The organism is Streptomyces polyasparticus, from assembly GCF_014493765.1.
Lineage (GTDB): Bacteria > Actinomycetota > Actinomycetes > Streptomycetales > Streptomycetaceae > Streptomyces > Streptomyces polyasparticus.
In genome coordinates this window covers 1-113,795 of the sequence record NZ_JACTVJ010000014.1, presented here as the reverse complement: position 1 = coordinate 113,795, position 113,795 = coordinate 1, and the positions used below count along the sequence as shown (strand labels likewise).

Sequence of the window (113,795 nt, the reverse complement as noted above, 5' to 3'; positions counted from 1 at the left end):
CGAGGCCTTCCGGGTCGAACTCCGGTCACCCGACGGCGAGTTGTTGACGTACGGTCCCGAGGATGCGGCCCAGCGCGTCACCGGCGACGCGTACGCCTTCTGCCTCCTGGTGACCCAGCGCGCGCACCGCTCCGACCTCGACGTGCGCGCCGAAGGACCGGACGCCGACCGCTGGCTGGACATCGCACAGGCCTTCGCGGGGCCGCCGGGGAAGGGGCGGGCGCCCGGTGGGGCGGCGGCTTCCGAGGAAGGCGTGCCGTCCGGTGAAGGGCAGCCCTCCAGTGAAGGGCAGCCCTCCGGTGAGGCGGCGGCCCCGGAGGGAGGCGGCGCGGCGTGACGCGTGCTCCGTTCCGGATAGCCAATGCCTCCGGCTTCTACGGCGACCGCCACGACGCCCTGCGCGAGATGCTCACCGGCGGCCCGGTCGACGTCGTCACCGGCGACTATCTCGCCGAGCTCACCATGCTGATCCTCGGCCGCGACCTGATGAAGGACCCGCGCACGGGGTATGCCAAGACCTTTCTGCGGCAGCTCGAAGAGTGCCTCGGGACCGCCCGGGACCAGGGCACCAAGCTCGTGGTCAACGCCGGCGGCCTCAATCCGGCCGGACTGGCGGACAAGGTGCGGGAGTTGGCGGACCGGCTCGGCGTCCCCACCCGTGTCGCCCACGTCGAGGGCGACGATCTGCGCGCGCGGCCCGGCTGGGGCGAGGGGGTGCTCACCGCCAACGCGTACCTCGGCGGGCAGGGCATCACCGCCTGCCTGCGGGCCGGCGCCGACGTGGTCGTCACCGGCCGCGTGACGGACGCGGCCCTGGTCACCGGGCCCGCGACATGGTGGTTCGACTGGGACGCCGAGGGCCCCGAGCGCCCGGGGTACCTCGACCCGCTCGCCGGTGCCGTTGTCGCCGGGCACGTCCTTGAGTGCGGGGCGCAGGCGACCGGCGGCAACTACGCCTTCTTCGCCGAACACGACCCGCGCACGATGCTCCGCCCCGGCTTCCCGCTCGCCGAACTGCACGCGGACGGCAGCAGCGTCATCACCAAGCACCCCGGCACGGGCGGCGTCGTCGACCTCGGCACCGTCACCGCCCAACTCCTCTACGAGACCGGCTCGGTGCGCTACCCCGGCCCGGACGTCACCGCCCGCCTGGACTCCGTACGCCTCGCGCAGGACGGACCCGACCGCGTGCGGATCGAAGGAGTGCGCGGGGAGGCGCCGCCGCCCGCGCTCAAGGTGGGGCTGTGCCGGATCGGCGGGCACCGCAACCAGGTCGAGTTCGTGCTGACCGGCCTCGACATCGAGGCCAAGGCCGCTCACGTACAGGCGCAGATGGACGAGGCGCTGGGCAAGCACCGTCCGCAGGAGGTCCGCTGGGAGCTGGTGCGCACCGACCGGCCCGACGCCGCGACCGAGGAGACGGCGAGCGCGCTGCTGCGCCTGGTCGTACGGGACGCCGACCCGGAGCTCGTGGGGCGGCGGCTCAGCGGTGCGGCGGTGGAACTGGGGCTGTCCGGCTACCCCGGCTTCACGCTCACCGCGCCGCCCGGGAAGGGCGCGCCGTACGGGGTGTTCGAGGCCGCGTACGTACCGCAGGGCGAGGTCGCGCACGTGGCCGTACTACCGGACGGGACGCGGCAGGCGGTCGCGGCGCCGGCGGTCGCGCGGGAGCTCGAGCCCGTACAACCGCCTTCCCCGCCGCCGCCGTTGCCTCGCGGATCGGTCCGCCGCGCACCGCTCGGCCTGGTCGCCGGGGCGCGGAGCGGTGACAAGGGCGGGGACGCGAACGTCGGCGTGTGGGTGCGGTCGGACACCGCGTGGCGCTGGCTGGCGCACGAGCTCACGGTCGAGCGCCTCACCCAACTTCTTCCCGAGGCCGCGGGGTTGACGGTCACCCGACACCTGCTGCCCGAACTGCGCGCCCTGAACTTCGTCATCGAGGGCCTGCTCGGCGAGGGCGTCGCGTCCCAGCACCGCTTCGACCCACAGGCCAAAGGCCTGGGGGAGTGGCTGAGGTCGCGGCGCGTGGAGATCCCGGAGGTGCTGCTGTGAGGTCGCGGCGTGTCTGTGGGCAGTCACTTCCCGCCCGGGGGCAGTTCTTGCGCACCGGCGGACAGTCCCCGCCCTCCCGGGGGCCGAAGCCCTTCTCAGGATATCGGCCCGCCCTCACCCCCGCCCCGCCCTGTGGAGAACCCCGATGACCCTCTTGTCCACAGCCCTTGACACCGCCGCCCCCGAGTACCGAGCGCACCGCGCCACCATGCTCACCAAGCTCGACGAGCTGGCCGCCGAGCATGCCAAAGCGCTGGCCGGCGGGGGTGAGAAGTACGTCGAACGGCACCGTAAGCGGGGCAAGTTGCTCGCCCGTGAGCGGATCGAGCTCCTGATCGACCCCGACACCGCGTTCCTCGAACTCTCCCCGCTCGCCGCCTGGGGCAGCGACTACCCCGTCGGTGCCTCGATGGTCACCGGGATCGGCGTCGTCGAGGGTGTCGAGTGTCTGATCACGGCCAACGACCCGACCGTACGTGGCGGCGCGTCCAACCCCTGGACGCTGAAGAAGGCCTTCCGCGCCCACGAGATCGGCCACGCCAACCGCCTCCCCTCGATCCACCTCGTGGAGTCGGGCGGCGCGGATCTCCCCTCCCAGAAGGAGATCTTCATCCCGGGCGGCGCCCTCTTCAAACACCTCACCCAGTCCTCCGCCGCCGGCATCCCCACCGTCGCCGTGGTCTTCGGCAACTCCACCGCCGGCGGCGCGTACGTCCCCGGCATGTGCGACCACGTGATCATGGTCAAGGAGCGCGCCAAGGTCTTCCTCGGCGGCCCGCCCCTGGTCAAGATGGCCACCGGGGAGGAATCGGGCGACGAGGAGCTCGGCGGCGCGGAGATGCACGCGCGTACGTCCGGGCTCGCCGACTACCTCGCGGCCGACGAACACGACGCCCTGCACCAGGCGCGGCGCGTCGTTGCCCGGCTCAACTGGCGCAAGGCGTACGCCGATCCGGGCCCCGCCGAGCCGCCCAAGTACGACGAGGACGAGCTCCTCGGCATCGTCCCCGGCGACCTGAAGATCCCCTTCGACCCGCGCGAGGTCATCGCCCGGATCGTCGACGCCTCGGACTTCGACGAGTTCAAGCCGCTGTACGGGACGTCGCTGGTCACCGGCTGGGCGAGCCTGCACGGCTATCCGGTCGGGATCCTCGCCAACGCGCAGGGGGTTCTCTTCTCCGCCGAGTCCCAGAAGGCGGCCCAGTTCATCCAGCTCGCCAACCAGCGCGACATCCCTCTCCTCTTCCTCCACAACACCACCGGCTACATGGTCGGCAAGGAGTACGAGCAGGGCGGGATCATCAAGCACGGCGCGATGATGATCAACGCGGTGTCCAACTCGAAGGTCCCGCACCTGTCCGTCCTCATGGGTGCGAGCTACGGCGCCGGCCACTACGGCATGTGCGGCCGCGCCTACGACCCCCGCTTCCTCTTCGCCTGGCCCGGCGCCAAGTCCGCCGTCATGGGCCCGCAGCAGCTCGCGGGCGTCCTGTCGATCGTGGCCCGCCAGTCCGCACTGGCCAAGGGGCAGCCGTACGACGAAGAGGCCGACGCCGCGCTGCGGGCGATGGTGGAGCAGCAGATCGAGTCGGAGTCGCTGCCGGTGTTCCTGTCCGGGCGGCTCTACGACGACGGGATCATCGACCCCCGCGCTACGCGGACGGTCCTCGGCCTGTGCCTGTCGGTGATCCACAACGCGCCGTACGAGGGTGCGCGCGGCGGTTTCGGCGTCTTCCGGATGTGAGGAAAGGCTTTCCGTGATCAGTTCTGTGTTGGTGGCCAACCGGGGGGAGATCGCCTGCCGGATCTTCCGCACCTGCCGCGAGCTCGGCATCGCGACGGTCGCGGTGTACTCCGACCCGGACGCCTCCGCTCTGCACGTACGCGAGGCCGACGCGGCCGTACGGTTGCCGGGTGCGACGCCCGAAGAGACGTGCGGCGCGAAGCGCCTCGATGAGGGGTGGTGGTCGGGCGACGGGCGGGCGTATCTGCGCGGTGAGTCGATCGTCAAGGCGGCGCTCGCTGCCGGGGCGGACGCGGTGCATCCCGGGTACGGATTCCTGTCCGAGAACGCCGAGTTCGCGCGGGCCGTCACCGCGGCCGGCCTGGTGTGGATCGGGCCGCCGCCCGAGGCCATCGAGGCGATGGCCTCGAAGACGCGGGCCAAGGCGCTGATGGGCATCTCACCGCTGGCGGAGGTCACGGCCGCGGATCTGCCGGTGCTGGTGAAGGCCGCGGCGGGCGGAGGCGGCCGTGGAATGCGGGTGGTCCGCGAACTCTCCGTACTGGACGAGGAGTTGGCTGCCGCGCGGGCCGAGGCGCTGGGCGCCTTCGGTGACGGAGAGGTGTTCGTCGAGCCGTATGTCGAAGGCGGGCGGCATGTCGAAGTGCAGATCCTCGCGGATGCGCACGGCACGGTGTGGGCGCTCGGGACGCGGGACTGCTCGCTGCAGCGGCGCCATCAGAAGGTGATCGAGGAGGCGCCGGCGCCTGGGCTGTCCGAGGAGCTCGACGCTGAGGTGCGTGAGCTGGCGGTGCGGGCGGCGCGGGCCGTGTCGTACGTCGGGGCCGGGACCGTGGAGTTCCTGGTCGCCGGCGGGCGGGCGCACTTCCTGGAGATGAATACGCGGCTGCAGGTCGAACACCCCGTGACCGAGGCGGTGTTCGGGGTGGATCTGGTGGAGCTGCAGGTCCGGGTGGCGGAGGGTGAGGCGCTGCCCTTGGAACCGCCGGCCGCTCGCGGCCACGCGGTGGAGGCCCGTCTGTACGCGGAGGACCCCTCGTCCTCCTGGGCTCCGCAGGCCGGGCGCCTGCATCTGCTCGCCTTCCCCACGGGGGTACGGGTGGACACGGGCTTTGCGTCGGGGGACGTGGTCGGGGTGCATTACGACCCCATGCTGGCGAAGGTGGTCGCGTGGGCGCCGACGCGGGCGGGGGCGGTGCGGCGGCTGGCCGGGGCGCTGGCCCGGACCCGGGTGCACGGGGTCGTGACGAACCGTTCGCTCCTCGTCCGTTCGCTGCTCCATCCGGAGTTCGCCTCCGGCGCCATGGATACGGGCTTCTTCGACCGTCACCTGTCGTCGCTGGTCGCGAGCGACGGGGTGGTCGCGGAGGTCTACGCGGCTGCGGCTGCTGCGGTGGCGGCTTCTTTTCCCCACCCGGGCATCCGAGGTCCGCTCGGATCTGCTCAAGCGCCGCAGGGGCTGAGCCTTTGGAGCCGCACCGGAGCGTGGCGGAATCTGGCCTCGCAGCCCCAGGCGAAGGCCTACGTGGGCCGCGACCGGCACGAGATCCGCTACCACCGCACCCGCACCGGATTCGACCTCGTCGACCTCCCCGACGTCCACGTCCTCAAGGCCGACGCCCACCACGTCACCCTCGAAATCCAAGGCATCCGCAGGGAGTTCACGATCTCCTCGTACGGGGAGGACGGCGAGGTCCACGTCGAGACCGGCACCGACACCTGGACCCTCACCCCCCAGCCCCGCTTCCCCGAGCCCGAGAGCACCGTCGCCCCCGGCAGCCTCCTCGCCCCCATGCCGGGCACGGTCGTCCGCATCGCGGAGGGGCTCACCGAGGGAGCGGAGGTCGAGGCCGGGCAGCCGCTCCTGTGGCTGGAGGCCATGAAGATGGAGCACCGGATCACGGCCCCCGCCACCGGCACCCTCACCGCTCTGCACGTCACGCCCGGCCGCCAGGTCGAACCGGGCACCTTGCTCGCCGTCGTACAGCCAGTGCAGCCAGTACCGCCAGTACAGCCCGCACAGTCCCCCGTGCAGCCCGCACAGCCCGCCGTACAGCCCGTACCGAACGAGGAGGCACCCACGTCATGACCGCCGTCATAGAGACCGAAGAGCACAAGGCCCTGCGCGCCGCAGTCGCCGCACTCGGCACGCGTTACGGACGCGAGTACCTCGCCAAGGTCGTCCGCGGCGGCGGTCACCCCGATGAGCTGTGGGCCGAGGCCGCCAAGCTCGGCTATCTCGGGGTCAATCTGCCCGAGGAGTACGGCGGTGGCGGCGGCGGGATCGCCGAACTGTCCATAGTTCTTGAGGAGTTGGGAGCCGCGGGCAGTCCCCTGCTCATGATGGTCGTGAGCCCCGCCATCTGCGGCACCGTCATCGCCCGCTTCGGCACCGAGGAGCAGAAGCGCACCTGGCTGCCGGGGCTCGCGGACGGCACGAAGACCATGGCGTTCGGGATCACCGAGCCCGACGCGGGCTCCAACTCCCACCGGATCACGACGACCGCCCGCCGCGACAGCGACAGTGAGGGCGGCGGCTGGATCCTCACCGGGCGCAAGGTGTTCATCTCGGGTGTGGACATCGCCGACGCCACCCTCATCGTCGGCCGGACCGAGGATGCGCGGACCGGGAAGCTCAAGCCCTGCCTGTTCATCGTTCCGCGGGACGCCGAGGGCTTCCGGCGCAGCGTCATCGACATGGAAGTGCAGGCCGCCGAGAAGCAGTTCGAGCTCGTGCTCGACGACGTCCGGCTGCCGGCCGACGCGCTCGTCGGCGACGAGGACGCCGGGCTGCTCCAGCTCTTCGCCGGGCTCAACCCCGAGCGGATCATGACGGCCGCCTTCGCGATCGGCATGGGCCGCTACGCGCTCGCCCGCGCCGTCGACTACGCCAAGGCCCGTAGCGTGTGGAAGGCACCCATCGGCGCGCACCAGGCCATCGCGCACCCCCTCGCGCAGGCGCACATCGAATTGGAACTCGCCCGCCTGATGATGCAGAAGGCCGCCCATCTCTACGACCAAGGCGACGACTTCGGAGCAGGGGAAGCGGCCAACATCGCGAAGTACGCGGCGGCGGAGGCCTGTGTGAAGGCCGTGGACCAAGCCGTGCACACACTCGGGGGCAATGGGCTGACACGCGAGTACGGTCTCGGTTCACTGGTCACCGCGGCCAGGGTCGCGCGTATCGCCCCGGTGAGCCGGGAAATGATCCTGAACTTCGTGTCCCACCAGACCCTCGGTCTGCCCAAGTCGTACTAGGCACCACTCCACTCCATCCCCTCGGAGGGCCCGTCATGGTGTTCCAGAGTGAGTACGCAGCAGTGCCGCCCGTAGAACTGCCCATCCACGAAGCCGTGTTGGGGCGGGCCGCCGAGTTCGGCGAGACACCCGCGCTGATCGACGGAGTCGAGGGCAGGTCGCTCTCGTACGCGCAGCTCGACGCGTTCCACCGCAAGGTGGCCGCCGGGCTCGCGGACGCCGGGGTGCGCAAGGGCGATGTCGTCGCCCTGCACAGCCCCAACACCATCCTGTGGCCGGTCGCCTTCTACGGGGCGACCAGAGCCGGCGCCACGGTCACCACCGTGCACCCGCTCTACACCCCCGAGGAGTTCGCCCAGCAGCTGCGCGACGCGGACGCGCGCTGGATCATCACGGTCTCGCTGCTGCTGCCGGTCGCGCAGGCGGCGGCCGAACTCGCGGGCGGGATACGGGAGATCATCGTGTGCGACGAGGCCGAGGGCCACCGCTCGCTCCTCGCGATGGTCGGCGCGGACCTCCCGCAGCCCTCCGTCGGCATCGACCCCGCCGAGGACCTGGCGGTCCTCCCGTACTCCTCCGGCACGACCGGCGTCCCCAAGGGCGTGATGCTCACGCACCGCTCGGTCGCCACCAACCTCGCACAGCTCGCCCCGACGATGCCGATGGGCCCCGGCGACCGCATCCTCGCGGTGCTGCCCTTCTTCCACGCGTACGGCCTCACGGCGTTGCTCAACGCACCCCTCAGCCATGGCGCGACCGTGGTCGTCCTGCCGAAGTTCGACCTCGAAGGCTTCCTGACGGCCGTCGAGAAACACCGCATCACGAGCCTGTACGTGGTGCCGCCGATCGCCCTTGCCCTCGCCAAGCATCCGGTGGTCGAACGCTTCGACCTCTCCTCGGTGCGCTACGTGCTCAGCGCGGCCGCACCTCTGGACGGCGAACTCGCCGCCGCCTGCTCGGCCCGGCTCGGCGGCGTGCCCGTCGGCCAGGGCTACGGCATGACGGAACTCTCGCCGGCCACGCATGTCACCCCGGTCGACCGCCCCATTCCGCACGGCAGCGTCGGCAAACTGCTCTCCGGCACCGAGATGCGGATCGTCTCGCTCGACGACCCCTCCGTCGATCTCGGCCCGGGCGAGGCGGGCGAAGTGGTCATCCGCGGCCCGCAGGTGATGAAGGGCTACCTCGGCCGTCCGGACGCGACCGCCGCGATGATCGACGAGGAGGGCTGGCTGCACACCGGTGACGTGGGGCGCGTGGACGAGGACGGCTGGCTCTACATCGTCGACCGCGTCAAGGAGCTCATCAAGTACAAGGGCTTCCAGGTCGCCCCCGCCGAACTGGAGGCCGTCCTCATCGCCGACCCCCGCATCGCGGACGCGGCGGTCATCGGCGTCTACGACGCGGACGGCAACGAATACCCGAAGGCCTACGTGGTCCCGGCCCAGGGATCCGCCCTCACGGCGGAGGACGTCAAGTCCTATGTGGCCGCCCGCGTGGCCCCGCACAAGAAGATCCGCGAGGTCGAGTTCATCGATACGGTCCCCCGAGCGGCGACGGGCAAGATCCTGCGGAGGGAGCTGCGCAAATAGCCTGCCTCCAGCCCCGGCGGCCAATCCAGCCCCTGCGGCGCTTGAGCAGATCTTTCAGCCCCTCCGGCGTTTGAGGAGATCCGAGCGAAGTTCGGATGCGGGGTCTGGGGCGAAGCCCCAGTTTCGGGAAGGGGCGGGTAGGGGGGAAAGGCCGGCCGCAGGCCCCCACCCGCCCCTCACCCACCCGTACGCGCCGACGAGACCGCACCACAGAAGGGCACCCATGCGACACCTCACCTCGACGAACGACCGCGGCATCACCACCCTCACCCTCAACAACCCGGAGAACCGCAACGCCCTCTCCGCCGACCTCGTCGCCGACCTCGCCGGCGCCCTCCGCCGAGCCTCCGTCGACCAGGACGTCAGGGCGATCGTCCTCACCCACGAGGGCCCCACCTTCAGCGCGGGCGCCGACCTCAAGTCGCCGGCCAACCCCTACGCCTTCGTCGACCTGCTGCGCGCCCTCGTCGAACTCCCCAAGCCCGTCCTCGCCCGCGTGGACGGCTCCACGCGGGCCGGCGGTCTCGGCCTGCTCGGCGCCTGCGACCTGGTGCTCGCCTCCACCGCCTCCACCTTCGCGTTCACGGAGGTCCGTATCGGAGTGGCGCCCGCGATCATCTCGCTGACCCTGCTGCCCCGTATGGACGCGAGGGCCGCATCCCGCTACTACCTCACCGGGGAGCGCTTCGATGCGGCGGAGGCCGCCCGTATCGGACTGATCACCGAGGCCACCGACGATCTGGAGGCAGCCGTCGCGGCCGCCTGCGAGGCCTTCCGCAAGGCGGCACCGCAGGGCCTGGCGGAGGCGAAACGCCTGGTCAACGCTAGAGTCCTGGAAGCCTTCGAGCGCGATGCGGAGGACCTGGTGCAGAAGTCGGCGTCCCTGTTCGCCTCGGCCCCCGCGCGCGAGGGCATGACCGCATTCTTCGAACGACGGGATGCCGCATGGGTGCTGTGACACCGACGACTCCGGCCGAGCGCACGGACCGCGCCCCGAAGCAGGACCGCAGCCGCGCGACACGGCAACGCCTCCTCGAAGCCGCCGTCGCCTGCCTCGCCGAGCTCGGCTGGGCGCGCTCCACGGTCTCCGTCGTCGCCGAGCGCGCCGGGGTCTCCCGGGGCGCCGCACAGCACCATTTCCCCACCCGCGAGGACCTGTTCACGGCCGCCGTCGAGTACGTGGCCGAGCAGCGCTCCCACGCCCTGCGCGAGCTGTCCGCCACCTCACGCGCCGAGGTGGTCGCGGCGCTCGTGGACCTCTACACCGGACCGCTGTTCCGCGCCGCGCTCCACCTGTGGGTGGCGGCCTCGCACGAGGAGGCGCTGCACGCCCGGGTCGCCGAACTCGAGGGCCGCGTCGGCCGCGAGACCCACCGCATCGCCGTACGTCTCCTCGACGCCGACGAGTCACGCCCCGGTGTCCGCGAAACCGTCCAGGGCCTGCTCGACATGGCCCGCGGCCTGGGCCTCGCCAACGTCCTCACCGACGACACGGGCCGCCGCGAACGCGTCGTACGGCAGTGGGGCCTGCTGCTCGACGAGGCCCTGAGCTAGCCGGCGCGCGTCAGGGGGAGAGCCGCTGCACCCCCCACACCCCGCCCTCGTCCACGTACCGCAGCCGGTCGTGAAGCCGGTTCTCGCGGCCCTGCCAGAACTCCACCGCCTCCGGTACGACGAGGAAGCCGCCCCAGTGCAGGGGCACCGGCACCTGCCCGCCCTCCGGATAGCGCGCCGCCAACTCCTCGTAAGCGCCCTCCAGTTCCTCCCGCGACCCGATCACCGAGGACTGCGCGCTCGCCCACGCCCCGAGCTGCGAGCCGTGCGGCCGCGAGCGGAAGTACGCGGCGGTCTCGTCGCGCCCGACGCGCTCGGCGCGGCCCGTGACGATCACCTGGCGGGCGATCGGGTGCCAGGGGAAGAGCAGCGAGACATACGGATTGGCGCCGATCTCCCGCCCTTTCCGCGACTCGTAGTTCGTGTAGAAGACGAACCCCCGCTCGTCGTACCCTTTGAGCAGGACGGTCCGCGAGCTCGGGCGGCCGTCCGCGTCGGCGGTCGAGACGACCATGGCGTTCGGCTCGTGCAGACCGGCCGCGGTGGCCGCCGCGAACCAGAGGTCGAACTGCGCCATGGGTCCGGGAGCGACCTCGTGTTCGTCGAGGCCGTCCGTGCGGTACTGCTTGCGCATCGCGGCGGGGTCCGGAGCATGGTCCTGTCGGTCGTTCACGCCGTCATCCTGACGTACCGGAGCGCCCCGCACGAGTGTGGTTCGCGGCACTCAGTGCCGTGAACTCTCCCCATCGGTGGCACCGAGGGATATCGTCCTGCCGCACGGGGCATCACCGGGATGGCCATGGGCGGACCGCGAGTCGCGAGTGACCGCGGAACCGGACTGTGGGCACCTGCTTCTGACGCCTGGTCATCACCGCCCCACCGTCACCAGCGGTAGCCCGTCACCTCGGGAGACCGTGCACCACGTCAACTCGTCTCGTCGTACACATCATGAGGAGCCGCCTGATGTCCGACTTCGTCCCTGGGCTCGAAGGGATCATCGCGTTCGAAACGGAGATCGCCGAACCGGACAAGGAAGGGGGCGCGCTCCGCTATCGCGGTGTCGATATCGAGGACCTGGTCGGCCATGTCTCCTTCGGCAACGTCTGGGGTCTCCTGGTCGACGGCGCGTTCAACCCGGGACTGCCGCCCGCCGAACCCTTCCCGATCCCCGTGCACTCCGGTGACGTCCGCGTGGACGTGCAGTCCGCGCTCGCGATGCTCGCACCCGTATGGGGCCTCAAACCCCTCCTCGACATCGATGCCGCCCAGGCCCGCGACGACCTCGCGCGCGCGGCCGTGATGGCGCTCTCGTACGTGGCGCAGTCGGCGCGCGGGCAGGGGCAGCCGATGGTGCCGCAGCGCGAGATCGACAAGGCCGCGTCGGTCGTCGAGCGCTTCATGATCCGCTGGCGCGGCGAGCCCGACCCGAAGCATGTCGCCGCCGTCGACGCGTACTGGACCTCGGCGGCCGAACACGGCATGAACGCCTCGACGTTCACGGCGCGTGTCATCGCCTCGACGGGCGCGGATGTGGCCGCGGCGCTCTCGGGAGCGGTCGGCGCGATGTCCGGTCCGCTGCACGGCGGTGCGCCCTCCCGCGTCCTCGGGATGATCGAGGAGATCGAGCGTACGGGGGACGCGGACGCGTACGTCCGCAATGCGCTCGACCGTGGTGAGCGGCTCATGGGCTTCGGGCACCGCGTGTACCGCGCGGAGGACCCGCGGGCGCGCGTCCTTCGCCGTACGGCCCGTGAGCTGGGGGCGCCGCGCTACGAGGTGGCGGAGGCGCTGGAGAAGGCGGCCCTCGCGGAGCTGCACGCCCGGCGGCCCGACCGGGTCCTGGCGACCAACGTGGAGTTCTGGGCCGCGATCGTGCTCGACTTCGCGGAGGTGCCCGCGAACATGTTCACGTCGATGTTCACGTGTGCCCGTACGGCCGGGTGGTCGGCCCACATCCTGGAGCAGAAGCGCACGGGCCGCTTGGTCCGCCCCTCGGCCCGCTACGTGGGGCCGCCGTCGCGGAGCCCGGAGTCTGTACGGGGGTTCACGCCGGCGTAGGGGTGGCCGCGCGGCTGCGGCTGCCGGGGCTGCCTCGTGCCCGTGGCCGGGGCTGCTCGGTGCCCGCGCTGTGGGGCTGCGGTTCGGTGCCCCGCGCGGCGGGGGTCCAGTTCGGTGTCCCGCGCTGCGGGGGTGTGGTTCGGTGCCCCGCGCGGCGGGGGTCCAGTTCGGTGTCCCGCGCTGCGGGGGTGCGGTTCGGTGCCCCGCGCTCCGGGGGTGCAGGGGGCGGAGCCCCCGCATGGCCCCGGGTGCGGGTACGCCGCCGGGTGCGGGTCGTTGCGCCTGCGGCGGGCCTCTTCCCCCACCCCGCCCCTTCCCGAAACCGAGGGCTCCGCCCCCGGACCCCCGCATCCGAGCTTCGCTCGGATCTGCTCAAGCGCCGCAGGGGCTGACGTCGGGGTCTGGGGCGGAGCCCCAGTTTCGGGAAGGGGCGGGTAGGGGAAAGTAGCCCGCCGCAGGCGCCACGCACCCGCACCCCCACCCCACCACGAAGCGACGAGAGGCCCCCGTGCCACCCACCCCAGCCGTACAAGTCACCCAACTGTGGAAGAGGTTCGGCGAACAAGTCGCCGTAGCCGGCATCGACCTCACCCTCCCCGCCGGAAAATTCATCGGCCTCGTAGGCCCCAACGGAGCGGGCAAGACCACCACCCTCTCCATGATCACGGGCCTGCTCCGCCCCGACATGGGCACCGTCCACATCACCGGCCACGACGTCTGGCAGGACCCCGCCGACGTCAAGGCGAGAATCGGCGTACTCCCGGAAGGGCTGAGGCTCTTCGAGCGCCTGAGCGGACGCGAACTCCTCACGTACACCGGACGCCTTCGCGGCCTCCCGTCGCAGGACGTAGAGAAGCGCACCAGCCAGCTCCTCGACGTCCTCGACCTCACCGGCGCCCAGCACAAACTCGTCGTCGACTACTCCACCGGCATGCGCAAGAAGATCGGCCTCGCCGCCGCTCTCCTGCACAACCCCGAAGTCCTCTTCCTCGACGAGCCGTTCGAGGGCGTCGACCCCGTCTCCGCGCAGACCATCCGCGGAGTCCTGGAGCGCTACACCGCCTCCGGCGCCACCGTCGTCTTCTCCAGCCACGTCATGGAACTCGTCGAGTCCCTCTGCGACTGGGTCGCCGTCATGGCCGCGGGCCGCATCCGCGCCCAGGGCACGCTCGCCGACGTACGGGGCGACGCCCCCAGCCTGCAGAGCGCCTTCCTCGAACTCGTCGGCGCGGGGGACCGTGCGAACGGCGACACCCTCGACTGGCTCGGGTCGACCGGCGGCACCCCGTCATGACCACCCCGCGCACCCCGCCCACGCCGGCCCCTGCCCGCACCCCGAGTCCCACCCGCACCCCGGGCCTCACCCGTACCTTCGTCAGCCTCAAGCTGGCCCTCCTGCGCAACGGCCTGCGCCAGTCCGCGGGGCGCCGCGCCGCCTACATCGCCTCCGTGGCCGTCACCCTGCTCTTCGCCGCCCTGCAGCTCATCGGCCTGATCGCGCTGCGCGGCAACGAACACGCCGCCACCCTCGTGGTGCTGCTCGTCGCGGTGCTCGCCCTCGGCTGGGCGTTCATGCCGCTCTTCTTCCCGAGTGGCGACGAAACCCTCGACGCCACCCGCCTGGTGATGCTCCCGCTGCGCCCGCGCCCGCTCGTGCGCGCGCTGCTCGCCTCCTCGCTCGTCGGCATCGGACCCCTCTTCACCCTCTGCCTCGCGGCCGGTTCGGTCGTCGCCGTCGCACAGACCACGGCCGCCGCGCTCACCGGCGTCCTCGCGATCGCGCTCACCCTGCTGCTCTGCGTCGCGCTCGCCCGCACCGTCGCCTCCGCCAACCTGCGGCTGCTCTCCAGCCGCAAGGGCCGCGACCTCGCCGTGCTCAGCGGCCTCGTGATCGCCGTCGGCATCCAGGTCGTCAACTTCGGCATCCAGAGCCTCGGCCGCTCCGGCGGCCTGTCCCGCCTCGACCCGGCCGCGGACATCGCCCGCTGGATCCCGCCCGCGTCAGCGCTCGGCGCCGTCGACTCCGTGGCGCAGGGATCGTACGGTACGGGCCTCGCCCAACTCGCGCTCTGTGTCGTCGTGTTGGCCGCACTCATCGCGTACTGGCAGCGCAGCCTCACCCGCCTCATGACCACCCCCGACGGCTCCACGCTGCAGGCGGCCGAACCCACCCGCACCCGTGCACGCGCCCACGGCCTGACCCGTCTCCTGCCCGGGGGCCGCACCGGCACCGTCATGGAACGCACCCTGCGCTACGTCTGGCGCGACCCCAAGACCAAAGCCGCCTGGGTGACTTCGCTCGCCATCGGACTGATCGTCCCGGTCTTCAACGCCCTGCAGGGCACCGGCTCGGTCTACTTCGCCTGCTTCGCCGCGGGGATGCTCGGCATCCTGATGTACAACCAGTTCGGCCAGGACAGTTCGGCCTTCTGGATGGTCGCCCAGACCATCTCCACGACCCGCGACGCCTACACCGAACTGCGCGCCCGCGCCCTGGCGCTGGCGCTGATCACCGTCCCGTACACCGTGCTCGTGACCTTGGTGACGACCGCGATCATCGGCGACTGGCGTCCCCTGCCGGAAGCACTCGGCATCTCCTTCGCGCTGCTCGGCGCGATGCTCGCCACGGGTGCGTGGTGCTCGGCCCGCTTCCCGTACTCGATTCCGCAGGAGGGCTACAAGAACGTGGCCCCGGGACAGGCCGGCCTCGCCTGGATCTCCATCTTCGGCGGCATGCTCGCCTCGGCCCTGCTCTGCGCCCCGCTCATCGCCCTGGCCATCTGGCTGCACGCCTCGGGCGCCGAGGACTCGACCTGGCTGCTGCTCCCGGCCGGCGCGCTCTACGGCTGGGCCGTCACCCGCCTCGGCCTGTGGTTCTCGGCCCCCCGCGCGGCCCAGCGCCTGCCGGAGATCCTCACGGCGGTCAGCAAGGGCTGAGGGGTGGGCGGTCCGCGCCAAGGACGCGTCCGGAAACGCAGACGACCCACGGGCCATGGTTCCCACCGTGAATACGGCGGGAAGCCGGCCGGACGTACCGGCGGCCCGTGGGTCGGGTGACTGCGTGAGATTGGCCAGCTGTGCGGATCGCTCCCGCACTGGTCCGGCACCGCACTGGATGCGACAACGGGCCGCTAGCCCGCAGCCACCTCTTCCGTCCGGTGTGAATTCATCTGCCGAACCACCTCCTCTCCGAATTGAGCCCCACCCTAGGAACCCGACGGCGAGCCTTCAACCCGTTTTCCGAGCTGTTTGCATCCCGGGCTCACACACGATGGCGTAGCTGTGACCATCCGCACGCTGAAGCAGCGACGGATGCTTGTACGAGATGTCGAAACGGCCTTGGGCCGTTGTGACCCGGTGCTGTCCGCGGGCACGTACCGCGACGACCCCCGTTCGGGTGCCCGCCCACTTGCCCTTCGGGACCTCGGCGCGCACCAGATCCCCGCTGATGAAGCCGTGCAGCCGCTTCCCGCGCGTGCGGTGCAGGCGCGGGAAGCCGAAGCGCTCCGGTGTGGTGCGTGCGTACGAGCCGCGGCCCATGGCCGTCACGAGCAGGATCTGGCCGGGAAGGTCCAGTGGGGGGTCTTGAGCTGTTGAGGATCTCGGCAAGCCGCTCTTGCGTACGGGCCAGGAAGACCTCGACCGGCAGGGACCCTTTGGCCTGATTGCAAGGGACGCAGGACAGCACAAGATTCGACGCGCGGTTCGTTCCGCCACGGCTACGGGGGCGGATATGTTCCACGTTCAGCGTTACGCCTGTGACGCCGCAATAGGCGCAGGCACCATGCCATTTCGCGAAGACCTGGGCCCGGCGAGGGACGACCGTGGTCTGTTCGGAACCTGCGTCAGGGCTCTCACTGCGGAATGCCACCCGCTCGACATGGATTTCCACCACAGGTGCATACCTGCACAAGCGCGCGCTGAAGTTCGCCGTTGAGTCGACGCGATGCTGCAGGGACGGAGGCAGCCACCCTCAGGGCGCGTACGGTTTCTCGACCGTGGCGCCCTGTAACGGCAGTTCGCCACCCGGCGCCGACGGCGGTACGCGGCACGCTGCACCAGGCCGGCATGGATGCGGGCGCCTCGATGATGCAACTCGACCGCGATCAGACCGCGGCGAACCACTCGGGCCGGCCCATCGTTCGCAGTCTCGCGCCTGTCCTGAGTGAGGGCGAACCCCGTCACCTTGGAACCTGGATCGATACGCAGTTGAAGGCCGTCGGCTTGGGAATCAGTCCGCTCGCGGTCCTTGAGCCGAATCGTGAAGGGTGCCCTGCCCAGCACGACTGCCCGCCCCCGCCGAAGCAGCTCGCGAGCCCTGGCAGGGTGACAAGGCATCAGTGGCTCCCCTCCCTTGGCCAGGACGAAAACCCTCGAAGCGCCCCTCGCCACTCCTGGAACAGTGAGGCCGTCACCGGCCTCTGTCTCTGCGGTCGTTGCCGCACGGAGCGCAACTTCCGCGTGCCGCCGACGGGGCTGGGTGCCTTCCCGCGCCGGTCTCCCCTCGCTCATGTTCCCTGCCGGCGCCCCGCGCAGTGACTGCGGGGTGGCCGTGGGCCGTTTCGGCCCTGCTCCTGGGGTGTCTGCTCACCTGCAGGGGACGTAGTCGTCAAGGGCACCTCTCCTAAGTGTGACGACTTGAGCTGATCACCCGGATCGGTTGGAAAACCGAGGAGCGAGTGAACTCCCTTTTCGTGAAATATGAGCTTAACTAGACTGATTCCAGGGATAGTTGTGTCCGCTGGGGAACACCCGTACAAGTGATGGGCTCCGATCTCCGGCAGCCGCATCACTGCAGGTCGAACACCGTCACCGCAGGTCGAGCCGCATCAGAATCCTCGGGTGGCCCGCGAGGACCGAGGTCGTGTCGGCTGCGTGCGTGAAGCCCGCGCGTTCGAAGTTCTTGCGCAGGCCCGCGTACGCCATGGTCAGGTCGACCCGTGCGTCGCCGTTGTCCAGTGGGTACGCCTCGATCGCCGGCGCACCGTTCGTACGGGCGAACTCGACCGCTCCCTCGATCAGGGCGTGCGAGATGCCCTGCTTGCGGTGGCCGGGGCGGACGCGGATGCACCACAGGGACCAGACCGGCAGCTCGTCCACGTGCGGGATCTTGCGGTTGCGGGCGAAGGTCGTGTCCGCGCGCGGGGCCACCGCCGCCCAGCCGACCGGCTCTTCGCCGTCGTAGGCGAGGACGCCAGGGGCCGGTTCCGCGCGGCACAGCTCGGCGACGAAGGCGGAGCGGTCGGGTTCGCGCAAGTTGTTGGCGATCTTCGAGGGGATCCGGTAGCTCAGGCAGAAACAGACGTTCGCGGTAGGGGACTTGGGCCCGATGACGGCTCGTACGTCTTCGAAGACCGAGGCTGGGCGGACAGTGATGGTCATGGCGCCAGACTCCCACGGCGGGTCCCGGAGAAGGAGCGGGACGTTTCCGGGGCGCAACGATTTCGGCGAACCCGGTGTGGGCTGCGTCACGTTCGAGTTCAATGATCCGTGTGCGGTGCAAGCCGAATGCGTGCAAGCCGAATGAGTGCAAGCCGACAGGTGGACTCGTCCTGCAGGGGGTGGCCAGGTGAGTGCTTCCCGGCGCAGTGGAACTGCGCAGCCCACGGACCCCGAGAACCCCGGCGAAGGCTCGGGCGGCGCCGACTCCGGTACTCCGGGCGGCGGTTCCGGGGCGTCGAGCGGCACCGGCGGGCCCGGCTCGGCCGAGCTGCTCGCCGCGCTTCTCGACGGGATGGACGCCGCGCTGTGCGCGTTCGACGCGGACGGTGTGGTCACGCACTGGAATCGCGAGGCGGCCAGGATCCTCGGCTGGAGCCCCGAAGAGGCCGTGGGGCGGCGGGGGTTCGCGGGCTGGGCGGTGCGCACGGCGGACGCGGACGAGATCGAGGGGCGGCTGCTCGCGGCGATGCACGCGCCGGGGCGGCAGGTCCATGAGTTCGCGCTGGTGACCAAGGACGGCGGGCGGGTGCTCGTACGGACGCAGTCGGCGGCCGTGCCGGGGCCCGACGGCAAACCGGCCGGTCTCTACTGCGCGTTCAGCGAGGTGCACGCCCAGATCGATCTGGAGCGTTCGATCGCGCTGAGCGAGGCGCTGTTCGACGACGCGTCGTGGGGTGTGGTCCTGGTCGACGCGGATCTGCGGCCCGCCGTGGTGAACGCGCATGCGGCGCGTGCGCTGGGCGTCGGGCGTACGGCGGTGCTCGGACGGCCGCTGGGGGAGCTGCTCACGCAGGGCGTCGAGGAGCTGGAGAGCGCGCTCACCCATGTACTGGCCGAGGGCGCGCCGCCCGCGCCGGCCGAGCTGTGGGTGTCCGTACGCGGTGACGCGCAGGGTGCGGGGGAGCGGCGCTGCTGGCGCAGCGGGTTCCTGCGCCTGGGCTCGCCGCTCGCGGAGGAGCCGGTGCCGTTGGGTGTGGGCTGGCTGTTCCAGGACGTGACGGAAGCGAAGGTGGTCGAGCAGGAGGCGGCCCAACTGCGCTTCCGCAGCAATCAGTTGCACCGTGCCGGGCGTGCGGCGGGGGAGTGCGAGGACCCCATGGAGGCGGCGACGGTCCATCTGGACTTCGCCCTCGCGGGCTTCGCCGACCATGCCCTGATCGACCTGGTCACCTCGCTCGAACCGCCGCGTCTTGTGCGCGCGGCCGCCAGTCCCGTCGGCTCCCCGGGCCCGGTCCTGCCGGTCCCGATGGCCGGGATCCCGGTCCGTTACCCGGAGGGCCATCCGGCGTTCCAGTGCGTCCAGCGCGCGGGCTCCGTCCGCGCCTCCGCGGGCGGGGCGGCCAAGGACGCGGCCCGCGGCTGGGCGAAGGCCCGCCAGTGGCCGGACTCGACGGTGCACGCCCTGTGTGCGGTCCTGCGCAGCCGCGGCCGCACGCTGGGCGTCATCACCTTCCTGCGCAGCGACAGCCGCCCCCCGTTCGAACGCTCCGACGCCACCTACGCGGAGAGTGTGGCCGCGCGGGTGGCGGGGGCGGTGGATCTGGCGGGGGTGGTGGGGGGTTCGTAAGGGCCCGGAGGGCAGGCGGCCGTCAGGCCCCCCGTGCCGGACCCTCGCCCGCGCCCGTACGGACGATCGTCTCCGCGATCTCGGACAGGTCGGCCTCCGTGAGCGTGAGCGATCCCGCGCCGAGCCAGCCGTCGACCTGCGCGGCCGAACGGGCGCCGACGATTGCCCCCGTGAGGCCCGGCCACGCGAGCGTCCAGGCGACGGCGACCTCGGCCACGCTCACCCCGTGGCGCCCGGCCACGGGGCGCAGTGCCTCGGCGAGCGCGAGGTTGGCGGCCAGGCGCGTGGTGAAGTCGGGGTGCGTGGAGCGCCAGTCGTCCGCGCCGAGCGAGGCCGCGCGCTCGGCGGTGAACGCACCCGTCAACAGCCCCGACTGCATGGGCGAGTAGACGATGACGCCCGTGTCGTGCGCCCGGGCCCACGCGATCGTGTCCGCCGCCGAACGGTTGACGGCCGAGAACGGCGGCTGGATCGCATCGACGTGCGCCACCGCCTCCGCCCGCTCCAGCTCGGCCACCGAGTGGTTGGAGAGCCCGATCGCCCGGACCTTGCCCTCCCGCTTCAGATCGGCCATCAGCTGCCAGTACTCCTCGAGGGGGGTCGCGTTCGGCGACACTGTTTCCCCGTCGGTCCCACCGGAGTACGCGAAGGACTCACCGGTGTCGGGCCAGTGCACCTGGTACAGATCGATCGCCTCGACGCCCAACCGGCGGAGGGAGCCTTCGAGTTCGCGCCGTACGCTCGCGGGCTTCATCGTGCGGATCGCCGGCGCCGTCGGGTTCGCCGGGTCGCCGACCAGGCCCGCCTTGGTGAAGACATACGGGCGGTCGCCGGCCGGCAGGGACGCGAGCGCCTTGGCGACCACTTCCTCGGAGTGGCCGAGCCCGTAGTAGGCGGCGGTGTCGATCCAGTTCACCCCGCTCTCCACGGCGTGCCGGATCGCCGCGAGCGAGTCCGCGTCGTCGGTGGCGCCCCAGCTGTACGGCCAGCCGGGGCCGGACACGGCCCAGGAGCCGAAGCCCGTACGGGTGATGTGCATGCCGGTGGTGCCGAGGGGGAGGGTGGGAAGCGTGCTCATGAGGGTGTCCACTCCTGCGAGTCGGGGTGCGTGCGCCGTGCTTCCCGGCGCCGATCCTCATGGATCGCGAGCCCGCGGGGGCTACCCAGCCCTCCCTTGAAGGTACTTCTGCCAGTACCACCCTCGTACGGAGTCCTCGCCCGACCCTTGCTGTAATGGCGCGGCACACCGCCGTGGCCGCCGTCGCGACGGACCCCGCCGCCCGCAGGTCCAGGAGGCCGTTCATGCCGCAGCAGTCCCACGCTCCCGGTGAGCCCGGCGCCGGCCTGGGCGCGTTCCTGCGTTCGCGCCGGGCCCGGATCCGTCCGCAGGACGTGGGGGTGCCCGACTACGGGCGGCGGCGCGTACCGGGGCTCCGGCGCGAGGAGCTGGCGCAGCTGGCCGGGGTCAGCGCGCCGTACTACATCCGCTTCGAGCAGGGGCGGGCCGAGAACGTCTCGGCCGAGATCGTCGACGCGATCGCGAAGGTGCTCCGCCTGGACACGGACGAACTGGCCCATCTGCGCGCCCTGGTGCGGGCCACGGCGCACCGCCCGGCGCGTACGGCGGCCGTGTCCGGACCGCAGCGGGTGCGGCCGGGGCTGCTCAGGCTGCTCGAGACGATGCGGGACACCCCGGCGTTCGTCGTCGGCCGCCGCACCGACATCCTGGCCTGGAACCCTCTCGCGGCCGCCCTGCTCACCGACTTCGGGCAGCTGCCCGCCGAGCGGCGCAACAAGGCCTGGCTGGTCTTCTGCCACGACGAGGTCCGCTCACGGTTCGTGAACTGGCCGGTGAAGGCCCGGGACATCGTCGCGTATCTGCGGATGGACCTCGGCCGTCACCCCGGCGATCCGTCCTTCGCGGCCCTGGTCGCCGAACTGACCGCCCGCAGCCCGGAGTTCGGGCCGCTCTGGGACGCGCAGGAGGTACGGGACAAGACCCACGGCGGCTACCACCTGCGCCATCCGTCGGCGGGCGAGTTCACCCTCTCCTACGAGTCCCTCAAGCTCCCCGACGACCCGGACCAGACCCTGATCACGTACACGGCCGAGGCGGACACTCCCTCCCAGGCGGCCCTGGGCATCCTGGCCGACCAGGTGCGCTCGGAGCCGGCGGCGGTGGTGCCGGCGGGCTGATCAGGCCTGTCCCGGTCCCTAGTGCCGGTAGAAGATCCGGTCCCGGTACTTGCCGAAGACGCGGCCGTTCCATTCGTGGCCGCCGTCCACGTTGCCCGAGCGGAGCAGCGGCGGCTCGATGCCGCGAGAGGCCAGCTCGCCCGCCGCCGTCGCGAGCGTGGCCTGGAGCAGGGCGCTGGTGACGACCGTGGACGCCGGGGCGAACGGCGCCTCGATCCCGTCGAGCGTCAGCTCCGCGTCGCCGATCGCGATCTTGCTGTCGAGTACGACATCGCAGTGGTCCTTGAGATACGTGCCGGAGACATGCCGCGAGCGGGTCTCGGTCGCGTACGCCACCGAGGTCACGCCGATCACCTTCAGGCCCAGGGCCTGCGCGTTCATCGCCATCTCGACCGGCAGGGCGTTGCGGCCCGACAGGGAGATGATCACGAGGACGTCCCCGGGCTGCGCGGGGGACGAGTCGAGGACCGCGCCCGCGAGCCCGTCGACCCGCTCCAGGGCGGAGCCGAGGGTCGCCGGCATGACGTCCACGCCGACCACGCCCGGGACGGCGAGCAGGTTCATCAGGGCGAGCCCGCCCGCGCGGTAGACGATGTCCTGCGCGGCCAGCGAGGAGTGGCCCGCGCCGAACGCGAAGAGCCGCCCGCCCGCCTCGACGGTGTCGGCGATCAGGCCGCCCGCCGCCGTGATGTTCCCGGCTTCCTCGTCGCGCACCCGCTCGAGCAGGCCGATGGCCGCGTCGAAGTACTGGCCTGCGAGCTTGTTCTCGCGGGAAGGGCTCATCGCCTGGGGCCCCTTTCCGGGGGTGGGTGCCAACGTGCCGCGGATCACGTTGCGGTCTGGACCAGGCCCGTGTCAATACGACCTGGCGCTGCGTGAGCGGGGCCGGGCAGGGCGTCGCTCAGGGCCGCGCCGTGCCGTGATCGGGGCGGCACGGAGCCGTGAGCGGGACCGCGCAGGGCCGTGATCGGGGCGGCGCAAAGCCCTGGCGGGGGCCTGTCGGACCCCGGGAATGCGCCTGCGGAGCGCCTCCGGGCCCCTCTTGCCGGGCCCGGATTCTCCCGCACGGCACGGTTGTCAGTGCGATGCGTCAGAATTGAGTCCAGGGCTAGGACCTGTCTTGGCACCCCCGCCCGTCCGGCGCCGGGCGGTGGCGGGGGTGCCAAGACAGGCCCTGACGCGACGAGACTGCATCGAGGGGCACGTATGTCCGGACTGATCGACACCACGGAGATGTATCTCCGCACCATCCTCGAGCTCGAGGAGGAAGGTGTGGTCCCCATGCGTGCCCGGATCGCCGAGCGGCTCGACCAGAGCGGCCCGACGGTCAGCCAGACGGTCGCGCGCATGGAGCGCGACGGCCTGGTCTCCGTGGCCGCGGACCGCCACCTGGAGCTGACCGACGAGGGCCGCAGGCTCGCCACGCGCGTGATGCGCAAGCACCGCCTCGCGGAGTGCCTGCTCGTCGACGTGATCGGCCTGGAGTGGGAGCAGGTGCACGCCGAGGCCTGCCGCTGGGAGCACGTCATGAGCGAGGCCGTGGAGCGCCGCGTGCTCGAGCTCCTGCGCCACCCCACCGAGTCGCCGTACGGCAATCCGATCCCCGGTCTCGAAGAGCTGGGCGAGAAGGCCGAGGCCGACCCGTTCCTCGACGAGGGCATGGTCAGCCTGGCCGACCTGGAGCCGGGCACCGAGGGCAAGACCGTGGTCGTCCGCCGGATCGGCGAGCCGATCCAGACCGACGCCCAGCTGATGTACACGCTGCGCCGCGCGGGTGTGCAGCCCGGCGCCGTGGTCAGCGTGACCCAGGCCGCCGGCGGCGTCCTGGTCGGCAGCAGCGGGGAGGCGGCGGAGCTGGACGCGGAGGTCGCCTCGCACGTGTTCGTGGCGAAGCGCTAGCCCGCGGAGCGAAGCGTCGGCACACCGTTCTCTCGGGCCTATGGAACCTCGGTGGCCTCAACTCCCTCTCGATGAACGGTAGTTGGGCGAGGCGATTCCAAGATTCACGGACGGAATCGCCCCGCCCGGGCGATTTAAGTGCGAGGCTGTCCGTGAGGCAGAGGCATATGACCTGAGGGCTCTTGACCGCGTGGGCACCGGCGAGGGAGGGGCGGGAGGATGTGCCGTACGACCCGCCGTAGCGAGACGGCGCACGCCTGCCCCGCGCAGGCCGTGCGCATCCGCCCGGGCGTCGCATCCGTCCGCCGGGGTGTCCGCCGAGGCAGCGCACCCATCCGCCGTAGTGCCGCGTCAACCCGCAGCCGTACAACAGAGGGCCCCGGCACCTCGCGGTGCCGGGGCCTGTCCTCCCCTGTGCTGACCTGGAGCCCCGAGCTCTCAAGGTCAATCCCGTCGGACCGTCTTCCCCGAGCAGTCCGCCTCCCGCTGAAGATCTCCCCTCGGCCGCGCCGGTCAATCCTTGAGCGCTGTCACTCGAATGAGGGGTGTTGCCCGGCGATCGGGCTTTTTCGAATGGAGGTTCGATAACGTGGCCGTACGTTAGCCGTACGGCAGGGTTCAGGGAGCACGACGGCAAGAGGCCCGAGCGAGGGGGGTGCCAGGACGTATGGTGCGGCGCATCGACGTGACCGGAGCAGGCGGAGTGCGCCTTGCGGCCTGGGAGTTCGCCGATCCCCCCAAGGACGACAAGCAGCGCGCGGAGCTCGGCAATGAGCCCGGGGTGCTGTTATTGCACGGCCTCATGGGCCGCGCTTCGCATTGGGCGGGCACCGCCCGCTGGCTCTCCGCGCGGCATCGCGCGGTCGCCCTCGACCAGCGCGGCCACGGCCAGAGCGAGAAGCCGGCCGGCGGCCCGTTCACCCGCGAGGCCTATGTCGACGACGCCGAGGCCGCCCTCGTCCAGCTCGACCTCGCGCCCGCCGTGCTCATCGGCCACTCCATGGGCGCCCTGACCGCCTGGCAGCTCGCCGCCCGCCGCCCCGATCTCGTCAGCGGGCTCGTCATCTGCGATATGCGCGCCTCGGCGCTCGGCGCCGCCTCGCAGCGCGAGTGGTCCGACTGGTTCCAGGCCTGGCCCGTCCCCTTCGCCACGCTCGGCGACGTCCGCAAGTGGTTCGGCGAGGACGACCCCTGGGTCGAGCGCCCCAACCCCGCGCGCGGCAACTTCTACGCCGAGGTCATGACCGAGTCCGAGGACGGCTGGCGCCCCGTCTTCGACCGCGACCAGATGCTCAACACCCGCGAGACCTGGGTCTATGAAGCCCACTGGGAGGAGCTGGCGCAGGTCCAGTGCCCCACCCTGGTGGTCCGCGGCCTCGACGGTGAGCTGGGCCGCGCCGAGGCCCAGGAGATGGTGCGGGTGCTGCCGCGCGGCGAGTACGCGGAGGTCCCGGACGCGGGCCATCTCGTCCACTACGACCAGCCCGAGGGCTGGCGCGCCGTGGTGGAGCCGTTCCTGGACGGGGTGTTGGCGGAGTGACCCTGGGCGCGACAAGCGGAGTGACCCCGCGCGCGGCATAGCGGCTGCCTGACCAGGACGGGCCGAGCGGCCGGGCGTGACGGGCGAGAGGGCTGCCCGACCAGGACGGGCTGAGCGCGGCCGGGCATGACAAAAAGACCGCCCGCGCCCCCAGGTGCCCGGCGTACCGGACTCCCGCGGCGCGAACGGTCCCTTTCCCCGCCTACCTGCGCGCCTCGCGGCCGCACGCGTAGGCCAGCGCGCTGATCAGTTCCTCGGCGTCCGGGAGCCAGCGGTTGGCCGGGGTGGGGCGGCGCGCCCACTGGACCGAACCCTGCGAGCCGAAGCGGGTCGGGGGCGCGGCCACCCAGTCGCCCTCGCCGAGCGTGCGCAGATCCAGGGCGGCCGGGCTCCAGCCGAGCTTCCGTACGAGATCGGGGATCTTGGCGCTCGCACCGGGCAGCACGAAGAACTGCATCCGGCGGTTCGGCGTCAGCGTCACCGGACCGAGCGTCAACTCCATGCGCTCCAGGCGGGCGAGCGCCAGGAAGCCCGCGGTCTCCGGCACGTCGAGCGCGTCGAAGGTGCGCCCGGTCGGCAGCAGGATCGAGGACTTGGGCTGTTTCGACCACAGCCGGCGCGCGACCGTGGCGCTGCCGGTGGCCTGCGTGGCCCAGTCGTCACGGGCCGGGTGTGCACCGGGCAGGGCGCAGCCGGGCGTCTCGCAGGAGCAGCGCTCGGAGCCCGAGGAGTCTTCGCGGATCTCGAGCCAGGTGCCCGGGAACACGTCCCAGTGCCGTTCCTCCGCATACCGCACGGCGGTGTCGAGCAGCGTCTCGCCGCGCTGCTGGGGGATCAGATCGGCCGTCGCGGGGGTGATGGTCTCTTCCACGAAGTGTTCAACTCCGGCTTTCACCCCGGGTTACGGGCAGTACGCGCGCCGCACAGGCGCATCGATCCTGCATACGGGGCGCATGGGTGCATGAGCGGGGGCGCGCATGGGGATCGGCAGCGGGGTGTGGGTAGCCAGCAGTGAGGGGTCGATCACGGCCTGTGCACTTGCCCGCATCTTCCCTTCCGTACCTGGGCATTGATCACCAAAGTGATCAACTCGGCGCACACAGGGGGTACGCCATGGCCGCAAGGCCTCTCGTAGCGCGGCAGCCGAACGAACGGCTGCAGGCGCTGATCCAGGAAGCCGGCTGTTCCAATGCCGGGCTCGCGCGCCGTGTGAACATGTGCGGTGCCGAGCACGGACTCGATCTGCGCTACGACAAGACCTCGGTGGCCCGCTGGCTGCGCGGGCAGCAGCCGCGCGGCAGGGCGCCCGCGATCATCGCCGAGGCGCTCGGGCGCAAACTCGGCCGCACGGTCACGATCGACGAGATCGGCATGGCCAACGGCAAGAACCTCGCCTCGGGCGTGGGCCTGCAGTTCTCGCCGACGGTGCTCGGCGCGATCGAGCAGGTCTGCGAGCTGTGGCGCAGCGACGTGGGTCGGCGCGACTTCCTGTCGGGTTCGTCGGTCGCCGCCTCCGCGCTCGTCGAGCCGAGTCGCGACTGGCTGATCACGGCGATGGACCAGCAGGTGGCGCGTTCGGCGGGCGCGCGGGTCGGTACGGCGGATGTCGAAGCGGTACGGGCGATGACGGAGGCGCTCACGCAGCTCGACCACCAATTCGGCAGCGGGCACGTACGTCCGGTCGTCGTGCACTACCTCAACTCCGTGGTCTCCGGGCTGCTCGCCGGCTCGTACCGGGAGGCCGTGGGGCGTGAACTCTTCGCCGCGGTGGCCCGGTTGACGGAGCTCGCGGGCTACATGGCCATCGACACCGGACAGCCAGGCCTCGCGCAGCGGTACTACATCCAGGCGCTGCGGCTCGCGCAGGCAGCCGGCGACCGCGGCTACGGCGGATACGTACTGGCCGCATCCATGAGCCACTTGGCGGCGCAGCTCGGTAATCCGCGCGAGATCGCCCAGCTGGCGCGGGCCGCGCAGGAAGGGGCGCGCGGGCGGGTCACGCCGCGCGCCGAGTCCATGTTCTACGCGGCGGAGGCGCGCGGGCACGCGCTGCTCGGGGACGCCAGGACGACCCAGCTGGTGGTTGCGCGGGCCGAAGCGGCGATGGAGCGGGCCGAGGCGGCCGGGCCGGGCTCCGGCGACGACCCCGTGTGGATCCGGCACTTCGACCGCGCGTATCTCGCCGATGAACTCGCCCACTGCTACCGCGACTTGGGCCAGGCGGAGGCCGCCGAGCGGGCGGCTCGCGACGCGCTCGACGGGCTGCCGGAGTCGCGGGTGCGCCGGCGGGCGATCGGTCTGGTGCTGCTCGCCTCGGCGCAGGTGCAGCGGCGTGAGGTCGAGCACGCCTGCCATACGGGGATGCGCGCCGTGGAGCTGCTCGGGACGCTGCGCTCGAACCGTGGTGCCGAGTATCTGGACGATCTGCAGCAGCGGCTCGAACCGTTCCGTGAGGAGGCGGTGGTCAGGGAGTTCGGGGCGCGGCTCGAGATCCAGGCCGCGTAACGGGCGCGGGCGGGCAGGAACAGCGCCGTAGCGGTCGCACGTGGTGCAGCCGGGACGGCAGGACGGAGCTGCGTACCGCCGTCCACTGGGGAGCCGGTAGCGTTAACCGACGATTCCAGAGTTCCCCCATTGGTAGGAGTCCCGGTGACGCAGAGCGGACAGGGCGAGGAGCCGCAGTCTCCCGCGGCGCGGCCCGCCCACGAAGGCGTCGTACTGCCCGCCGACGGCGGTGCGCCCATGACGCCCGGCATGTACGGGGAGCCCGCAGGTGGCGCAGTTCCCGCGGGCGGACAGCCGTGGGGCGGATCCTGGGGCCCGGGGTCGGCGCCCGCGCCGGGCTCGGAGACGGCGCCCGTGGCGGGGCAGACATGGGGGGCGCCCCAGGCGCCCCAGGCGCCCCAGGCGCCTCAGGCGTCTTCGGCTGAGGGGCAGGGGCTGCCGGCCGCGCCCGCTTCGGATGCCGATGCGACGCAGTACATACCGCCCGTACCGGGGCAGTCCATACCGCAGATGCCCCCGCAGGCGTCTCCTCAGGTGTCCCAGGGCTCGCCATCGCAGTTGCCCCCGCAGATGCCCGCTCCGGGTTCGCACGGCCAGTCCGGCGGCGATGAGGCGCTGACGCAGATAATTCCGCCCATTATGGGCAATTCGCACGAAATGGGCGCAGGGGGGCGGCACTTGCCCCCGCAGGCACCGCCCGGCGCCCTGCCTCCGGAGCAGCCCGCCGAGTCCACGTACCTCCTGGGCCGCCGGCAGGCGCCGCAGCAGCCGCCCGCGGGGCCGGACGCCCAGGCCACGCAGTACCTGCCGCCCGTACCGCCCGCGCAGAACGCGATGCCGCCCGCTCAGGGCGGCATGCACCAGGGCGGCATGCCTCAGGGCGCCGTGCCGCCCGCGCCCGCCGGAGCGCCGTACGGGATCAGGCCCGGGGCGCCGGGGGACCGGCAGCCGCCCGCCGAGTTCGACAGCCTCTTCCGCAGCGAGCCCGCCGAGGGTCCGGCCGACTCCACGCAGCAGATGCCCCGCTTCCAGGAGCCCGCGCCCGCCCCGCGTACGCAGCAGCGATACGACGGCGGGCAGGGATACGGCGGGCAGGGCCACGGCGGCGGACGGGCCGCGGCGCGCCACGACGACAGCGGGCCGACGCGGGGCCGGGTGCTCGCCGTGGTCGGCATCGGTATCGCCGCGGTCGGGATCGCCGCGGGCGCCCTGATGGGGCTGCTCGGGGGTGACGACGAGGGCGGCGAGGAGAACCCCGAGCCGGCCGCCGCGTCCGGGCCCGCGCAGAACGAGTCCTCGAAGCCCGCCGCCGACCCGGCCAAGGCGCAGGCCGTCGCCCTGGACAAGCTGCTCGCCGACTCCAACAACAGCCGGGACGCGGTGATCCGGTCCGTGGAGGCGATCAAGAGCTGCGAGAACCTGGGCAAGGCCGCGCAGGATCTGCGGGACGCGGCCGGGCAGCGGAACTCCCTGGTGACGCGGCTCGCCGAGCTGAAGACGGACAAGCTCCCGCAGCATCAGCAGCTGCGGGATTCGCTCAACACGGCCTGGAAGGCGTCCGCTTCGGCCGATACGCACTATGCGGCGTGGGCCGATCAGGTGGCCGGTAAGAAGGGGTGTCCCAAGGGCAAGGCCCGTGCGACGCCTCAGCTGCAGGCGGGCAACAAGGCCAGCGGCGAGGCGACCATCGCCAAGCGGGACGCTGCCCCGCTGTGGAACGCGATCGCCGAACAGTGGAGCCTGCCCACGCGGACGCCTCAGCAGCTCTGAGGGTTGTCCGCGCTCGGGTGCGGGTCCGGTGGGGGTGCGGGATGCGCCTGCGGCGGGCCTCTTCCCCCCACCCCGCCCCTTCCCGAAACCGGGGGCTTCGCCCCCGGACCCCCGCATCCGAACTCCGTTCGGATCTGCTCAAACGCCGCAGGGGCTGGGTGTCAGATCGTCTGCTCCAGCGTGTCCGTCATGTCCACCGGCTCGCGGCCCACTGCCGTGAGCTGGCCGGAGCGCACCTGCTGGAACCAGACGTGGGCGTTGACCATGCGGGGGTAGTCGCGGACCGCGATCGTGTCCTCGAAGCGCCAGCTCAGCGTCGGGGTCAGGCCGCCGGTCTTCACGCGGATCCCGTCGTTCAGGGCGCGCGTGACCGAGTCCGCGTTCACCGCGCCCTCGCCCAGGGACTCGACGACCTGCTTGAGGACCGTGTACGCGATCCACGTGTTCTGGACGCTCGCGTCCGCAGGGTCGATGCGGTTGTCGTTGAAGGCCTGTTCGGTGATCACCTTGCGCATGGGCGCCCAGCGCTGATCGCCCGCCGCCGGGTACCAGCCGGTGACGTACGCGCCTTCGTACACACCGGACTTGCCGCCGCCGCGGTTGATCGCGGTCTGGTCGAGCGAGCCGAGCACGGAGCCGATCCGTACGTCCTGGAAGTCCTCGCGCACGCGGCGCAGCGAGTCGAAGAACGTGGTCGTCTGGTCGCCGAGCGCCGCCGTCACACACCCCTTGCGGGCCTGCTCGCGCGCGCCCTCGACGCCCAGCGTGGTCGCCAGCGTCGCGGGTGCGCCCGCCTCGGCCAGGGCCCGTTCGGCCTGCTTCGTGAAGTCGTTGGCGTCCTCGCCCGCGCGGATGTCCGTGGCCTTGGGCCGCCCCGCCCGCTTCAGCGAGAAGTCGAGCAGCTCGGGCAGGTCGTCGCCGGCGATGGTGTCCGGGCGCACGAGGGAGACCTTGGCGCAGTGCTCGGCGAGCTGCTCCCCGTTGCCCGCCATCAGCGCCACCTGCCCGCCGTTGACGGGGTACGAGAGCGGGCTGGTGAACTCGTCCTCGGTGAGCCCGAAGCCCCCGATGAACGGGATGCCGTCCGCCTCCAGGGTGGACAGGAACGACTGCCCGTACTGGCTGTACGAGCCCACCACGGCCACCACCTCGGCATCGACCGCCTTGCGTGCGCAGTCGGCCGCGCCGCTCACGTCGTTCTGCTCGTTGCAGGTGATCACCTCGAGGTCGCGCCCGCCGAGCCCGCCGTTTTCGTTGACCCAGCGCGCGTACGCCTTGGCCATCGCCGGTACGCCGGGCGCGTTCGTGCCCTTGGTGTTCTCGGGCGCCCAGGTCATCACCGTGACCGGGCCCTGTGTCTCGGACGAGAGGCCGGGTAGCGCACCGCAGCCGGTGGCAAGGGTGGCGGTCACGGCCAGGGCCAGGCCGAGGGAGGTGCGGCGGCCCGGTGAGCGGAGGGCGCGGGACGGCAGGGGCGAGCGGCGGACGGTGGGCAGGGCACGCAGCCGATTGGTCATGGACACGCACTGTTACGTCACGTTCCGAATCTTTGAGTGAACTTGCCTCAACGGAAAGTGACTTCGAGGTGAACATGGGGGGCCAAAGGGATCACCGGAGCGAAGAACGTACGATCGGCAACCGTGCAAAGCTCGGAGAAGTCTTCCCGTCGCGGCCGCCGCTCCTCCACCATGGGCGGCATGCCTCTGAACGACATGCCATGGTGGCGCTGGCGCAGCAATGTGCGCTCGGCGCTGCACATGATCTCCGACCCCGTCTTCCAGCAGGAGTGCTGGCTGGCCGGACGCGAGGAGTACGGGGACGTCACCGACGCCGTGTACCGCCTGGTCGAGGACACCTGGCTCGACAACTGGTCCGCCGAGAAGTACGTGGGCACGATCTTCCGTGACCCGCAGGAGGCCGCCCTGGTCGACACCGCGGTGCTCCGGGTCCTGCGGATCATGCACCAGGTCGGCCCCGACGCGCCGGTGCAGACCTACCTCGAGCACCACGGCTGGCCCGAGGCCGTACGGGCGGCGCGCGACGCGCACGTCCGCATGGCCCAGAGCGACGGGGACGATCCGGACGCCGCGCCGCGCACCCTCGAGGTGCTGCGGATCATGACGCGCTCGGCCTGACGTGCGCGCTCCGGACGCGGCGAGCGCCCGGAGCCGAGGCGCGTCCGATCGGCGATACGCGGAACCGTCCAGCGGCCCGCGTATGGGATCCTGCGGGGATGACTGAGCAGCCCGCGTCCGTTTCCGACCAGTACGTCCTGACCCTGTCGTGTCCCGACAAGCAGGGCATCGTGCATGCCGTCTCGTCGTATCTCTTCATGACGGGCTGCAACATCGAGGACAGCCAGCAGTTCGGCGACCGTGACACCGGCCTGTTCTTCATGCGGGTGCACTTCTCGGCCGAGGCGCCCGTCACCCTGGAGAAGCTGCGCGCTTCGTTCGCGGCGGTCGGCGACTCCTTCCAGATGGACTGGCAGCTGCACCGGGCCGAGGACCGGATGCGGATCGTCCTGATGGTGTCGAAGTTCGGCCACTGCCTGAACGATCTGCTGTTCCGCGCCCGGACCGGCGCGCTCCCGGTGGAGATCGCCGCGGTGGTCTCCAACCACACCGACTTCGCGGAGCTGGTCGCCTCCTACGGCGTGCCCTTCCACCACATCCCGGTGACCAAGGACACGAAGGCCGAGGCCGAGGCGCGGCTGCTCGAGCTCGTGCGCGAGGAGAACGTCGAGCTCGTCGTCCTCGCCCGCTACATGCAGGTGCTCTCCGACGACCTGTGCAAGCAGCTCAGCGGCCGGATCATCAACATCCACCACTCCTTCCTGCCGAGCTTCAAGGGCGCGAAGCCGTACCACCAGGCGCACGCCCGCGGTGTGAAGCTGATCGGCGCCACGGCGCACTATGTGACCGCCGACCTCGACGAGGGCCCGATCATCGAGCAGGAGGTCGAGCGGGTCGGCCACGAGGTCACTCCCGAGCAGCTGGTCGCGATCGGCCGTGACGTGGAGTGCCAGGCGCTCGCGCGCGCGGTGAAGTGGCACGCGGAGCACCGGATCCTCCTGAACGGGCGGCGCACGGTCGTCTTCGGCTGACCGCTTTCGGCTCACGAGTTCTCGTACGGGTCCGGCGGAGGCTTGTCGCAGAGGTCGTCGAGGACGAACGCATCGTCGGCGCGCTGCAGCCGGGCCTCCCGTTCCAGGCCCTGGAGCAGCGCGTCGAGCGTGCGCTCGTCGGGCTTCGCCAGGAACTCGAGCGCGGCCCGCTGGAACGCGTCGCGCAGGGACGGCGGCATCGCGTCCGAGGCGTCGAAGCAGATCCTCTCGGCCTTGTAGAAGAGGTTCTCCACCTGGGCCGTCGCACCGCCCCTGCGCGGCGCGACGCCCACCGCCCCGGGGAACAGCGGACGCTCGCCCTCGCTCTCGGCCGATGCGGCCCAGGCCGTGCGGGCCTTCGGTCCGGTGAGCTCGCGGACCAGCTCCCAGGCCTCGTCGCCCGGCGCGAACACCGCGGCCATGTCCCCGGAGACCTCGTAGGTGTCCGTGTGCTTCTGGCCGACGGAGGACACGAACCGGGGTGTCGGGGCCGGCTGATACGTGTCGTCGTAGTGGCGCCGTATGAACGAGCCCTGGTGTTCGAGGCGGCAGCCCTCCTGGGAGTTGAGCAGTCCGGAGCCGGCTTCGAAGGAGCGGGTGAGCGCCGCCCGGCGCTGCTTCTCCCCCTTGGATCCCTTGGCGCCCCGGGGCAGCAGCTTCCCCCAGTCCTGCCAGGCCTGCCGCACCTCCTTGCCGGTCCACGGCACCGACGCGTCGCCGAGCGCCCACCGCTGGTAGACATCGGGGCCCTGGCGCCGTAGGAGCAGGTCCTCGATCCAGTCGGTGCCGGGCCAGCCCGAGGTCGCGCCGGAGCTCATGCCGAGACACCAGGGCGCCGGCTTCTCCGAGCGGTCGTCGGGCCGGTGCCACACGATCCCCTTGAGGTCGATGCGCACCGGCGCCCAGTACGCCCGCCGGGTCAGCTGCTCCTCGCCCTCGACCCGCACCGTGACATCGGGGGCCCAGGGCTTGATGGCCCGGTCGGCGATGTCGTCGGGCAGCGGGTGCGCGGAGCCGTTGCGGGCGTAGTCGGTCAGCTCGCCGAGGCTGTTGAGGATCGCGACGTCCGGGGGTGCGCCGGCCTGCAGCTGGGCCACGAGGGTGTCGCGCAGGGAACGGGTGCCGGAGTAGAAGTAGTGGACGCCCGTGCGCTTCTCGATCTCCTTCAGGGCCGCCACGAACGGCTTCTCCTCGCCGTCCGTCCAGGGCCCGAGAACGGTGACCGTAGGGTCCTCGGAGCCCGTGCAGGCACCCGCGGACAGCGTGGTCACGACGCAGAGCGCGGCGCCGGCCGCGGCCCGCAGCAGCCGCGCCGCCCGGCCGCCGGTCCTCCTGCGGCGTCCTTCGTGGTCGGCCCTCATGCGCCTGCCCGCCTCCCCGCCGACGGATATCCGAGTCCGTAGCTGTACAGCGCGAGCCCCGCGGACACCGCGCCCGCCGTGCCCACGCCCAGGGCGATCCGTGCCGTCTGCGCCCAGCCCACCGGGCCCGCCTCGTCGAGGGTGTCCGTGATCTCCCCGCCCCGGCCGGCCAGTTGCTCCGGTGCGCTGCCGGACAGGTCTTGTACCTGCGTCCGCACGTCCCGCTGCGCGGCGTGCTCCTCCAGGGCGCCCGCGGCGAGCAGCCCGTACACCGCGGCGGCGAGTCCGAGCAGCGCCCACAGCGGAGCGCTGATCAGCCGCAGCCGGAGGCGGCAGAACCGCAGGGTGCCCGCAAGGACGACGGCGAGCAGCGCGGCGGCCGGCAGCGTCAGGAGCGCGAGCAGCAGCGGGGTGAGGGCGGCCGGCTGGTCGCGGGTCTCCTGCCGCAGCTCCGCTTCGAGTGCGGCGATCCGGCCGAGCAGCGCGATGGGTTCGCCGTGCTGGGCCGTGAGCGGTGTGCACTGCAGCGTCTTCTCGGCCCTGTCGCACAGGATGTCGGCCCCGTAGTTGACGCCCGCCTTGCGCATCCCGGGGTTCTCGCGGTTCTGGTCGGCCATCGAGATCGCCTTGCTGTAGGACCGTACGAGGCCCTGGACGATGCCGAGTTGCTGGGTCTGCCGTGCGTCGAGCGCTCCGGACCGGCCCGCCCCGTCCAGGGCCCGTCCGGCCCGGCTCAGGAGCGTCTCGTAGAGCTCCCCGATCGCCACCTGGCCCGGCTGCTCGGACACGGTCTCCCGGTCGAAGGGTCCGAAGCGGCGGACCGCCTCGTCCTGCGCCTTGTGCAACTGCACCCGCGCCTCGGCGAGACCGGTCAGCGCGGGCGTGAGCCGGTTGCGCACCTGGTCGGTGCGGCCGTGCACATCGAAGTACGCGCCCGCCGTGAGCGCGAACAGCAGGAGCGCGAGGGCCGGCACCAGGACCCTGCGTTCGCGCAGGAACTCCGGTGTGCGCCGCGGCCGTTGCGTACGGTACGGCTCACCGCAGGCCCACTTCCACAGCGCGGGCACCGACCGCCGCGGATCGAGCCACGTCGCCCGTACGCGCAGCCGGCGGCCGACCGCGCCGAGGCGGCGGGGCCTCATCCGTCCGCCTCCCGCCCGCCGGACAGCCACCGGGGCAGCCGGGGTCCCGCTCCTTCGGCCCGGTGCCGCACGCGGGTCGGCCGTACCCGGTGCGCGTTGTCGAGGAGCGCCTCGATCAGCGCGTCGTCCGCGGCGCGCCCCGTGCGCGGTACCTGCCGGGCCAGACGCCGGTAGCTGTCGGAAAGCCGCAGCAGGAGCTGCTCCTGCGTGCGCGGCACCCGCAGCGCCGCCGGCAGATCCCGGTCGAGGTCGACCGGGAGCCGCCCCGCGAGCTCCGACCAGGGGTCGGTGCCCGTGCGCCGTGCCGTGTCGACCACGAGCACGAGCAGCTCGAGCAGATCCGTACGGAGCCGCTCCTCGGCCGCCGTGTCGGTGAGCCCTTCGTACTCGACGAGCCGGCGCAGCGCCGAGAACGCCAGTGTGAACTCCCCGAGCGTGGGCGCCGGTTGCCGGTCGTGCAGGCCCGCGTGGATCCGTACGAGCGCGGTGCGCGCGGCCGTGCGGTGGCGCGAGTCGGGCGGCACGCCTTCGAGCGCGACGACCGCCTCGCGCGGCAGCCGGTCGGCCAGATGCATCCGGGCCAGGCCGAACGCGGCGCTGCCCTGCGCGTGGTTGCGGCACCACACCGAGCGGTAGAACTCCTTGGCCTGTCCGGCCTGTCCGAGGTGTTCGTGGCAGTAGCCGAGGGCCAGCTTCGGCGCGTACTCGCCGGGGATGTCCTCGTACACCTGGGTGAACAGCGGGCGGGCCCGTTCCACGCGCTGGTGCGCGAGGTGCAGGAGGCCCTCGTGCCAGGGGATGCGCCAGTCGTGCGCGGCGCGCGGCGCGCCGATCAGACGGCCGGCCTCGCGCAACGCCTCCTGGGCCGCCTCGAGTTGGTGGACGAGCTCGTCGAGCGGGCTGCGGGGCCGCTCGCGGGGGTCCTCGCTCTCATGCGGCAGGGCGAGGGTGTTGCGGGCGGCGCGGGCCTGGTGGATGTGCAGCCGGCAGTGCAGGAGCAGCAGTTCGGGGGTGGGATCCCAGCGGGCGATCCGGCCGAGCAGACCCTTCGGGTCGTTGTACGCGATGCGCTGCAGCCGCTTCCAGTTGGGGTCGTTGCGGTCGGGGTGCGGCGGCGGCAGGTCCGCGGCGGCGTCCGCGGGGGCGGGCGGGGGCTGCGGGCCGAGGAGGCGTTTGTGCGAGCCGCCGTCGGCCCACTGCTCCAGGGGCGGTGCGGAGCCGAGGCCGCCGTCCAGAGTGTCGGCCACCGGACCGAAGTGCAGGGAGGGTGCGAAGGTCTCCTCGTTGAGGCGCAAGGAGCGCAACTCCCGTAATACCGCGTGGAGTTGTCCGGCCATCTCTTCGGCGGAAGCGAAGCGTTCCGCCGGGTCGCGGCGCATGGCGCGCGCGATCGTGAGTCGCAGCGAACGCGCGCCGAGGCCCTGCACCGCCGGTGCGGCCTCCAGGAGGTTGCGCAGGACGTCCCCGAGGCAGTACAGATCGCCGGGCGGACCCATCCGGCCCTCGCCGCGTGCCTCCGGCGGGTTGACCGTGCAGGGCCCGGCCTCGCCGAAGTCGCGTACCGCCGCGACGTCGATGAGTTTGATGGTGTCGCCGCAGTGCAGCACGTTGTTGAGCGACAGATCGCCGTAGACGAGCTCCTTCACGGTGTGCAGGTACTGCAGCGCGTCCAGGATCCGCACCCCGTACACGGCGATGAACTCGAAGACCCGCTCGTCGTGGAACGGCGGCTCGCGGCGCAGCATCCGCTGCCGGATGTTCTCCAGGGCGAGCCCGTCGGCGAACTCCATGACGAGCAGCGGCCCCCCGCCGTCCTTGTCCAGGATCGCGTTGTGCACCTTCACGATGAACGGGTGGTTGAGGTCGACCAGACGTACGCGCTCGGCGGCGGCCTGTTCGGCGGCGTAGTCGTCCCGCGGGTTGTGCCGCTTGAGCGCGACGAGGCGGTTGAGCAGCGCGCGGTCGTGCGCGAGATACACCTGCCCGTAGCTGCCGCTCGCGAGCCTGCCCACCACGTGGTACTGCTCCTCCGGCTCCACGAACCGCGGTTCGCGGCCCGGGGGTTCGGAGCGCGGCCGCGGTGTGCTGCGCGGCGCCGGGCCGGTCAGCCGCGGCCCGCGCACCTGCACCCGCGGCAGCTCCTCCAGACCCTCGCCCGGCGGCTCGATGCTGATCTCCAGAGGGGCCGCGAGCCGGGCCTCGCGGGCGCGGAGCGCCAACAGCCGGTTCTCCACGTCGAGTTCGAGCAAATAGAGGTCGTACACCGCCCGCAGCGGATCGCTCAGCGCCGCACGCCGGTGCCGGTCCAGGCGCCCGAGGAGTTCTTCCGCGTCGTCCGGGCGGGTCTCGTGGGTGCGCTCGGAGACCCGCTGCCGCACCCGGCGCAGCTCGTGCAGGCGCTGCTCGATCCGCTCGCCGACGGCGGCCGGCCACTCGCGGCCGAGCATTTGCTCGTACAGCAGACGCAGCAGCGGAGCCCGTGGATCGCGGAACGCGAGCAGCAGCCGTGCCTGCCGACGGGCCCGTACGGCGAGCAGCAGCGCGAGCACGTCCTCGGGGGCGGAGGAGCAGTCGTCGGGGAAGAGGAAGGCGGCGGTCATGCCGGGGCAGTCGGCGGCGATACGGGAGAGCAGGCGCTCGTCGTGAACGCGCTCGTCAGGGGAGGCGGGCCCGGTGTCGATCCCGGCTCGTTCGGCGAACCGGTGGATCAGGTGGGAGACGGTACGGGTGGTCGCATCGACCGCGAAGTCGATCGCGCCGGTCAGCGGGCCCTCGCCCGCCGTCTCCTCGGGCGGCCGGGACTGCTGCTCCCGGTCGGCCGCGAGGAGCGTCCCGCGCAGCGTGTCCAGATCGCCGGTCCTGCCCTCCCGTACGAACACCACCTCGACCGGCAGCGCGTCCATCTCGCCGTCCAGCCAGCGCACGAGCCGGCGGCGCAGGCCCGGGTCGGGCTGCTCGCCCGCCGAGGCCCGGACGGGCCGGGCGATGTCGCCCGCGACGGCACGGACGCCCGTGACCGTGATCCCCAGCTCCTCGAGCCCCAGCTCGCGCTGGACGGTCTCCGTCGGGATCAGCGAGGCGTGGTCGAGCCGGTCGGCCGGGTGCGCGGTGCCGCGCCGCCCGAGCCGGCGCGTGAGCAGCCCGATCACCCGCCCTGAGCGGGCGTGCACGACGCCCGCGCCGCTGTAGCCCTCCCGGATGGACACGTCGGCGGTGTCGAGCGCGACCCAGCCGGACGCGGGCCGGTGCGCGTCCGCCGGTTTGCCCGCGCCCGCCAGGCTCTCCGGATCGCCGAGGCCGAGCAGTACTGTCTCGGTGAGCTCGCCGCCGAGCAGGTCGCAGGGGTACCCGGTGACCTGGACGGGTGCGCCGCGGGCCGGGATCTGCCGGTGCAGCCGGGCGGGCCGCACCCCGGCCGCGGGCTCCTCCTCCAGTTCGAGCAGGACGAGGTCCCCGCCGCGCCCGGGGCGCGGCGGGATCAGCCGGCCGTCGACGACGCGTGCGCGGACGGGCTCGGCGGGGTCCGGCCCGGGTGCGCCGGGGAAGTCGGCGTACAGGTCCTCGTACGGCCGCACGGCAGGCGAACCGTCCGGCAGGACGACCTGCGCGCAGCTCACCACGTATCGCGGGTGCACCAGCACACCGGCGCCCAGCGGCTCGGTCCGCTCCGCGGCCCGGAACAGCCGGACGCGCCAACTCTCCTGCCCTGGCGTGGAGTTGAGGCTGCGCCGGGATGTCCCCATGGGGCTCAGGATATCGGCGGGCGGAGGCCCAGGTCATGGTCACGTAGGGTGCGGTCATGGGGAAAGGCAACTCCGGTGCGACGCACACGGAATCGGTGACGCTCCTGGCCGCGCGCCTGCGGGCGGCGGGCTGTGTGTTCGCGGAGGAGGAGGCCGAGCTGCTGCTCGAGGCGGCCTCCGCGCCCGGCGCCGTACTGGAGGACATGGTGGTGCGCCGCGTTACGGGCGAACCCCTTGAACAGGTCGTCGGCTGGGCGGAGTTCGGGGGCCTGCGCATCCTCCTCGACCCGGGCGTCTTCGTCCCGCGCCGCCGTACGGAGTTCCTGGTCTCGGTGGCGGCGGGGCTGCCGCTCGCGGCAAGCTCCTCGAACCCCGCGCCCCCGGTGGTCGTGGACCTCTGCTGCGGCTCGGGCGCGGTCGGTGCGGCCCTCGCGGCCGCCCTGCCCTCCTGCGATCTGCACGCGGCCGACATCGACCCGGCGGCGGTGGCCTGCGCCCGGCGCAATCTGCCGTCCGCACGTGTGCACGAGGGCGACCTGTTCTCGGCCCTCCCCGCTGACCTGCGCGGACGCGTGGCGATCCTGGCCGCGAACGTCCCGTACGTGCGCACCGCGGACATCCCGTTCCTGCCGTCCGAGGCCCGCGACCACGAGCCCCTGACGGCCCTCGACGGCGGCGACGACGGCCTCGCGGTGGCCCGCCGCGTGGCCGCGGACGCGACCCGGTGGCTGGCCCCGGGCGGCCACGTCCTGATCGAGGCCACGGAAGCCCAGGTCCCACTCGCCGTGCAGGCGTTCATGGGCGCGGGCCTGTCCGCGCGGGTGGTCGAGGACGAGGAGTGGGACGCGCGCGTGGTGGTGGGCACGGCTGAGCCCGCCCTGGTTCCGTAGAGCCGGGCCTTTCCGGTCCTCACGTCCCCAGAAATCTCGGCCCTCACACCCCAGAATTCTCGGCCCTCACACCCCAAAAGATGCCATCACCGGCAATTGCGGCAAAAGTGTGAATACGGGTTTTCCGTGCCGGGAAGGTCGCCATGTCTCAGGTCACCGACGGAGCGGGTACGCAGTCGTCCGCGGCCGTGAAGCTGTCGCTGTTCACCCTGACCACGATGGTGATCGGCTCCATGGTCGGCGCCGGGGTGTTCTCGCTGCCGCGGCGCTTCGCCGAGCAGACCGGCGTGGCGGGCGCGCTGATCGCCTGGGCCATCGCGGGCACCGGCATGCTGATGCTCGCCTACGTCTTCCAGTCCCTGGCCGTGCGCCGCCCCGACCTGGACGCGGGCGTCTACGCCTACGCGAAGGCCGGATTCGGCGAGTACCTCGGGTTCTTCTCCGCGTTCGGCTACTGGGCCAGCGCCTGCGTCGGCAACGTGACGTACTGGGTGCTGATCATGTCCACGGTGGGCGCGATCTGGCCCGCCCTGGGCGACGGCGACACCGCACTGGCCATCGTGCTCTCCTCGGCCGGCCTGTGGGCGTTCTACTTCATGATCCGGCGGGGCGTGAAGGAAGCCGCGGCGATCAACAAGATCGTGACCGTGGCGAAGATCGTGCCCATCCTGGTCTTCGTCGTCCTGGCGCTGTTCTACTTCGACCCCCAGGTGTTCGCGGACAACTGGGGCGGCGCCGACTACGCCGGCTCCCTGTTCAGCCAGGTCCGCGGCACCATGCTGGCCACCGTCTTCGTATTCCTCGGCGTGGAGGGCGCGAGCGTCTACTCGCGGCACGCCAAGAAGCGCTCGGACGTGGGCCGCGCGACCATCCTCGGCTTCCTCAGCGTCTTCGCCGTCTTCGCGTCCGTCGTGGTCGTCTCGTACGGGATCATGCCGATGGAGCAGATCGCCGAGCTGCGCCAGCCGTCCATGGCGGGAGCGCTGGAGGCGGCGGTCGGCACCTGGGGCAAGGTGTTCATCAGCGTCGGCCTGATCGTCTCCGTGCTCGGCGCCTACCTGGCCTGGACGCTGATGTCGGCCGAGGTCCTGTACGTGGCCGCCAAGGACGAGGACATGCCCCGCTTCCTGGGGCGCGCCAACCACGCCGACGTGCCCGTGCCCGCGCTGATCATGACCACGGCGCTCTCGCAGATCGTCCTGGTCGTCACCGCGTTCTCGGACGACGCGTTCAACTTCGCGCTCGACCTCACCAGCGCCCTGTCGCTCATCCCGTATCTCCTTGCCGCCGCGTTCGCGGTGAAGATCGGCACGCGCACCGACCCCCTCACGGCCGGCGGCGGCAGGACCTCGCACCGCGAACTCACCATGGCGAGCATCGCGTTGCTGTACACGGCGTTCATGCTCTATGCGGCCGGACTGCGGTTCCTGCTGATGTCCTTCATCCTCTACGCACCGGCCACGATCCTCTTCGTGATGGCCCGCCGCGAGCAGGGCCGACGCCTCTTCTCGCCCCGTGAACTCGTCATCCTCGCCGTCTCCGTCATCGGCGCGGTCATCGGCGTCATCGCGCTGGCCGCGGGCTGGATCAGCCTCTGACGTCCGCCTCTTGTTCCCGTACCGCCCCTGTCCCAGAGAGGTCACCATGACCGGTCCGAGCACTCCGTCCCAGGCCTACGGCGTCCACTCCGAGGTGGGGCGTCTGCACAAGGTCCTCGTCTGCGCCCCGGGGCTCGCGCACCGCAGGCTGACCCCGACCAACTCCGACGACCTGCTCTTCGACGACGTGATGTGGGTGGAGAACGCCCAGCGCGACCACGCCGACTTCGTCAACAAGCTGCGCCGGCGCGGCGTGGAGGTCGTCGAACTGCACGAACTGCTCGCGCAGACCATGGCACTCCCCGAGGCGAGGTCCTGGCTGCTCGACCGGAAGATCGTGCCCAACCAGGTCGGCGTCGGCCTCATCGACGACACCCGTGCCTTCCTGGAGACCCTGGAACCGCGGCAGCTCGCCGAGTACCTGATCGGCGGCCTCGCCACCACCGACCTGCCGGACGAGTACCGCTCCGGGTACGTATCCCTCGCGCGCGAATCGACCGGCGTACGCGAGTACTTGATGCCTCCGCTGCCCAACACCCTCTACACCCGAGACACCACCTGCTGGCTGTACGGCGGCCTCACCCTCAATCCGCTGTACTGGCCCGCGCGCCATGACGAGACCCTCCTGATGAAGGCGGTCTACCGGTTCCACCCGGACTTCGTGGGCTCACGCGTGTGGTGGGGCGATCCCGAAGCCGACTGGGGGCAGGCCACGTTCGAGGGCCGTCACCCAGGTGGCCAAGGCCCTGTTCGAGCAAGAGGCCGCCGAGCACGTCATCGTCGCCGGCATGCCCAAGCTCCGGGCCGCGATGCACCTCGACACCGTGTTCACCTTCGCCGACCGGGACATCGTCACGCTCTACCCGAAGATCATGGACTCGGTGCACACCTTCTCGCTGCGGCCGAGCGACAAGGCGCCGGGCCTCGACATCACCGACGAGGGCACCACCCCCTTCGTCGACGTGGTCGCCAAAGGCCTGGGGCTGCCGGGACTCCAGGTCATCGAGACGGGCGGCGACGTCTACGCCTCCGAGCGCCAGCAGTGGGACAGCGGCAACAACGCGGTCGCCCTCGAACCGGGCGTCGTCTTCACCTACGACCGCAACACCCAGACCAACACCCTGCTGCGCAAGGCCGGGGTCGAGGTCATCACCATCGTCGGCGCGGAACTGGGCCGGGGCCGCGGCGGCGGCCACTGCATGACCTGCCCGATCATCCGCGAACCCGTCGCCTTCTGAAGGCAGCCCCCATGGACCCCTTCCACAGCAGCGAGGCGACGGCCAAGCTGCGCCAGCCGCGCCCGTATCCGGCCGTGTCCCTGCTCATGCCGACCCACCGCCGAGCGCCCGACAACGCCCAGGACCCCGTACGGCTGCGCAATCTCCTGGCCCGGGCCCGCGACCTGCTCCACGCCGACCCGGCCGTGACCCGCGAACGGCGCGCGGACGTCCTGGACCAGCTGGAACAGGCCGTACGGGAAGTCGATCCCGGCCGCGCCCGGGAGGGCCTCGTGATCTACGCGGCGCCCGGCGAGCACCATGCCTGGTCCGTGGCCCGTGCGGTGCCGGAGCGCGTGGTGCTCTCCGACACCTTCCTCACCCGCAACCTCGTCGCGGCCCGGGCGGCCGCGCGTCCCTTCTGGGTCCTTGCCGTGGCGGCGGACCGGGTCTCGCTGTGGGACGGCGAGGGCGAGCAGGTCACGGAGCACACCGGGGACGGTTTTCCGCTGGCGCGGAGCCTGGAGGACCCCGACGCGGAGCGCAAGGAACGCATCGGCGATCTGCCGAGCACCTTCCGCGACGAGGCGGCCCGCCGGTTCCTGCGGCAGGCGCACGAGGCGGCGCGCGTGGTGCTCGCCTGGTCCCCCCGCCCGCTGTACGTGGCCGGCGGGGCCGCGGCCCTCTCCGTACTGGAGGAGCTCGGCCCGCCGGGCAAGGACACGACGGCCGTACGGCAGGAGGGCCTGGCGGCGGGGCCGGCGCCCCGGGTGTGGCGGGCGGTGGAGCCGCTGCGGGCCGAGCGGGCGGCGGCGGACCGGGCGGCGGCCGTCGCGGAACTCGACGCGGCCCGCGGCCGGCGGGAGTTCGCGGGCGGCCTCGACGAGGTCGCGCATGCCGTGTGGGACGGCCGGATCCGGCTCCTCGTGGTGGAGGAACACTTCCGTGCCGTCGTACGCGACTACCTCGACCATCTGGAACCGGCCGAGCCCACCGACCTCGACGCGCGCGAGGACCTCGTGGACGAGCTCGTCGAGCAGACCCTGGAGACCGGGGCGGAAGTGCGCTTCGTCCCCGACGGCACCCTGTCGGACACGAGCCGCATCGCCTGCGTCCTGCGCTACTGAGGAGCGTCACATGGCCCGCAATCGCTGTCTGATCCCGAGCTCGCCGCCGGAGGTCTGGGACCTGCTGTCCAGCGGCCGGCGGTACGGGGAGTGGGTCACCGGGACCCAGGAGGTCCTGGCCGCCGACCCGCACTGGCCGGACGTCGGTGCCCAGCTCACCGTCCGGGTGGGCATGGGTCCGGTGACCCTCGACGACACCTGCACGGTCCGCGTCTGCGAACCGCTGCGCCGCCTCGAACTCGAGGCGCAGGCCGGACAGTTCGGTTCGGCCCGTATCGCCATGAAGCTGATCCCGTGGGGCGGGAACACGCTCTTCATCCTCGACTGGCACCCCATCCGGGGCCCCGGCAGCCGGATGCACGGCATGCCCGTCGACTACCTCGTCAGGGTCCGCAACGGCATGATGCTGACGAAGCTGGCCCGGATCGCCGAACGGGAGCACGCCGCAGGGTGATCCCCGCGATCCCCGACTGCTGCTCGCCTCCGCCGCGCCGTCGTCTCCATCACCCTCGCACCCCGCCGTCCTGACCGGGCCCGCGGTCCAACGGAGATCACTAGGCTGAACGCGTGTTCTCCTACGACGAGTTGACCTCACCGGAACGCGCACTGTGGGACGCGTTCCCCGAGGGTCGCCAGGTGGACCTGCGCACCGGGACGCCCGAGGACGACCGGGTCGCCGAAGGCGGGCGGTGGGGTCCCGGGCGGACGGTGCGCGCCGAGGTCGTCGCGGCGCTTCTGCTGGGCGCCCGTCCCGCGCAGCCGGGTGCGGTCGCCTGTCTGCGGCTCGCCGGGGCGCGGATCTCCGGGCGTCTCGCGCTGGCCGGCGCGCAGATCGAGCACCCGCTGTGGATCGAGGACTGCTGGTTCGAGGACTCGCTCGACCTCCTCGGGGCCTCGGCCCGGATGCTCGTCGTGACGGGCAGCCGGGTGCCCGGCATCGAGGCCGATTCGGTCCGCGTCGAGGGGAACTTCGATCTGCGGCGCACCGTGGTGGAGCCGCTGGCGTACTCCCCGTTCAACGAGGTGAGCACGGCACTGTCGCTCGCCGACGCCCGGGTGAGCGGCGCGCTGCTCCTCAACGGGGCGCAGATCATGGCCCCCGGCGGCACCGCAGTGTCGGCCGGCGGCCTGGCCATGGAAGGCGGCGTGTTCGGCCGGGACGGGTTCGTCACCCGCGGTGAAATACGGCTGCCCGGCGCGCAGTTGCCGGGCGGGCTGCTCCTCGAAGGCGCCCGGTTCCTGGAGCCGGGCCCGAGCGGAGCGGTCCTCACCCTGGACAACGCGGTGATCTCGACCTTCGACGTCTCCGACGGCTTCCTCGCCAAGGGGGCCATACGGCTGCGCGGCACCCGGGCCTCCGCACTCCGCGACAGCTTCGGCAGCTGGCCGGACGTGGTGGAACTGGACGGCTTCGTCTACGGGTCCGTCGAGATGAGCGGCGTGGCAGGCGCGCCGGATCCCCGCGACTCCGTGGTGCACCGGCTTGCGTGGACAGCCCGCAGCCCGGGCGCCCCTATGAGCAGTTGGCGAGCTGGTACCGGCAGGCGGGCCACGACGACGAGGCCCGCCGCGTCCTCCTCGTCAAACAGCGCCGGCGCCGCCGCACGCTGCCCTTGGCCGGCCGCGTCTGGGGGCACCTGCTCGACGTGACGGTCGGCTACGGCTACCGGCCCTGGCTGGCCGGGATCTGGCTCATCGCCCTGACCCTGCTGAGCACGCTGGCCTTCGGCACCGGATCGCCGCACCCGGTGAAACCGGGCGAAGGCAGCCCGTTCCAGCCCTTCGTCTACTCCCTCGACCTGTTGATCCCCATCGGCGGCCTGGGGCAGCGCGCCGCCTGGTGCTGGTCGGACGGCGGCCTGCAGGGGCTGGCGTACGTGCTGATCGCCTTCGGCTGGATCCTGACGACAGCCCTCATCGCCGGGGTCACCCGCACGCTGCAGAAGAACTGACGCGCTGCGGAACAGTCGTATGCATCGCAGGACAGCCGTACGCACCGCAGAACAGCCGTATGCGCGGCAGGAGACCTGACAGGCTGCGGAGGAACCGTACGGGCAGTTGAACAGCCGTACACAGAGCGCGAGTTCAGCCGCCCCGCGCCCTACATCCGGCTCAAGGACGCCGCCGCCGACAGCACGTCACGGATCGCCTCCCGGTCCCCGTCCTGCCCCGCCGCCGCCTCCTCCGGCAGGACATGGCCCGCCGCGAGCCGGCAGAACTCCACGCCGTCCAGGGCGACATGCGCCACCTCGTGCTCCGCGGAGCCCACCGCGCCGGGGGAGTCCAGGGCGATCAGCCACTCGCCGCCGCCCAGGCCCTCGACCTCCAGGCGCAGACTGCGGCCGGGCGAGCCGGCACGGACCAGACCCTTGGCGGGCGCGGCGAGGCCTTCGCGTCGGCGGTCGGCCAGGGCCGAGGGCAGCATTCTGGCCGCGAGGTCGATCATGCGGTTGAGATGGCGTGGCGCCGGCGGCTCGTACGGGTAGTCCACCGCGTCCGCGATGTCCCCGGCGTGCACCCAGCACTCGAAGGCTCTGTCGATCAGCGAGTCGCGCAGCGGCAGGCTGAACGTCCCGTACGGCACCGAGAGTTGGCCGGATCCACCGCCCGCGAACGACACCGTCCGCACCAGCGCGTGCGACTGCTCGCGCCACGGCATCCGCACCGTGCGCGTGGGCGGGAAGTGCGAGGCCTTCCAGTACGTCTCCGTACGCGCCCACGGCGTCGCCTCGTCGGGCGTCAGCTCGCCGAGCGGGTCCTCCAGACCGAGCGCGACCGCGACCAGACCGTCGACGGTCAGCAGATGCGCGATCACGCCGGCGACGGTCGTGCGCCGGTTCACGGGCCGGTCGCTGCCGCCGTCGTACCACTTCAGCCGTACGGGGGCATGCCACTCGCCGTCGCCGATGTCCTGGAGCAGCGCGTCGAGCCGCGCCGTCTCCGCGTCGTACGGGGCGGCCCAGTCCGGTACGGGAATCCGCGGCGGCCGCCGGTCGAGACAGCCCGCGAGCACGCGTGAGCGCAGGCCCGGATCGAGGTCGAGACTCTCCTCCGGCTGCAGCAGTCCCACCGCGTCCCGCAGCCGCAGCGCCTCGTCGGCGCAGGGGCCGCAGATGCCCAGGTGGAGTTCGACCGCGGCCGCTTCGTCGGGTGCGCAGGCCGCGAGCGCCCAGGCGCCGAGCAGCGACTTCAGTACGTCGTGGTCCAGGGCCGGAATCGGCGGCGCCTCGGGTTCGGGCAGCGGACGGCCGCTGTCCTCGAGCGACTCGCGCGGAGCCGGTATCCGCGCCGGGGCGCCCGGGAGTCCGTCGTCCTCCGGGCGGCCGTCGCCCGGACCGAACGGATCGGGATTCATGTCGCTCTCCCGTACCCGTGCCGCCAGGGACTGCTGCCGCCGTTGCGCTTCTGGTCGTTGGCCGACGACAGGAGCTGCAGGCCGAGCCGCAGCCTGCGCCGCGCCTCGTCCTCGGTGACGCCGAGGTCGGCCGCGGTCTGGCGGTAGTCGCGGCGCTGGAAGTACGCGAGCTCGAGCGCGGCCCGCAGCGGCGCCGGCATCGACGTGACGATGTAGTCGGCGCGCGCGGCCGCCGATGCCTCGCGCACCTTGCGTTCGAGTTCCTCGGCGCTGCCCTCGCCGCCTTCGGCGAGCGCGGCCGCGCCTTCCTTGCGCAGCCGCTGCACGGCCTGGCGGTGGGCGAGCGCGGCGATCCAGGAGCGCATCGAGCCCTGCTTGGGCTCGTACGACTCGGGGTTCTCCCAGACGTGGGCGAAGACCTCGCGGGTGACCCGGTCGGCGGCTTCCTCGTCGTCGAGCACGCGATGGGCGAGGCTGTGGACGAGCGAGGCGAAGCGGTCGTAGAGCTCGCCGAGCGCCGCGGCCTCCCCGCGCGCGAGCCGCTGTTGCATCCTGCGGTCCCAGCGGGGTGGTGCGTCCTTCGCCATCAGGCCCCCTCCGCCTTGCTTCCCTGAGCTTCGAATGTAGTCCGCGGCGCGGCCCGCGTACGCCCCTTTACGGCAATGTGCGCCCGCGGCCCGGCCCGGGATGGTAACGAATGCGTCACCTTCCTTTGCTCAGAGCAACTGAACGAACCCGATCGAAGTCGATCCAGATAGATCGAATCCGGCGATTTGTGATAGGCCTTTCCTGTGTTTCAGCAGGAAACTGCGGGGCAGCCGGAGGAGCAGGAAGCGAAGGATCTGCTTCCGGATCTTCGGGGCCCGCAGCTGTCCGAGGTTGTACGGGCCCGGGCCCCCGAGACGAGTCTGCGAGCGAGAGGCATGGCGTGGCGCTCAAAGTGACCGAGGCGGAACGGGGCGGCTGGGCCGTCATCCAGGTCAGCGGTGAGATGGACCTGGTGACCTCACCGACCCTGCGCCAGCGTGTCCACGACGCCGTCGCCGACGGCCGGCGCAATGTCGTGCTCGATCTGTCCGAGGTCCTCTTCTGCGACTCCTCCGGCGTAGGCGTCCTGATCGCGTCCCGCCGTCTCCTGCGCTCCTGCTCCGGCCGCCTTCGCCTGATCCTGCCGGCGCGCGGCGCGGAGGACGGCTCCCACGTCAACCGCGTCCTCGCGGCCCTCGGCGTACGCCGCCTCTTCGAGGTCTACCCCGACGCCGCCTCCGCCTCCGACGACTCGGCCCAGCCGCTGTCTGCGTGACGGCACCACGCCGTACGCCGCCTACACGTGCTCCTTCGCCAACGCGACGAACCCGTCGATGGCCTCCTCCGCCGCGCGGTACGCCGCGGTGTACTCCTCCCGGTCCGCCGCGCCGGGGATGCGGGCCACCTTGTCCAGCGCCGTCTGCGCGAACTGTGCAAGCTCCGGACGGTCGGTGACGAGCCGTACGCGGTACAGCGCCTCGTTCACCTGACCGCGCTGGTCGAAGGAACGGGCCTTCAGACCGGCCTTGGTCGCGTCGAACTCCCGCTGCTCATGGTCGAGAAGCCACCGGTCCATCTGCGCCCGCAGATAGTTGAACAGGGCCCCGGCGTACGCGCTGTACACCTGCAGCCTTTCCTGCCGCAGCCGCTCCGTCTGGGCGAACCGCTCCGTACGCGCCAGCGCGCGCTGCTGGAACAACTGACTGACGCCGACACCAAGGAGCGTGCCGACGACGGCTATGACACTCGCAACAGCTTCCACACGCACAGTCGATCATGCGCGCACAGCCTGCAGCGGGTTGTCGCAGATTCTCATCAGTCCTGATACGGAGGCGAACTTTTCCGGGCCAGTGGGCGAACGGCGACGTACGCTCCCTTACGACCTGGCGATTGCTCCCCAGGTCGTACGTCACAAGCAACCGCATCCCGACGAATTTCGAGTGAGGCAGCCGAGATGGAGAGCGCAGAGTACGAGCGCAGGATTGCCGCCCGCTTCGCCAGCTTCGACCAGGACGGCAACGGCTATATCGACCGCGAGGACTTCTCCTCCGCGGCCAAGGCCCTGCTCGCCGAGTTCGGTGTGACGGCGCGCTGCGACAAGGGGCAGGCGCTGTACATCGGTGCGGAGGCGTTCTGGCAGGGGATGGCCGGGATCGCGGATGTGGACGGGGATCAGCGGGTGACGCGCGAGGAGTTCGTCACCGGCGCCGTGAAGCGGCTGCGGGACAGCCCGCAGCGGTTCGCCGAGATCGCCCGGCCGTTCCTGCGGGCCGTGGTGGCGGTCGCCGACGGCGACGGGCAGGGCGTGACCGTGGCGGATGCGTCGCGGGTGCTGCGGGTGCTCGGTGTCGCACCGGATGTGGTCCCTGTGGCGGCGGCCGCGCTGGATCCGGCCGGGACGGGCCGGATCCCCTCGGAGGAGCAGCTTCTCGCGGCGTTCGCCTCGTACTTCACGACTCCGGCGCCGGACGCGTAGGTCTTTTGGGTGCGGATAGGCGGGGGTTCGGGGCTTCGCCCCTTGCCCCCGCATCCGAACTCCGTTCGGATCTCCTCAAACGCCGGAGGGGCTGAGAGATCTGCTCAAGCGCCGCAGGGGCTGGGTAGCGGCTAGTTGCCAAACCGCTCCCGCAGCTTGTACTTGAGGACCTTCCGCAAGGTCTCATTACGCGGCAGCGCGTCCACCACCTCCAGCTGCTCCGGCAGCTTGTGGACCGAGAGGCCCTCCGCACGCAGATAGTCCGTCAGCTCGGTGAGGGTCAGCCGCGGTGTTCCCGCGCGCTGTTCGATCACCGCGCAGACCCGTTCGCCGCGCACCTCGTCCGGCAGTCCGATCACCGCCGCGTCGCCCACTGAGGCGTGCTGGTGCAGCAGGTCCTCGATCTCCTTGGCCGAGATGTTCTCGCCCTTGCGGATGATCACGTCCTTGGCCCGGCCCGTCAGGACCAGGTGGCCCGACTCCGTGACGTGGCCCAGGTCGCCCGTGATCAAGTACCCGTCCGCGTCGAAGACTTCGGCCGTCTGGGCCGGGTCGAGATAGCCCTGGCACACCGCCTCGCCCTTCAGGCGCACCTCGCCGTCCACGCGCGCCGGCAGCTCCTTGCCCTCCGCGTCCGTGATGCGGATCGACATGGCGGCGGGCGGTTTGCCCTCCGTCGTGGCGAGGTTCTCGGCCGTGTCGTCGGGCGCGCCCATCGTGATCATGGGCACCTCCGTCATCCCGTATCCATGCGTGAGAGCGCAGTCCATCTCGCGTACGACGGCGTGGTAGACCTCCGGCGGCTTGGGCGCGCCGCCGCCCGCGAGCAGGCGGAGGGTGGGGATGAGCTTCTCGCCCGGGTTCTTGCGCTGTTCGGCGAGGAACATCGAGTAGAAGGCCGTGGAGCCGCCCGCCGTCGTCACACCGTGCCGCCGGTATCCGTCCAGCGCGCCCGGGAGCGCGAACTTCTCGAAGAGCACCGCCGGGAACCCGTACAGGAAGAGCATGACGAGGTAGTCCGGACCGCCGATGTGCGCGTACGGGAAGGCGATGGAGCCCACGTCGTCCGGCGACAGGTGGAGCGCGTGGGCCAGGCACGAGCCGCCGGCGATCAGTGAACGGTCCGTGTGCAGCACGCCCTTGGGGTCGGAGGTCGTGCCCGAGGTCCAGTAGATCCAGCGCACCGAGGTGCCCTCGGCGGGCGGCGGGGGCAGGATCCGCGGGTCGCCGTCGGGCAGCGTCTCGTACGCCTCGAAGATGCCGCGCGCGCCCAGGCGCCGCGCCATGTCTGTGTGGTCGAAGTCCCGCCACACACCGGGCGAGGCGAAGAACTCCGCCTTCGACTCCCGGAGCGCGAAGCCGACTTCCTTGTCGCGGTAGAAGGGGATGAGCGGGGTCTGTGTCGCGCCGATACGGGCGAGCGCGGCGGAGAGCAGGACGGTTTCGATACGGGTGGGCAGCTGCCAGGCGACCACGGTGCCGGGCCGTATCCCCATGCCCCACAGGCCGGCCGCGACCCGCTCGGCGCGGTCGCGCAGTTCGGCGAAGGTCAGGGTGCGGTCGTCGGCCGGGTCGGCCTCCGCCTGGATCAGGACGCGGCGGTTCGGCGTGCGGGCCGCGCGCCGGCAGATCAGCTCCCAGAACGTGGGCGCCGAGTCCAGTCCGGCCCCCTGTACGACCGCTCCCGGTGTGGATGGTGCGTCGCTCATGGCGGACCTCCGTAACCTCGCGACTCGCATTCCTGACGACCTGTCAGATTGCCGAGAGCGTATGTCTCCGCGCCTTGTCGGTCCAGAGGTGCGGGAGCTAGCCTCTATCTGACGATCCATCAGAAACAGTCGACGCCCGTTGCGCGTCGGGTGAGGGGACCCCCATGGAACTGCCTCGGATCATCAGCGTCGACGACCATGTGATCGAGCCCGCGCACCTCTTCGAGACCTGGCTGCCGAAGAAGTACCAGGACCGCGGGCCCAAGCCGCTCACCGCCGGAATCGGCGAACTCGCCTACGTCGCGGGCAAGTACCAGATCACGATGGACCCGGACGGGCCGCCCACGGACTGGTGGATCTACGAGGATCTGAAGTTCCCGTACAAGCGCAACATCGCCGCCGTCGGCTTCGACCGCGACGAGATGACCCTGGAGGGGATCACCAGGGCCGAGATGCGGCGCGGCTGCTGGGACCCCAAGGCGCGCCTCGCGGACATGGACATCAACCACGTCGAGGCCTCCCTGTGCTTCCCGACCTTCCCGCGCTTCTGCGGCCAGACCTTCGCGGAGGCCCACGACAAGGAGGTCGCGCTCGCCTGCGTGCGCGCGTACAACGACTGGATGGTGGAGGAGTGGTGCGGTGACTCGGGCGGCCGCCTGATCCCGCTCTGCATCATCCCGCTGTGGGACATCGACCTCGCGGTCGCCGAGATCCACCGGAACGCGGCGCGCGGTGTGAAGGCCGTGACGTTCTCCGAGATCCCCACCCACCTCGGTCTGCCGTCGATCCACTCCGGCTACTGGGACCCGTTCTTCGCGGCCTGCCAGGAGACCGGCACCGTCGTGAACATGCACATCGGCTCCAGCTCCCAGATGCCCGCAGCGTCCCCGGACGCCCCGCCCGCCGTCCAGGCGAGCCTGAGCTTCAACAACGCGATGGCCTCGATGATGGACTTCCTGTTCAGCGGGGTCCTGGTGAAGTTCCCGACGCTCAAACTCGCCTACAGCGAAGGCCAGATGGGCTGGATCCCCTACGCCCTGGAGCGCGCCGACGACGTGTGGGAGGAGCACCGCGCGTGGGGCGGGGTCAGGGACCTCATCCCCGAGCCGCCGTCCACGTACTACTACCGGCAGATCTTCTGCTGCTTCTTCCGCGACAAGCACGGCGTCGCCTCGCTCGACGTCGTCGGCCGTGACAACGCCACCTTCGAGACCGACTACCCGCACGTCGACTCGACCTTCCCCAACACCAAGGAAGTCGCCCTCGACCACGTCAAGGGCCTCGACGACGAGACCGTCTACAAGCTGATGCGCGGCAACGCGATCCGCATGCTCGACCTCGACTTCGACAAGGGGCTCACCTTCCCCTGGACAGTCAAGTAGCCCATGGATCTCACGTATACGGAGGAGGAAGAGGCCTTCCGGGCCAAGCTCAGGGAGTGGCTCGGGCAGGTCCTTCCCACGCTGCCGCCCAAGCCCGACCCGAACGACTGGCCCGGCCGGCGCACGTACGACATGGGCTGGCAGCGCCGGCTGTACGAGGCGGGGTACGCGGGACTGCACTGGCCCGTGGACGCCGGTGGGCAGGGCGCGACGCCGACGCAGCACCTGATCTTCCTGGAGGAGACGGAGCGGGCGGGCGCGCCCTATGTCGGCGCGAACTTCGTGGGCCTGCTGCACGCGGGGCCGACCATCGCGGCCGAGGGGACCGCACAGCAGAAGCAGCAGTGGCTGCCGCCGATCCTGCGCGGCGACGAGGTCTGGTGCCAGGGCTTCAGCGAGCCCGACGCCGGCTCGGACCTCGCCGCCCTGCGCACGAAGGCCGTGCGCGACGGCGACGAGTATGTGATCACCGGGTTCAAGATCTGGACCTCGCACGCCGAAGTCGCCGACTGGTGCGAGCTGTTGGTGCGCACCGAGCCGTCCGCGCCCAAGCACCGGGGCATCTCGTGGCTCGCGATGCCGATGGACGCGCCGGGCGTCACCATCCGGCCGCTCAGGACCCTCGCGGGCTCGACCGAGTTCGCCGAGATGTTCCTCGACGAGGTGCGCGTCCCGGTCGCCAACCGGGTCGGAGAGGAGAATGACGGCTGGCGCGTCACCATGGTCACGCTCTCCTTCGAGCGCGGCACCGCGTTCGTCGGCGAGGTCGTCGCCTGCCGCCGTACGCTCACCGCGCTCGCCGGCGAGGCCCGGAAGAACGGCCGCTGGGACGACCCGGCGCTGCGGCGCAAACTCGCCCTGCTCAGCGCCGAGTTCGCGGCGCTGTGGCGGCTCACGCAGTGGAACGTCAGCGAGTCCGAGGCCACCGGGGGAGTCCCCGGCATCGGCGGCTCGGTCTTCAAGCTGCGCTACTCGCACGCCCGCCAGGAGCTGTACGACACGGCCGCCGAGGTGCTCGGCGCGGGGGCGCTCGACCTGGACCACGAGTGGGTGCTCGACCGGCTCTCCTCCCTCTCGTACACGATCGCGGCCGGCACCTCGCAGATCCAGCAGAACATCATCGCCGAGCGCATCCTCGGCCTCCCGAAGGGCCGGTGAGCCGTGCACTTCCAACTGACCGACGATCAGCGGGCGTTGCAGCAGGGGATGCGCGAGCTGCTCGCGGGACGCTTCGACCGCGACGCGCTCCGGGCGGCGGTCGAGAGGCCGGGCACGCTCGACCGCGCGCTGTGGCGCGAGCTGGGCGAGGCCGGCTTCTTCGCGCTGCGGCTGCCCGAGGACGACGGCGGGGTCGGGCTCGGCGCCCCGGAGGCCGTGCTGCTCTTCGAGGAGGCGGGCCGCGCCCTGCTCCCCGGACCGCTGATCGCCACGCACCTCGCGGCGGGTGTGGTGAAGGGAGCCGCCGACGGCAGCGTGGTCGTCACGCAGGCCGACGGTCCCTTGATCGAGTGGTACGAGGCGGCGGACGCGGTGGCCGGAGAGGAGATCACCGATGGCGCGACCGTCCCCGTCCGCTCCGTCGACCCGCTGACACCCCTGCACCGGCTGCACGAACCGGCCGCCGCCGGCGACCCGCTCGTCGGCCTCTTCACCGCCGCCGAACAGCTCGGCAGCGCGGCCCGTACGACCGAGATGGCGGTCCAATACGCGGGCGAGCGCGAGCAGTTCGGCGCCGCGATCGGTTCCTTCCAGGCCGTCAAGCACCTGTGCGCCCAGATGCTGGCCCGTACCGAACTCGCCCGCGCCGCCGTCTACGCGGCGGCCGTCACCGGCGACCTCGCGGACATCGCGAGCGCCAAACTGCTCGCCGACGAGGCGGCGGTGCGCTGCGCCCGGGACTGTCTTCAGGTGCACGGAGGCATGGGCTTCACGTGGGAGGCCGATGTCCATCTGCATCTGAAGCGCGCCTGGGTGCGCAAGGAGCGGTGGGTGTCGCAGGGTGCGTTGACGGAACTTCTTGCGGAGCTTCTCGTCGAAGTGGGATGACGCCCCGCAGCTCTCCCCTGAACGACAGCGCTGAGTAACGGAACGGGACCACGAACGGGTTGAGTCGCGCAGCCGACTCGTCACGTCACGGAGTCGGGCCCCTGCTCCGGTACGCTCCGTGGGGTGCGAGTGGTCAAGCTCCCGAGCCGTACCGGAGTCGCCCCAGTGGTGGCCCCGGGGGCCGCGATGTGCACCGCTCGCAGCGTCGGGCGCCGTCTTGCGCCCGAGTGTTCGAGCCCCCGCAAAGCGCGTCGCACAGTATGCCGCACGCGTACTCCTTCGCGCTGGAATATGCCCGAAGCGCTTGTTGGGGTGACTGTACGTCAACCATGCTGTCCCGTACGGGGATCACGTTCCGTGACCCTGACGTGGCATGAGGCTGTACCCGAGCGGTCCCGCCGGATTCGGATGGTGTGAGCGGTGCAGGTGCTTCAAGTTCAGATGGAGGTCGGGGCCGACCCTGCCGAGGTGGGGCGCGCCCGGAGGTGGGCCAGGTCGCGGCTCGCCGTCTGCGGCATAGAGGCGGACGAGCCGGTCGCCGAGACCCTCGTGCTGCTCATCTCCGAACTGGTCACCAACGCCGTGGTGCACACGGGCTGTCCGGCCGTCCTGCGCATGCTGCTGCCCGACGTCCCCGCCCCCTCCGGGACGGTCCGCGTCGAAGTCGACGACTCCTCCTCACGCGCGCCTCAGCCACGGGACGCCGACGGGGACGACACCAACGGCCGGGGCCTAGCGCTCGTCGACGGGCTCGCCGACCGGTGGGGCTGGCAGGAGGAGTCCACCGGGGGCAAGCGGATCTGGTGCGAGGTGGACCGCGGATCCGTCAGCGCGTGCGCGTCCGAGGCGGTCGTGCCGTCGGGGGTTGTGGTGCACGCGGTCTGAGACAGGTCGTGGTGCACGCCTTTTGAATCAGATTCCTCGCATACGGGAGGAAGCCCGACAGTGGGTGTTGACGTGGCGTGTCCGTTTGATCACGCTTGTGGTGGGCGATTCGCCGCGAGGGGACGTCGAGGGTGTAGGTGACGGACTGAGCGGCCTCGGCGAGTGCGAGTCGTGCGTCCGGCGTCAGCCCTCAGGGCCAACAGGGCGGTTTCTGAACGCCGGAGGCGGCCGGTGGGGCGCCCCGTGAGCGGCGCGCCCCACCGGCCGGCGAGTTCAGCTTGATCTTGCGAGGAACCCCGGGGGTTCAGCCCCGGGAGAAATCGCATCCCGGGGGTGCGACGCGGACCGTCGCGGCTGCGGACGTGTCGGGCGCGGAGCGCCCGGAACGCTGGCACGGCGGAGCCGTGGCACATGAAAGCGGTTCGAATGCCCGGGCGAAGGCGTCACTTGATCGAGTGGAACTCCTGTGCGAGTGGATGGCTCGAATGACCGGCTGTTTACGGTGGGTGTCGTGAAGCTGGTCGTGCAGGTGCGCTTGATGCCGAACGCCGTACAGGCACCGGTACTTGAGCGCACCCTGCACACGGTCAACGCATGCGCGAACCAGGTCTCTGCCGGTTCGTACGCGTCGTACGGGCTCAAGGGCTCGGTGAAGGATCTTCGGTCGATGGCCTACAGCGAGCTGAAGGCTCGTGGGCTCGGCGCGCAGGCCACGCAACACGTCATCAAGCGTGTCGTGGACGCCTATACCACGCTGCGGGCGAACCTACGGGCCGGGAATCTCGGCCTCGAGACGTCGAAGCGGCGGCGTAAGGCAGAGTCCAAGCCCATCGCCTTCCGTCCGGATGCGGCGCACACGTTTGATGACCGGTGCTTGTCGTGGAACCACGACGCCCAGACTGTGAGCATCTGGACACTCGACGGCCGGATGAAGAACCTGCGGTTCGTTTGCTCGCCGGGCGCGCTCAAGCAACTTGCCGAATACCGCCGGGGGGAGAGCGATCTCATCCACCGTGACGGTATGTGGTTTCTGATCGCTACCCTCGACCTCCCCGAGCCCGAGGTGTACGAACCGAAGGGCTGGATCGGTGTGGACCGGGGCATCAACAACCTCGCCACCACCTCGGACGGCGACAACTACTCCGGGCGCCGCCTGGACCGCTACCGCCGTTGGCAGGCCCGCAAGAAGGCCGAACTCCAGGCCAAGAAGACCCGCTCGGCCAAACAACTCCTCAAGAAACGGGCACGCCGCGAATCCCGGCGCGCGGCCCACGTCAACCACGCGATCTCCAAGACTGTCGTTGCTGTCGCCCAACGCACCGAACGCGGCATCGCCCTGGAACAGCTCCAAGGCATCCGTGAGCGGGTCACGGTTCGACGCGACCAGCGAGCACGACAGTCCTCCTGTCCGTTCCACCAACTCGGCTCCTTCCTGGAGTACAAGGCACGCCGTGCCGGTGTGCCGTACCTGGAGGTGGACCCGGCCTACACCTCGCAACGCTGCCCGCGCTGCGGCCACACCGAGCGCGGCAACCGCCCGTCTCGGGACCACTTCTTCTGTCGTCGGTGCGGCCTCGCTGGGCCCGCCGACCACGTCGCCGGGGTCAACGTGCGCGAACGCGCGCGCTCGGCGTGGGTATTCGTAAACATGCCCCAACCCGACCCCGTATAGGGGTCAGGCGATGTGACCCGTAACCGCCCTGTCGTAGGGGGCAGTCGGGAGCATAAGCGAAGCCTCCACTAGGACTCAGCCGAAAAGCTCGGTCCCTTCAGGGGCCGAGTTGTTTACAGGACGGCCACCGGGGCCACCGGACATCCCGTGCCGCCGACGAAAGGTTCCGGCATCGCGGAGAGCAGGAACGCGTACCGCGATTCTTGTGCACAGGCTGTGGACAGTTCTTCGAGATTCCAGTTCTGGCCCTGCATCATGCCCATTTCGACCAGATGGAGCCCGTGCACGCCCAGCCACAGGTTCTCGATCTCGGGCGGGAAGATCTCGAAGACCATCGTGTCGTTCGCGACCGCCGCGACGTCCCGGGCATGGAACCATTCGGGCGTACGGATCGACAGGCCGGGTGACGGCGTCGCATAGCCGTGCTTGTCGGACTGGAGATAGAGCTGCATCTGTCCGGTACGGACCAGGACGATGTCGCCGGCGCGCACCGTGACCCCGCCGAACTCCTCGGCCTCTTGCAGGTCTTCGGGCGTCACCGCGTGGTCCCCGGGCAGCCGGTCCACGCCCTTCGCCGCCGCCACGTCGAGCAGGACGCCGCGCGAGACCACGTGCCCCGCCTTCTCGATCCCGCTGAACTCCGCGCCGCCGTGCGCCGTGATGGAGCCGGCCGGGCGGCCGTTGTAGATCTTCCCGGAGTGCGAGACGTGCGTGAGGGCGTCCCAGTGCGTGGCGCACTGCAGGCCCATCGTCACGGCGTCGTCCGAGGTGGCGACCGTATCCGGCCCGAACATCTCGAAGTTGAGCATCACCATCGTGTGCATCGGGTTCACGCGGCCCGGGATCATGCCCGTCTGCACGCCGTTGTCCTGCAGGTTCAGTGCGAGTGACACCCGCCGGCCACTGCGTATCTCCGCGGCCGCGGCCCTCACCACCTCATCGGTGATCAGATTCAGGGTGCCGATCTCGTCGTCGGCGCCCCAGCGTCCCCAGTTGTTGACGCGCTTGGCGATGTCGTGGAACTCGGGTGGCAGACCCATCTGGTTCTCCTCAACTCCATTGCCTGCTGGGGCTTGTGCTCTCGTATCCCGTGGCCCCTAGAATCTAACGGTCCGTCAGAAACCGCGGGAAGGGGCACGACGTGGGGAACTTCTTGGCAGGCAAGGTCGTAGCGGTGACCGGGGCAGGCCGCGGCATCGGCCGAGCGGTCGCGCTCGCGGCCGCCGCCGAGGGCGCCAAGGTCGTCGTCAACGACTACGGGGTGTCGATCGAGGGCGGCGAGCCCTCCTCGGAGGTCGCCGAGCAGGTCGTCAAGGAGATCGAGGCGGCGGGCGGTTCGGCGGTCGCGGTGGCCGACGACATCTCGACCATGGCCGGCGGCCAGCGGATCGTCGACACCGCTCTGGCCTCGTACGGCCGGATCGACGGGGTCGTCTGCGTCGCCGGAATCCTGCGCGAACGCATGCTCTTCAACATGTCCGAGGAGGAGTGGGACCCGGTCGTCGCCACGCACCTGAAGGGCACCTTCACGGTCTTCCGCGCCGCGTCCGCGGTGATGCGCAAGCAGGGTTCGGGCACGCTGATCGGCTTCACCTCCGGCAACCACCAGGGGTCGGTCGCGCAGGCCAACTACTCGGCCGCGAAGGGCGGGATCATCTCGCTCGTACGGTCGGCGGCGCTCGGCCTGCACAAGTACGGCGTCACCGCCAATGCGGTCGCGCCCGTCGCGCGGACGCGGATGTCGGCGAATGTGCCGATGGAGCTGAAGGAGATCGGGTCGGCCGAGGACGTGGCCGCGCTCGTCACGTATCTCCTGTCGGACCGGGCCCGCGAGGAGAAGATCACCGGGCAGGTGTACACGATCGCCGGGCCGAAGATCGCGGTGTGGGCGCAGCCGCGGGAGCTTCGGGCGGGGTATGCGGAGGGCTCGTGGACGCCGGAGCGGATTGCTGACTTTCTGCCGGGGACGGTGGGGACGGATCCCATGCCGATGCTTGCGCAGCTGGAAGCGATGGCTGCGGCTGCGGCGGCGAAGGATCGGCCCAACGCGTAGGGGTCTGGGCGGGGTTCGGCTGGGCTTGCGGGTGGGGTTCGGCCGGGTGCGCGGGTGCGCGGGTGCGCGGGTGAGTGGGGGTGCGGGTGGTGCGCCTGCGGCGGGCCTTTCTCCCCGCCCCGCCCCTTCCCGAAACCGGGGGTCGCCCCCGGGCCCCCTTTTCGCGCTGAACGCGCTCGGCCTCAAACGCCGGCCGGGCTGAGCTTCAGCCCCTGCGGCGCTTGAGCAGATCCGAGCGAAGCTCGGATGCCGGGGAACGGTGAGATGGGAGGGCACACGTGGACTTCGAGTTCGGGGTCGAGGACGAAGCGTTCCGGGCCGAGGCGCGGGCGTGGCTGGAGACGCATCTCGTCGGGGACTTTGCGCAGGCGCGAGGCAGTGGCGGCCCCGGCAGCGAACACGAGGGCAGCGCGCCGCGCCGCGCATGGGAGCGCGAGCTGGGCGCGGCCGGCTGGGTGGGCCTCGGGTGGGGCCCCGACGCCGAGGCGAGCACGTACAAGAGCAAAGGCCCGTACGGGAACCGGAGCGGCACCCTGACGCAGCAGGTCGTGTGGGCCGAGGAGTACGCCCGGGCCAAGGCCCCCGCCCGCTACGGCCACATCGGCGAGAACCTGCTCGCGCCCACCCTTCTCGCGTACGGGAGCAAGGAGCAGAAGGAGGAGTTCCTGCCCGCCATCGCCCGCGGCGAGCAGATGTGGTGCCAGGGCTACAGCGAGCCCGGCGCGGGCTCCGATCTGGCGGGGCTCAGGACCACGGCCGTCCGCGAGGGCGGCACGTACCGGATCACGGGCCAGAAGATCTGGACCTCCCTCGCCCACGACGCCGACTGGTGCTTCGTGCTCGCGAGGACCGAGGCCGGCTCCGCGCGGCACAAGGGGATCAGCTTTCTGCTCGTGCCCATGGACCAGCCGGGCCGGATCGAGGTCAGGCCGATCACGCAGCTGACGGGGACGAGCGAGTTCAACGAGGTGTTCTTCGACGGGGCCGTCGCGCGCGCGGAGCACGTCGTGGGCGGCGAGGGCAACGGCTGGCAGGTCGCCATGGGCCTGCTCGCCTTCGAGCGCGGCGTGTCCACCCTCGTCCAACAGATCGGCTTCGCCGAGGAGTTGGGCCGCGTGGTGCGCGAGGCCGCCCGCAGCGGCGCCGTGGACGGCGATCCCGTACTGAAGGACCGGCTCGTACGGCAGTGGGCCGAGCTGCGCACCATGCGCTGGAACGCGCTGCGGACGCTGGGCGGCACCCCCGACCCGGGCGCGCCGAGCGTCGCCAAGCTGCTCTGGGGCGGCTGGCACCAGCGGCTCGGCGAGCTGGCGATGCAGGTGCGCGGCACGCTCGCGACCCTCGGGCCGTACGACTGGACCGCGGAGAAGCCGTACGAACTGGACGCACTGCAGCGGCTGTTCCTGTTCACCCGCGCCGACACCATCTACGGCGGCTCGGACGAGATTCAGCGGGGCATCATCGCCGAGCGCGTGCTCGGGCTGCCCAAGGAACCCAAGCAGCACAAGGGTTCGCCACAGGGATCCCAAGGAGGGGACCGATGAGAGGTGTCGTCTTCGACGGCAAGCAGACCCAGGTGGTCGACGACCTGGAGATACGCGACCCGGGGCCGGGGGAGGTCCTGGTCGCGATCGCGGCCGCGGGCCTGTGCCACAGCGACATGTCCGTGGTCGACGGGACCATCCCCTTCCCGGTGCCGGTGGTCCTCGGGCACGAGGGCGCGGGGGTCGTCGAGGCGGTGGGCGCGGGCGTCACGCATGTGGCCGCCGGCGATCACGTCTCCCTGTCCACCCTCGCCAACTGCGGTGCCTGCCCGGACTGCGACCGGGGCCGTCCGACGATGTGCCGCAAGGCGATCGGGATGCCCAAGCAGCCGTTCTCGCGCGGCGGGAACCCGCTGTTCCAGTTCGCGTCCAACTCCTCCTTCGCCGAGCGGACCGTCGTCAAGGCGGTGCAGGCCGTGAAGATCCCGAAGGAGATCCCGCTGACGTCCGCGGCCCTCATCGGATGCGGCGTCCTGACGGGCGTGGGCGCGGTGCTCAACCGGGCGCGCGTCGACCGGGGCGACTCGGTGGTCGTGATCGGCGCGGGCGGCATCGGGCTCAATGTGCTGCAGGGCGCCAGGATCGCGGGCGCGACGGCCATCGTCGCCGTGGACGCCAACCCCGCGAAGGCCGATGTGGCACGGCAGTTCGGGGCCACGCACTTCATCGACGCCTCCGCCGTGGACGACACCTCGGAGGCCGTACGGGAGGTCTTGCCCACGGGTGCGGACCATGTCTTCGAATGCGTCGGCAACCCGAAGCTCATCCGGCAGGCGGTCGAACTGCTCGACCGGCACGGCCAGGCGGTGCTGCTCGGCATGACCGGCGCGCAGGTGGAGGCGTCGTTCCTGCCGGCCGCCATGTTCCTGGACAAGTCGATCCTGGGCTGCCGTTACGGGTCCTCGCGGCCGCAGCGCGACATTCCGCTGTACGCGTCCCTGTACCAGCAGGGCCGCCTGCTGCTCGACGAGCTGGTGACGGCGACGTATCCGATCGAGGACTTCGCGAAGGCGGCGGACGATCTGCACGGGGGGCGAGTGGCCCGCGGGGTGCTGACCTTCTGACCGGCCGTGTGTGCGGGGTGGCCGGGGCCACCCCGCACACACCGCGGTTCACGCCAGGGAGGCGAGCACCTTCGCGGCCTCCGCCGGCTCCACCAGCCACTTGAGGTGGCTGCCCGAGACGGTGTGGACGTCGTACGGGTTGCCGGGGGTCAGGGCGTCGCCCTCGCGGATCAGACGGTCCTGGAGGGCGATCGGCATGGACGCGTCGTCCGCGAGGCGGATGTACGACCTCGGGATCGTGCCCCACGTCGCCGCCTGGGCGCGGTCGGCGGACGTGCCGACGTCCAGGTTCTCGTCCGGCTGGAAGGTGTTGAGGAAGTTCAGGACCTGCGACTCGCTGCCGTCAGCGAAGAACGCCGCCTTCAGGGCGGCGAGCGCACCCTCGTCCGCGGTGCGGAAGTTGACGCGCAGGGCGCCGAGTTCGGCGGGGTTGGCGGCCAGGGCGCTCGCGAACGCGCCCGGGTCCACACCGGCCATCTCGGGCTCGGCGTAGTAGTCGTTCACATCGAGCTCGACCGGGGCCCAGGCCGACACGTACACGAGGCGGTCGATCAGGTCTGGGCGCGCGTTCGCCGCCGCCGTCGCGGTGATGCCGCCGCGGCTGTGCGAGACGAGCACCACCGGGCCGTTCGCCTTGGCCCGCTCCAGGACGGCGATCAGGTGCGCGGCGTTGTCGGCGAGCGTCACGCCGGCGGCCGAACTGGGCGCGGCGGCCAGGTCCGCCGGGTCCTGCGGGGCCTGGTAGCCGCGCGTGTACGTGGCGGCGAAGCCGTGGCCCGGCAGGTCCACGGCGGCCGAACGGTGGCCGAGCAGGCCGAGTTCGGCCTGCAGGGGCGCGAAGGAGAAGGAGTTCGCGAAGGCTCCGTGGACGAGTATGAAGGTCGGCTGCTGCTGCATGGGTTCCCCGCTCCCTGTCTCGAACAGGCGGTCGCTGTCCGCCGGTTGACCCTACTTCGCGATCCTGATCTCCGACCGGCCCTTGCGGATCACCACGGCCATCAGGGCCGCCGCCGCGCACAGGGCGCCCGACATGTACCAGACCGGGTTGTACGTGCCGAAGACATCGCGGGCCACACCGCCGAGGAAGGCGACCAGAGCGGCGCCCACCTGGTGCGAGGCGAGCACCCAGCCGAAGACGATCGCCGAGTCCTCGCCGTAGTGCTCGCGGCACAGCGCGATGGTCGGCGGGACGGTGGCAACCCAGTCGAGACCGTAGAAGACGATGAAGAAGATCATCGGCGGGTGGACCGAGTCCGAGAGCAGGATCGGCAGGAAGAGCAGCGAGACACCGCGCAGCGCGTAGTAGACGGCGAGTAGGCGGCGGGAATCGAAGCGGTCCGTGAGCCAGCCCGAGAAGATCGTGCCGAGGATGTCGAAGATGCCGATCACGGCGAGCAGCGATGCCGCGGCCTGCACGGGCATGCCGTGGTCGTGCGCGGCGGGCACGAAGTGGGTCTGGATCAGGCCGTTGGTGGACGCGCCGCAGATCGCGAAGGTGCCGGCGAGCAGCCAGAACGGGCCGGTGCGCGCGGCCGAGAACAGCACCTTGACCGCGCGCCGAGCCGCGCCTTGCGCGGGGGCGGGCTTGGGCACGAACTCCTCGGCGCCGTACGGCTTCGCGCCGATGTCCGCCGGGTGGTCGCGGAGCAGCAGCCAGACGAAGGGGACCACGGCCAGCGCGGTGAGGGCGACGGTGACGGAGGCGGGCTTCCAGGTGCCGTCCTCGACCATCCACGCGATCAGCGGCAGGAAGATCAGCTGGCCCGAGGCGCCGGCGGCGGTGAGGATGCCCGTGACGAGGCCGCGCTTCGTGGTGAACCAGCGGTTGGTGACGGTTGCGGCGAAGGCCAGGGCCATCGAACCCGAGCCGAGGCCCACCAGGACGCCCCAGTACAGGATGAGTTGGAGCGAGCTCGACATCCAGACGGTCAGGCCCGAGCCGAGCGCGATCATCGTCAGGGCCACGGCGACGACCCTGCGGATGCCGAAGCGGTCCATGAGGGCGGCGGCGAAGGGTGCGGTGAGCCCGTACAGGGCGAGGTTCACCGAGACCGCGAGGCCGATGGTGCCGCGTGACCAGCCGAAGTCGTCGTGCAGCGGCTCGATGAGCAGACCCGGCATCGAGCGGAAGGCGGCGGCGCCGAGGATCGTCACGAAGGCGACGGCGGCGACGTACCAGGCGCGGTGGATGGGAGGGGCGGGGCGGGTGGGGCGGGTGGGGGCCTGGGTCCCGGTTTCAGTGGGCTGCGGTACGGCGTCGGATGTCTGCGTCACGGGATCATCCTGGCGGGCGGGGCCCGGCGGAACGAGTGGCCCGAGGGACAGCCTTCGATAGGATCGGGCCATGGCCATGGCCACGGACTCGTATCAGCCGCACCGCGTCGTCGTCCTCGCCCTGGACGGTCTGCTCCCCTTCGAACTCGGCATCCCCCACCGGATCTTCGGCCGCCCCGTCGGCCCCGACGGGACGCCGCTGTACGAGGTCGTCACCTGTTCCGTCCGCCCGCCGGGTCCCGTGCAGACCGACGCCGACTTCGCGATCCACGTCGAGCACGGTCCGGAGGTCCTGGCCACCGCGGACACCGTCGTCGTCCCGGCCTCGTACGAGCTCGGGCCGGTGTACGAGGGGGGCGTGCTCACGCCCGAACTGGCCGCCGCACTCGCCCATATCCGCCCCGGCACCCGCCTCGTCGCGATCTGCACCGGCGGTTATGTGCTCGCCGCGGCCGGGTACCTGGACGGCCGGCCCGCGACCACCCACTGGTGGCACTCCGAGCACTTCCAGGCGCTCTTCCCCTCCGTCGCCGTCGACGCGGACGTGCTCTTCGTCGACGACGGCGAGGTGCTGACCTCGGCCGGTGTCGCGGCCGGTATCGACCTCTGCCTGCACATCGTGCGCCGCGACCACGGAGCCGCGATCGCCAACGAGGTGGCCCGCCGCACCGTCGTACCGCCGCATCGGGACGGCGGGCAGGCCCAGTTCATCCAGCGGCCCGTGCCCGAGCCGGAGTCCGCGACGACGGGCCGGGCGCGCGCATGGGCGCTCGCGCGGCTGCACGAGCCGATCCAGCTGCGGGACATGGCGGCTCAGGAGGCCATGTCGGTACGGACGTTCACGCGGCGCTTCCGTGACGAGGTGGGCGTCAGTCCCGGTCAATGGCTGGCCAGGCAGCGGATCGAGCGGGCCTGCCATCTCCTGGAGACCAGCGCCCTGTCCGTCGACCAGGTGGCGCGGGACGCGGGCTTCGGCACGGCCCAGTCCCTGCGCCAGCATCTAATGGGTGCGCTCGGTGTCACACCCACCGCGTACCGGCGCACCTTCCGCGCGGACCACGCTCGGCTGCGTCCCGTGGCCTGAGGCCGCGCGGTCGCCGAACAGTCCGACGGCGGTGAGGGCGAGGGTGAGCGCGATGCCCGCGAGGATCGCGTTCGACGCGGTGGTGAGGCTCAGCAGGAGTCCGGCCAGGCTCCCGGAGAGTGCGTAACCGGCGCCCACCGCCGCGTACATGACCGAGTAGCCCGCGGCGAGCGCGCTCGGCGGCAGGGTGGCGCGCAGGGCGAGGTTGCGGGTGAGCAGCGCGCCGGCCTGCAGCACTCCGGCGAGCGTCATACCGACCGCGATCGCGGCGACGGAGGGCGTCACGGCGACGACCGTGACGCAGGCGGAGACGCCGACGAGCAGCACCGCGCTCTGGGTGGCGAGCCGTCCGGGCCATGCGGCCCGCAGCCCGTAGACGAACGCGCCGACCCCGGAGGCCACCGCGAACGCGGCGAGCAGCGGGCCCGCGAGGCCCACCCCGAAGTCGCGCTGTTCGAGCAGGGCGGGCAGGGCGATCTCGGCGAGGGCGAGCAGGCACATGGTGGCCGCGCCCATCACGTACGCGGGCCAGGCGCGGGCGAGCACCCGGGCCTTCGAGCCGCCGTCGCCCGTGTCCTCCTCGGCGTGCCAGCCGGCGGGCAGCAGCCACAGGCCGGCCGCGGCGAGCAGCACCAGGGCGGTGGCGAGCAGCATCGGTACGTACGGGGCGGCGCCGAGCGCCAGCCAGGCCGCCGTGACCGGGGCGACGGCCCAGATCACGGAGTTGAGGATGGTCTCGAAGCTCATCGCCTGGGCCACGGCCCGTTCGGGGACCATCGCCTGCAGCAGGGCCCTGAGTCCGCCCGCAGCCCCGGCGGGCGCGGCCCCCGCGGCGAAGGCGCCCGCGCCGAGCAGCACGGCGTGCGCGGACGGGGCGAGACCGAGCAGCAGGAACCCCGCGCCGCCGCCCGCGAGGCCGAGGGCGAGCTGGGGCCGGGCACGCTCGGGGCGCAGCCTCGTGCCGAGTACGGCGGCGCCCGCGATCTCCCCGACCACATAGACGGCGGCGAGCACCGCGCCGAGCGCGTACCCGCCGGGCCGCTCCCGTACGAGGAACACCAGCGCGAGCGGCGCCATCGCCACCGGCAGCCGCGACGCGACGGCGACCGCGCTCCAGCTCAGGACGGGGCGGGTGAGGATCTCGCGGTAGGTGGTCCGTGGCATGGGGGCCACGGTAGGCGGCGGGCAGGGGGTGGGGCATGTGAGTTTCGGTACGCCCGTGAGCCGACGGCGGTGAGGGCCGGGCCTACCGTACGAACTGCCCGAACCTCCCCTGGTGGAAAAGGAGCGGATCGCCGTCCTGGGTGGCGTCCAGGGCGTTCACCCGGCCCACCACGATCAGGTGGTCGCCGCCCGTGTGGACCGCGTGGATCGTGCAGTCCAGCCAGGCCGGGGCGCCGTCGAGGCGGGGCGCGCCCGAGACGGGGGCGGCGTCGTAGGCGACACCCGCGAACTTGTCCGCGCCGCTCACCGCGAAGCCGCGGCACAGCTCGCCCTGGTGCGCGCCCAGGATGTTCACGCAGAACGAGCCCGCCTCGGCGATCTTCGGCCAGGTCGTGGACGTACGCGCGACCATGAACGCGACGAGCGGCGGGTCGAGGGAGAGCGAGGCGAAGGACTGGCAGGCGAAGCCGGCCGGACTGCCGTCGCGCGTGGTCGCCGTGATGACCGTGACGCTGGAGGCGAAGTGCCCCAGGACGCGGCGGAACTCGGCCGGATCGAGCGGCCCTCGCTCGTCCTCGCCTACGGCCCGTAGATCGGGGCGCGGCAGCGCTTCGACGGGTTCGGCGGCCGGAAGCGCGCCGGTGGACCTGAGGTATCGGATGGTGGTGGCCGCCATCCCTGCGTGTCCCATCACGCTGATTATTGAAGCTGACGCTTCGTCAGATTGGAAGGGGTGCAGGGGGTTTGCGGCGACCTGGAATCGTGTCGCTCATGGGTGAACGGGTGGAGAGGGTCGACGAGCAGGATCGAGCACTCGGGGTCGTCGACCGGACCGAAGCGATCCGTCGGGGCTGGCTGCACCGCGTGGCCACGATCGTGTGCCGCGACGAGGACGGTCGCTACCTGGTGCACCGCCGCCCGGAGCACGCGTCCCGCTTTCCGGGCCGGTACAACTGGATGCTGGACAACTGGATGCTGGGCGGCGCGGCGGAGGCCGGTGAGACCTATGAGCAGGCGGCGGCAGGGGAGTTGGCGGAGGAGCTGGGCGTCCGGACGGCCCCGCGCTTCGTGCTCAAGTTCCTCTGCGCGGGGGCCATCAGTCCCTACTGGCTCGGGCTGCACGAGGCGGTCATCACGACAGCGGTCCGGCAGAGCGCCCGCGAGGTCGCCTGGCACGCCTGGCTCACCGAGGCGGAGCTCGCCTCGCTCGTACGGCAGCGGGAGTGCGTCCCCGACGCTCGGGAGGCGTACGAGCGCTACCGGCGGAATCGGCGGGGCCAGGCCGATTGGCGCGTTCGCGGCCCGCGATGACCGGTCTAGCGCCCCTCGTACGAGGGCGACCGCCGCTCCACGAAGCTGGCCACACCCTCGTTGGCGTCCCGCGTCGTCATGTTGATCTCCTGGGCCGTCGCCTCCGCCGCGAAGGCCGTGGCGCGGTCGGAGTCCAGCGAGGCGTTCACCAGCTGCTTGGTCAGGGCGATCGCGCGCGTCGGGCCCTGCGCCAGGCGCTCGGCCCACTCGCGGGCCGTCTTCTCCAAGTCCTGTGCCGGTACGACCCTGTTGACGAGCCCGAGCCGTTCCGCCTCCGCCGCCGGCACCGAGTCGCCGAAGAACATCAGCTCCTTGGCCCGCTGCGGTCCGATGAGGCGGGGGAGGAGATACGCCCCGCCTCCGTCGGGCACCAGGCCGCGCCGTACGAACACCTCGATGAACTTCGCCGACTCGGCCGCGATGACCAGATCGCAGGCCAGCGCCAGATGCGCGCCGATGCCCGCGGCCGTGCCGTTCACGGCCGCGATCACCGGCTTCTCGCAGTCCATGACCGAGGCGATGAAGCGCTGCGCGCCCTGGCGGATCATCCGGGCCACATCGCCCGCCACCCGCTCCGCGCCGCCGGAGTCCGGCGATCCGCGCAGATCCGCCCCCGCGCAGAACCCCTTGCCGGTCGCCGTGATCACGACCGCCCGTACCGCCGGATCGGCGGAGGCGGCGGCGAGCAGCGCCATGATGTGCTCGCGCTGGTCCCAGGTGACGGCGTTCATCGCCGCCGGGCGGTTGAGCGTGATCCAGGAGACGCCGTTCTCGACGGCGTGGAGTACGTCCTGCGGTGCGGCGTCGGACTGCTGGTCCTCGGGCACAGAGCTCCCTCTCGTCTACGGGTACGGATGTACGTCGGGCCCTCAGCGGCAGATCGCCAACGCGTCCAGCGCCACCGCCCCCTGCCCGCGCGGCAGCACCATCAGCGGGTTGATGTCCAACTCGGCCAGCTCGTCGCCGAGTTCGAGTGCCATCCGCTGGACGCGGAGCACCACCTCGACCAGGGCGTCGACGTCCACGGGCGGTCCGCCCCGTACGCCGTCGAGCAGCGCCGCTCCCCGTAGCTGCGAGAGCATCGCGCGGGCGTGGTCCTCGGTGAAGGGCGGTACGGCGACCGCCGCGTCCCGCAGGACCTCGACCAGGACGCCGCCCAGTCCGACGGTCACCGTGGGCCCGAAGAGCGCGTCGTGGGTGACGCCGACGACCATCTCGACCCCCCGTTCCACCATCTGGCAGACCAGGATCCCGTCGAGCTTGATGCCCTCGTACCGCGCGATGTCCGTGAGCTCGCGGTAGGCGTCGCGGACCTGCGAGGCGGAGGTCAGCCCGACCTTCACCAGGCCGAGTTCGGTCTTGTGGGCGAGCTGGGCGCCCGAGGCCTTCATCACGACCGGGTAGCCGACCAGGCCCGCCGCCCGTACGGCCGCCGCCGCGCTCGTCACCAGCTGCTCGCGCGGCACCCGTATCCCGTACGCGCGAAGGAGCTGCTTGGCGGAGTGCTCGCTGAGCTGCTGGCCGGGGCGCATCAGCGCCTGCGCCTTGCGGAAGGACGGGGACGGGGTGCGCGGCGCCTCGTCGAAGGGGGAGCGGTAGCCGTCGGTGAACCTGTGGTGGTCGAGGTAGGCGCGGACCGCCGTGATGCAGTTCGAGAAGGTGCGGAAGGTGGTCACGCGGGACGAGCCGAGGAGCGTGGTGCGGTAGGCCTCCTCCGTGCCGACGGGCGAACCCCACACCACACAGATCAGCTTGTCCGTCTGCTCGGCCGCGTCCACCAGGTCCTGCGCGAGCTTGTCGCTCATGGGCGGGAAGGGGCCGGTGATCGGGCAGATCAGGACGCCCACGGAGGGGTCGGCCAGGATCGCGTCGATGATCTTGCGGCCGCGCCAGTCGCCGACCGGGTGGCCGCCGTTGTCGACGGGGTTCGCGACGTTCAGGTACGAGGGGATCCACTCGTGCAGCTCGTCCTGCTTGGCCTGGGAGAGCGTGGGCAGCTTCAGGCCCGCTTCCGTCGCCAGGTCCGAGAAGTGCGCGCCCGTGCCGCCGGAGATCGAGTAGACGACCACGCCGTCGGCCTGCGGCTTGCGGGCGCGTGCCAACAGTGCTGATACGTCCTGGAGTTCGTCGAGCCCGTCGACCCGGATGACGCCGAACTGCCGCATCGCCGCGTCCACCACGTCGTCCGCGCCCGTGAGCTTGCCGGTGTGCGAGGCCGCCATCTTTGCGCCCGCCTCGGTCCGCCCCACCTTCACCGCGACCACCGGCACCCCGCGCCGGGCCGCACGGTCGGCGGCGAGCAGGAAGGCGCGGCCGTCCTTGAGGCCCTCGATGTAGCAGGCGATGGCGCCCACTTCGGGCTGCTCGGCGAAGTAGGAGAGGAAGTCGGAGGTCTCCAGGTCCGCCTCGTTGCCGGTGGGGGCCCAGTGCGAGAGCCGTACGCCGATCTCCTGCATCGCGAAGACCGGGCGGCCCTGGTGGCCGGACTGGGTGATCAGGGCGATGGCCGGACCGTCGAGGTCGTCGCGGAACTTCTCGAAGGCGTTGAGGTTGGTGTTCGGGCCGAGCATCCGCATGCCCGAACGCTCGACGGCGGCCGTGAGGCGGGTCTGCGCGAGCGCGCCCTCCTCGCCGGTCTCGGCGAAGCCGGAGGCGAAGGCCACGGCGAACTTCACCTTGGACTCGGCGAGTTCCTCGATCACGGGGAGCGGATCGCCGACCAGGAGCACGGCGAGGTCGACCTGTTCGGGCAGGTCCGCCACCGAGGACGCGCACGGTATCCCGAAGACCGACTCGCGGGTCGGGTGCACGGGGTGAAGCCGCGCGCCGACCCGCTCGGCCCAGGCGATGAGCTGCTTGGTGATGCCGGTGTTGGGGCGGCCCTCGGCGTCGGAGGCCCCGATGACGGCCACCGACTCGGGGCGGAAGAACTTGTCCAGGTCGGGCACGTCCGCGTGCAGCGGACGGCCGCTGACATCCAGGTCGGATGCCCCCGGCGGGCCCGCGACGCTGTGCACCGCAGGCGTGGGGCGCTCGCCGCAGGCCACGACGCGGGCCGGGCGGGAGTCGGTGGTGAGGGTGCCGTGAGTCGATCCAAGCATCGCTGACGCCCGCCTCCTGAGTTACGTCCTGACTACGGCCAACAGAACTGACGCGTAGTCAGATTACTGAACTGACGCTCCGTCAGGAACAGCTCTGCACCGGAATCTGCACGAGAACGGCACGAGGGGAGGGCGGGTTGCGGGTTCCGTACCCGGCCGCGGGGCTGGTCAGACCTTCTCGTACGAGAAGATCGCGATCCCGCGCGCGGATGGCGCGATCCAGCGGAAAGGCCTCCGCGGGCGAGGTCCTTTACGCCGCCTTTAGGGACTTTGGTCCCTGACGCGGGGGTGCGGGTCGCGAGAGGGTGTTGAGGAAGAGTGTCCTGATGAGGAAGCGTGTCGTGATACGGGAGCGCAGATGACGTACCGCCTGGTGGCCACCGACATGGACGGGACGCTGCTCGACGCGAGTCACCACGCCGTCTCCCCGCGCAACCGCGCCGCCCTCGGTCTCGCCCGCGCGGCCGGCGCGCGCCACGTGGTCGTCACCGGCCGGCCCGTCCCGCTCGTACGGGAGGTCCTCGGCGCGTTCGGCTACGACGGGCTCGCCGTCTGCGGGCAGGGCTCGCAGCTGTACGACGCCGGCGCGGGCGTCATGGTCCAGGAGACGGGCCTGTCGCGTGCGGTCGCCCGCGAGGCGCTGACCAGGATCGCCGACCGCATCGGCCCGCTCGCCCTGTGCGTGAACCGCGGCGGTGCCGACGGCGCGATGCTGCTCGACGAGGCCTTCGTGATGCCCCCGATCCCGCTGCCCGGCACGCGCCGCGCCACCGGCGACGAGCTGTGGGCCGAGCCCGTCAACAAGGTCAGCGTCCAGTGCACCGGCCTCGCCGACGACGTCCTCGCGAAGGAGGTCACCGAGGCCGCCGGTGACCTGGTGGACTGCACGGTCGCGGGCGCCGGCCTCGTGGAACTCCTGCCGCTCGGCATGTCCAAGGCCGTCGGCCTCGCCCAGGCGGCGTCGGGCTTCGGCCTGTCCGCCGCGGACACGATCGCGTTCGGCGACATGCCGAACGACATCCCGATGTTCCAGTGGGCCGCGTACGCCGTGGCCATGGAGAACGCGCACCAGGACCTCAAGGCCCTTGCGGACGAGGTGACTTCGCCGCACACGGAGGACGGGGTCGCGGTGGTGCTGGAGCGGTTGTACGGCTGAGAGGGCTGAGGGGTACGCCTCCGGAGCGTGCACTGCGCCTTTGGACCGCGCCCTGCGCCTCCGGGCCGCCCTGCACCTCCGGACCGCGCCCTACGACACCGCCCCCAGGCCCTACGGCACCGCTCCCGGGCCGTAATCGGCGAGACCCGCCGTCTCCCCGTACGGCATGATCACTTCTTCGGTGACGGCCAGGGGGAGGGCGTGCGGTGGTGTGGGGCGAGCGGGTGGTTGTGCGGGACGGGGTGCGGCTCGTCTGCCGGGACTGGGGTGGCGACGGGGTGCCCCTTGTGCTGCTGCACGGACTGGCCGGTCATGCGGGGGAGTGGGACGAGGCCGCGCGCGCTCTGCGTGACTTGTACCGCGTCGTCGCCCTCGACCAGCGCGGGCACGGGGCGAGCAGCCGGCTGCCGGGCGATGTGTCGCGTGCCGCGTACGTCGCCGATGTCGTCGCTGTCGTACGGGAGTTGGGGCTTGAGCGCCCGGTCCTCGTCGGCCAGTCGCTCGGCGGCCACACCGCCCTGCTCACCGCAGCCGCGCACCCGGATCTGGCGCGCGGCCTGGTGCTCGTCGAGGCCGCCCCGGGTGACGCGAGTCCCCGGACGCCGGAGGAGATCGGTGCCTGGCTGGACGCGTGGCCCGTCCCCTTCGCCTCCCGCGAGGACGCGCGCGCGTACTTCGGCGGCGGGCCCGCGGGCGAGGGCTGGGCGGCGGGTCTCGAGGACACCGGCGACGGGCTGCGCCCGCGCTTCGACCGGGACGTGATGGTCGCCTCGCTCGCGGAGATCGGCGAGCGCTCCTTCCGGGCGCAGTGGCCGCAGGTCGGCTGCCCCGCCCTCGTGGTCCTCGGCGAGCGGAGCTTCGTCCCCGCGGCGGACGTCGACGCGATGCTCGCGGCGCGGCCGCGGACCTGGGCGGCGAGCGTTCCGGGCGCCGGACACGATCTGCATCTCGAACGGCCGGACGCGCTGCTCGGCGTGGTCGGGCCCTTTCTGGAAGGCCTGGACTGACATGGAGTTCCGGACGTCCCGTACGTTCCGTACGACAGGCGGCCGTGTGCGGGGCAGGGACGCCGATGCCGGGCGCGGAGTCGGACCCGGAGCCGGTGTCACAGCCGTGCTCGGGATTCCGTACGCCGCCGCGCCCTTCGGGCCCCGGCGCTTCCGCGCGCCGCAGACCGCCGCGAGCTGGGACGGGGTGCGGGAGTGCACGGCCTTCGGCCCCATCTCACCGCAGTCGGCCGAGCTCCCCGGTGCGCCGGTGTGGCGCCCCGGGGACGAGGACATCCTCACCGTCAACGTATGGACGCCGCCGCACGCGGACGGACTGCCCGTGCTGTTCTGGATCCACGGCGGCGCGTACACCTTCGGCTCCTCCGCCGAGCCCGGCTTCGACGGGGCGGCCCTCGCGCGCGCCGGACTCGTCGTGGTCAGCTGCAACTACCGTGTCGGGTTCGAGGGGTTCGGGCACGTGCCCGGGTTCCCCGACAACCGCGGGCTGCTCGACCAGCTGTCCGCCCTGAGGTGGGTGCGGGACAACATCTCCGCGTTCGGCGGCGATCCGGGCCAGGTCACCGTGGCCGGGCACTCGGCGGGGGCCGGATCGGCGGTGTGTCTGATGGCGATGCCCGCCGCGCGCGGTTTGTTCCGCCGGGTCATCGCCCACAGCGTGCCCAGTGTCACGTACACCCGGGGGCTCGCCGCGGCGATCAGCGAGCGGATCGCGGCGCAGGCGGCGGTCGCCCCTACGGCCGAGGGTCTGCTGTCCGCTCCGCCCGCGCAACTCGTCGCCGCAGCCGACCGGTTGGCGTCGAACAGCCTGACGGCACCGCTTCCGCCGGGCGGTGCGACCGCCTCGACCGCCTCGACCGCCTCGACCGCCTCGATGGGCGCGACGGCCCCGACGGCCTCGTCCGGCGCGACGGCCCCGACGGCCTCGTCCGGCGCGACCGCCCCGACCGCCCCGGCTGGTGCGACCACCCCGAGCGCCCCCGTCGCCGCGATCCACGCGTACGATCCCGTGCTCTTCCAGCCCGTCGTCGACGGCGAGGTGCTGGCCGCGGAGCCGCTCGCCTCGCTCGCCGCCGGGGCCGCGCGCGAGGTGGACCTCCTGGTATGCCACACGTCGGAGGAGACCACGTTCCTGCACGCCGTGGGCGCGATACGGGAGGTCGCCACCGAGCCCGAACTCGCCTTCTTCGCAGCCGCGTTGGGGCTGCCGGACCCGGACCGGGTCCTCGACGGCTACCGGACCCTGATGCCGCAGAGCCCGCCCCTCGACCGCTACCTGGCCCTCTTCGGCGACGCACGCTTCGCCGAGTACACCACCCGCCTCGCGGAGCAGCACGCGAGAGCGGGCGGCCGCGCGTACGCCTCCCGCTTCACCCGCCGCCGCGACGGTGCCCGCCCCTGGCACACCGCGGACATCCCGTTCGCCTTCGGCAACCTGGACGCCGTGGGCGCCGCCTTCCTGATCGGCGGTGCCCCCGACGCGGAGGACCGCGCCCTGTCCACCCGTATGCAACAGGCCTGGGCATCATTCGCCACCACTGGCGACCCGGGCTGGCCACCGCTCTCGGCGGACGCCACACCGGTGCGACAGTGGGCGGTCCCCACCGACCACCTGACCTCCGACGAGACGTCCCCGCTACGAGAACTGTGGCGCGACGTGCCCTACGACGTGCTCCGACCTCGCACGCTTCGCGTCTAATAGAAAATCTCTTGGACTTCGGTCATGTCCGAGATCGATGAAACGGTCCCCGGCGCCGGGCCGACGACCAACGTCTCCGTCTCCTTTCACGCCGGCACGATCGGCGCGGTGCGCTCGCGCGTCGGCAAGCGAGGCGTCTCCGCGTACATCGAGGCCGCGGTGCAGCGTCAGATCGAGCGCGACAACCTCCAAGAGCTGGTCGACGATCACGTTGCCCGCCATGGCGGCTTCAGCACCGAAGAGCTCGCGGCGGCGGAAGCCGAGCTCTTCGGCGCCGGCGAGGGGGCCGACGCTCGAGGAAGCGCCGCGTGAGCCCTACCTTCATGCTGGACGGTGAAGCCTGTCCCTGCTCGTACGGGACGATCGCGCGATGGCCGCCCGTCTGGCCGCGGCTGCCGAACACGATGCGCGCGTGCTCGTCAGCGCCGTCACGCTTGTCGAAGCGCGTGACCCGGCGACTGCCCAGGCGCGCTTCGACTGGGTGGTCTCGCGCCTCAAGGCGGAGCCGGTCTCCGAGCAGGTCGCCCGCACCGCATCCGAGCTCCTTGCCGCGGCCGGCCTGCATGGGCACAAGTACGCGATGGATGCCATCGTCTGTGCGACAGCACTTGGTCAGGCGGGTCCCGTGACGATTCTGGCCTCGGATGTCGAGGACATCAGGATGCTGGCCGAAGAACACCCCCGCATCACCGCGGTCGAGGTCTGAGCGGCGGTGTCCAGGGTTCGGCCAGGTTGGCCGGGCTGAACCCCGGACGCGACGGACCCTGCGCTCACAGCACCGCCAGAACCTCCTTGGCCACCCGCTCGCCCGAGCGGACCGCGCCGTCCATGTAGCCGTACCAGTACGTGGACGTCTCCGTGCCCGCCCAGTGGATGCCGCCGACGGGGCGGCGCAGTTCGGGGCCGTAGGACGTGAGCACGCCGGGCGGGGCGTAGGCCACCGGGCCGCCGCGCGTGAAGCGTTCGTTGTCCCAGCGCTGCAGCAGGAACGCCGTCGGGGTCTTCGCCTTGTCGCCGAAGTACGTGGCGTAGTCCTTGAGGACCGCGGCCTTCACCTCGGCCTCGCTCGCGCCGTTCAGGGACCGCATCTGGTCCGCCTCGATGAAGCCCATCAAGGCGCCGTACGAGGCGTCCTCGGGGGAGTTGTCGAAGGTGGAGCGGACCATGCCGGTGTCGCTGAGCACCTGGCCGTTGAGGCCCGCGTCGCGCCAGAACGGCCGGTCGTAGATGGCGATCGCCTTGCCGACCGAGCCCATGGGCAGCCGCTGCGCCAGCTGGTCGCGCCCGGCGGGCAGCAGCGGGTCGAACTCGATCCGCGCGGCCAGCGGCGGCGCGAGTGCCACGATCACACGGCCCGCGCGGACCGTGATCCCGTCGGCGGTGACGGTGTACGCGGCACCGTCCTTGGCCACGCGGCGCACGGGCGCGTTCAGGACCACGCTGTCGCCGAGCGTCTCGGCCAGCTTGATCGGCACGAGCTGCGAGCCGCCCTTGAAGCGGATGGCCTGGGCGCCGTTCGCCGTCTCGGTGAGGCGCTCGAAGGTGCCCGGGTTCGTCTCGTTGCCGGCTGCGGCTATGTAGAACAGGACGAAGAGGAGGGAGAGTTCACGGGGTTCCGCGCTGAAGACGGAGGCGCAGGCCACGTCGAAGAGGAACTTCGCCGAGGGCACCACCGCGTTGTGCCGCAGCCAGGTCTCGAAGGTCTGCTGGTCCCACTCCTTGGCCTTCTCGGCGGTCCAGGGAGCGCCCACCGGGACCTTCTTGGCCATGTCGTTGAGCAGCGCCTGGACGGCCGCGGCGTTCGCGAGGCCCGCCACGTCGATCGGCGGCACCGCGCCGAGCAGGCCGTCGGTGGCGTACGGGGTGTTCTTGCCGTCCTTGCGGAGCAGGTTCTTGCCCGTGTTGTACGTGGGGAAGGTGGCCACGCCGACCTCGTCGGCCAGGGCCTTCATCCGGTCCTGCGTCGGGCCGATGAACTCGCCGCCGCCCTCGGTGGCACCGCCGCCGGGCACCTGGAGGTTCAGGACACGGCCGCCCACGCGGTCGCGCGCCTCCAGGACCACCACGTTCTTGCCGGCCTTCTTGAGGTCGCGGGCCGCGGTGAGGCCGGCGAGCCCGCCGCCGATGATCACGACGTCCGCGTCCCTCGTGGCGGCGGCCGCGGGCCCCGCCGTCGCCACCGCCAGGGTGCCGATACCGGCCGCTGCTCCTGCGCCGAGCAGCGAACGGCGGGTGAGGCTGGATCTTTCACGTGCCATGTGCGTCCTCCGGTCCGATGGGTGAACTCACGTGCAACTCACGTGCAACTCGCGCGTATCGCATGCGCAGGGCATGCAACTCGCCTGCCACTGCGGCCACTTCAGCACCGCCGAGAGTGAAACTACCGTGCCAGCGCCCGAGCGATCCGTTCCGCATCCAGGGCCATCTCGCGGAACATCCCGGAGATCGGGTTCACGAACCCGTTGAAGTACAGGCCGGGTGCCGACGCGGATGTCTGCCCGCCGTGCACCACCGGGCGGCCGTGGTCGTCCAGGACGCCGAGGTGGCCGACCAGCGGTTCGAGTGCGCGCGCGTAGCCGGTCGCCGCGATCACGGCCTCCGGGGCGATGGACGAGCCGTCCGCGAGGACCACCTTGCCGTCCTCGAAGGACTCCACCGCCGCGACGGGTTCGACGACTCCCTTGCGTACGGCGTCGATCAGACCCACGTCCTGCACCGGGATCGAGCCCTCGCGCACCCGCGAGTACAGGCCGGTGTCCGGACGCGGCAGACCGTACGAGGAGAGGTCCGGCACCGAGAGCTTGGCCATCGGGGCGGCGAGCCGGTCGACCAGGCCGACCGGCAGGCGGCGCACCAGGATGCCCGTGCGCTGCGCGGGCCAGCCCGCCGTCGAGCGGCGCACGATGTGCGGCGCGGTGCGCACCGCGAGGCGGACGCGGGACGCGCCGCCCTCGACGAGGTCGACGGCGATCTCGGCGCCCGTGTTGCCCACGCCGACGACGAGCACGTCCTTGCCCGCGTACGGCTTGGCGTTGCGGTAGTCGCTCGCGTGCACCAACTCGCCCGCGTATGAGGAGAGTCCGGGCCACTCCGGGAGGCGCGGCGTGTGGTTGTAGCCGGTGGCGATCACCACCGCCGAGCCGGTCAGCTCGCGGCCGCCGCTGCCGTGCAGGAGCCAGCCGCGACCGTCGGGCGCCGGGTCGATACGGGAGATCTCGACGCCGGTGATGATCTCCAGCTCGTGGAACTCGGCGTACTTCTCCAGATAGCGCACCACGTTGTCCCGCGAGACCCAGCGGCCGAAGCGGCGCGGCATGGGCAGTCCGGGTAGACCGGACAGCTTGCGGGTGGTGTGGAGGTGGAGGCGGTCGTAGTGCCGCCGCCAGGAGGCGCCCACCTGGTCGGCCTTCTCCAGGACCACGGCCCGTACGCCCTTGGCGCGCAGCGCCGCGGCCGTCGCGAGCCCGCCGGGGCCGCCGCCCACGATGTAGACGGGGCGGTCCTCGGTGCGGTCGATGCCGGGCAGGGGGGTCTGAGACGTGTCGGCCATGAGCGGGAGCGTAATTGCGGTGGTGCTTGATGGGGCGCGGTCAAACGGCAAAGCGGTTGCGAATTGATCACGGCGCCTGCCGCGGGGCGCCGGCCGCGATGCCTTTGCCGTCGGGCCGTTCCGCTCGTCGTGCCCTCGCTGCCCCCTGCCTCTTGCGGAAAGCCGCCCCCATCCGCTGAACTGACGTACCGTCAGAAACGGCTCGCGCGTGAGGTGGTGTACCGGCATGGAAACGGTCTGGCTCAGCGGAGCCGAGTGGACAGCCGTCCTGCGGATCGGTCTCGGTCTGTGGTGGCTGGAGAGCTGGCGGCACAAGGACAAGAAGGGCTGGTTCGAGCGCGGTACCGGTATCGCCTGGGCCGCCGACGTGGCCGGCAAGCACAAGTGGCCCTTCGTGAAGACCGGGTTCCAGAAGGTCGTCGAGCCCCGGCCCAAGGTGATGGCGTACATCGTCGTCTACGCCGAACTCGCCCTGGGTCTCGGCCTGGTCTTCGGCTTCCTCACGCCGATCGCCCTCGTCGGCGGCCTGCTGCTCAACCTCCTCTACCTCGTCCTGATGATCCACGACTGGGCCGAGCAGGGGCAGAACGCGATGATGGGCCTGATCTCCTTCGTGGCCCTCTTCGGGATGTCCTGGCAGACCTGGTCCCTCGACAGCGCGATCGGACTCTTCTGATGCCCACGCCTGCTTCCGCTTCTTCGCCGTCTTCTGCGTCTTCTTCTTCTGCGTCTTCTTCCTCTTCCGTACGGTTCGACCTTCCCGAGTCCGACGCCTTCACCGAGCCCTACTGGGCGGCGGCCGCCGAGGGGCGTCTGCTTCTGCGCCACTGCCGGGACTGCGGCCGCACCCACCACTATCCGCGCGAGTTCTGCCCGGGCTGCTGGAGCGAGAACGCCGACTGGGCCGAGGCGAGCGGGCGCGCCACGCTCTACACGTGGTCCGTCGTGCACCGCAACGATCTGCCGCCCTTCGGCACCCGCACCCCGTACACCGCGGCCGTGGTCGATCTGGCCGAAGGGCCGCGGATGATGACCGAGGTCGTGGACTGCGCGGAGGCGGACCTCGTGATCGGGATGGAGCTCGAGGTGGCCTTCCGTGAGGCGGAGGGGTTCAAGGTGGCGGTGTTTCGGCCGGTTTCCTGAGGGCGGGTTCCGGCCGGTCTCCTGAGGGTGGCGTTCCAGCCGATTTCCTGAGGGCGGGATTTCTGAGGGTCTGACGACGGGCGGGATATCCGAGGGCCTGGCGACGGGCGGGATTCCCGAGGACCTGGCGACGGGCGGGATATCCGAGGGCCTGGCGACGGGCGGGATTCCCGAGGACCTGGTGACGGGCGGGATTCCTGAGGACCTGGCGACGGGCGGGGCTTACGGCCAGAGCAGCTCGCGGGTCCAGCCGCCGTTGCCGTCGCGCCGGTAGCGCAGGCGGATGTGGCGGCGGCGGGCGTCGCCCTGGAAGTACTCGACCTCCACCGGGTCGAGTACGTACAGCGTCCAGGTCGGGACCGGAGCGGTGGGCTCGGCCTGCGCGCGCTCCCATGCGGCCGCCGACTCCCGCGCCAACTCCTTCTGGGATACGAGGAGTTCGCTCTGGCGCCCGACCAGGGCCGCCGCGAGTGCGCCGGTCGAGCGGGCGTGCAGATCCGCCTGGCTCTCGGCGGACGGAGCCGCCGTGACGGGGCCGCGCAGGCGGATCTGGCGGGCCTGGGCCGGCCAGTAGAAGTGCAGGGCGGCCTCGGGGCGGGCCGCCAGCTGGCGTCCCTTGCTGCTGGTGGCGTGCGAGGCGAAGTGCCAGCCGGCCTCGTCGGCGCCGTGCAGCATCAGGGTGCGCACGTCGGGGCAGCCCGCCGCATCGGCCGTGGCGAGCTGCATCGTGTGCGGCTCGGTCTGGCCCGCGGCGACGGCCTCGGCGAACCAGCGCCGGAACAGGAGCAGGGGCGCGCCGGGCGCCGCGGCGGGGTCGAACTCGGGAAGCTCGACATCCCAGACCCGCTGGGCGCGCAGCAGTTCGGTGAACTCGGCGGGGGTGGGCGCGGCGGCCTCGTGCGGCGCCGATCCTTCGTGCTGATGCGGTGCGTGTCCCTCGTGCGACGTCATACGGGGATTCTCGTACGCACCTGGGCGGCCTGGGCAGCCCGGGCGGCTCAAGCGGCCCGAGCAGCCTGGGCGGCCCGAGCAGCCCGAGCGGCAGGGGCCGCCCGAGCGGCAGGGGCCGCCCGAGCGGCAGGAGCCGCCGCCGCACCCACCCGTCGGCTCAGAAGGCGCCGAGGTCCGAGGAGATCCAGTGCTCAGGGCGCAGCGTGATGATGACCGCTTCGCCGTGGTTCTTCTCGGCGTACTCCAGGTATCCGGCGAGCTTCTCGGGCGGCATGTAGCGCGAGGAGATCTCGACCAGGTGCTCGTGGGTCGCCGGGACCGTGGAGATCACCGAGCCCTCGACGGAGACATAGCGCACGGTCGGGGTCAGGCGGTCCACCATGAGCGTGAACCGGCCTGCGTTCTCGATGAGTTGGTGCTTGCGCGACCCCTTGCCGGTGTGGACCCAGATGTCGCCGCCGGGCGCGTACTGGTACCAGACCGGCACCGTCAGGGGTGCGCGCCCTTCGCCTCCGTCGACGGACAGGGCGGCGACATGCGGCTCGGCGAGGAACTCTTCCCGCTCTTCGCGACTCAGTGCCATGGCTGACTCCTTCGGTTGCGGTCACGTCTTCGGGTCCGTCACGCGGGAGAACGCATGGCCCGGCGCCGGTGTTCCGACGGGGCCCCGCGAGGCCTGGCACTCCTGTTCGGACCCTTGCGGTTGCGGAGGGTCATGGGTGGTCACAGGCTGTGGTCAGGGCCGGCCCGTTCCCTCAACCCGATCGACCCAGAACCCCGGAAGGGACCCCCCTCATGCAGAAGCACACCACCGCCCGCGCCGTCATCGGCGCGGTCCTCGCGGGCTCCGTCGTCCTCGGTGCCGCGGGCGGCTCCTACGCCGCCGTCGCCCAGGCGCCGGTGCGTGCCGCCGTTCCGGCCGCCTCCGTGGCCGCGTACGAGGACATGCTGCGCGCGTACGCGGCCACGGCGGAGAGCCTGGTCGCCGACGTCGAGCAGGGCACGGTCGACGCGGACGCCTACCGCGCCGCCTTCGACCGCGCGCTCACGGCGCCCGCGCCGGAGGACGTCCCGCAGCTGGAAGCGGCGATGGCGGGCCTCTCCGTCCAGGCCTCGGCGCTGGTCGACGCCATCGAGAAGAAGGACACGGACAAGGTCCTGGCCTCGATCTCGCTGGTGAACACCGCGGTGGCGAACATCGTGAGCGCGCTCAGCCTCGACGCCGCGATCAAGCTCGTCGCCAAGCCGCTCGACCCGTCGAGCATCAAGCTGCCGACCGGGACGAAGCTGCCGGAGTTCAAGATCCCGTTCTTCGGCTGATCTGCTTCGGCTGATCCGGATCGGCCGGTTCGCTTCGGTTGGTCGGCTTCGGTTCGACCGCTTCGGTTGGTCCGCTTCGGTTCGACCGGTTCGGTTCGACCGGTTCGGTCGGTCCGCCTCGGTCGGCCTGGTCCGGTTGTCCCGCTTCGGTCGGCCCGGTCCGGCCGACTCCTCGGCTGAACCGGCGTCTGCGATACGGGCGGGGGCCGACGGCTTGCTGCCGTCGGCCCCCGCCCGCGTGCTGGGCCCTTGGTGTGCGGGGCCCTTGGCGTGCTGGACCCGCCCGCCCGCCCGCCGGCTGGGTCCTCCCGTGCTGCTGGTCCCCCCTCCGGCTGGGTCCTCCCGCGCTGCTGTACCCCTCCGACTGGGTCCTCCCGCGCTGCTGTACCCCCTCCGACTGGGTCCACCCGCGCTGCCGACAGCTCGCCGGCTCTCCGTAGCCCGAACGGCTCAGCGTCCGAGGATCACCGTGCCCGCGGAGCAGAACCAGCCGCCCGTCCCCGAGGCCACCGCCAGCTCGGGCAGTCGGCCGCCGGCCTTGCGCACCTGGCCGTCGCCCGCCTCGCCGCGCAGCTGCCGTACCGCCTCCACGAGCAGGAACAGGCCGCGCATCCCGGGGTGCTGGGCCGAGAGCCCGCCGCCGTCCGTGTTGGTCGGGAGGTCGCCGGTCAAGGTCAGCCGGCCCTTCTCGACGAAGGCGCCGCCCTCGCCCTTCGCGCAGAAGCCGAGGTCCTCCAGGGTCACGAGCGTCATATACGTGAAGGCGTCGTAGATCTCGGCGATGTCGATGTCGGCCGGGGTGACACCGGCCCGCTCGAACGCGAGCTTTCCGCTGACGGCGGCGGGGGAGACGGTGAAGTCCTCCCACTCGGACATCGTGGTGTGCGAGACGTGCTCGCCGGCGCCGAGCACCCAGACCGGGGCCTTCGCGGAGTCGGCCACGTACTCCTCGGCGACGAGCAGCACGGCCGCGCCGCCGTCGGAGCGTATGCAGCAGTGCAGCTTCGTGAACGGGTCCGCGATCATGGGGCCGGCCAGTACGTCGTCGACCGTGATGGGGTCGCGGAACATCGCGTCCGGGTTGTGCGCGGCGTTCGCCCTTGCCTGTACGGCGACTTCGGCGAGCTGCTCGAGGGTCGTGCCGTACTCGTGCATGTGGCGGCGGGCGGCCATCGCGTACTTCGAGATGAGGGTGTGGCCGTACGGGACCTCGAACTGGAGCGGTCCGCGGGCGCCGAAGGAGAGGTTCGAGGTGCGGCGCCTGGCCTTGATGTCGGCGCGGGCGGTGGATCCGTAGACGAGGAGCACGGCGTTGGCGTGGCCCTGCGCGATGGCGTCGGCGGCGTGGGCGGCCATCACCTCCCAGGTGGAGCCGCCCACGGAGGTGGAGTCGACCCAGGTGGGCTTGATGCCGAGGTATTCGGCGACCTCCACGGGGGCGAGGATGCCGAGGCCGGCGGACGCGAAGCCGTCGATGAGGCCCTTGTCGAGCCCGGAGTCCGCGAGGGCTCGGCGGGCGGCCTGGGCGTGCAGGGCGTAGGGGGTGGCGTCGTCTACCTTGCCGCAGTCGGAGAGCGCGACTCCGGCGATGGCCACCTTGCGGTGGGCGCTGGATATGGCGGTGGGCATGAATCTGACGGTACATCAGATTTGGTGGGTGGGGCAGGTGTTGAGGGGGCGGGGGTGCTGGCCTGGAGGTTGAGGTCACGGGGGCTCTGCCCCCGGGCCCCCGCTGGTGGCTCTCGCCCCCAGGCCCCCTCTGCTGCTTGGGTGCGGCTTCGTGGCCGGCTCTCCGTCCGTCGCGCAGTGGGGCTGTGGCTTCTTGGCCGGCTCTCTGTACGTCGCGCAGTGGGGCTGTGGCTTCTTGGCCGGCTCTCTGTCCGGTGCGGCTCGGGCTGCGGCTTCGTAGCCGGCGTTCTTCCGGTGCGCTGTGCCGGCTGCTGCTTTGTGTCTGGCTTCCCGTCGGTGTGCTTTGCCGCCTGCGGTTCGTCTTTTGGGTCGGTGCCGGGGTGGGGTACCTGGTTTTCGGGCAATGTGGGCCGGTACCGAGGGACTCGCGTTGTCGTCTCGGACCGCCCGAAAACCAGGCACCCCACCCCGTCCCCTCCGGCCGTATCGCGACTGCAGGCCGGGTGGGCTTCTGTCTCGGCGGGGCCCGGCTGCTGGCGGGTGGGTTTCTGTCCCGGCGGGTCCCGACTGCAGGTGCGTGGGCTTCTGCCCCGGCGGTGCGCGGCTGCGGGCCGGGTGGGCTTCTGCGCCAACCGGTGCGCGACTGCGGGCGGGTGGGGCTTCCCCGCTGGCCGCTGTGCGGCTGCAGGCGGAGCCCCTCCGCACCCCCTGACCACCCACGCACCCCCGCTGCGCCGCCAACTCCGCCTGCGCACTCAGGCCTCCGCGCCTCCCGCACCGGCTGCGCCTCCCGCACCGGCTGCGCCTCCCGCACCGGCTCTCGGCGGGTGCACCGACTCGCGCTGGCTGTGCTGGCTGTGCTGGACGCGCTGGACGCGCTGGACGGAGCGTCCAACTCCAGCCCGTCCGGCGTTTGAGGACGAGCGCCGTTCAGGCGCGACAAGGGGGCAAGGGGCGAAGCCCCAAACCTCAACCGACCCGGGGTGTCCACCGACCGGGGTGTCCACCGACCGGGGTGTCCACCGACCTGGGGGTCCGCCGACCTGGGGGTCCGCCGACCCGGGGGCCGCCGACCCGGGGTGCCCACCCACCCCGGGGTCCGGGGGCGTAGCCCTCGGTTTCGGGAAGGGGCGGGTAGGGGAAAGTTGGCCGCCGCAGGCGCAGACCACCCGCAGGCGGCGATGGTGCCCAGCCCCGGCGCTCCTCACCCCAGTAGGCCGAAGCGCAGCCCAGGCGTCCCGCGGTCAGGCGCACCCGGCGAAGGTGCCGCAGCCGACCGCACCGCAGCCAAGGCGCTGCAGCCGAGGTACCTCCAGCCAGCCGTGCGCAGCCCGTCCGGGGGTGAGCGCGCCGTGCCGCCGCCCACCCCGCAAGGGATACTCGGGCCATGGCCCAAAGCAGTGCGCAGGACGTCGATGCCTACCTCGGGGAGATCGAGGATGACGGGAGGCGGGAGCTCGTGCGGAAGTTGCGGGAGTTGTGTCGCAGTGAGCTCGACGGGTTCGACGAGGTCATGGCGTACGGGATGCCCGGTTACGTGCGCCGGGGCGGCGAGTTGGAGATCGCGCTCGCCAATCAGAAGCAGTACATCTCCTTCTATCTGATGCGCAGCGACGTGCGCGAGGCCTTCGAGCAACGGCTCGCCGGGCAGGACATGGGCAAGGGATGCCTGCGGTTCCGCAGCGCCGCCAAGGTGGATTACGTGCTGGTCAGGGATCTGCTCAGGGCTACGGCGCAGGGTCCGGGGACCGTCTGCTGACGGGACGCCGACGCCCCGGGGTACCGGCCCGGGTGCCCACGCCATGCCGGGGGTGCCCCAGCGATGCCGGCCGGGTGTGCACGCCATGTCGGCCCGGGTGCCGACGCGATGCCGGCCCGGATCCCACGCGGTGCCGGCCTGGGTGCCGACGCCAAACCGGCCCCGGTGCCCACGCCATACCGGCCCGGGTCCCCACATGATGCCCACGGGGACGCTGAAGGGGGATCGCGACAGTGAGGGCCGACCTCCCGGCCGGGGCGAGGGCCGATCTCCTGGCTGGGTCAGGTCCGTCCCCCGGCGGGGTCAAGCGGGTCTCCCGGCGGGGCCTGGCGGGGTCTCCCGGCAGGACCAAACAGCGTCCCCCGCCGGGGCCAAGCAGGGCCCCCGCGCGGCCTGGCGGGGACTCTCAGCAAATGCCAAGCAAGGGTCTCCCGGTGGGGCCTGGCGGGGTCTCCCGGCAGGACCAAACAGCCTCCCCCGCCGGGGCCAAGCAGTGCCCCCGGCGCGGCCTGGCGGGGACTCCCGGCAAGTGCCAAGCCAGGGTTACCCGGCGGGCCTGGCGGGGCCTCCCGGCACGACCAAACAGCCTCCCCCGCCGGGGCCAAGCGGGCCCCCGGGCGCGCCCTAGCCGAGACTCCCGGTAAGGGCCAAGCTGGCCCCCGGCGCGGCCCAACCGAGACTCCCGGTAAGGGCCAAGCAAGGCCCCCCGCCGCGGCCCAACCGAGACTCCCGGCAAGGGCCAAGCAAGGCCCCCCGCCGCGGCCCAGCCGAGATTCCCGGCAAGGGCCGAACAAGGCCCAAACAAGGACCAAGCAAGGCCCCCCACCGAGAACCAGCCGCAGCGCATCGGCCCCCGTGCCGCGGGCCGGACCGACAAAGCAGCCTCCACCCCTGTGCATCTCGCCGCGCAAGACCTAACATGACGCGCCGTCAGATCCGGGGCCGCCAGAGGGGACCCGGGGGAGGAGCCCGCTCATGGACGCCGCGTTCACTGCCGAGCAGGACGAAATCCGCCGCACGCTGCGCGAGCTCATGGCCAAGCGCGCGGGGCCCGACGAGGTCAAGGCGGCGGCCCGTACCCCCGCCGGTCACGACGAGGAGCTGTGGCGCACCCTTGCCGCCCGGCTCGGCCTGCCCGGCCTCGCGCTCGACGAGGAGCACGGCGGTGTCGGGTGCACGGCCACAGAGCTCGCACTCGCCTGCGAGGAGACCGGGCGGGTACTGCTGCCGTCGCCGCTGCTCGCCACGGCCGCGCTCGCGCTGCCGTTGATCCGGCGGCTCGGGACCGAGGAGCAGCGCGCTGCGCTGCTGCCGCGGATCGCTCAGGGCGAGCTGACCGCGGCGCTCGCCGTGCCCGGCTCCGCGCTCGCGACCGCGCTCGGGCTCGCGGGAGCGAACCAGGGCGACTGGGCGGGCGGCGGCCGCGCGGGCGGAGTGCAGGCCCGCTGCGACGAGGAGGGCTGGCGACTGTACGGGCAGGCCGAGCAGGTGCTCGACGGTCACAGCGCCGATCTGCTGCTCGTCGCCGCGCACACGGGAGGGTTCGCCCGGTCGAGGGCGCTGCTCTTTCTCGTACGGGCGGACAGCGCCGGTGTCGTACGGGTGCGGCAGACGACCCTGGACGAGACACGGCCGCAGGCGCGGGTCGAACTGCGCGACGCGGAGGCGGAGTTGCTGGGGCCCGATGATGCGGGCACGGTCGCCGAGGCCCTCGCCGCCACCGGGAACGCCGCCGCCGCGGTGCTCGCGGCCGAGGCCGTCGGCGCCGCGGACCGCGCCCTTGAGCGGACCGTCGAATACGCCAAGCAGCGCGAGCAGTTCGGGCGGGCCATCGGCTCGTTCCAGGCGGTGAAGCACCGGCTCGCGGATGTGTACGTGGCGGTGCAGGCCGCGCGTTCGGCCGCGTACTACGCGGCCTGGGCCGCCGCGCGCGAAGATGGCATTGGGGTCTCCCCTGCTCGAGCGGAGTCGAGAGCTTGGGGAAGGGTGGGCGGGCTCGCGCTCGCGCAGGCGCTCGACGCGCTGCGGACCGCCGCGGGGGAGGCGATCCAGCTGCACGGCGGGATCGGGTTCACCTGGGAGCACGAGGCGCATCTGTACTTCAAGCGGGCCGCGAGCGACGAGCTGCTCTTCGGTCCGGTTCACCGGCTGCGTGCCCATGCGGCCGACCACGCCGGCCTGTTTCTCGCCGAGGCGGAGGAGGTGGCGGTCTGATGCCGCCCGGAGTGAAGCTCATGCAGAAGGTGTCGTCGAGCAAGCTGTTCATGAAGGTCGGGCCGCACTTCGTGCCCGCGATGGACCGGGCCGTGCACAAGCTCACGCGCGGCAAGGTGATGCTCAGCGCGCAGATGCTGCCGGGCGTCATCCTCACGGTCAAGGGCGCCAAGAGCGGGATCCCGCGGCGTACTCCGCTCGCGTGCATGCCCGAGGAGGACACCGGCACCTGGATTCTGATCGGCTCCAACTTCGGGCGCCCCGGACATCCCGTATGGACGGTGAACCTCCTGAAGAACCCCGAGGCGGAGATCAGCTGGAAGGGCACGGACATTGCGGTGACGGCCCGGCTGCTCGAAGGCGACGAGCGGGCCGCCGCGTGGGAGAAGTGCCTGAAGTTCTGGCCGCCGTACGCGACGTATCAGGCGCGCGTGGACCGGGAGATACGGCTCTTCCGGATCGAGCGCCGTACCGGCTCGTAGGCGGCGACGAGAAACGGGCGGCGGTCACCCTCCACGGAGAGGGTGGCCGCCGCCCGTATGACAGGAGCAGTGCCGTGCAAGGCCGAGGATTACTTCGTCGGCTTCTTTCCGGTGATGCCCAGGTGCACCAACAGCGCGAGATTCGGCTTGAGTTCGGCCTGCTTCACGCCCCAGGTCGAGAAACCCTTCTGGTGCGAGGCGACCGACGCGAGCATCGCGACGAGCGAGCCCGCCATCGCCGCGGCATTGACGTCCTTGTCGACCTTGCCCTTGTCCTGGAGGTCCTTGACCGTGTCGGTAAGGGAGTTGGTGACCGAGTTCAGGATTTTCATCCGGATTTTGTAGAAGCGCTTGTCGCCCTCGGCCGCGCCGAGGTCCACGACGCGCAGAATGGCGTCGTTCTTGCGCCAGAACTCGAGGAATCCGTCGACGAGTTCCTGAGCGGCCTGCCAGCCGGCCTTGCCCACCCAGGAGCGTTCGGCGAGGACATCGGTCAACCCGGCGCCCTCCGCGGCCATTTGCTCCGCGATCTCCAGGACGGCGCCTTCGACATCGGGAAAGTACTGATAGAAGGTCGCGGGTGAAGTGCCCGCTTTCCGCGCCACATCGATGACTTTGACGTCACGGTAGGGCGAGGAACTGAGCATCTCGCTGAGGCAGTCGAGCAGCTTCTGACGCGTCGCCTGCCCACGCCGTCCGGCCACGCGGCCGTCGACGGTACGCACTTGTCCTGTCATGCCGTCAGCTTACCGAGGGGTGATCGGGGCGCGATTCGGCCGACTGCAAATGGGGACGATACGAGGTCGGGGGGAGTCGGGGGGGATACGGGGGAGTTAGGCGGACTCGGGGTATATGGGAGAGCTGCGGCCGGGGCGTTCCGATGGCTTCCGGTACGGAATTGACCAAGTGTTCGATTCGTTTTCCTGCGGTACGCCGGGTACGGGACTAGCTTGGCTGTGACGGGTGCCACAGGGGCCCGTGACTCCAGGAGGTGCGAGTCGTGGCCGCGTATACCGAGGGTGTGCCGTGCTGGGCGGATGCACTGCTGCCCGATGTCGAGGCCGGCAAGCGGTTCTACGGGGAGCTCTTCGGCTGGACCTTCGACGAGGGCGCCGGGCCCGAGTACGGGCACTATGCGCAGGCGTACAAGGAGGGCAAGGCCGTCGCCGCGCTCGCACCCAAGCAGGACGGGCGGATGCCCACGGTCTGGAACGTCTACTTCGCGACCCCCGACGCCCCCGCGACCGCGCGGCGGATCAAGGACGCGGGCGGGCAGCTGGTGATGGAGCCGATGCCGGTCGGGCCCTTCGGCACGATGGCGCTCGCGGCCGATCCCGAGGGCGCGGTCTTCGGGCTCTGGCAGGGCGGTACGCACGAGGGCTTCGAGAAGTCCGGGGAGCCGGACTCCTTCTGCTGGACCGAGGTGAAGGTGCGCGACGCCGCCCGGGCCGACGCCTTCTACGAGACGGTCTTCGGGTTCGAGGGCTTCGATCTGGACGGCGTGATCGACGGCTTCCGCACCTGGTCGCCCGCCGGCAGCGCGGCCGGGCCCGACACGGCCGTCGGCGGGCGCGAGCTGATGGGCGAGGACCTGCCGGCGGAGCTGCCCGCGCACTTCCTCGTCTACTTCACTGTCGACGACTGCGACGAGGCCGCCCGTGTCACCCGCAGGCTCGGCGGCCGGGTGCAGAGCCCACCCGTCGACATTCCGTACGGACGTATCGCGACGCTCGTGGACAATCAGGGCGCGGTCTTCGCCGTCCTGCAGGATCACGCGGACTGACCCTCTCCGGTTTGCTGCGGTTCATCCCGTAATGAGGTGAGACATCCCGATCGGGCCCCGGGTTCGCCACCGCCGCTCGCGCCAGGAAGAATCAGGGTGCGTGCCGCCAGGGCGGCTCGGTGGTGAGACGCTGACGATGGGCACGAGTCCGTCGGCTCGGTGGTGTCCCACGGTCAGTTACGGGGAGGTGGCAGGCAAGTGGTGGAGCAGCTGACGCAGCACGATCCGCGCCGGATCGGGCCGTTCGAGGTGCTCGGCCGGCTCGGTGCCGGCGGCATGGGTCTGGTCTATCTCGCACGCTCGGCCTCCGGCCGGCGCGTGGCGATCAAGACGGTCAGGACCGAGCTCGCCGAGGACCAGCTCTTCCGTGTCCGCTTCACCCGCGAAGTGGAGGCGGCCCGTGCGGTCTCCGGGTTCTACACCGCGGCCGTCGTGGACGCCGACCCGCGCGCCGCCGTGCCGTGGCTCGCCACCGCCTATGTGCCCGCGCCCTCGCTCGAAGAGATAGTGAACGAGTGCGGACCGCTGCCCGCCCAGGCCGTACGGTGGCTCGCCGCCGGGATCGCCGAGGCGCTGCAGTCCATCCACGGCGCGGGCCTCGTGCACCGCGACCTGAAGCCGTCCAATGTGCTCGTCGTCGAGGACGGCCCCCGCGTCATCGACTTCGGTATCGCCTCCGGTGTCTCCAACACCCGCCTGACGATGACGAACGTCGCCGTCGGCACGCCCGCCTACATGTCGCCGGAGCAGGCCAAGGACTCGCGGTCCGTCACCGGCGCGAGCGATGTCTTCTCGCTCGGCTCGACCCTCGTGTTCGCCGCGACCGGGCATGCACCCTTCCACGGTGCGAACCCGGTCGAGACGGTCTTCATGCTGCTGCGCGAGGGCCCGGACCTCGACGGGCTCCCCGAGGAGCTGCGGCCGCTGATCCTGGACTGCATGCACATGGAAGCGGCGATGCGGCCCAGCCCCGCCGACCTCCAGGCCCAGCTCGCCCCGCATCTGTTCGCGTCCGGCTCGGACGACTCCGGTACGGCATCGGCCTGGCTGCCCGATCGTGCCACCGCGCTGATCGAGGCCCGCCGCGGCGGACGCCCGCCGGTGCGGACGCCCGCTTCCGGACGCAGCGGCGGCCGTGGCGTACCGCCGCAGCCCTCGCAGCCACCGCGTCCCGCGCCGGCGCGGGGTGACGACTGGGACGAGGCCTGGCGCCGCGGGCCCGAGCCCGACCCCTCGCCCGTGCGGCTGCCGGGTGCGCCGGTGCCGATCGGGCCCGGGCCCCGGGTGGCCGACGCGCGGCGCGAGGCGGACAAGCGCGTGGGCGCGCCCGAGGCGGCGCTCGCGGCGTCCTGGTCGCGGTCGGCGGCGGTCAACGGCGCGGAGCCCGCCGCTCCTGTGCCGCCTGTCGAACCTGCGGCCTGGCGGCCGTGGCGCTTCCGGATGTCGAACGACGTCTGGGGCACGCCGCATGTCGTCGGCGACCGGGTGTACGTCACGTCCTTCGAGGTGCACGCGCTCGATGTGGCCACCGGGCGGCGGCAGTTCAAGACCCGTGACGTGGCCTGGTCGATGACGATCACCGACGGCCGTATCCACGCCTCCGACGGGCCCACGCTCTTCGCGCTCGACGCGGCCGACGGCACGGACCTGTGGCGCTTCCCCACGGACGCCTGGGTGTACGCGCTCAAGGCCGACCGCGGCACGGTCGTCGCGGGGCTGCGCGGCGGGACCGTCCACGGGTACGAGGCCGCGAACGGCGAGAAGCTCTGGGAGATCACCGGCACGCAGACCGACTTCGAGACACCGGAGGCCGGGCCCCTCGTCCACGAGGGCACGGTGTTCCTGTGGAAGGACGCGCGGCTGCTGGCCGTGGAGGCCCGTACGGGCGTCGAGCGCTGGTCGTACCCGATCGGCGACGCGGCCTCCTGCGGCGGCGTCCCGGTCCGTCTGACGCCCGCGTCGGACGGCGCGGTGTACATCGCGGCCGGCACCCGCGTGCTCGCCATCGACATCACGTCCGGCCAGGTCAGGTGGCACTTCGAGGCTCCCGCGGTGTTCCTGTCGCCGCCCGCGTACGCGCCGGGTGCGGCGGTCACCGGCGGCGGGGTCTACCTCGCGGACTACCTGGGCACGGTGTACGCCCTGGACGCCAAGGACGGCCGCGACCGCTGGCGGATCGCCACGGAGTCCCGGTCGTCGATCGACCCGGTGCTCGTCGCCTCCGGCCATGTGCACGTGGGCGCCGGCAACGGCCTCTACACCCTCGACGCCGTCACGGGCACGCCCAAGTGGCGCTTCCAGGCGGGCGGCGAGGTCATCGGCTCCCCGGTCGCGGCCGAGGGCCGCCTCCACTTCGGCTCGGCCGACCACTGCCTCTACACCCTCGACGCGGCGGGCGGCCAGCTCCGCTGGAAGCTGGCCACGGGTGGGGAGATCACGGGGGCGCCAGTCGCGCAGGCGGGTGTGGTGTACGCGTGCAGCAAGGATCGCTGCGTGTATGCGCTGGATGCGGTGAAGGGGACGGGGACGTCTCGGTGAGCTAGGTCCTCGGGTGCGGCGGCTGCTTCTCGGGTGCGGGTCGGGTGCGGCTGCGGCGGGCTTTTCTCCCCGCCCCGCCCCTTCCCGAAACCGGGGGCTCCGCCCCCGGACCCCCGCATCCGAGCTCCGCTCGGATCTGCTCAAACGCCGCAGGGGCTGGGATCAGGACCCTTGGCCCGGAGGCTTGTGCCAGGCCGGGGGCGGCGGGCTGTCGCCCTGGTCCGCGGGCGGAACGTCCGCTTGGGGCGCCGGATCCGACTGCCACGGCGGCGGGCCCTCCGCGGGCGGCGCCGAGGACGGCTGGTCCCCGTACGCATCGGACGACGGCCGGTCCCCGTATGCACCGGACGACGGCCGATCCCCGAACGCGTCGAACGAGGACGGATCGTCCAGAGTCGGCACCGTAGAGGCGGGCGCCGGCTCCGGCGTCGGACGGACCCGCCGGGAGCGGCCCGACATGACCAGCGAGCCCAGCAGGATCATCGCCCCGCCCACGAGCGCGTTCGCCGCCCCCATGTCGAGACCGTTCCCGTCGCCGTCCACGGTGAGGGAGCCCTCGGCCTGGCCCAGCCGGACCATCCACAGGATCGCGAAGCCCATCGCCACGATGCCCGCGACCGCGAGCATCAGCCGGGAGCGCAGCGCCACGCCGCACAGCGTCACCACCGCGACGAACAGGAACGGCAGGAACAGCGAGCCGAACAGTTGCGCCTTGTCGTCCGTGACACCGTCCGCCGAGAACAGCTCGTCGATGCGGTAATCGCGGCCGAGACGGCCGTCGTACCAGGCACGGAAGGGGCTCCAGACGACGGCCGCCGCTCCGATGAGAGCGAGGAGCGATCCGAGAACGTTGCGGAGACGCTTCATCGGTTACCTCCCAAACCCGGCAAATGCGGCGCTCTCCCTCCCGACGCTACGCCGCACGACCGGGTCCCACCACCGGGCACAGCCGCCTCAGGGGCGCCCCGGAGGCGCTGTTACTGTGGCGCGCGGCCGTGCCGGGGAGCGCGGCGCTCGCTGCACACCTCGGGGGCCCTGTCAGCCATGAAGATCCGCCATGTCCGCGCCGTCGCCGTCGTGACAGTCGCGCTGATCGCCCTCACCGGCGCACGCCACTCCAGCGGCGGCGGCTGCGACGACAACAATTCCTCGGGGTCCGCCGACTCCAGAAGCGTCGGCAAATCCGACGACAGCGGCGACAGCGGCGACTCCGGCACGAGCGGCGCGACGACCGACGGCACCACGACCACGGGCGGCAGTACGACGAGCGGGCAGGGCAGCAAGCCCGCCGGCGACGATCTGAGCATCGTGTCCTGCAAGCTCACCAAGGGGCAGGCGGTGGTGCGGGTGCGCGCGGCCAACGACAGCCCGAGCGCGACGTACTCCTACTGGTACGGCGTCGAGGTCACCGGTCAGGACGGCCGGGTCCTGTACAGCGCCTATGAGGGGTTCGACTCCGTGGCCCCGAAGACCACGCAGGACGGAGGCGTCACGATGCAGCAGCATCCGGCGCCGGACACCAAGGGTGCGACGTGCGCGCTCACGGTGAAGGAGCGCACCAGGGTCTGAGGGTCACCGCAGCCGGAACCCCCGCTGCCGCTTTCCGAACAGTCCCGCCTGCTCCTCCGCCGGCAGATTCCCCGGCCCGATCAGCAGCCCGGCCTGCGCCACCGCAGCCGCCCGGGCCGGGGCGGAGGCCGCCCAGACCGCGCGGACCGTGCCCTCGACGGCCACGGGCGGATACGACGCGATGACCTCGGCCGCTGCCACGGCCGCGGCCACCGCCTCGCCCGGCGCTGTCAGCTCGGAGACCAGGCCCGTCTCGTACGCCCGCCGCGCGGAGATCCGCTCGGCCGTCCCCATCAGGGACATCCGCGCGACCTCGCCGAAGGGCATGCGCTGCGCCATGTAGATGGCCTCGTACGCGCTGACCATGCCGTAGGTCGTATGCGGGTCGAAGAAGGTGGCCCGTTCGTCCGCGACGATGAACTCGCTCTCGCCGAGGAGATAGAAGGCCCCGCCGCAGGCCATCCCGTTGACCGCCGCGATCACCGGCTTCCACAGATCGCAGGCCTTGGGCCCGATCGCGCTCATCGGCTCGTCGATCGCGTACGGCGAGGGCGGCTGCGGCACCTCCACGTCCCGGTCGATCCCCGTACAGAAGGCCTTCTCGCCGGCGCCGGTGATCACGATCGCCCGTACGGTCTCGTCGAACCTGAACTGCCGCCAGAGCGCGCTCAGTTCACCGGCCGTCGCCAGGTCGATCGCATTGTGCTTCTCGGGTCGGTCGAGCGTCACGACCGCGACCCTGGTCTCCTTGTCGCACTCCACGCGCAGGGACATCGGCTCAGCGCTCCAGGACCCACTGCGGCAGCGTGAAGTCGCCGATCTCGGCGAACACCACCTGCACCCGCGCCCCGATCTTCAGACGGGAGGGATCGACGGAGTTCAGTGGTGCGCCCGCCTCGGTGACGAGGTTGCCGACGAGGCGGATGCGCGGGGCCTCTGCGAGTTCCACGACGATCGCGTTGTACGGGGCCATCTCCGCGTAGGCCGGGAGGAGCGGCGGGTGCGGCAGGACGTACGACCAGATGCGGCCCTTGCCGCTCATGCGCCGCCACTCGCTGTCGAAGGACTGGCAGTGCGGGCAGCAGGGGCGCGGCGGGAAGCGGAGCTCGCCGCAGTCCGGGTTCGCGCAGGCCTGGATGCGCAGCTCGCCCTGCGCGGTGTACTCCCAGAAGGGCGCGCCGTCGTCGTCGACGACCGGAGTGAGCAGGGTGTCGGACATGGGATCAGCTCCTCAGGAGTACGGCCGACGTGGGGACGCCCTCGCCCGCGGTCACCAGGCAGGTGGCCGCGTCGGGGACCTGGGCGGTGGAGGTGCCGCGCAGCTGCTTGACGCCCTCGGTGATCAGGTTGAAGCCGTGGACGTACGCCTCGGAGAGCCCGCCGCCGCTGGTGTTGATGGGCAGGCGGCCGCCGATCTCCAGGGCGCCGCCCTCGGTGAACGCACCGCCCTCGCCGCGTCCGCAGAACCCATAGCCCTCCAACGACAAGGGAATCAGCGGCGTGAACGCGTCGTAGATCTGGGCCACGTCGACGTCCTCGGGCCCGAAGTCGGCCTGCTTCCACAGCTGTCGGGCCGCGGTCCACGCCGGTCCGGACAGCGGGTCGTCGTTCCAGTAGTTGACCATGCCGTGGTGCTGTGCGGGCAGTCCCTGGGCGACCGAGTGCAGGTAGACGGGCTTCTGGCGGCAGTCGCGGGCCCGCTCGGCGGAGACGACCACGGCAGCCAACGCGCCGTCCGTTTCAAGGCAGTTGTCGAAGAGGCAGAGCGGCTCGCTGATCCAGCGGGCCGTCATGTACGACTCGCGGGTCATGGGGCGCTCGTACATCTGCGCCGCCGGGTTCTGGTTGGCGCGGTTGCGGCAGGCGAGGGCGACGTTGAAGAGGTGGTCGCGGGTCGCGCCGTACTCGTGCATGTAGCGCCGGGTCAGCATGCCGATCTCGTCGGCCGGCCGAAGGAGCCCGTACGGGCGGGTCCACTGGCCGGGCGTCGGGAGCTGAACTGCCGTGTTCTTCCAGGGCCTCGGTCCCGAGCCGCGCTTGCGCGAGCGCCAGGCGACGCCGACGCCGGCCTGCCCGGTCGCGATCGCGGAGGCGAGATGGGCGAGCGTGCCGCAGGAACCGCCGCCGCCGTAGCCCACCTTCGAGAAGAAGGTGACATCGCCCGCGCCGATCGACTTGGCTATCTCGACCTCGTCGGTCTCCTCCATCGTGTACGAGGCGAAGCCGTCGACCTCGGACGGGTCGATCCCCGCGTCGGCGAGCGCGGCGAGTATCGCGCGGCAGGCCAACGTCTTCTCGGACTCGGGTAGTTGTTTCGCGAAGGGGGTCTGGCCGATCCCGACTATCGCTGTAGCGTCCTTCAGTGCCGCCGCGGCCATGGCCACCTCCGAGATCAACCGCCTGCATCCCTGCTGACAGCGGGGAAGGCTACAGCTAATCTGACGGATAGTCAGCTACTGCGGTGGGAGGGCTTGCGATGCGCGGGAACGAGCAGGTTGTACGCGGCGAAGAGCACGTCATGCGCGGCGACCTCGAGTGGGGCAGCGTGCCGGGCCTGGTGCGCGCGGCGGCCCGGCAGTACGCGTCCCTCGAGGCGGTGGTCGACGGCCGCACCCGGATCACCTACGCGGAACTCGGCGAGCGCGTGGAACGCGCGGCCGCCGCCTGCATCGCGAGCGGGGTCGAACCCGGTGACCGGGTGGCGGTCTGGGCGCCCAACTCCCTGGACTGGATCGTCTCTTCGCTCGGCGCGGTGTCCGCCGGTGCGGTGCTCGTCCCGTTGAACACCCGCTTCAAGGGCAGCGAAGCCGCGTACGTCCTGGGCCGCTCGCGCGCCAAGCTGCTCTTCATCACGGGCACTTTCCTCGGCACCTCGTACGTGGCTTCGCTGCGGCGGGCCACGGCGGAGGGCACGGGCACCGGTCCGCTGCCCGCCCTGCCCCACCTCGAGCAGGTGGTGGTCCTCTCCGACGATGCGCCGGAGAACTTCCGTACGTGGAAGGACTTCCTGGCCGGTGGGGACGCGGTCCCGGCGGCGGAGGTCTCGGCGCGCGCGGAGGGGATCGAGCCCTCCTCGCCCTCGGACATCATCTTCACCTCGGGCACGACGGGCCGCCCGAAGGGCGCGGTCATCACCCACGCCCAGACCCTGCGCTGCTACGACGTGTGGAGCGAGCTGGCCGGGCTGCGCGAGGGCGACCGCTATCTGATCGTGAACCCGTTCTTCCACACCTTCGGCTACAAGGCGGGCATCATCGCCTGTCTGACGCGCGGCGCGACGATGATCCCGCAGCCCGTGTTCAACGTGGACACGGTGCTCGCGAACATCGCCGCGGAACGCATCTCGGTGCTGCCCGGCCCGCCCACCCTCCACCAGTCGCTGCTCGACCACCCGGCCCGCTCGAAGCACGATCTGTCGGCCCTCCGCCTCGTCGTCACGGGCGCGGCGGTGGTCCCGCTGCAACTCGTCGAGCGGCTGCGGACCGAGCTCGGGATCGCCACCGTCCTTACGGCGTACGGCCTTTCGGAGGCCAGCGGGATCGTCACCATGTGCCGGCGCGGCGACGAGGCCGCGACGATCTCGGCGACCTCGGGGCGGGCGATACCCGACACCGAGGTGCGGATCGTCAACCCGGCCGGGGATCCGCTGCCCGTGGGCAAACCGGGGGAGGTCCTGGTCCGCGGCTACAACGTGATGCGGGGGTACTTCGAGGACCCCCAGGAGACGAAGAAGGCCATCACGGCGGACGGCTGGCTGCGCACGGGGGACGTGGGGCTGCTCGACGAGGCCGGGAATCTGCGGATCACCGACCGGATCAAGGACATGTTCATCGTCGGCGGGTTCAACGCGTATCCGGCCGAGATCGAGCAACTGCTCGGCCTGCACCCGGACATCGCGGACGTCGCGGTGATCGGCGTGCCGGATGCGCGCCTGGGCGAGGTCGGCAAGGCGTACGCGGTACGGCGCCCCGGGTCGACGCTCACCTCGGACGATCTGATCGCCTGGTCCCGGCGCGAGATGGCCAACTACAAGGTCCCGCGACAGGTCGAGTTCGTGAGCGAGCTGCCGCGGAACGCGAGCGGGAAGGTCCTGAAGACGGAGCTTCGGGGGCAGGGGTAGGGGCAGGTGCGCGGGCGAGCGCCGGCGGGGCGGGGGGCTTCGGGGGTGGGCAAGCGCCTGCGGGCCGGGCAGAGGCTTCGCGGGCGGGTGAGGGCTTTGCGGGCCGGGTGGCTAGGAGTCGGCCTGCGCGGCGCGGATCCTGTCGATCTCGGCCTGGCTCGGCTCGACGCAGAACTCGTTGCCCTCGGGGTCGCAGAGGGTCTGCCAGCCCCTGCCGTTCGGCCGCCGCATGTCGCTCGCGAGCGTCGCGCCGAGCGCGATCAGCCGCTCGACCTCTTCGTCGCGGGTGCGGTCGGTGGGCTGGATGTCGAGGTGGACGCGATTCTTGATCGTCTTGCCCTCGGGGACGGTCACGAACAGGATCGTGTCCCCTGCGTGCTCGACGATCGCCTCGGGATCCCCCGGATTGTCCTCGTCACTCAGCTTCCCGCCGAGCGCCTCGGCCCAGAACTGGGCCTGGCTGTAGGGGTTGTGGCTGTCGATGGTGATGTGGCGGATGCGTGAGGTCATCAGGGCATCCTGATGGGCGCGGGCGGCGGGGGCAATGGGATTTCGGGGCGGGTGCGCAGGGGAGCGCGGGGGTGACGGGATGGCGCGGCGGGTGCGTGGGGGAGGGCGGGCGCGTTCGGTCTCGCGCGCTCAGTCCCGGGGCCAGGCCCGCATCGCCGCCGCCGCGACCGACTCGAGCGCCTCCTGCGACGCCCCGTCGCAGGCCTGCTGGTTCATGCCCTGGACGACCGCCGCGTAGAACGTGCCGAGCGCTTGGGCGTCCGTGCCCGCCGGCAGCCGTCCGTCCTCGACGTCCCGCCGGATCCGTACCGCGATCGCCTCCTTGGTCGCCTCGCGCAAGGCGCGCAGCTCGGCCTTCACCTCCTGTGCACCGGGTCCGCAGTTCGCCGCCGCCGTGATGATCAGGCAGCCGGGCGGATGGGAGGGGTCGGTGTAGTCGGCGGCGAGGTGGTGCAGCATCTCCTCGATCGCGGACCGCGCGTCCGGGCCGTCCGGCAGCTGCCGCCCGTGCCCGCGCCGGTAGAGCCGCACCGCCTCGCCGAACAGCTGCCGCTTGTCGCCGAAGGCCGCGTACAGGCTGGGCGGGTTGATCCCCATGGCCTTGGTGAGCGAGGCGATCGAGGTCGTCTCGTAGCCGTACGTCCAGAACTCCCGCAGTGCCACGGCCAGTGCCTCGTCCCGGTCGAAGGCGCGGCGGGAGCGGTGATGGGCGCGGTGCGGAGAGGCCTCGGGGGAGCGCCCGGGGCTTTCGGGTGCGCGGTTCGGTGGCATGGGGGCATCGTACCCGGGGATCTGTAGCGGTCACTAAAGATGCTCTGTTACGGTCTGGCTCGTCGGCCTTTAGCGATCGCTAAAGCAGCCTGTGATCCAGGAGAGAGCCATGACCACCGCACAGTCCGCTCAGCCCGGCCAGTCCGCTTCCGCTCGGTCCGGCCAGCCCGCCCAGTCCGCTCAGCCTGCTCAGCCCGGCCAGTCCGCTTCCGCTCGGTCCGGCCAGCCCGCCCAGTCCGCTCAGCCTGCTCAGCCCGCCCAGGCTGGTCAGTCCGCTCAGCCCGGTCAGTCCGCTCGGTCCGCTCCGTCCGGCCTCTATGCCCGGACGGTTCGCGGCTCCGGCCCGGGGCTGCTGCTCGCGCATGGCGCCGGGGGCGGCATCGAGGCCAACTACGGTCCGATCCTGGACGGGCTCGCGGCCCGGCACACGGTGGTCGGCGTCGACTATCCGGGCGCGGGGGACACGCCGCTTGCCGGACATCCGCTGTCGCTGGACGAGTTGGCGGACCAGCTGGTCGCGGCGGCGGACGCCGAAGGCCTCGACACCTTCGCCCTGTCCGGCTACTCGCTCGGCGGTCCGGTGGCGGTGCGGGCGGCCGTGCGCCACCCGGAGCGTGTGCGCGCGCTGGTTCTCAGCGCCACCTTCGCGCGTGCGGACACCCGTACCGAACTGGCCGCCAGGATCTGGCAGGAGCTCCATGCGTCGGGCCGGCACGAGCTGCTCGCGCAGTACCTGACGCTGCTCGCGTTCAGCGCCCCTGCCCTCAACTCCCTTGCGCCGCAGCAGGTCCAGGACGCTGTCGCGCAGGTGGCGCCCACGATCCCGGCGGGCACCGGCGCCCAGGTCGACCTCGTACGGCGGGCCGACGTGAGCGGGGAACTCGCGGCGATCGCGGTGCCGACGCTCGTGATCGTCACCGCGCAGGACGAGCTGGTCGCGCCGGCGCTCCAGCGGGAGCTCGCGGCGGCGATTCCCGGTGCCCGCGTGGCCGAACTCGCCACGGGGCACCTGCCGTTCGCTGAACAGCCCGCGCGGTGGCTGGAGTTGATCGAGGGGTTCCTTGCCGGGTGAGGGGGTGCCGGGGGCGCGCGAAGGCCCGGGCGGTGTGCCCGGGCCTTCGCGCGTGGAGTGCTGGTCGGGTCAGCCTGCGTGGCTGTCGAGCGGCGTGGCGCCTGCGTGGCTGTCCAGGGGTGCGGTGCCTGCGTGGCTGTCCAGGGGCGTGGCGCCCGCGTGGCTGTCCAGCGGCGTGACGATGGTCGCGTGCTCGTCGGCGAAGGCGGGGCCCGCGATACCGCTGAACACGGTGGCGATGGCGAGGGTGGCGGCGACCTTCTTTGCGCGGTTCATCCTGGCTCCTGGCTCGTTGCGGATCTCCAACGGCAAGGAGGCTAGGGCGAATACGAACTGGAGTGCGACAGATTGAAGTGTTCACGCCATAGATTGGCGTGAACTGTGCGCTTTCTCCGGAAATGCGTCGGCCGCGGCAGTGGGCTCCCCCTCCGCACTGCCGCGGCCGATCCCCCGTAAGGAGTGAGTTTCTAGACTTCCTCGGAGCTCGCGTGCTCGTCCTGCGGCGACGGCGCACTCGCGTGCTCATCGGTCGGCTTCGGCGAACTGGCGTGCTCGTCCAGCGGCTTGGGCGCGCTTGCGTGCTCGTCGTCCGGCTGGGCTATGACGGGCTCGGTGGTCTTCTCGTCGCTCATGTGCGTGGCTCCCCTGAGTACGGACGGTGACGCCAACCGTCCGGCGACTCCCCCGAGGACCGCCGGACGGTTGGCAATGGGCCGCTCACCTTAGTGCGCGGCTCTGTGGTTGATCCGTCTGCCCCCCGACGCGACGGATCGACCCCCAAAGAGTCCCGCGCGGCGATAAACGATTGATGAACGGCCTGTCCGGGCCCTGCTACGCGGCCGCGACCGTGGACAGAAGCTCCTTGACCTCAGCCGTCTCCGGCGAGCCCAACTGCTCGAAGAGCGTGAGGGCTTCGTACCAGCAGGCACGGGCGCGCACGGTCTGCCCGATGCCGGACAGCGCCCGGCCCAGGACCGTCAGCATGGTTCCGCGCCGCCACTCCCCACCGATTCCGCGCAGCGCCATGGCCTGCTCCGCGTGGGCCGCGGCCTGGGCCGGACGGCCGGCGGCGAGATGGGCTTCCGCCATGCGGTAGTGGACCATCCCCTCCCACAACGGCTGTCGGCTCTCGCGGAAGGTGCCTGATGCACCGGTGAGTTCGGCCAGCGCCTCAGCCGGGCGGCCGGCGCGGGTGAGCGCCATACCGAGCGCGTACCGGGCATTGGCAATGCGCAGCAGCGCACCGAGGTCCGCATAGATCTGCACGCCTTGGCGGGCGAGCTCGACGGCGCTCTCCGTCTGGTCGAGCTCCAGCTGCACCCGCGACAGGTTGCACATCGCGCTGGCCTCGCCCGGCGCGTTGGAATCGGCGCGGAACGCGGAGATGGCCTCGCGCAGACAGGATTGCGCCTCCTCGTACCGGTGCTGGTAGAGGGCGATGATGCCCAGCTGGTTGGGCACCCGGCTGAGCACGACCGGGTCACCGACGGTCCGGCCGAGTTCATAGGCGCGGACGGCTGCTCGCTCCGACTCGCCGAACCTTCCGCCGACGCTGAGCACATGGGCGAGAAACGTGCGGGCGCGGGCCTCGGCCGGAGCGTCCCCCGACAGTGCGGCCGCGTCCGCCACCGCGACGGCCGCCGCCTCGTACCTGCGTGCGTTGACGCCTGATTCGGCCAGGTCCACCGCTGCCATCAGGAGATCCGCGGCCCGACGGGACATGCCGCCACCTGCGGACTGCTGCACACAGGCCAGCAGGCATCCTGCTTCGGCGAACAGCCAGTCCAGGGCCTTGCCGCGGTCCTTGAAGCGGAGCCCGGAGCCACCCGTGCGCGAGAGGTGGTCCACCAGGCGATCGCCCGGGCGCTCGATCGCGTACACCGCAGCGGCGGTGGCCAGGTAGAAGTCGAGCAGCCGTGACAGGGCGGCGGTCCGCTCGCTCGGCGGCTGCTCGTCGCGCTCGGCGCAGGAACGCGCGTAGAGGCGTACGAGATCGTGGTAGCGGTAGCGGCCGGGCGCTGCGGATTCGAGGAGAGAGGTGTCCACCAGGGATTCGAGGAGGTCCTCGGTCTCGTCCTGCGGCAGGTCGAGGACGGCCGCGGCCGCGGCCAGCGAGATGTCGGGGCCGTCCGCGAGGCCCAGCAGCCGAAAGGCCCGGGCCTGGGCCGGCTCCAGCTGCCCGTAGCCCAGCTCGAAGGTGGCCGTGACGGCGAGGTCGCCGGCCCGTAGTTCGTCCAGCCGTCCTCGCTCGTCGGCGAGCTTGGCCGCGAGGACCGAGACGGTCCAGGTACGCCGCGATGCCAGGCGCGATGCGGCGATACGGATGGCCAGCGGCAGGAATCCGCAGGCCGCGACGACGTCGAGTGCAGCCTCGCGCTCGGCGGCGACACGTTCCTCGCCGACTATCCGCGTGAAGAGCAGGAGCGCCTCCTCCGGGGACATCACATCCAGGTCCACCAGGTGGGCGCCCGCGAGGTCCACCATCCGGTTGCGGGAGGTGACGAGCGCCGCGCACCCGGGAGCGCCCGGCAGCAGCGGGCGGACCTGCGCCGCGTCGCGCGCGTTGTCGAGGAGCACGAGTACCCGCCGCCCGTCGAGCACCGACCGGAACAGCGCCGCCCGCTCGTCCAGCGTCTCCGGAATCGAGGAGTCGGGCGTGCCGAGCGCTCGCAGAAAGGCCCCGAGAACCGTTTCGGGTTCCGCGCACCGAGGGCCTGCGCCCTGCAGGTCGACGTACAACTGTCCGTCGGGGAAGTACACCCGGGCCGCATGCGCGACGTGTACGGCGAGGGTCGTCTTGCCGACTCCGCCGATGCCTGCGACGGCGCTGACGGCCATGACTCTGCCCTCGGCCGTCGAGAGCACCTCGCTGAGCTCCGTCACGAAGGATGCGCGGCCCGTGAAGTCGGCGACCGTGGCCGGGAGTTGGGCGGGTTTCACGGACGCGGCCGCCGGCTGCGCCAACGGCGCCGCCGGTTCCGCGAGGCCCGGGTCCGCCTGGAGTATTCGCTGGTGCAGCTCGGCGAGACCCGGGCGTGGGTCGACGCCCAGTTCCTCGGCGAGGAGGCGGCGCGTGTCGTCGTACACCGCGAGCGCCTCCGCCTGGCGTCCGCTGCGGTAGAGGGCCAGCATCAGCAGCTCGCGCAGCCGCTCCCGCAGCGGGTGCGCGGCGGTGAGCGCCGTCAGCTCCGAGACGGCCTCCGCGTGGCAGCCCTGCTCCAGGTCCATGTCGAGGCGGGCCTCGAGGATCTGCAGCCGCCACTCCTCGATCCGGGCGCGCTGTGTCTGCGCGTACGGGCCGGGGACATTGGCGAGCGGTTCGCCGTCCCACAGGCCCAGCAGCTTGTTGATCAGCGCCCGCGCCTGGCACAGATCGCCCGCGCCGCGCGCCTGCTCGGCCTCCGCCCACAGCTCCTCGGCGAGGGTGAGGTCGAGCGCGTCGCCCGTGTACCGGATCGCATAGCCGCCGGCCTCGCTGGCCAGGGAGTCGGGGCCGAGGATCTTGCGCAGCCTGGAGGCATACGTACGCAGCGCGGCCAGCGCCTGCGACGGCGGCTCCTCGCCCCAGATGCCATCGATCAGCTCGGCCGCCGTGGCCGTGCGCCCCTGGCGCAGCAGCAGCGCCGCGAGCAGGGCGCGCTGCTGCGGCGACCCGGTCGGCAGCGGATCACCACCGCGCCAGGCGCGCACGGGTCCGAGCAGGCCGAACTGGAGCGGTGTCGTGATTTGCGGTGCTTCTGACACTTCTGACACTTCTGACACTTCAGGTGCTTCCGGTGCTCCCGTGATGTCCGGTGCCTCCGTGACGCCCGGCGCTCCAGTGACGTCCGGTGCCACCGTGACGCCCGGTGCCCCCGGCTGTCGTGAACTGCCCTGCGCCTGCGCCTGTCCCTGCGACGCGGCCCCCGGGCGCCGCTGGGCCGGCACGCGCGGTACACCGTCCATCGTGGTCCCCCTGGCCCCTGTTATGCCCCGATTTGGGTAACTCCCGTCAGGTGGGCGGGAGTCGCCTGGACCAGTCTGCCTTGGCGGGGTGTGGGGGCGCAGCCCCCACACCCGCGATTAGCTCACATCCCAAAAACATCCACGCCCACCACACTTGGCCCCGGGGGTCCGGGGGCGGAGCCCCCGACTCTTGAACGCCCACCCCCAAAGGATGCCCCGTCCAGAGAGCTGACGATCCGTCAGATACCAGCTACCGTGGTGAACATGGAGACCTTCCCGAAGATCATCTCGGTGGACGACCACACGGTTGAGCCCCCCAACGTCTGGCGGGACCGGCTCCCGTCCAAGTACCAGGACATCGGCCCCCGGATCGTACGAGCGCCCCTGAAGGAAATGACCTTCCTCGGCGGCAAGTTCGCACCGGTGATGGGCGCACCCGGAGACGACGGGCCGATAGGCGACTGGTGGGTCTACGAGGACCTGCACCGCCCCCTGACCCGACTCGACACGGCCGTCGGCTACTCCCGCGACGAGATCAAGCTCGAGGTCATCACGTACGAGCAGATGCGGCCCGGATCGTTCAGCGTGCCCGAGCGGCTCGCCGACATGGACGTCAACCACGTCCAGTCCGCCGTCTGCTTCCCGACCTTCCCGCGCTTCTGCGGCCAGACCTTCACCGAGGCCAAGGACCGCGAACTCGGCCTGCTCGGCGTGCGCGCGTACAACGACTGGATGGTCGAGGAGTGGTGCGGGCCCGACGCCAAGGGCCGGCTCATCCCGCTGACCCTGATCCCCTTGTGGGACGCGCGACTTGCCGCCGAGGAAGTGCGGCGCAATGCCGCGCGCGGGGTAAGGGCCGTCGCCTTCTCCGAGATACCTCCGCACCTCGGCCTCCCGTCGATCCACACCGACGAGTGGGACCCGTTCCTTGAGGCGTGCAACGAGACCGGCACGGTCATCGCCATGCACATCGGCTCCTCGTCGAAGATGCCCTCGACCTCCGCGGACGCCCCGCCCGCCGTCGGCTCCACGATCACCTTCGCCAACTGCTGCTTCTCGATGGTCGACTGGCTGATGAGCGGCAAGTTCGAGCGCTTCCCCAACCTCAAGATCATGTACGCGGAGGGCCAGATCGGCTGGATCCCGTACATCCTGGAGCGCGCGGACGTGGTCTGGGAGGAGAACCGGGCCTGGGGCGGTGTCGCGGACAAGGTGCACCGGCCGCCGTCGGAGCTCTTCGCCGAGCATGTCTACGGGTGCTTCTTCGACGACGCGTTCGGGCTGCGCAACCTGGATGACATCGGCGTGGACAACGTCCTGTACGAGACCGACTACCCGCACTCCGACTCGACTTGGCCCAAGTCGAAGGAGGTCGGCGAGGCGCAGATGGGGCACCTGGCGCCCGATGTGGTCGACCAGCTGGTGCGCGGGAACGCGATCAAGCTGCTCGGGCTCACGGAGGACGGGCTCTGGGGGCCGTCGGCGCCCAAGGTGTAGGGCGGCGGGGGCGGTGGCTGTGGGGGTGGTTGTCAGTGGGGCTCGGTAGCCTGAGAAGGGCTTCGGCCCCCGGGTGGGCGGGGACTGTCCGGGCACCAGCGTGCACAGCTCCGGCCGCCACACCCCTCAGTCGGTGGGTTGCGTGGGCTCGGCGGCCCGGCGGCTCGGCGGCCGGCAGGCCCGGCAGGCCCCGCGGGTTCCGCGGGTTCCGTGGGCAGGGAGTGAGCATGCGGAGGTTCTGCGCCGCCGGGCGCAGGGGAGAACCTCCGCATGACTCTCACTCCCGCGGACGCCGAGAAGGTACTCGCCGCCAACTTCGCCCCCTGGGTCCTCGACCTGGGCCTCACCGTCGTCGAGACCGGCGAGCGGCACGCGGTGCTGCGGCTGCCGTGGTCGGCGCGGCTCGCCCGTGAAGGGGGCGGGATGTCCGGGCAGGCGCTGATGGCCGCGGCGGACACGGCGACCGTGATCGCGGTGGCGGCGGCGCGCGACGGATTCGTACCGATGACGACGGTGCAGCAGTCGACCAGCTTCCAGCGCGCGGTCGTCGACGCCGATGTCCTGGTGGCGGCGCGGATCACCAAGCTCGGCCGCAGGATGGCCTTCGCCGACATCACCATGACGGCGGAGGGGGAGAGGGAGGCGGCGGCGCGGGCCAGCACCGTGTACGCGTTGCTGGGCTGAGTCGTTGCTCGGCTGAGTCGTCGAGTCGCCGAGCGGTCGAGTCCCGGAGCTGTCGAGCCCCCGACCTGTCGAGTCGCCGAGCGGTCGAGTCCCGGAGCTGTCGAGCCCCCGACCTGTCGAGTCGCCGAGCGGTCGAGCCCCGGAGCCGCCGAGCCCCCGACCTGTCGAGTCGCAGAGCGGTCGAGTCCGGAGCCGCCGAGCCCCCGACCTGTCGAGTCGCCGAGCGGTCGAGCCCCGGAGCTGCCGAGCCCCCGACCTGTCGAGTCGCAGAGCGGTCGAGTCCGGAGCCGCCGAGCCCCCGATCCGTCGAGTCGCCGAACGGTCGAGTCGCCGAGGTGCGTCCGGCTGAGGTGGGCTGGGCCCCGGCGGGGGCCCAGCCGGACCCGGCTGTTGTCCCCGCTCTTGTCTGATGAACCGTCAGGTACCACGATGTGCCGGTACCTGGACGTGACGGTTCGTCAGATAAGGGGAGTCCGGCATGGCGCACCAACCCGGCACGACGTACGAACAGGGGCGGCTGGTGTACGGGATGCAGCTCCCGATCCAGTCGCAGAGCACCATCTTCGCCGAGGCCTGGGAGCCGGACGCGACCGTGGCGGATCTCGTCGAGATCGCGCGCACCGCCGACCGTTCCGGCTTCGCCTACATCGCCAACTGCGACCATGTGGCCATCCCGCGCCGCCTCGCCGGTGCGATGGGCACGACCTGGTACGACCCGGTCGCCACGCTCTCCTTCCTGGCCGGCGTGACCGAGCGCGTGCAGCTGCTCACCCACGTCGGGATCGTGGGTCTGCGGCATCCGCTCGTGACCGCCAAGGCGTACGCGACGCTCGACCATCTCTCCGGGGGCCGGCTGATCCTCGGCGTCGGTGCGGGGCATGTCGAGGAGGAGTTCGACGCCATCGGAGTCGACTTCGCCGGGCGCGGCCGCGTACTGGACGAGACCGTCGACGCGCTGAAGGCCGCGCTCGGGCAGGAGGAGTTCCCCGAACACCGGGGTGAGCGCTTCTCGTTCAGCGGGCTCGGGCAGCGGCCGCGCCCGGCGCAGGAGCGGGTGCCGCTCTGGGTCGGCGGCTCCTCCCCGGCGGCGGTGCGCAGGGCGGCGACCAAGGGGGACGGCTGGCTGCCGCAGGGTGATCCGCGGACCAAGCTCCCCGCGCAGATAGCCAAGTTGAAGCAGCTGCGGGAAGCGGCAGGGATCGAGGAGCCGGTCGTGATCGGCGCCATCGCCGAGCCGCTGTACGTGGGTGAGCCCGACTGGGACACCGGCAAGTGGACGCTCACGGGCAAGGCGGAGGCGCTCGCCGAGTCACTGCGGGAGTTCAAGGCGATCGGCGTCCAGCAGATCCAGGTCCGCTTCCGCAACCGCAGCCGCGCCGAACTGACGGACCAGATGGCGGCGTTCGGCGCGGAGGTCGCGCCGCTGCTCAACGACTGAGCTTCTCGAAGCCGCCGCACTCTTTCCTCCGGAATCCCGAACAAGGAGACCCCACATGGGCAAGCTCGACGGACGTGTCGTACTCATCACCGGTGCCGCGCGCGGCCAGGGCGAGCAGGAGGCCCGGCTGTTCGCGGCGGAGGGCGCGCGGGTCGTGCTCGCCGACGTGCTCGACGACCAGGGCCAGGCGGTCGCCAAGGAGATCGGCGACGACGCGATCTACGTGCACCTCGACGTCAGCCAGGAGGACCAGTGGCAGGCCGCCGTCGCGGCCGCCAAGGGTGCCTTCGGCAAGGTCGACGGGCTGATCAACAACGCGGGCATCCTGCGGTTCAACGCCCTGGTCGACACCCCGCTCGAAGAGTTCATGACCGTCGTCCAGGTCAACCAGGTCGGCGCGTTCCTCGGCATCAAGACCGTCGCGCCGGTGATCGGCGAGGCCGGCGGCGGCACAATCGTGAACACCGCTTCGTACACCGGCCTGACCGGCATGGGCGCGGTCGGCACGTATGCCGCCACGAAGCACGCGATCGTCGGGCTCACGCGGGTCGCCGCGCTGGAGCTGGCCGGCATGAACATCCGGGTCAACGCGGTCTGCCCGGGCGCGATCGACACCCCGATGTCCAACCCCGCCCAGCTCGACCCGGATGTCGACCAGGAGGAGATGAGCGCCGCGCTCGACGAGCTGTACCGCAAGCTCGTGCCGCTCGGCCGCGTGGGCAAGGCCAAGGAGGTGGCCGACCTGGCGCTGTTCCTCTCAGGGCCCGACTCCGCGTACATCACCGGGCAGCCGTTCGTCGTGGACGGCGGGTGGCTCGCCGGGGTGAGCGTCATCTGAAGCCGCTTCCTGACGGGCCGTCAGTATTGACGGTCCCGTCAGGTGGTGGAACAGTTCGAAGCGCCCGATCTGACGATGCGTCAGAAAACGGCGCCATGTCGCAGAACGATGCCGCGTCGCAGAGCGACGCCGCGTCACAGAGCGACGCCGCGCCGGAATGCGACGCCGCGCCGGACACCGATGAGGACGACCAACACGAGGACGGTGAACCTCCGTGGAATTCGGGATATTCGTGCAGGGTTACGTGCCCGACACCCGACGGGCCGTCGATCCGCAGGCCGAGCACCACGCCCTGATGGACGAGACCGAGTACGTCATCCAGGCGGACAAGTCCGGCTTCAAATACGCCTGGGCCTCGGAGCACCACTTCCTCGAGCAGTACTCGCACCTCTCCGCCAACGAGGTCTTCCTCGGCTATCTCGCCCACGCCACCGAACGCATCCACCTCGGCTCCGGCATCTTCAACCCGCTCGCGGCGGTCAACCACCCGGTCAAGGTCGCCGAGAAGGTGGCCATGCTCGACCATCTCTCCAAGGGGCGCTTCGAGTTCGGCACCGGACGCGGCGCCGGCTCGCACGAGATCCTCGGCTTCCTACCGGGCATCGACGACATGAACGCCACCAAGGAGATGTGGGAGGAGACCATCGCGGAGTTCCCCAAGATGTTCCTCCAGGAGGAGTACGAGGGGTTCCAGGGCAAGCACTGGTCGCTGCCGCCGCGCAAGGTCTTCCCCAAGCCGTACGGGAAGTCGCATCCGGCCATGTGGTACGCGGCCGGATCCCCGACCTCGTATGCGATGGCGGCGAAGAAGGGGCTCGGGGTCCTGGGCTTCAGTGTGCAGCGCGTACAGGACATGGAGTGGGTCCTGGAGCAGTACAAGGGCGCCATCACCGAGGCCGAGCCCGTCGGTGACTTCGTCAACGACAACGTGATGGTGACGACCACCGCGATCTGCGCCGAGACCCATGAGAAGGCCGTCCAGATCGCGATCAACGGCGGCCTCAACCGGCTGCAGTCGCTCGTCTTCTACTACCACGACACCTTCCCCAAGCCCGAAGGCCTGCCCGTCTGGCCGGAGATGCTGCCCGAGTTCAACGAGGAGATCGTCGAACTGCTCATCCAGGAAGAGCTGTTGGTCTGCGGCGATCCGGACGAGGTGCTGCAGCAGTGCAAGCGCTGGGAGCAGGCCGGGGCCGACCAGCTCAGCTTCGGCATCCCGGTCGGAGTGCCCAAGGAGGAGGTGCTGACCACGCTGAAGCTCGTCGGCGAGCACGTGATCCCGAAGATCGACACCGATCCGGTGCACCGGACCACGAGGTTCCGGCAGGCGGCATAGGCAGCACGCCGGCTGTACGGGAGAGCGGGGTGGTGCGTCTTCCCGGACCGCATCACTCCGTACGAACCCGGCCGGGTTCCCGCACGGTGGCGGCCACACCGGGCGGGTCCCGGCCGGGCACAGCCACGTAAGCCCTCAGCACACCCACGTACGTACGCAAGAACGCACCGCACCCGAAGGGAACCGTCATGCTCGACCACCTGATCAAGGGCGCGACCGTAGTCGACGGCACCGGCGCCCCCGCACGCGCGGCGGACGTGGGGATCCGGGACGGCCGGATCGCCGTGATCGCCGAGCCGGGAACGATCACCGAGGAGGCGCGGACCAGCGAGGACGCCACCGGCAAGATCCTCTCGCCCGGGTTCGTCGACCCGCACACCCACTACGACGCGCAGCTCTTCTGGGACCCGTACGCCACCCCGTCCCTCAACCACGGCGTCACCACGGTCGCCGGCGGCAACTGCGGCTTCACGCTCGCGCCGCTCAACCCCGCGCGGCCCGAGGACGCGGACTACACGCGCCGGATGATGTCGAAGGTCGAGGGCATGTCCCTGGTGGCCCTGGAGGAGGGCGCGCCCTGGAACTGGTCCAGTTTCGGGGACTACTTGAACGCCCTCGACGGCCGTATCGCCGTCAACGCCGGTTTCATGGTGGGGCATTGTGCGATACGGCGCTACGTCATGGGTGAGGACTCAGTGGGCGGACAGCCCACCGAGGAGCAGATGCAGCAGATGCTGGACCTCCTCCACACCGCGATGGACGAGGGCGCGTGGGGCCTGTCGACCACCCAGTCCTCCACGCACTCCGACGGCAACGGAAAGCCGGTCGCCTCGCGGCACGCGAAGCCGGCCGAACTCCTCGCCCTGTCGAAGGCCGTCGGCGAGCACGAGGGCACACAGCTGGAAGCGATCGTGGCGGGCTGCCTCGACCAGTTCAGCGACGAGGAGATCGACCTCTTCGTGGAGATGAGCGCCGCCGCGGGCCGCCCGCTCAACTGGAACGTCCTGACCATCGACGCGGCCGTCCCCGAACGCGTCCCGCGCCAGCTGATCCCCTCCGAGCGCGCCCGCAAGGCCGGCGGCCGGATCGTCGCCCTGACCATGCCGATCCTCGCGCCGATGAACATGTCGCTCGGCACGTTCTGCGCCCTCAACCTCATCCCCGGCTGGGGCGAGATCCTCGGCCTGCCGATCCCCGAGCGCATCGAGAAGCTCAGGGACCCCGAGGTGCGCGCGGAGATGCTCAAGCGCGCCGACTCCAAGGAAGCGGGCGTCTTCCGGCGGCTCGCCAACTTCGGCCGCTACGTCATCGGGGACACGTACTCGAAGGAGAACGAGGGCCTGAGCGGCCGCATCGTCAACGACATCGCGGCCGAGCGCGGCCAGGACGCCTTCCAGTGCCTGGTCGAGATCTGCGCCAACGACGAGATGCGCACCATCCTCTGGCCGATGCCGACCGACAACGACCCGGCCTCCTGGGAGCTGCGCAAGCAGGCCTGGGAGCACGAGGACATCATGCTCGGCGGCTCGGACGCCGGCGCCCATCTGGACCGTATGTGCGGAGCCCCGTACACCACCCGCTTCATCGGTGACTGTCTGCGCGGGCGCAAGCTGACCAGTCTGGAGAAGGCGGTGAAGATGCTCACTGACGACCCGGCCCAGCTGTTCGGTCTGATCGACCGCGGCCGGATCCAGGAGGGCTACTTCGCCGATCTGGTCCTGTTCGACCCCGAGAAGATCGCCGCAGGGAAGGCCACGCTGGTCCACGACCTGCCCGGCGACAGCCCCCGCCTCGACTCCAAGGCCATCGGCATCAACGCCGTCTGGGTCAACGGTGTCGAGGCCATCCGCGAGGACGTGGTGACCGGTGCCGTACCCGGCAAGGTCCTGCGTTCCGGCCAGGACACCAGGACGGTGAGCACGAAGTGACCGATGGTCAGCGCCTGTTCATAGGCGGCGAGTGGGTCGAGCCCGATGCCGGCCACTATGAAGTGATCAACCCGGCTACCGAGGAGGTCGTCGGGCTCGCCCCCGAGGCGTCCCGCGCGCAGGTGTACGAGGCGGCCGCGAAGGCGCGCGAGGCCTTCGATACGTGGTCGCGGACGACGCCCGAGGAGCGGGCGGCCGTGCTGCAGAAGGCCGCGGACTACATCCAGGACCACGTGGGCGAGTTCGCCGAACTCGCGCGCGCCGAGACGGGTGCGACCACCGGGACGGCCCGCGGGATGCAGGTCGCCGTCGGTACGGCGCGCTTCAAGCGGTACGCGAAGGGGGCCCTCGAACCCGTCGAGCACGCGCTGCCGCCGCAGATCAACGAGGCGGGCCCGATGGGCAAGGCGGGCGCGTTCGGAGCGCTCGAGGTCCGCCAGCCGGTCGGGGTCGTCACCTGCATCACCTCGTACAACAATCCCTGGGCGAACCCGGCGGGCAAGGTGGCCCCGGCGCTCGCGATGGGCAACACGGTCGTCGTGAAGCCGGCGCCCCAGGACCCTTTGTCCGTCTACAAGATGGCGGAGGCGCTGGAGGCGGCCGGTGCGCCCCCGGGCGTTGTGAACGTGGTCTCCGGTACGGCGGTGGAGGTGGGCCAGGCGGCCGTCGACTCCCCGGATGTCGACATGGTCAGCTTCACGGGGTCGACCTCCGTGGGCCAGGCGATCGGCGAGGTGTGCGGCCGCGGCATGAAGCGCCAGCTCATGGAGCTCGGCGGCAAGGGCGCCGCGATCGTCTTCGAGGACGCGGACCTGGACGCGGCGATGATGGGCATCGGCACGACGTACGCCTTCTACAGCGGCCAGATCTGCACGGCCCCGACGCGCGTCCTCGCCCACCGTTCGGTCTACGAGCAACTCCTGGAAAAACTGGTCCAGTACATCGGCTTCATGAAGGTCGGCGACCCGGCGGTGCAGGGCACGGTGGTCGGCCCGGTGATCTCGGCGGCCCACCGCGACCGCATCGAGTCGTACATCGAGCTGGGCAAGAAGGAGGGCGCCCGGCTCGTGGCGGGCGGCGAACGCCCCGCGATGGACAAGGGGTTCTACGTCGCCCCGACCCTCTTCGCGGACTGCACCAACGACATGCGGATCGTCCGCGAGGAGATCTTCGGCCCGGTCGTGGTCGTCGTCCCCTTCGACGACGAGGAAGAGGCCGTCCGCCTCGCCAACGACAGCGACTACGGGCTGCTCTCGTACGTCTGGTCCGGCGACGTGGCCCGCGCCTTCCGCGTCGGTCGCCGGCTCAGGTCGGGCGGCGTGGGCATCAACACCATCGGCCGCAACATGGAGGCCCCGTTCGGCGGCTTCAAACAGTCGGGCGTGGGCCGCGACTGCGGTTCGTACGCACTGGCGGCCTACAGCGAGCTGCAGTCGGTGGTGTGGACGACCTGAGATGCCGCGGCGCGGGCGGGGGCCGACTCCCGGCCACGGCATCCGCCCGCGCCGCCTCATACGGAGCCGCCTCATACGGAGCCGCCTTGTACGGAAGGTTCCGGGCGGGCGCTCAGCCGACGTGCGCGGCGATGCGCTTCGCGCAGGCCAGGGACTCGGTGTGCGTGGTGTCCACCTCGACGTCGTAGCGCACGCCTTCGTGGACCGTCTCCGCCTGCAGCGCGGCCATTCCCGGGGTGCGGTCCCCGCGCGCGATCTCACGGCCGGCCGCGACCGTGCGGTCGCACCGGACGCCGACCCACAGCGTGGGTACGTCGCCCAGCGCTTCGCGCCAGGACTCCTGTGATGCCGCGGCGCCCAGGAAGACATCGTCGATGATGATCCTGGCGCCCGCACGCGCCATCGCCACCACGCCCTCCGTCCAGGCCGCCTGCAGCGCGCGGAACTCCCCGCCCACATGGACGCTGCCGTCGTCGGCGAACTCGATCCCGCCGTCGGCACCCTGCATCCTCGCGGGCAGCGCGTCGACGAACGAGTCGCAGCCGAACGCCAGCCACTGGTCGGGCAGCACGGACTGCAGGCACCGCACGATCCCGGACTTCCCGGAGCTGGAGCCGCCGTTGAGGATGATCACCTGGGTCGCCATCGGGCCAAGGTGGACGGCCGGTCACGGCGGGACCACTGGATTCATCACCGGAGCAGGGCTCGCGCCTCCTCCAGCGCACCCCGCAGCGCTCCGGAGAGCCTGCGTCCCTCTTCGGCGGAGACCAGGTGGCTCTGCCAGGCACCGACGGACTGCCAGCCGTGACCGGTCAGCGGGGGGGTGCCCCTATGTGTTTGGTCAAGGTCCAAGGCCGCTAGGTTCGTGCGGTCGAGGGCGGGCCGAGTCGTAGG

At 71.5% G+C, this 113,795-nt stretch carries 95 protein-coding genes and 4 pseudogenes (1 of these 99 running past the window's edge); 60 read left to right on the top strand and 39 right to left on the bottom strand.

All coding sequences use genetic code 11. The features are described from left to right. From H9Y04_RS28315 to H9Y04_RS28280, 8 genes are all read left to right on the top strand, one after another. On the top strand, positions 1–337 hold the end of the coding sequence (locus tag H9Y04_RS28315; protein ID WP_308801131.1) for a TIGR03084 family metal-binding protein. It extends 554 nt beyond the left edge of the window; only the last 337 of its 891 coding nucleotides appear in the window; its start codon lies off the left edge, out of view; its stop codon occupies positions 335–337. Next, positions 334–2,052 carry an acyclic terpene utilization AtuA family protein gene (locus H9Y04_RS28310; protein WP_187816896.1) on the top strand — a complete coding sequence of 573 codons (1,719 nt, stop codon included), beginning with the start codon at positions 334–336 and terminating at the stop codon, positions 2,050–2,052. The genes H9Y04_RS28315 and H9Y04_RS28310 overlap by 4 nt, the downstream gene beginning before the upstream one ends. A gap of 145 nt (positions 2,053–2,197) precedes the next feature. Beyond that, positions 2,198–3,796, top strand: a complete 1,599-nt coding sequence (locus H9Y04_RS28305; RefSeq protein ID WP_187816895.1) for an acyl-CoA carboxylase subunit beta — start codon at positions 2,198–2,200, stop codon at positions 3,794–3,796. 13 nt (positions 3,797–3,809) lie between these two features. Continuing rightward, positions 3,810–5,885, top strand: coding sequence for an acetyl/propionyl/methylcrotonyl-CoA carboxylase subunit alpha (locus H9Y04_RS28300; RefSeq protein WP_187816894.1), 2,076 nt, complete (start codon positions 3,810–3,812; stop codon positions 5,883–5,885). Then, positions 5,882–7,054 carry an acyl-CoA dehydrogenase family protein gene (locus tag H9Y04_RS28295; RefSeq protein WP_187816893.1) on the top strand — a complete coding sequence of 391 codons (1,173 nt, stop codon included), beginning with the start codon at positions 5,882–5,884 and terminating at the stop codon, positions 7,052–7,054. The genes H9Y04_RS28300 and H9Y04_RS28295 overlap by 4 nt, the downstream gene beginning before the upstream one ends. A gap of 38 nt (positions 7,055–7,092) precedes the next feature. After that, a complete protein-coding gene (locus tag H9Y04_RS28290; protein WP_187817083.1) occupies positions 7,093–8,646 on the top strand; it encodes a 4-coumarate--CoA ligase family protein in 1,554 nt (517 codons plus the stop codon). 223 nt (positions 8,647–8,869) lie between these two features. After that, the gene (locus H9Y04_RS28285) at positions 8,870–9,604 is read left to right on the top strand and encodes an enoyl-CoA hydratase family protein (RefSeq protein WP_187816892.1); all 735 of its coding nucleotides are present in this window, start codon (positions 8,870–8,872) and stop codon (positions 9,602–9,604) included. Continuing rightward, positions 9,592–10,200, top strand: a complete 609-nt coding sequence (locus tag H9Y04_RS28280) for a TetR/AcrR family transcriptional regulator (protein ID WP_187816891.1) — start codon at positions 9,592–9,594, stop codon at positions 10,198–10,200. Before H9Y04_RS28285 ends, H9Y04_RS28280 begins: the two co-directional genes overlap by 13 nt. Positions 10,201–10,210: 10 nt before the next feature. On the opposite strand, the gene pdxH is transcribed toward H9Y04_RS28280, so the two are convergent. After that, positions 10,211–10,834 (bottom strand): pyridoxamine 5'-phosphate oxidase, encoded by a 624-nt coding sequence (gene pdxH / locus H9Y04_RS28275; RefSeq protein ID WP_187817082.1) that lies wholly within the window; start codon positions 10,832–10,834, stop codon positions 10,211–10,213. A gap of 329 nt (positions 10,835–11,163) precedes the next feature. Between pdxH and H9Y04_RS28270 the strand changes: the two genes are divergently transcribed. The 3 genes from H9Y04_RS28270 to H9Y04_RS28260 all read left to right on the top strand — a co-directional run bounded on the left by H9Y04_RS28270 (position 11,164) and on the right by H9Y04_RS28260 (position 15,195). Next, entirely contained in the window at positions 11,164–12,258 is a 1,095-nt protein-coding gene (locus H9Y04_RS28270; protein WP_187816890.1) for a citrate synthase 2, read from the top strand. A 508-nt stretch (positions 12,259–12,766) separates the two neighbouring features. Continuing rightward, complete coding sequence (locus tag H9Y04_RS28265) at positions 12,767–13,552, top strand: ABC transporter ATP-binding protein (RefSeq protein WP_187816889.1); 786 nt, start codon at positions 12,767–12,769, stop codon at positions 13,550–13,552. Beyond that, complete coding sequence (locus H9Y04_RS28260; protein ID WP_236071569.1) at positions 13,549–15,195, top strand: transporter; 1,647 nt, start codon at positions 13,549–13,551, stop codon at positions 15,193–15,195. Before H9Y04_RS28265 ends, H9Y04_RS28260 begins: the two co-directional genes overlap by 4 nt. Positions 15,196–15,486: 291 nt before the next feature. Here H9Y04_RS28260 and H9Y04_RS46975 read toward each other — a convergent pair whose 3' ends face one another. From H9Y04_RS46975 to H9Y04_RS28250, 3 genes and pseudogenes are all read right to left on the bottom strand, one after another. Beyond that, on the bottom strand, positions 15,487–15,807 hold the full coding sequence (locus H9Y04_RS46975) for a hypothetical protein (protein ID WP_236071633.1): 321 nt from the start codon (positions 15,805–15,807) through the stop codon (positions 15,487–15,489). Between the two features lie 148 nt (positions 15,808–15,955). Continuing rightward, positions 15,956–16,596, bottom strand: a pseudogene (gene iscB / locus H9Y04_RS46970) (RNA-guided endonuclease IscB); the annotation flags it as partial. 471 nt (positions 16,597–17,067) lie between these two features. Beyond that, a complete protein-coding gene (locus H9Y04_RS28250) occupies positions 17,068–17,640 on the bottom strand; it encodes a GNAT family N-acetyltransferase (protein ID WP_187816888.1) in 573 nt (190 codons plus the stop codon). Positions 17,641–17,827: 187 nt separating this feature from the next. On the opposite strand from H9Y04_RS28250, the gene H9Y04_RS28245 reads away from it, so the two are divergent. Beyond that, a complete protein-coding gene (locus H9Y04_RS28245) occupies positions 17,828–19,267 on the top strand; it encodes a PAS domain-containing protein (RefSeq protein ID WP_187816887.1) in 1,440 nt (479 codons plus the stop codon). 22 nt (positions 19,268–19,289) lie between these two features. Here the strand turns inward: H9Y04_RS28245 and H9Y04_RS28240 are convergent, their stop codons facing one another. Beyond that, positions 19,290–20,345 carry an aldo/keto reductase gene (locus tag H9Y04_RS28240; protein WP_214661691.1) on the bottom strand — a complete coding sequence of 352 codons (1,056 nt, stop codon included), beginning with the start codon at positions 20,343–20,345 and terminating at the stop codon, positions 19,290–19,292. A 224-nt stretch (positions 20,346–20,569) separates the two neighbouring features. Here H9Y04_RS28240 and H9Y04_RS28235 point away from each other — a divergent pair, with 224 nt between their 5' ends. Further along, the gene (locus H9Y04_RS28235; RefSeq protein ID WP_187816886.1) at positions 20,570–21,463 is read left to right on the top strand and encodes a helix-turn-helix domain-containing protein; all 894 of its coding nucleotides are present in this window, start codon (positions 20,570–20,572) and stop codon (positions 21,461–21,463) included. Positions 21,464–21,481: 18 nt separating this feature from the next. Here the strand turns inward: H9Y04_RS28235 and H9Y04_RS28230 are convergent, their stop codons facing one another. Beyond that, positions 21,482–22,246, bottom strand: coding sequence for an SIS domain-containing protein (locus tag H9Y04_RS28230; protein WP_187816885.1), 765 nt, complete (start codon positions 22,244–22,246; stop codon positions 21,482–21,484). Positions 22,247–22,669: 423 nt separating this feature from the next. Between H9Y04_RS28230 and H9Y04_RS28225 the strand changes: the two genes are divergently transcribed. Further along, positions 22,670–23,362, top strand: coding sequence for an iron-dependent transcriptional repressor DtxR (locus H9Y04_RS28225; RefSeq protein WP_052579321.1), 693 nt, complete (start codon positions 22,670–22,672; stop codon positions 23,360–23,362). Between the two features lie 667 nt (positions 23,363–24,029). Further along, positions 24,030–24,902, top strand: a complete 873-nt coding sequence (locus H9Y04_RS28220; protein ID WP_187816884.1) for an alpha/beta fold hydrolase — start codon at positions 24,030–24,032, stop codon at positions 24,900–24,902. 202 nt (positions 24,903–25,104) lie between these two features. On the opposite strand, the gene H9Y04_RS28215 is transcribed toward H9Y04_RS28220, so the two are convergent. Continuing rightward, positions 25,105–25,773, bottom strand: coding sequence for a bifunctional DNA primase/polymerase (locus tag H9Y04_RS28215; RefSeq protein WP_187816883.1), 669 nt, complete (start codon positions 25,771–25,773; stop codon positions 25,105–25,107). A gap of 242 nt (positions 25,774–26,015) precedes the next feature. Here H9Y04_RS28215 and H9Y04_RS28210 point away from each other — a divergent pair, with 242 nt between their 5' ends. Both H9Y04_RS28210 and H9Y04_RS28205 read left to right on the top strand, forming a co-directional pair. After that, positions 26,016–27,407 (top strand): NsdA family TPR-like regulatory protein, encoded by a 1,392-nt coding sequence (locus H9Y04_RS28210; protein WP_187816882.1) that lies wholly within the window; start codon positions 26,016–26,018, stop codon positions 27,405–27,407. Positions 27,408–28,085: 678 nt separating this feature from the next. Continuing rightward, positions 28,086–29,177, top strand: a complete 1,092-nt coding sequence (locus H9Y04_RS28205; protein ID WP_306660186.1) for a hypothetical protein — start codon at positions 28,086–28,088, stop codon at positions 29,175–29,177. Positions 29,178–29,338: 161 nt separating this feature from the next. Here H9Y04_RS28205 and H9Y04_RS28200 read toward each other — a convergent pair whose 3' ends face one another. Continuing rightward, positions 29,339–30,694, bottom strand: coding sequence for an ABC transporter substrate-binding protein (locus H9Y04_RS28200; RefSeq protein WP_187816880.1), 1,356 nt, complete (start codon positions 30,692–30,694; stop codon positions 29,339–29,341). Positions 30,695–30,865: 171 nt separating this feature from the next. Between H9Y04_RS28200 and H9Y04_RS28195 the strand changes: the two genes are divergently transcribed. Both H9Y04_RS28195 and purU read left to right on the top strand, forming a co-directional pair. Continuing rightward, a complete protein-coding gene (locus H9Y04_RS28195; protein ID WP_187817079.1) occupies positions 30,866–31,312 on the top strand; it encodes an SCO4402 family protein in 447 nt (148 codons plus the stop codon). 98 nt (positions 31,313–31,410) lie between these two features. Then, positions 31,411–32,283, top strand: coding sequence for a formyltetrahydrofolate deformylase (gene purU / locus H9Y04_RS28190; RefSeq protein ID WP_187816879.1), 873 nt, complete (start codon positions 31,411–31,413; stop codon positions 32,281–32,283). Positions 32,284–32,294: 11 nt separating this feature from the next. Here the strand turns inward: purU and H9Y04_RS28185 are convergent, their stop codons facing one another. From H9Y04_RS28185 to H9Y04_RS28175, 3 genes are read right to left on the bottom strand one after another with little or no spacing between them, the layout of a single operon-like run. Then, positions 32,295–33,644 carry an extracellular solute-binding protein gene (locus H9Y04_RS28185; RefSeq protein ID WP_236071567.1) on the bottom strand — a complete coding sequence of 450 codons (1,350 nt, stop codon included), beginning with the start codon at positions 33,642–33,644 and terminating at the stop codon, positions 32,295–32,297. After that, positions 33,641–34,786, bottom strand: a complete 1,146-nt coding sequence (locus H9Y04_RS28180) for a hypothetical protein (protein WP_187816878.1) — start codon at positions 34,784–34,786, stop codon at positions 33,641–33,643. The genes H9Y04_RS28185 and H9Y04_RS28180 overlap by 4 nt, the downstream gene beginning before the upstream one ends. Beyond that, positions 34,783–38,529, bottom strand: coding sequence for a tetratricopeptide repeat protein (locus H9Y04_RS28175; RefSeq protein ID WP_187816877.1), 3,747 nt, complete (start codon positions 38,527–38,529; stop codon positions 34,783–34,785). The genes H9Y04_RS28180 and H9Y04_RS28175 overlap by 4 nt, the downstream gene beginning before the upstream one ends. A gap of 56 nt (positions 38,530–38,585) precedes the next feature. On the opposite strand from H9Y04_RS28175, the gene H9Y04_RS28170 reads away from it, so the two are divergent. From H9Y04_RS28170 to H9Y04_RS28145, 6 genes and pseudogenes are all read left to right on the top strand, one after another. Beyond that, positions 38,586–39,419 (top strand): putative protein N(5)-glutamine methyltransferase, encoded by an 834-nt coding sequence (locus tag H9Y04_RS28170; protein ID WP_187816876.1) that lies wholly within the window; start codon positions 38,586–38,588, stop codon positions 39,417–39,419. 143 nt (positions 39,420–39,562) lie between these two features. Beyond that, positions 39,563–41,017, top strand: a complete 1,455-nt coding sequence (locus H9Y04_RS28165; RefSeq protein ID WP_187816875.1) for a basic amino acid/polyamine antiporter — start codon at positions 39,563–39,565, stop codon at positions 41,015–41,017. A gap of 46 nt (positions 41,018–41,063) precedes the next feature. Further along, positions 41,064–42,255, top strand: a pseudogene (locus tag H9Y04_RS28160) (arginine deiminase). An 11-nt stretch (positions 42,256–42,266) separates the two neighbouring features. Further along, positions 42,267–43,361, top strand: coding sequence for a baeRF3 domain-containing protein (locus tag H9Y04_RS28155; RefSeq protein ID WP_187816874.1), 1,095 nt, complete (start codon positions 42,267–42,269; stop codon positions 43,359–43,361). A gap of 10 nt (positions 43,362–43,371) precedes the next feature. Continuing rightward, a complete protein-coding gene (locus H9Y04_RS28150; protein WP_187816873.1) occupies positions 43,372–43,815 on the top strand; it encodes an SRPBCC family protein in 444 nt (147 codons plus the stop codon). 113 nt (positions 43,816–43,928) lie between these two features. Beyond that, positions 43,929–45,313: pseudogene (locus H9Y04_RS28145) on the top strand (oxidoreductase). 149 nt (positions 45,314–45,462) lie between these two features. On the opposite strand, the gene H9Y04_RS28140 reads toward H9Y04_RS28145, so the two are convergent. Both H9Y04_RS28140 and H9Y04_RS28135 read right to left on the bottom strand, forming a co-directional pair. Next, positions 45,463–46,716: a maleylpyruvate isomerase mycothiol-dependent enzyme family protein gene (locus H9Y04_RS28140; protein ID WP_187816872.1), complete on the bottom strand. Its 1,254-nt coding sequence runs from the start codon at positions 46,714–46,716 to the stop codon at positions 45,463–45,465. Further along, a complete protein-coding gene (locus tag H9Y04_RS28135) occupies positions 46,713–47,303 on the bottom strand; it encodes a sigma-70 family RNA polymerase sigma factor (RefSeq protein WP_187816871.1) in 591 nt (196 codons plus the stop codon). Before H9Y04_RS28135 ends, H9Y04_RS28140 begins: the two co-directional genes overlap by 4 nt. Before the next feature lie 341 nt (positions 47,304–47,644). Between H9Y04_RS28135 and H9Y04_RS28130 the strand changes: the two genes are divergently transcribed. Then, positions 47,645–48,019, top strand: coding sequence for an STAS domain-containing protein (locus H9Y04_RS28130; protein ID WP_187816870.1), 375 nt, complete (start codon positions 47,645–47,647; stop codon positions 48,017–48,019). A gap of 21 nt (positions 48,020–48,040) precedes the next feature. Here H9Y04_RS28130 and kilB read toward each other — a convergent pair whose 3' ends face one another. Beyond that, complete coding sequence (kilB, locus tag H9Y04_RS28125) at positions 48,041–48,505, bottom strand: plasmid transfer protein KilB (protein ID WP_187816869.1); 465 nt, start codon at positions 48,503–48,505, stop codon at positions 48,041–48,043. Between the two features lie 192 nt (positions 48,506–48,697). On the opposite strand from kilB, the gene H9Y04_RS28120 reads away from it, so the two are divergent. Further along, a complete protein-coding gene (locus H9Y04_RS28120; RefSeq protein WP_187816868.1) occupies positions 48,698–49,219 on the top strand; it encodes an EF-hand domain-containing protein in 522 nt (173 codons plus the stop codon). A gap of 131 nt (positions 49,220–49,350) precedes the next feature. On the opposite strand, the gene H9Y04_RS28115 is transcribed toward H9Y04_RS28120, so the two are convergent. Continuing rightward, positions 49,351–50,928, bottom strand: a complete 1,578-nt coding sequence (locus H9Y04_RS28115; RefSeq protein ID WP_187816867.1) for a class I adenylate-forming enzyme family protein — start codon at positions 50,926–50,928, stop codon at positions 49,351–49,353. 164 nt (positions 50,929–51,092) lie between these two features. Between H9Y04_RS28115 and H9Y04_RS28110 the strand changes: the two genes are divergently transcribed. The 5 genes from H9Y04_RS28110 to H9Y04_RS28090 all read left to right on the top strand — a co-directional run bounded on the left by H9Y04_RS28110 (position 51,093) and on the right by H9Y04_RS28090 (position 56,913). After that, positions 51,093–52,310 (top strand): amidohydrolase family protein, encoded by a 1,218-nt coding sequence (locus H9Y04_RS28110; RefSeq protein ID WP_187816866.1) that lies wholly within the window; start codon positions 51,093–51,095, stop codon positions 52,308–52,310. Positions 52,311–52,313: 3 nt separating this feature from the next. Next, the gene (locus H9Y04_RS28105) at positions 52,314–53,468 is read left to right on the top strand and encodes an acyl-CoA dehydrogenase (protein ID WP_187816865.1); all 1,155 of its coding nucleotides are present in this window, start codon (positions 52,314–52,316) and stop codon (positions 53,466–53,468) included. 3 nt (positions 53,469–53,471) lie between these two features. Then, positions 53,472–54,356 (top strand): acyl-CoA dehydrogenase family protein, encoded by an 885-nt coding sequence (locus tag H9Y04_RS28100; RefSeq protein ID WP_187816864.1) that lies wholly within the window; start codon positions 53,472–53,474, stop codon positions 54,354–54,356. A gap of 420 nt (positions 54,357–54,776) precedes the next feature. Further along, positions 54,777–55,241 carry an ATP-binding protein gene (locus tag H9Y04_RS28095; protein WP_187816863.1) on the top strand — a complete coding sequence of 155 codons (465 nt, stop codon included), beginning with the start codon at positions 54,777–54,779 and terminating at the stop codon, positions 55,239–55,241. 538 nt (positions 55,242–55,779) lie between these two features. Next, a complete protein-coding gene (locus H9Y04_RS28090; protein ID WP_214661711.1) occupies positions 55,780–56,913 on the top strand; it encodes an RNA-guided endonuclease InsQ/TnpB family protein in 1,134 nt (377 codons plus the stop codon). A 113-nt stretch (positions 56,914–57,026) separates the two neighbouring features. Here the strand turns inward: H9Y04_RS28090 and H9Y04_RS28085 are convergent, their stop codons facing one another. Continuing rightward, positions 57,027–57,953, bottom strand: a complete 927-nt coding sequence (locus H9Y04_RS28085; RefSeq protein WP_187816862.1) for a cyclase family protein — start codon at positions 57,951–57,953, stop codon at positions 57,027–57,029. A 101-nt stretch (positions 57,954–58,054) separates the two neighbouring features. On the opposite strand from H9Y04_RS28085, the gene H9Y04_RS28080 reads away from it, so the two are divergent. From H9Y04_RS28080 to H9Y04_RS28070, 3 genes are all read left to right on the top strand, one after another. After that, on the top strand, positions 58,055–58,966 hold the full coding sequence (locus H9Y04_RS28080) for an SDR family NAD(P)-dependent oxidoreductase (RefSeq protein ID WP_187816861.1): 912 nt from the start codon (positions 58,055–58,057) through the stop codon (positions 58,964–58,966). A gap of 278 nt (positions 58,967–59,244) precedes the next feature. Further along, complete coding sequence (locus H9Y04_RS28075) at positions 59,245–60,510, top strand: acyl-CoA dehydrogenase family protein (protein WP_187816860.1); 1,266 nt, start codon at positions 59,245–59,247, stop codon at positions 60,508–60,510. Further along, positions 60,507–61,574 (top strand): Zn-dependent alcohol dehydrogenase, encoded by a 1,068-nt coding sequence (locus H9Y04_RS28070; protein WP_187816859.1) that lies wholly within the window; start codon positions 60,507–60,509, stop codon positions 61,572–61,574. Before H9Y04_RS28075 ends, H9Y04_RS28070 begins: the two co-directional genes overlap by 4 nt. A 48-nt stretch (positions 61,575–61,622) precedes the next feature. Here the strand turns inward: H9Y04_RS28070 and H9Y04_RS28065 are convergent, their stop codons facing one another. Further along, on the bottom strand, positions 61,623–62,471 hold the full coding sequence (locus H9Y04_RS28065) for an alpha/beta fold hydrolase (RefSeq protein ID WP_187816858.1): 849 nt from the start codon (positions 62,469–62,471) through the stop codon (positions 61,623–61,625). Between the two features lie 51 nt (positions 62,472–62,522). Next, positions 62,523–63,848: an MFS transporter gene (locus tag H9Y04_RS28060; RefSeq protein WP_438818155.1), complete on the bottom strand. Its 1,326-nt coding sequence runs from the start codon at positions 63,846–63,848 to the stop codon at positions 62,523–62,525. Positions 63,849–63,918: 70 nt separating this feature from the next. On the opposite strand from H9Y04_RS28060, the gene H9Y04_RS28055 reads away from it, so the two are divergent. After that, a complete protein-coding gene (locus H9Y04_RS28055; protein ID WP_187816857.1) occupies positions 63,919–64,932 on the top strand; it encodes a GlxA family transcriptional regulator in 1,014 nt (337 codons plus the stop codon). Here the strand turns inward: H9Y04_RS28055 and H9Y04_RS28050 are convergent. After that, positions 64,849–66,096, bottom strand: coding sequence for an MFS transporter (locus H9Y04_RS28050; protein ID WP_187816856.1), 1,248 nt, complete (start codon positions 66,094–66,096; stop codon positions 64,849–64,851). The genes H9Y04_RS28055 and H9Y04_RS28050 overlap by 84 nt on opposite strands. An 82-nt stretch (positions 66,097–66,178) precedes the next feature. Then, entirely contained in the window at positions 66,179–66,787 is a 609-nt protein-coding gene (locus tag H9Y04_RS28045; protein ID WP_187816855.1) for a flavin reductase family protein, read from the bottom strand. Between the two features lie 80 nt (positions 66,788–66,867). On the opposite strand from H9Y04_RS28045, the gene H9Y04_RS28040 reads away from it, so the two are divergent. Then, a complete protein-coding gene (locus H9Y04_RS28040) occupies positions 66,868–67,407 on the top strand; it encodes an NUDIX hydrolase (protein ID WP_187816854.1) in 540 nt (179 codons plus the stop codon). Between the two features lie 5 nt (positions 67,408–67,412). Here the strand turns inward: H9Y04_RS28040 and H9Y04_RS28035 are convergent, their stop codons facing one another. Further along, positions 67,413–68,234, bottom strand: a complete 822-nt coding sequence (locus tag H9Y04_RS28035; protein WP_187816853.1) for an enoyl-CoA hydratase/isomerase family protein — start codon at positions 68,232–68,234, stop codon at positions 67,413–67,415. A 42-nt stretch (positions 68,235–68,276) separates the two neighbouring features. Further along, positions 68,277–70,508 (bottom strand): acetate--CoA ligase family protein, encoded by a 2,232-nt coding sequence (locus tag H9Y04_RS28030; RefSeq protein ID WP_187816852.1) that lies wholly within the window; start codon positions 70,506–70,508, stop codon positions 68,277–68,279. 358 nt (positions 70,509–70,866) lie between these two features. Between H9Y04_RS28030 and H9Y04_RS28025 the strand changes: the two genes are divergently transcribed. The 5 genes from H9Y04_RS28025 to H9Y04_RS28000 all read left to right on the top strand — a co-directional run bounded on the left by H9Y04_RS28025 (position 70,867) and on the right by H9Y04_RS28000 (position 75,076). Continuing rightward, positions 70,867–71,664 (top strand): HAD family hydrolase, encoded by a 798-nt coding sequence (locus H9Y04_RS28025; RefSeq protein ID WP_187816851.1) that lies wholly within the window; start codon positions 70,867–70,869, stop codon positions 71,662–71,664. Between the two features lie 206 nt (positions 71,665–71,870). Then, entirely contained in the window at positions 71,871–72,671 is an 801-nt protein-coding gene (locus H9Y04_RS28020; RefSeq protein ID WP_187816850.1) for an alpha/beta fold hydrolase, read from the top strand. Between the two features lies 1 nt (position 72,672). After that, entirely contained in the window at positions 72,673–74,370 is a 1,698-nt protein-coding gene (locus H9Y04_RS46965) for a carboxylesterase/lipase family protein (protein ID WP_236071565.1), read from the top strand. Between the two features lie 24 nt (positions 74,371–74,394). Next, positions 74,395–74,682, top strand: coding sequence for a hypothetical protein (locus tag H9Y04_RS28005; protein WP_187816849.1), 288 nt, complete (start codon positions 74,395–74,397; stop codon positions 74,680–74,682). Between the two features lie 58 nt (positions 74,683–74,740). Beyond that, entirely contained in the window at positions 74,741–75,076 is a 336-nt protein-coding gene (locus H9Y04_RS28000) for a DNA-binding protein (protein WP_306660184.1), read from the top strand. A 64-nt stretch (positions 75,077–75,140) separates the two neighbouring features. Here H9Y04_RS28000 and H9Y04_RS27995 read toward each other — a convergent pair whose 3' ends face one another. Together H9Y04_RS27995 and H9Y04_RS27990 are read right to left on the bottom strand one after the other, a co-directional pair. After that, complete coding sequence (locus H9Y04_RS27995) at positions 75,141–76,628, bottom strand: flavin monoamine oxidase family protein (RefSeq protein WP_187816848.1); 1,488 nt, start codon at positions 76,626–76,628, stop codon at positions 75,141–75,143. A gap of 122 nt (positions 76,629–76,750) precedes the next feature. Beyond that, on the bottom strand, positions 76,751–77,920 hold the full coding sequence (locus H9Y04_RS27990) for a flavin-containing monooxygenase (RefSeq protein ID WP_187816847.1): 1,170 nt from the start codon (positions 77,918–77,920) through the stop codon (positions 76,751–76,753). Between the two features lie 226 nt (positions 77,921–78,146). Here H9Y04_RS27990 and H9Y04_RS27985 point away from each other — a divergent pair, with 226 nt between their 5' ends. Together H9Y04_RS27985 and H9Y04_RS27980 are read left to right on the top strand one after the other, a co-directional pair. After that, the gene (locus tag H9Y04_RS27985; protein WP_187816846.1) at positions 78,147–78,596 is read left to right on the top strand and encodes a DoxX family membrane protein; all 450 of its coding nucleotides are present in this window, start codon (positions 78,147–78,149) and stop codon (positions 78,594–78,596) included. Next, a complete protein-coding gene (locus H9Y04_RS27980; RefSeq protein WP_187816845.1) occupies positions 78,596–79,063 on the top strand; it encodes a Zn-ribbon domain-containing OB-fold protein in 468 nt (155 codons plus the stop codon). Before H9Y04_RS27985 ends, H9Y04_RS27980 begins: the two co-directional genes overlap by 1 nt. Positions 79,064–79,285: 222 nt before the next feature. On the opposite strand, the gene H9Y04_RS27975 is transcribed toward H9Y04_RS27980, so the two are convergent. Together H9Y04_RS27975 and H9Y04_RS27970 are read right to left on the bottom strand one after the other, a co-directional pair. Continuing rightward, entirely contained in the window at positions 79,286–80,014 is a 729-nt protein-coding gene (locus H9Y04_RS27975) for a pyridoxine/pyridoxamine 5'-phosphate oxidase (protein ID WP_187816844.1), read from the bottom strand. 157 nt (positions 80,015–80,171) lie between these two features. After that, positions 80,172–80,597 carry a pyridoxamine 5'-phosphate oxidase family protein gene (locus H9Y04_RS27970; protein WP_187816843.1) on the bottom strand — a complete coding sequence of 142 codons (426 nt, stop codon included), beginning with the start codon at positions 80,595–80,597 and terminating at the stop codon, positions 80,172–80,174. Positions 80,598–80,809: 212 nt separating this feature from the next. Here H9Y04_RS27970 and H9Y04_RS27965 point away from each other — a divergent pair, with 212 nt between their 5' ends. Next, a complete protein-coding gene (locus H9Y04_RS27965; protein WP_187816842.1) occupies positions 80,810–81,334 on the top strand; it encodes a hypothetical protein in 525 nt (174 codons plus the stop codon). A 450-nt stretch (positions 81,335–81,784) separates the two neighbouring features. Here the strand turns inward: H9Y04_RS27965 and H9Y04_RS27960 are convergent, their stop codons facing one another. Then, entirely contained in the window at positions 81,785–82,963 is a 1,179-nt protein-coding gene (locus H9Y04_RS27960; RefSeq protein WP_187816841.1) for a thiolase C-terminal domain-containing protein, read from the bottom strand. 1,387 nt (positions 82,964–84,350) lie between these two features. On the opposite strand from H9Y04_RS27960, the gene H9Y04_RS27955 reads away from it, so the two are divergent. The 3 genes from H9Y04_RS27955 (at position 84,351) to H9Y04_RS27945 (ending at position 87,418) form a co-directional block, all read left to right on the top strand. Then, complete coding sequence (locus H9Y04_RS27955) at positions 84,351–84,722, top strand: iron chaperone (RefSeq protein ID WP_187816840.1); 372 nt, start codon at positions 84,351–84,353, stop codon at positions 84,720–84,722. Positions 84,723–85,697: 975 nt separating this feature from the next. Next, positions 85,698–86,936, top strand: a complete 1,239-nt coding sequence (locus H9Y04_RS27950; RefSeq protein WP_187816839.1) for an acyl-CoA dehydrogenase family protein — start codon at positions 85,698–85,700, stop codon at positions 86,934–86,936. After that, positions 86,936–87,418, top strand: coding sequence for a nitroreductase family deazaflavin-dependent oxidoreductase (locus tag H9Y04_RS27945; RefSeq protein WP_187816838.1), 483 nt, complete (start codon positions 86,936–86,938; stop codon positions 87,416–87,418). The genes H9Y04_RS27950 and H9Y04_RS27945 overlap by 1 nt, the downstream gene beginning before the upstream one ends. Positions 87,419–87,507: 89 nt before the next feature. On the opposite strand, the gene H9Y04_RS27940 is transcribed toward H9Y04_RS27945, so the two are convergent. Beyond that, positions 87,508–88,155 (bottom strand): TetR family transcriptional regulator, encoded by a 648-nt coding sequence (locus H9Y04_RS27940; RefSeq protein WP_187816837.1) that lies wholly within the window; start codon positions 88,153–88,155, stop codon positions 87,508–87,510. Between the two features lie 263 nt (positions 88,156–88,418). On the opposite strand from H9Y04_RS27940, the gene kbpA reads away from it, so the two are divergent. Beyond that, positions 88,419–89,201 carry an AfsK-binding protein KbpA gene (kbpA, locus tag H9Y04_RS27935; protein ID WP_187816836.1) on the top strand — a complete coding sequence of 261 codons (783 nt, stop codon included), beginning with the start codon at positions 88,419–88,421 and terminating at the stop codon, positions 89,199–89,201. 198 nt (positions 89,202–89,399) lie between these two features. Then, complete coding sequence (afsK, locus tag H9Y04_RS27930) at positions 89,400–91,739, top strand: protein serine/threonine kinase AfsK (protein ID WP_187816835.1); 2,340 nt, start codon at positions 89,400–89,402, stop codon at positions 91,737–91,739. A gap of 162 nt (positions 91,740–91,901) precedes the next feature. On the opposite strand, the gene H9Y04_RS27925 is transcribed toward afsK, so the two are convergent. Next, on the bottom strand, positions 91,902–92,606 hold the full coding sequence (locus H9Y04_RS27925; RefSeq protein ID WP_187816834.1) for a hypothetical protein: 705 nt from the start codon (positions 92,604–92,606) through the stop codon (positions 91,902–91,904). Between the two features lie 177 nt (positions 92,607–92,783). On the opposite strand from H9Y04_RS27925, the gene H9Y04_RS27920 reads away from it, so the two are divergent. Then, complete coding sequence (locus tag H9Y04_RS27920; RefSeq protein ID WP_187816833.1) at positions 92,784–93,308, top strand: hypothetical protein; 525 nt, start codon at positions 92,784–92,786, stop codon at positions 93,306–93,308. Between the two features lie 3 nt (positions 93,309–93,311). On the opposite strand, the gene H9Y04_RS27915 is transcribed toward H9Y04_RS27920, so the two are convergent. Genes H9Y04_RS27915 through H9Y04_RS27905 form a run of 3 tightly spaced genes read right to left on the bottom strand, consistent with a single transcriptional unit; the run spans position 93,312 to position 95,686 of the window. Continuing rightward, the gene (locus H9Y04_RS27915) at positions 93,312–94,082 is read right to left on the bottom strand and encodes an enoyl-CoA hydratase/isomerase family protein (protein ID WP_187816832.1); all 771 of its coding nucleotides are present in this window, start codon (positions 94,080–94,082) and stop codon (positions 93,312–93,314) included. Positions 94,083–94,086: 4 nt separating this feature from the next. Further along, positions 94,087–94,527 (bottom strand): Zn-ribbon domain-containing OB-fold protein, encoded by a 441-nt coding sequence (locus H9Y04_RS27910; protein WP_187816831.1) that lies wholly within the window; start codon positions 94,525–94,527, stop codon positions 94,087–94,089. Between the two features lie 4 nt (positions 94,528–94,531). Then, positions 94,532–95,686, bottom strand: coding sequence for a lipid-transfer protein (locus H9Y04_RS27905; protein WP_187816830.1), 1,155 nt, complete (start codon positions 95,684–95,686; stop codon positions 94,532–94,534). A 140-nt stretch (positions 95,687–95,826) separates the two neighbouring features. On the opposite strand from H9Y04_RS27905, the gene H9Y04_RS27900 reads away from it, so the two are divergent. Next, the gene (locus H9Y04_RS27900) at positions 95,827–97,428 is read left to right on the top strand and encodes a FadD3 family acyl-CoA ligase (RefSeq protein WP_187817074.1); all 1,602 of its coding nucleotides are present in this window, start codon (positions 95,827–95,829) and stop codon (positions 97,426–97,428) included. Between the two features lie 147 nt (positions 97,429–97,575). Here H9Y04_RS27900 and H9Y04_RS27895 read toward each other — a convergent pair. Beyond that, positions 97,576–97,938 (bottom strand): annotated as a pseudogene (locus H9Y04_RS27895) (VOC family protein); the annotation flags it as partial. A 129-nt stretch (positions 97,939–98,067) separates the two neighbouring features. After that, positions 98,068–98,709 (bottom strand): TetR/AcrR family transcriptional regulator, encoded by a 642-nt coding sequence (locus tag H9Y04_RS27890; RefSeq protein WP_187816828.1) that lies wholly within the window; start codon positions 98,707–98,709, stop codon positions 98,068–98,070. A 109-nt stretch (positions 98,710–98,818) separates the two neighbouring features. Between H9Y04_RS27890 and H9Y04_RS27885 the strand changes: the two genes are divergently transcribed. Further along, positions 98,819–99,781 carry an alpha/beta fold hydrolase gene (locus H9Y04_RS27885; RefSeq protein ID WP_187816827.1) on the top strand — a complete coding sequence of 321 codons (963 nt, stop codon included), beginning with the start codon at positions 98,819–98,821 and terminating at the stop codon, positions 99,779–99,781. 69 nt (positions 99,782–99,850) lie between these two features. On the opposite strand, the gene H9Y04_RS27880 is transcribed toward H9Y04_RS27885, so the two are convergent. The 3 genes from H9Y04_RS27880 to afsR all read right to left on the bottom strand — a co-directional run bounded on the left by H9Y04_RS27880 (position 99,851) and on the right by afsR (position 103,570). Next, positions 99,851–100,057, bottom strand: a complete 207-nt coding sequence (locus tag H9Y04_RS27880) for a hypothetical protein (RefSeq protein ID WP_187816826.1) — start codon at positions 100,055–100,057, stop codon at positions 99,851–99,853. A gap of 191 nt (positions 100,058–100,248) precedes the next feature. Continuing rightward, entirely contained in the window at positions 100,249–100,413 is a 165-nt protein-coding gene (locus H9Y04_RS27875; protein WP_187816825.1) for a hypothetical protein, read from the bottom strand. 199 nt (positions 100,414–100,612) lie between these two features. Further along, positions 100,613–103,570 (bottom strand): SARP-family global regulator AfsR, encoded by a 2,958-nt coding sequence (afsR, locus tag H9Y04_RS27870; protein ID WP_438818161.1) that lies wholly within the window; start codon positions 103,568–103,570, stop codon positions 100,613–100,615. A 420-nt stretch (positions 103,571–103,990) separates the two neighbouring features. Between afsR and H9Y04_RS27865 the strand changes: the two genes are divergently transcribed. The 7 genes from H9Y04_RS27865 to H9Y04_RS27835 all read left to right on the top strand — a co-directional run bounded on the left by H9Y04_RS27865 (position 103,991) and on the right by H9Y04_RS27835 (position 112,901). Next, on the top strand, positions 103,991–105,223 hold the full coding sequence (locus tag H9Y04_RS27865) for an amidohydrolase family protein (protein ID WP_187816823.1): 1,233 nt from the start codon (positions 103,991–103,993) through the stop codon (positions 105,221–105,223). Between the two features lie 270 nt (positions 105,224–105,493). Then, positions 105,494–105,907, top strand: coding sequence for a PaaI family thioesterase (locus tag H9Y04_RS27860; RefSeq protein WP_187816822.1), 414 nt, complete (start codon positions 105,494–105,496; stop codon positions 105,905–105,907). A 478-nt stretch (positions 105,908–106,385) separates the two neighbouring features. Further along, positions 106,386–107,345: a TIGR03619 family F420-dependent LLM class oxidoreductase gene (locus H9Y04_RS27855; RefSeq protein ID WP_187816821.1), complete on the top strand. Its 960-nt coding sequence runs from the start codon at positions 106,386–106,388 to the stop codon at positions 107,343–107,345. 55 nt (positions 107,346–107,400) lie between these two features. Then, positions 107,401–108,183 carry an SDR family NAD(P)-dependent oxidoreductase gene (locus tag H9Y04_RS27850; RefSeq protein ID WP_187816820.1) on the top strand — a complete coding sequence of 261 codons (783 nt, stop codon included), beginning with the start codon at positions 107,401–107,403 and terminating at the stop codon, positions 108,181–108,183. 214 nt (positions 108,184–108,397) lie between these two features. Then, positions 108,398–109,519: an LLM class flavin-dependent oxidoreductase gene (locus H9Y04_RS27845; protein WP_187816819.1), complete on the top strand. Its 1,122-nt coding sequence runs from the start codon at positions 108,398–108,400 to the stop codon at positions 109,517–109,519. Positions 109,520–109,707: 188 nt separating this feature from the next. Beyond that, a complete protein-coding gene (locus H9Y04_RS27840; RefSeq protein ID WP_187816818.1) occupies positions 109,708–111,447 on the top strand; it encodes an N-acyl-D-amino-acid deacylase family protein in 1,740 nt (579 codons plus the stop codon). Next, the gene (locus tag H9Y04_RS27835) at positions 111,444–112,901 is read left to right on the top strand and encodes an aldehyde dehydrogenase family protein (protein ID WP_187816817.1); all 1,458 of its coding nucleotides are present in this window, start codon (positions 111,444–111,446) and stop codon (positions 112,899–112,901) included. Before H9Y04_RS27840 ends, H9Y04_RS27835 begins: the two co-directional genes overlap by 4 nt. A 112-nt stretch (positions 112,902–113,013) precedes the next feature. Here H9Y04_RS27835 and cpt read toward each other — a convergent pair whose 3' ends face one another. Both cpt and H9Y04_RS27825 read right to left on the bottom strand, forming a co-directional pair. Then, a complete protein-coding gene (gene cpt / locus H9Y04_RS27830; RefSeq protein ID WP_187816816.1) occupies positions 113,014–113,547 on the bottom strand; it encodes a chloramphenicol phosphotransferase CPT in 534 nt (177 codons plus the stop codon). 44 nt (positions 113,548–113,591) lie between these two features. Beyond that, the coding region (locus H9Y04_RS27825; RefSeq protein ID WP_214661689.1) for a hypothetical protein at positions 113,592–113,795 on the bottom strand (204 nt) is incomplete at its 5' end.

Bases quoted from the DNA above. Each gene is read 5' to 3' on its own strand.
- H9Y04_RS28305 (WP_187816895.1), top strand. From the start codon at position 2,198: ATGACCCTCTTGTCCACAGCCCTTGACACCGCCGCCCCCGAGTACCGA.
- H9Y04_RS28295 (WP_187816893.1), top strand. From the start codon at position 5,882: ATGACCGCCGTCATAGAGACCGAAGAGCACAAGGCCCTGCGCGCCGCA.
- H9Y04_RS28285 (WP_187816892.1), top strand. From the start codon at position 8,870: ATGCGACACCTCACCTCGACGAACGACCGCGGCATCACCACCCTCACC.
- H9Y04_RS28280 (WP_187816891.1), top strand. From the start codon at position 9,592: ATGGGTGCTGTGACACCGACGACTCCGGCCGAGCGCACGGACCGCGCC.
- pdxH (WP_187817082.1), bottom strand. From the start codon at position 10,834: ATGCGCAAGCAGTACCGCACGGACGGCCTCGACGAACACGAGGTCGCT.
- H9Y04_RS28270 (WP_187816890.1), top strand. From the start codon at position 11,164: ATGTCCGACTTCGTCCCTGGGCTCGAAGGGATCATCGCGTTCGAAACG.
- H9Y04_RS28260 (WP_236071569.1), top strand. From the start codon at position 13,549: ATGACCACCCCGCGCACCCCGCCCACGCCGGCCCCTGCCCGCACCCCG.
- H9Y04_RS28250 (WP_187816888.1), bottom strand. From the start codon at position 17,640: ATGACCATCACTGTCCGCCCAGCCTCGGTCTTCGAAGACGTACGAGCC.
- H9Y04_RS28240 (WP_214661691.1), bottom strand. From the start codon at position 20,345: ATGAGCACGCTTCCCACCCTCCCCCTCGGCACCACCGGCATGCACATC.
- H9Y04_RS28235 (WP_187816886.1), top strand. From the start codon at position 20,570: ATGCCGCAGCAGTCCCACGCTCCCGGTGAGCCCGGCGCCGGCCTGGGC.
- H9Y04_RS28230 (WP_187816885.1), bottom strand. From the start codon at position 22,246: ATGAGCCCTTCCCGCGAGAACAAGCTCGCAGGCCAGTACTTCGACGCG.
- H9Y04_RS28225 (WP_052579321.1), top strand. From the start codon at position 22,670: ATGTCCGGACTGATCGACACCACGGAGATGTATCTCCGCACCATCCTC.
- H9Y04_RS28220 (WP_187816884.1), top strand. From the start codon at position 24,030: ATGGTGCGGCGCATCGACGTGACCGGAGCAGGCGGAGTGCGCCTTGCG.
- H9Y04_RS28210 (WP_187816882.1), top strand. From the start codon at position 26,016: ATGGCCGCAAGGCCTCTCGTAGCGCGGCAGCCGAACGAACGGCTGCAG.
- H9Y04_RS28200 (WP_187816880.1), bottom strand. From the start codon at position 30,694: ATGACCAATCGGCTGCGTGCCCTGCCCACCGTCCGCCGCTCGCCCCTG.
- H9Y04_RS28195 (WP_187817079.1), top strand. From the start codon at position 30,866: ATGGGCGGCATGCCTCTGAACGACATGCCATGGTGGCGCTGGCGCAGC.
- purU (WP_187816879.1), top strand. From the start codon at position 31,411: ATGACTGAGCAGCCCGCGTCCGTTTCCGACCAGTACGTCCTGACCCTG.
- H9Y04_RS28185 (WP_236071567.1), bottom strand. From the start codon at position 33,644: ATGAGGGCCGACCACGAAGGACGCCGCAGGAGGACCGGCGGCCGGGCG.
- H9Y04_RS28180 (WP_187816878.1), bottom strand. From the start codon at position 34,786: ATGAGGCCCCGCCGCCTCGGCGCGGTCGGCCGCCGGCTGCGCGTACGG.
- H9Y04_RS28175 (WP_187816877.1), bottom strand. From the start codon at position 38,529: ATGGGGACATCCCGGCGCAGCCTCAACTCCACGCCAGGGCAGGAGAGT.
- H9Y04_RS28170 (WP_187816876.1), top strand. From the start codon at position 38,586: ATGGGGAAAGGCAACTCCGGTGCGACGCACACGGAATCGGTGACGCTC.
- H9Y04_RS28165 (WP_187816875.1), top strand. From the start codon at position 39,563: ATGTCTCAGGTCACCGACGGAGCGGGTACGCAGTCGTCCGCGGCCGTG.
- H9Y04_RS28155 (WP_187816874.1), top strand. From the start codon at position 42,267: ATGGACCCCTTCCACAGCAGCGAGGCGACGGCCAAGCTGCGCCAGCCG.
- H9Y04_RS28150 (WP_187816873.1), top strand. From the start codon at position 43,372: ATGGCCCGCAATCGCTGTCTGATCCCGAGCTCGCCGCCGGAGGTCTGG.
- H9Y04_RS28140 (WP_187816872.1), bottom strand. From the start codon at position 46,716: ATGAATCCCGATCCGTTCGGTCCGGGCGACGGCCGCCCGGAGGACGAC.
- H9Y04_RS28135 (WP_187816871.1), bottom strand. From the start codon at position 47,303: ATGGCGAAGGACGCACCACCCCGCTGGGACCGCAGGATGCAACAGCGG.
- H9Y04_RS28120 (WP_187816868.1), top strand. From the start codon at position 48,698: ATGGAGAGCGCAGAGTACGAGCGCAGGATTGCCGCCCGCTTCGCCAGC.
- H9Y04_RS28115 (WP_187816867.1), bottom strand. From the start codon at position 50,928: ATGAGCGACGCACCATCCACACCGGGAGCGGTCGTACAGGGGGCCGGA.
- H9Y04_RS28110 (WP_187816866.1), top strand. From the start codon at position 51,093: ATGGAACTGCCTCGGATCATCAGCGTCGACGACCATGTGATCGAGCCC.
- H9Y04_RS28105 (WP_187816865.1), top strand. From the start codon at position 52,314: ATGGATCTCACGTATACGGAGGAGGAAGAGGCCTTCCGGGCCAAGCTC.
- H9Y04_RS28090 (WP_214661711.1), top strand. From the start codon at position 55,780: ATGCCGAACGCCGTACAGGCACCGGTACTTGAGCGCACCCTGCACACG.
- H9Y04_RS28085 (WP_187816862.1), bottom strand. From the start codon at position 57,953: ATGGGTCTGCCACCCGAGTTCCACGACATCGCCAAGCGCGTCAACAAC.
- H9Y04_RS28070 (WP_187816859.1), top strand. From the start codon at position 60,507: ATGAGAGGTGTCGTCTTCGACGGCAAGCAGACCCAGGTGGTCGACGAC.
- H9Y04_RS28065 (WP_187816858.1), bottom strand. From the start codon at position 62,471: ATGCAGCAGCAGCCGACCTTCATACTCGTCCACGGAGCCTTCGCGAAC.
- H9Y04_RS28055 (WP_187816857.1), top strand. From the start codon at position 63,919: ATGGCCATGGCCACGGACTCGTATCAGCCGCACCGCGTCGTCGTCCTC.
- H9Y04_RS28050 (WP_187816856.1), bottom strand. From the start codon at position 66,096: ATGCCACGGACCACCTACCGCGAGATCCTCACCCGCCCCGTCCTGAGC.
- H9Y04_RS28045 (WP_187816855.1), bottom strand. From the start codon at position 66,787: ATGGGACACGCAGGGATGGCGGCCACCACCATCCGATACCTCAGGTCC.
- H9Y04_RS28040 (WP_187816854.1), top strand. From the start codon at position 66,868: ATGGGTGAACGGGTGGAGAGGGTCGACGAGCAGGATCGAGCACTCGGG.
- H9Y04_RS28030 (WP_187816852.1), bottom strand. From the start codon at position 70,508: ATGCTTGGATCGACTCACGGCACCCTCACCACCGACTCCCGCCCGGCC.
- H9Y04_RS28025 (WP_187816851.1), top strand. From the start codon at position 70,867: ATGACGTACCGCCTGGTGGCCACCGACATGGACGGGACGCTGCTCGAC.
- H9Y04_RS46965 (WP_236071565.1), top strand. From the start codon at position 72,673: ATGGAGTTCCGGACGTCCCGTACGTTCCGTACGACAGGCGGCCGTGTG.
- H9Y04_RS28005 (WP_187816849.1), top strand. From the start codon at position 74,395: ATGTCCGAGATCGATGAAACGGTCCCCGGCGCCGGGCCGACGACCAAC.
- H9Y04_RS28000 (WP_306660184.1), top strand. From the start codon at position 74,741: ATGGCCGCCCGTCTGGCCGCGGCTGCCGAACACGATGCGCGCGTGCTC.
- H9Y04_RS27995 (WP_187816848.1), bottom strand. From the start codon at position 76,628: ATGGCACGTGAAAGATCCAGCCTCACCCGCCGTTCGCTGCTCGGCGCA.
- H9Y04_RS27990 (WP_187816847.1), bottom strand. From the start codon at position 77,920: ATGGCCGACACGTCTCAGACCCCCCTGCCCGGCATCGACCGCACCGAG.
- H9Y04_RS27985 (WP_187816846.1), top strand. From the start codon at position 78,147: ATGGAAACGGTCTGGCTCAGCGGAGCCGAGTGGACAGCCGTCCTGCGG.
- H9Y04_RS27980 (WP_187816845.1), top strand. From the start codon at position 78,596: ATGCCCACGCCTGCTTCCGCTTCTTCGCCGTCTTCTGCGTCTTCTTCT.
- H9Y04_RS27975 (WP_187816844.1), bottom strand. From the start codon at position 80,014: ATGACGTCGCACGAGGGACACGCACCGCATCAGCACGAAGGATCGGCG.
- H9Y04_RS27970 (WP_187816843.1), bottom strand. From the start codon at position 80,597: ATGGCACTGAGTCGCGAAGAGCGGGAAGAGTTCCTCGCCGAGCCGCAT.
- H9Y04_RS27965 (WP_187816842.1), top strand. From the start codon at position 80,810: ATGCAGAAGCACACCACCGCCCGCGCCGTCATCGGCGCGGTCCTCGCG.
- H9Y04_RS27960 (WP_187816841.1), bottom strand. From the start codon at position 82,963: ATGCCCACCGCCATATCCAGCGCCCACCGCAAGGTGGCCATCGCCGGA.
- H9Y04_RS27955 (WP_187816840.1), top strand. From the start codon at position 84,351: ATGGCCCAAAGCAGTGCGCAGGACGTCGATGCCTACCTCGGGGAGATC.
- H9Y04_RS27950 (WP_187816839.1), top strand. From the start codon at position 85,698: ATGGACGCCGCGTTCACTGCCGAGCAGGACGAAATCCGCCGCACGCTG.
- H9Y04_RS27945 (WP_187816838.1), top strand. From the start codon at position 86,936: ATGCCGCCCGGAGTGAAGCTCATGCAGAAGGTGTCGTCGAGCAAGCTG.
- H9Y04_RS27940 (WP_187816837.1), bottom strand. From the start codon at position 88,155: ATGACAGGACAAGTGCGTACCGTCGACGGCCGCGTGGCCGGACGGCGT.
- H9Y04_RS27925 (WP_187816834.1), bottom strand. From the start codon at position 92,606: ATGAAGCGTCTCCGCAACGTTCTCGGATCGCTCCTCGCTCTCATCGGA.
- H9Y04_RS27920 (WP_187816833.1), top strand. From the start codon at position 92,784: ATGAAGATCCGCCATGTCCGCGCCGTCGCCGTCGTGACAGTCGCGCTG.
- H9Y04_RS27915 (WP_187816832.1), bottom strand. From the start codon at position 94,082: ATGTCCCTGCGCGTGGAGTGCGACAAGGAGACCAGGGTCGCGGTCGTG.
- H9Y04_RS27910 (WP_187816831.1), bottom strand. From the start codon at position 94,527: ATGTCCGACACCCTGCTCACTCCGGTCGTCGACGACGACGGCGCGCCC.
- H9Y04_RS27905 (WP_187816830.1), bottom strand. From the start codon at position 95,686: ATGGCCGCGGCGGCACTGAAGGACGCTACAGCGATAGTCGGGATCGGC.
- H9Y04_RS27900 (WP_187817074.1), top strand. From the start codon at position 95,827: ATGCGCGGCGACCTCGAGTGGGGCAGCGTGCCGGGCCTGGTGCGCGCG.
- H9Y04_RS27890 (WP_187816828.1), bottom strand. From the start codon at position 98,709: ATGCCACCGAACCGCGCACCCGAAAGCCCCGGGCGCTCCCCCGAGGCC.
- H9Y04_RS27885 (WP_187816827.1), top strand. From the start codon at position 98,819: ATGACCACCGCACAGTCCGCTCAGCCCGGCCAGTCCGCTTCCGCTCGG.
- H9Y04_RS27880 (WP_187816826.1), bottom strand. From the start codon at position 100,057: ATGAACCGCGCAAAGAAGGTCGCCGCCACCCTCGCCATCGCCACCGTG.
- H9Y04_RS27875 (WP_187816825.1), bottom strand. From the start codon at position 100,413: ATGAGCGACGAGAAGACCACCGAGCCCGTCATAGCCCAGCCGGACGAC.
- H9Y04_RS27865 (WP_187816823.1), top strand. From the start codon at position 103,991: ATGGAGACCTTCCCGAAGATCATCTCGGTGGACGACCACACGGTTGAG.
- H9Y04_RS27860 (WP_187816822.1), top strand. From the start codon at position 105,494: ATGACTCTCACTCCCGCGGACGCCGAGAAGGTACTCGCCGCCAACTTC.
- H9Y04_RS27855 (WP_187816821.1), top strand. From the start codon at position 106,386: ATGGCGCACCAACCCGGCACGACGTACGAACAGGGGCGGCTGGTGTAC.
- H9Y04_RS27850 (WP_187816820.1), top strand. From the start codon at position 107,401: ATGGGCAAGCTCGACGGACGTGTCGTACTCATCACCGGTGCCGCGCGC.
- H9Y04_RS27840 (WP_187816818.1), top strand. From the start codon at position 109,708: ATGCTCGACCACCTGATCAAGGGCGCGACCGTAGTCGACGGCACCGGC.
- cpt (WP_187816816.1), bottom strand. From the start codon at position 113,547: ATGGCGACCCAGGTGATCATCCTCAACGGCGGCTCCAGCTCCGGGAAG.